This window comes from Variovorax humicola, from assembly GCF_037889915.1.
Classification (GTDB): Bacteria; Pseudomonadota; Gammaproteobacteria; order Burkholderiales; family Burkholderiaceae_C; genus Variovorax; species Variovorax humicola.
This window is the reverse complement of record NZ_JBBKZV010000006.1, coordinates 222,963-335,099: the sequence shown is the minus strand read 5'-3', so window position 1 is coordinate 335,099 and position 112,137 is coordinate 222,963. Positions and strand designations below refer to the sequence as shown.

Below are 112,137 nucleotides of genomic sequence, written 5' to 3'. Positions count from 1 at the left end.
CGCGGTGTTGTCGAGCTCGGGCGGGCCGAATTCGCTCGCACGTGTGACATAGGCGCGGTAGAGCGTCTGGCGCAGCGCGCTGCTCTTGGCGAACTGCATCACCGGCAGGTAGCAGGGCATCTTGAGGGTGAGCTTGTAGCCTGGCTTGCCATCGGTTTCGGCGGCTGCGCGGGCGGTGCTGACAACGTCTTCGGGCACGCCGTCCAGCTCGCCCAATTGCGCGTAGTACGCAAAGGCATCGGTGGCGTCCAATGCGTTCTCGCTGAACTTCTGGCTCAACTCGGCTTGCCGCTCCTGGATGACGGCAAAGCGCTCCTTGGCAGCGCCTTGCAGTTCGGCACCGCCGAGTACGAAGTTGCGCACCGCGTACTTGTGGGCCTGGCGCTGCTCGGCATTGAGCGTGTTCACGTCGACGGCCTTGTATTTGGCATATAGGCGCTCATCGGAGCCGAGTTGCGTCCAGAACGCCGTGACGCGCGGCATCGCCTCGTTGTAGGCGGCGCGCAGTTCGGGCGTGTCGGCGACGGCGTTGAGATGGCCAACCGCGCCCCAGGCCCGGCTGAAGCGCTCGGTGGAGACGTCGAGAACATTGGCGATCGCCACCCACTCGGCGGGGAATTCGGGTGCTGTCACGGTCCGCAGGGCGGTCTCCGCATTGGCCAGCAACGTATCGACCGCAGGCGCAACATGCTCCGGCCGGATCTGGTCGAACAGCGGGAGGTCGGTGAAGTCGAGGAGGGGATTGGTCATGGTCTGGTTCAGATGGCGGGCAGGCGGGGCAAGTTCAAGTGTGGCTTGGTTTGGCTGCGCTTCAAGCGGTCGCGCGCTCTGCGGCCTCGAGCGTGTTCACGAGTAGCATGGCCCGCGTCATCGGGCCGACGCCACCGGGTACCGGTGTGATCCAACCGGCGACTTCGCGCACCCCTTCGAAGTCGACGTCGCCGCAGAGCTTGCCTTCGTCATTGCGGTTCATTCCAACGTCGATGACCACCGCGCCAGGCTTGACCATGTCGGCGGTGAGCACATTGCGCTTGCCGACGGCGGCGACGATCACGTCGGCCTGCAGCGTCATGGCCTTGAGGTCGCCAGTGGCGCTGTGGCAGATGGTGACGGTGGCGCTTTGCGCGAGCAGCATCATGGCCATGGGCTTGCCGACGATATTGCTGCGTCCAATGACGACTGCATGCTTGCCGCGCAGCTTGCAGCCGATGGATTCGAGCATCTTCATGCAGCCGTACGGCGTGCAGGGCCAGAAGCCGGGGGCGCCTGTCATCAGCGCGCCGGCACTGTGGATGTGGAAGCCATCGACGTCTTTGGCCGGCGAGATGGTCTCGATGACCTTCTGGCTGTCCATGTGCTTCGGCAGCGGCAGCTGGACTAGGATGCCGTGCACGGCAGGGTCGTCGTTGAGGGCGTGGATGCGGGCGAGCAGGTCGGCTTCGCTCATGTCGGCCGGATAGCGCTCCAGCGTGGCCTGCAGGCCGGTCTCGGTGCTGTCGTTGACCTTGTGCTTGGTGTAGACCTGGCTTGCGGGGTCCTCACCGACCAGGATGATGGAAAGAGCCGGCTGGATGCTGCGCGCCTTGAGCGCCGCAGTGCGGCCGGCGACTTCGGCGCGAATGGTTTTGGCAAGTGCGTTGCCGTCGATCAGTTGAGCAGTCATGGCGATGATTTTCCAAGCAAAAACGCCCGCTCACGCGGGCGTGGCGGGCGCAATGCCTACAAGTGCAATAGCGAACGAAATGCGACGGAGGGACTTTCTTCAGGTCTTCGGGGCGTTCTGCCCCAGCGCGATCTTCAACAAGTCGGCAACGGTGTTGGCGTTGAGCTTTTCCATGATGTTGGCACGATGCGCCTCCACCGTCTTGATGCTGATGCCGAGGTCGTCGGCAATCTGCTTGTTCAGGCGGCCGGCGACGATGCGTTCGAGCACCTGGGCTTCGCGGCCGGTCAGCTTGGACAGGAGTGCGTCGCGGCTGGCCGATTGCTGGTGCTGGGCGAAGGCGCCGCGCGCATGTTCGAGCATTCGCTCGACCAGCGAGACGAGTTCCTCGTCGTTGAAAGGCTTCTGGATGAAATCCATCGCGCCCTTTTTCATCGAATCGACCGCCATCGGCACGTCGCCGTGGCCGGTGATGACCACGATGGGCAGCGGGGAGCGGCGTTCGATCAGCCGATCCTGCAACTCCAGCCCCGTCATGCCGCCCATGCGGATGTCGACGATCAGACACGCGACTTCGCGCGGGTCATAGCGGGAGAGAAACGATTCAGCGGAATCGAAACAGCGGACTCGGTAGTCCTTGCCTTCCAACAGCCACTGCAGGGAATCACGAACCGCTTCGTCGTCGTCGACAACGTAGACCGTGCCCTTCTTGGGAATCAAACTCATGCCGTTACCTTTGTCTCATCACTTGCTATCGGGTCCATCGCGTCAAACACCGGTATCCAAAAGGAAAAACGGCAGCCAACCACCTGTGAGAGATTGTAAATGTTCTCTGCCTGCATCCTGCCACGGTGCGACTCGACGATCGTCCGGCACAAATTGAGCCCGATGCCCATTCCTTCCGGTTTCGTCGAGAAGAATGCTTCATACAGCCGGTCCATGACTTCGGGCGCCAGGCCCATGCCGGTGTCCTGTACCGAAAACTCGACGGCGTTGTGTCCATCGACCACCTTCGGAACCACCCGCAACTCTACGCTTCGACGCGCCAGCGGACGATTTGCCACGTCGATGGATTCGGCCGCGTTCTTGAGCAGGTTGACCAGCACCTGTTCGATGAGGATCGGGTCCACCCGCAGGATGGGCAGGCGCGCCGCGACGTAGTGGTTGAGTCTCACATTGCGTCGGCGCAATTCGATGCCCGCGAGTTCCACGGCTTCGCTGACCATCGTGCTGACTTCGGCCGGCGTGCGATTGGGCTCGCTGCGTTTCACGAACGAGCGAATACGCTGAATGATCTGGCCGGCGCGCTGGGCCTGTTTGGACGTCTTGTCGAGCGCGGCCAGCAGCGAATCGCTGTCGATGGTCTGGCCCTTGATGCGCGAGGCCATGCCGTTGCAGTAGTTGTTGATGGCGGTCAGCGGCTGAGTCAGTTCGTGCGCCACGCTGGAGGCCATTTCGCCCATGGTGATGAGGCGGCTGGCGGCTTGTGCGCGGTCGGCTTGCGCGGCCGACAGGTCTTCGGCGTCGCGCCGCTGCGTGATGTCCGTGGCGATCACCATCTGTGCGAGCCGGCCATCGACCCACGTGAGGTAACGCGAACGCACTTCAAGCCACTTGCCGAGGTCGGGTACGAAGATCTCGTTGTTGCCGGGCTGGGCCGCGGTGAGCGTGTCGATCGGCAGGCCAGCGTAGGGGTCGACGTCGTCCAGGCCCTCGTCGTGCGCCTGCGAGGCCGGCACGCCGGCCTGGGCGACCAGGTCGAGGTGGCCCACGGTGTCGGAGCCGAACCAGCTTCGATACATCTTGTTGGCAAACAGTAGTTCCTTGCTGCCCAGCGGCGCCACCGACACCGATGCGTCGAACGCTTCCAGCACGATGGTGAAGCGCTCATGCGACGCCGAGAGTTGCTCGCGGATGCGCGTGGGCTCGGTGATGTCGGTCATGGAAGTCATCCAGCCGGTCTGGTGGCCGCGTGCGTCGATCAGCGGCGAAACGTAGAGCCGCGCGTCGAACACGCTGCCGTTCCTGCGCTTGACCCGTACCTGGAAGCCGCCGGGCAGGGCGCGCCCGTGCAGCTCTTCCTCGAGGCGGTCGTTCATCACCTCGCGATCGGACTCCAGCCAGTAGGGGAAGGGCGGCGTTTGCCCGACCAGTTCCGATTCGCTCCAGCCGGTCATTGCGCAGAAGGCGGCGTTCACGTAGGTGATGCGGCCTTCCAGGTCGAGCACGCGCATGCCGGTGAGCATGGAGTTTTCCATCGCGCGGCGGAAGTTGGTTTCGGCCACCAGCGCTTGCTGTGCCTGCACGCGCCGGCGCGTGTGGCGCCAGGTGCCGATCAGCATCCAGCTTGTGAGCACGCTGAGCGCGCCGACGAGCCAGAACAGGCCGTTGCCGACAAACCCCTGCGAGGTGCGGTAGGCCTGGGCACGCAGCAGCAGGCCATTTCCGACAGGAGATACCGGCACTTCGTATTCGTTGGTGTGCTCGTTCCACGGCAGCACGCGCGTGCCGGCTTCACGGGGGTTGACGGTGTTGCCGGCGATCAAGCCGTCCTTGGCGTCGAGCAGCGACACCGCATAACGTGCCGACACTTCGGGGGGAATGCCATAGCGCAGCAGTCCGTCGATCGAGAACTCGCCCATCAGCACGCCGGCGAACAAGCCCTGGTCGAACAGCGGGATGTGAAGCTGGAGCAGGCTGGCCGGATCGTTTCCGGCAACGGGTTGCGAATACACGGGCTGGCGCAACTCGCGCGACAGCGCGTAGTTGGTCTCGATGTCGCCCGGCCGCAGCACTTCGCCGATCGCGTGCTGCTGTGCCGGGTGCACGCTGGGTGCCGCGTATTCGGCCTTCACGCGGCGGCGGTCGTCGATCCAGGTGACGGCTTGCAGTTCGGGGAACTGGCTCACCAGCGATTCGGCACGGCTTGCAAACTCTGCGGAATCGATCTCGCGGTTGGACGCGTCGCGCGCCACGCGCATCAATTGCTCTTGCCGCTCGAGCAAACGCAGGCGCAAGCGCTGCTGGGCGTATTCGACATCGCGCTTGACCGATTCCTGCTCGCGCTCGAGTTCCTCTGCACGCAGGTACCAAAATGCCGAAACAATGGCCGCGAGAAACAACAAGACCGCGGCCAATGGGGCCAGCATCGCCACCGCATCCTGCAGCATTGGAGTCTGTCGACGCCACCACCGGCGCCACCATGACAAGGGCGACGATTTGGCGGCACTGCGCGCTGCATCGACGGGAGAGGGAAACGCCATCGCCCAAGTGTAGGGGAACCCCGTGTTGCGCATCGGGAAGGGTCGTGACAAGCGGCCTTCGAATTTTGGGCTCAATCGATGTATTTCATAATATAAAAACACAACGCACGATTTGAAATTACATAAAAGTTGTGCGAAACTTCCTTCCGTCGCAAACACGGCGGTAAATTGGCTGCCATCCACACCCAGGAGACAACAATGTCGGCAAGTCCCGAGAATCTTTTTGGCTCGGCCGCGAATGACGCGGACGCGCAGGAAACACGTGAATGGATGGACGCCCTGTCCGCCGTCATCCAGAGTGAGGGCCCCGAGCGCGCTCACTTCCTTCTCGAGCAACTTCTGGAGCATGCGCGCCAGAACAGCATCGACAAACCGTTCTCGGCCAATACCGCCTACGTCAACACCATCGAGGCGGACCAGGAAGAGCGCTCCCCCGGCAACCTGGAGATCGAGGAGCGCCTGCGTTCCTACATGCGCTGGAACGCGATGGCGATGGTGGTCAAGGCCAACCGCCATCACCCGCCCGAAGGCGGCGACCTCGGCGGCCACATCGGCTCCTTCGCATCGCTGGCCAGCATGTTCGGCGCCGGCTTCAACCACTTCTGGCATGCCGAGAGCGAAAACCACGGCGGCGACTGCCTCTACATCCAGGGCCACGTCTCGCCCGGCGTCTATGCCCGCGCGTACCTCGAAGGCCGTCTGACCGAAGAGCAATTGCTCAACTTCCGCCAGGAAGTCGACGGCAAGGGTCTCTCCAGCTACCCGCATCCGAAGCTGATGCCCGATTTCTGGCAATTCCCGACGGTGTCGATGGGCCTGGGCCCTCTGATGGCCATCTACCAGGCCCGTTTCCTCAAGTACCTGCATGCCCGCGGTATTGCCAACACCGAAAACCGCAAGGTCTGGGTGTTCTGCGGCGACGGTGAAATGGACGAGGTCGAATCGCTCGGCGCCATCGGCCTGGCCGCACGCGAGAAGCTCGACAACCTGGTTTTCGTCATCAACTGCAACCTGCAGCGCCTGGACGGCCCGGTGCGCGGCAACGGCAAGATCGTGCAGGAACTGGAGGGCGAGTTCCGCGGCGCGGGCTGGAACGTCATCAAGCTGCTGTGGGGCAGCAACTGGGATCCACTGCTGGCGCGCGACAAGGACGGTGCGCTGCGCAAGCTCATGATGGACACGGTCGACGGCGACTACCAGGCGTTCAAGGCCAACGACGGCGCCTACGTTCGCAAGCACTTCTTCGGCAAGGACCCGCGCACGGCGGCCATGGTCGAGAAGATGAGCGACGACGACATCTGGCAACTGCGTCGCGGCGGCCATGATTCGCAGAAGGTGTATGCCGCCTTCCACTCCGCCGTGAACCACAAGGGCCAGCCGACGGTGCTGCTGATCAAGACCGTCAAGGGCTTCGGCATGGGCAAGATCGGCGAGGGCAAGAACACGGTCCACCAGACCAAGAAGCTGAGCGAAGACGACATCAAGGCCTTCCGCGACCGCTTCAACATCCCGATCCCGGACAGCCAGATCGCGGACATCCCCTTCTACAAGCCGGCCGACGACACGCCGGAAATGAAGTACCTGCACGATCGCCGCAAGGCGCTGGGCGGCTACCTGCCGCACCGCCGTATCAAGGCCGACGAGAGCTTTACCGTGCCTTCGCTGGACGTGTTCAAGAGCGTGATGGAACCGACCGCCGAGGGCCGGGAGATCTCCACGACGCAAGCCTACGTGCGCTTCCTCACGCAGTTGCTGCGCGACCAGGCGCTGGGCCCGCGTGTCGTGCCGATTCTGGTCGACGAAGCGCGCACCTTCGGCATGGAAGGCCTGTTCCGCCAGATCGGCATCTACAACCCCGATGGCCAGCAGTACACACCGGTCGACAAGGACCAGGTCATGTACTACAAGGAAGACAAGGCCGGCCAGATCCTGCAGGAAGGCATCAACGAAGCCGGTGGCATGTCGAGCTGGATTGCCGCGGCCACGTCGTACTCGACGAACAACCGCATCATGGTGCCGTTCTACGTGTACTACTCGATGTTCGGCTTCCAGCGCATCGGCGACCTGGCCTGGGCTGCGGGCGACATGCAGGCGCGGGGCTTCCTGCTCGGCGGCACGTCGGGGCGCACCACGCTGAACGGCGAAGGCCTGCAGCACGAGGACGGCCACAGCCACATCCTGGCCAACACGATTCCGAACTGCGTGAGCTACGACCCGACGTTCGCGCACGAAGTCGGCGTGATCCTGCACCATGGCCTGAAGCGTATGGTCGAGCGCCAGGAAAACGTCTACTACTACATCACGCTGCTCAATGAAAACTACCCGATGCCCGGCCTGCAACCCGGCACCGAGGAGCAGATCATCAAGGGCATGTACCTGGCCAAGCAGGGGCCTGCGCTCAAGGCCAAGGCACCGACGGTGCAACTGCTCGGCAGCGGCACGATCCTGCGCGAAAGCTTCTTCGCGCAGGAGTTGCTCGAGAAGGACTGGGGCGTGAGCGCGAGCGTCTGGAGCTGCCCGAGCTTCAACGAGCTGACGCGCGACGGCCAGGAAGCCGATCGCTGGAACCTGCTGCATCCGACCGAAGCGGAGAAGGTGCCGTTCGTGGCGCAGCAACTGTCGGCCACGACCGGCCCGGTAGTCGCATCGACCGACTACATGAAGGCCTACGCCGAACAGATCCGCCCCTTCGTTCCGAAGGGCCGCAACTTCAAGGTGCTGGGCACCGACGGCTTCGGCCGCAGCGACTTCCGGGCGAAGCTGCGCGAGCATTTCGAGGTCAACCGTCACTTCATCGTCGTTGCTGCGCTGAAGGCGCTCAGCGAAGACGGCGCGGTACCGGCAGCCAAGGTGGCCGAAGCGATCAAGAAGTACGGCATCAACCCCGACAAGATCAACCCGCTCTACGCGTAATCAACAACCAACAATCCGAACAACCGACGCGCCTCACGGGCGGGAGACAACGAGATGGCAACAGTGGAAGTCAAGGTGCCGGACATCGGCGATTTCGATGAAGTCGCGGTGATCGAAGTGCTGGTCAAGGTGGGTGACACGGTCAAGGCCGAGCAGTCGCTGATCACGGTGGAGTCGGACAAGGCTTCGATGGAAATTCCGTCGAGCCAGGCCGGCGTGGTGAAGGAACTGAAGGTCGAGGTAGGCAGCAAGGTCAAGGAGGGCTCCGTGGTGCTCCTGCTGGAAGGCGAGGGGGCGGCTGCTGCTGCACCCGCGGCCGCTCCTGCTGCGGCGCCCGCTCCGGCGACAGCGGCGGTTGCGGCGCCAGCACCGGCTGCCGCGGCTGCCGCGGCGCCCGCTGCATCGGCGGGTCCGATCAACGTGACGGTGCCCGACATCGGGGACTTCAAGGACGTCGCCGTGATCGAGGTGCTGGTGAAGCCCGGCGACACGATCAAGGTCGAGCAGTCGCTGATCACCGTGGAGTCGGACAAGGCTTCGATGGAGATCCCTTCGTCGGCAGCCGGCGTGCTGAAGGAACTCAAGGTCAAGGTTGGCGATACGGTCAACATTGGCGACTTGATCGCGATCGTGGAAGGCTCGGGTGGCGGCGCTGCTGCGCCTGCGCCAGCTGCCGCGGCCCCCGCGGCCGCGACGGCGTCGGCCCCGGTTGCCGCCGCTGCACCTGCTTCCGCGCCTGCGACAGCACCTGCTGCGCACGACCCGACCGTCGCGCCCAAAGGCAATCTGCCTCACGCGTCGCCCTCCGTGCGCAAGTTCGCCCGTGAACTCGGCGTGCCGCTGGAAGAGGTCAAGGGCTCCGGTCCGAAGGGCCGCATTACCGAGGAAGACGTCAAGGGCTTCACCCGTTCGGTAATGACCGGCCAGGCCAGCACCAAGGCATCGGCGGCGAAGGCACCGGCTGGCGGCGGAGACGGCGCGGCGCTGGGGCTCATCCCGTGGCCCAAGGTCGACTTCTCCAAGTTCGGCGAGTTCGAGCGCAAGGACCTGTCGCGCATCAAGAAGATCAGCGGCGCGAACCTGCACCGCAACTGGGTGATGATCCCGCACGTCACCAACCATGACGACGCCGACATCACCGACCTCGAAGCCTTCCGCGTCTCCACCAACAAGGAGAACGAGAAGTCGGGCGTCAAGGTCACGATGCTGGCCTTCCTGATCAAGGCCTCGGTCGCGGCGCTCAAGAAGTTCCCGGAGTTCAACAGCTCGATCGACGGCGACCAGCTGGTGCTGAAGAAGTACTTCCACATCGGCTTCGCGGCCGACACGCCGAACGGCCTCGTGGTGCCCGTCATCAAGGATGCCGACAAGAAGGGCGTGATCCAGATCAGCCAGGAAATGGGCGAACTGGCCAAGAAGGCGCGCGACGGCAAGCTGGGTCCGGCCGACATGTCGGGCGCCTGCTTCACGATCAGTTCGCTGGGCGGCATCGGTGGCCGGTACTTCACGCCGATCATCAACGCGCCTGAAGTCGCGATCCTTGGCGTATGCAAGAGCACGACGGAACCGGTGTGGGACGGCAAGGCGTTCCAGCCGCGCCTGATGCTGCCGCTGTCGCTGAGCTGGGATCACCGTGTGATCGATGGCGCCGCGGCCGCACGCTTCAACGTGTACCTGGCGCAAATCCTCGGGGACTTCCGCCGCGTTCTTCTATGACAACCGTGGTGGCCGCCCGCAAGGGCGGCCAGGTAGCCATGGCGGCCGACTCGCTCGTGACCTTCGGCGACACGCGCATGTCGCACCGCATGGAAGCCAACCGCAAGATGTTCAAGGTCGACGATGCCGTCGGCCAGAGCGTCATTGCCGTGGCGGGCTCCGCAGCGCACTTTCCGGCTTTGCGTCATGCGATGGCCGCTACGGCGCGCGAGGAACTTCGCTTCGGCAGCAAGGATGAGGTCTATCGCACCTTCACGCAGTTGCATCCGGTGCTGAAGGACTCGTTCTTCATGCAGACCAAGGAAGACGAGCACGAGCCGTACGAGTCGAGCCAGTTCACGCTGTTGCTGGCCAACCCGAGCGGCATCTACGGCATCTACAGCTACCGCGAAGTGTTCGAGTTCAAGGAGTTCTGGGGCATCGGCTCCGGACGCAGCTTTGCACTCGGCGCCATGCATGCGGCTTACGGCCGGGCGCGCACCGCGCTGGAAGTCGCGCAGGCCGGCATCGATGCCGCCTGCGAATTCGATCGCAATTCGGCCGGACCGGTCGACGTTCTCACACTCAAACTCAAGGTGTCCAAATGAGCGAACAACAAATCAAGGTGCCCGACATTGGTGACTTCGACGAAGTCGCGGTGATCGAGGTGCTGGTCAAGGTGGGCGACACGGTGAAGGCGGAGCAATCGCTGATCACGGTCGAGTCGGACAAGGCTTCGATGGAGATTCCGTCGTCGGCGGCGGGCGTCGTGAAGGCGCTGGCCGTGAACATCGGCGACAAGGTCAAGGAAGGTTCGGTGGTTCTGACGCTGGAGGTCAGCGATGCGGCCGCTGCTGCGCCGAGCCCGTCGGCGCCAGCGCCTTCGCCTGCTGCGGCACCGGCGCCGAAGCAGGCGCCAGCGCCAGCCGCTTCTGCACCCGCTCCCGCGTCGACGTATGGCGGCTCGGTCGACGTCGAATGCGACGTCATCGTGCTCGGCGCCGGCCCCGGCGGCTATTCGGCAGCCTTCCGCGCGGCCGACCTCGGACTCAAGGTGGTGCTGATCGAGCGCTACGCGACGCTCGGCGGCGTGTGCCTGAACGTCGGCTGCATCCCCTCGAAGGCCTTGCTGCACGTTGCCTCGGTGATGGATGAGGTCAAGCATTTCGAATCGCTCGGCGTGACTTTCGCCGCGCCGACGGTCGACCGTGCCAAGCTGCTCGGCCACAAGAACAAGGTTGTCGGCAAACTCACCGGCGGCCTCACGGCCATGGCCAAGATGCGCAAGGTGACGGTGGTGCGCGGCGTCGGCAATTTCATCGACCCGTATCACATCGAGGTCGAGGAAACGTCAGGCACGAGTTGGGACACCACCGGCAAGAAGCAGGTCGTCAAGTTCCGCAACGCAATCATCGCGGCCGGTTCGCAGGCCGTGAGCCTGCCCTTCATGCCGAAGGACGATCCGCGCGTGGTCGACTCCACCGGCGCGCTGCAGATGGGCACGGATCCGAAGCGCATGCTGATCCTCGGCGGCGGCATCATCGGCCTCGAGATGGGCACGGTGTATTCAACGCTGGGTGCGCGCCTCGACGTGGTCGAAATGCTCGACGGCCTGATGCAAGGCGCCGACCGCGACCTGGTCAAGGTGTGGCAGAAGATGAACACGCCCCGCTTCGACAACATCATGCTCAAGACCAAGACGGTCGGTGCCGAGGCGACGAAGGAGGGCATCAAGATCACCTTCGAGGGTGAACAGGCGCCCAAGGAGCCGCAGGTGTACGACCTGGTGCTGCAGGCCGTCGGCCGCAGCCCGAACGGCAAGAAGATCGGTGCCGAGAAGGCCGGCGTGACGGTGAGCGACCGCGGCTTCATTCCGGTCGACATCCAGATGCGTACCAACGTGCCGCACATCTTCGCGATCGGCGACATCATCGGCCAGCCGATGCTGGCCCACAAGGCGGTGCACGAGGCGCACGTGGCGGCCGAGGTGATCGCCGGCGAGCAGAAGGGCGACAAGGAACTCTCCAGCGCCGCTTTCAATGCCCGCGTGATCCCGAGCGTGGCCTACACCGACCCCGAGGTGGCATGGGTCGGCATCACCGAGGATCAAGCCAAGGCCGAGGGCGTCAAGGTCAAGAAGGGCCTGTTCCCGTGGACGGCATCCGGCCGCGCCATCGCCAATGGCCGGGACGAGGGCTATACCAAACTTCTGTTCGACGCCGAGACGCACCGCATCATTGGCGGCGGCATCGTCGGCACGCATGCGGGCGACATGATCGGCGAAGTGGCGCTCGCCATCGAGATGGGCGCGGACGAAGTCGACATCGGCAAGACCATCCATCCGCACCCGACGCTCGGCGAAAGCATCGGCATGGCGGCGGAAGTGGCGCATGGCACCTGCACCGACCTGCCGCCGTCGAAACGCTGAACTCGCTGAAGCGTAGTGCCCATGAAAAATCCCGCCCCAGAGAGGCGGGATTTTTCATGGGCGAAGGGCTTGGCCTGGTGGCCGGGGCCAACGCTGTCGGTTACTCGCCGGCGCTAATGGGGCCTTGCGCCCCCTCGACGCGGCGCGCACCGTTGAAGCGGCGTTGCCAGTAGCTGCCGCTCATGTCTTCCACGCGCACTTCCGCACCGGTGCGAGGCGAGTGAATGAACTTGCCTTCGCCGATGTAGATGCCGACATGGCTGAAGGCGCGGCGCATGGTGTTGAAGAACACCAGGTCGCCCGGCTTCATGTCTGCGCGTGCGACAGGTTCGGTGGCGCGGGCCTGCTCCTCGGCGCGGCGGGGGAGGACCAGGCCGACCGTCTGGTTGTACATGGCGCGGACGAAGCCACTGCAATCAAATCCGGTTTCGACGGTGTTGCCGCCGCGACGATAGGGAACGCCGAGAAAGCCGATGGCACTGACAACGAGTTCGGAGGTGCGGTCGGTAACGGACTGGCGAACTTGATCGAGTTGACCAATCAAACCCTTGTTGCCGTCATTGAACGCGCGGTCCGAGTCGGCTGGCCGATCCTGGATGGGGGTCGCTTGGGCGGCCGCAACCAAGAGTAGGAAAGTAGTAAGTAAGACGAAAAAACGCATGTTCGATAGGATATTGATGACCCAAGGTCATGTCAAATTAATCCATAGTGGCGATTTAACGTTTAAGTGGTTGTCGCATAAGGTTTTTTTTCTAAAACCGTTATATGAAATGTAAAGCTTCGAAAGGCTTGCCGGCCCGTCTCATTTGGCTGTAATCAAAAAGTTCGTTGAACATTGTCGATTTGCATCTAACTTCGCGGATATCGTTGATGAAGAAGCGGGGAAACGTATGACAAGCAGCCTGGGTCGAGGCCCGTGGCACGCCGCGGCGGGCCTAATGCTGGCCGGTGTCTGCCTGGCGTCCGGTGCGGCGCCGAAAGCCGAGGTCGTGGCGAGCGGGCTCGACCATCCCTGGGGCGTCGCTTTCCTGGCCGAAGGGCGTTTTCTGGTCTCGGAGCGTCCCGGGCGGCTGCGCATCATTGAATCGGGCGGCAAGGTGGGGCCGCCGATCGCAGGTGTGCCGACCGTCGCGGCCTGGGGGCAGGGCGGGCTGCTGGATGTGGTGGCCGATTCCGGTTTTGCACGCAATCGCACGGTGTACTTCTGTTTTTCGGAGCCCGAGGCCGGCAGCGGCGCGAACAGCACCGCCCTGGCCAGCGCGAGGTTGTCTGTCGACCAGAGCCGGCTGGAAGACTTGAAGATCCTGTTCAGCCAGAAACCCAAGGTCGTGAGCCGGGCGCACTTCGGCTGCCGCATCGTCGAGGCGAAGGACGGGACGTTGTTCCTCACGCTCGGCGACCGCTTCAGCCGCAAGGATGACGCGCAGAGACTGGACAACCATCTCGGCAAGATCGTCCGCATCGAGAAGGACGGCACGGTGCCCAAGGACAACCCCTTTGTGGGCAAACCCGGCGCGTTGCCCGAGATCTGGAGCTATGGCCACCGCAACGGCCAGGGAGCCACGCTGGCGCCGGATGGCAGGTTCTGGATGACCGAGCACGGGCCGCAGGGCGGGGACGAAATCAACATCCCGCTGGCCGGGCACAACTACGGCTGGCCGGTCATCACCTACGGCGAGAACTACGGCGGCGGCAAGATTGGCGACGGCATCACGGAGAAGGAAGGGATGGAGCAGCCGCTGCACTACTGGGTGCCGTCGATCGCGCCGTCGGGGATGGCGTTTCTCACCAGCGACCGATACGGCGCGGCGTGGAAGGGGAACCTGTTTGTCGGCTCCCTCAAGTTCGGCTACCTCGACCGCATTGAACTCAAGGACGGCAAGGTGGTCGCCGAGAACAAGCTGCTGGCCGAAGGCAAGGCGCGCATCCGCGACGTCAGGCAGGGGCCGGACGGGCTCCTGTATGTGCTGACCGATGAGTCGAACGGGCAACTGATCCGGCTTCTGCCCGATTGATGCCTCGCCGCATCCTGTGCGCTCAGCTCGGACAGGCGGGCAGCGGCAGGCGCGGCAGCAGGCGGCGCCAGAGCCGCATCCATTCAGGCCAGTCGTGACCGCCTTCGGTCGTCGCCACATGGTCCGCGGGCAAGATGTCGGCCAGCAGGCGATGGCTGAAGGCGAAGCGGTCGTCGAGACCGTAGCCGAGCCAGAGCGACGGATGGTCGCGCGGTGGCGGGTGGGCCGTATAGGCCTGCAGCCACTGCCACAGCCGCAACTCGCGCTGTTCGCGTGGAGCCAGCTCCGGCAGGATCGTGGGTGCATGCCATCGGGCGAGGCCGCCGGCGTTGTCGATGTCGATGGCAATGGGCCGCTCGCCGAGATAGGGCGCGAGGACCACGATGCCAGCCACGTCGCCGGGGCGCTCGTCAGCGTAGACCATGCTGCCCAGGCCGCCGATCGAGATGCCGGCAATCCAGATCGAGCGATAGCCCTGGGCCTGCGCAGGTGCGATCACGTCCGCCCGTAGTCGGTCGATGATGCTGCGGTTGTCGTAGTAGCCGAGGTGCGCGTCGACGCGCAGCACATCCACCGCCAAGCGGCGCTCCCGCACTTCGTCGATGAAGCCTTCGCGAACGAATTCTTGCGGATCGGAATAGGCGCCGGGCAGCAGCACGAGCAAGGTATCGGTCCGCGCGGGGCAGGGGCTTCGGTCGCGTTGCGTTGCCATGGGCACGGCGAGCGTGCGCGGGGCGCATCCGGCGAAAAGCAGTGCGCACGCCGCTAGCGCAACCGTTAGCGGGAGGAGGCGGCAGCTCAGTTGCATGTCTTTGAACGCATCGGCTTCGGCAAGTCGGCCATCACCCATCGATGTCTCCGGTACTCCAAGATGGCGCAGGGTATCGGCAATTTGAACATTGCAATGCTGGTGCCTCCATGCGCTGTCGTCTTCATCGCAGCCGGTTCAGTGGTACGGTCTATGCCCACCGATTCTTGAAGAGATTTTTCGTCATGCTGCTCGATGCATCCCAATCCCAACTCGTGCTGGTCGACTATCAGGCTCGCCTGATGCCGGCGATATTCGAGGGCGAGGCTGCTGCGGCAAATGCCGTGCGGCTGGGCCAGCTCGCGAAGCTGCTTGGCGTGCCGGTGTTCGGCACCGAACAGAATCCGTCGAAACTCGGCGAGAACTTGCCGGCCATCCGGGCACTGTGCGACCGCACGCTTGCCAAGATGCATTTCAGCGGCGCGGAAGAGGGGCTCGGCGAATGGCTTCGCGCGCCTGCGCAGGCACCGAAGGGTAATGCGCGCAGCCTGCCGAAGCATTTGCAGAAGCCAGCCCAGGCGGAGGAACGCAACACCATCGTGATCGCCGGTTGCGAGGCGCACGTTTGCCTGTTGCAGACCGCCCTGGATCTGCTCGAGGACGACTTCGAGGTCTGGGTGGTGACCGACGCCTGCAGTTCTCGCACCGAGCGCAATCGCGATGCGGCGTTCGACCGGCTGGCCGGGGCAGGCGCGGAACTTGTGACGACCGAGATGGTGGGCTTCGAATGGCTGGCGACGGCGGAGCACCCGAAGTTCAAGGAATTCCAGGCGTTGATCCGGTGATCGGCTGATCACCCGGGCGCCGACGCTGTTGCAGCGCCGGTCGGTTGCGGAATGGGGCGGTCGCAGGCACGATGTTGCCGCACTGCAGAGAAGGTCTGGCGCAAGGTGGTGGCGCTGGGTCGCGACTGCCGAATTGCACGAAACCCGCCAAACGTGGCCCATGACCTTCCTCTGGCCTGAATACCTCTGGTTTTTGCCCGCGTTTGTCGTACTGGTGCCGGCGACGTACGTGTGGCTGCTACGCCGCCGCAGCAGGGCCGCCTTGCGCTACAGCAGCCTCGGCGTTGTTCGCGCTGCCGCAAAGGGCCGCAATTGGCGCCGGCACCTGCCGCCCGTGCTATTCCTGCTGGCCTGCTCGGGGATGCTGCTCGCAGCGGCGCGTCCAGTGGCGCGGGTGCCGCTGCCCTGGGCACGCTCCTCGATCATGCTGGCCATGGACGTGTCGCTCAGCATGCGCGTCAGCGACGTCAAGCCGACCCGGCTGGAGGCCGCGCAGGAAGCGGCGAAGGTGTTCCTGCGCGAGCTGCCCAGGGACATCGAGGTCGGGCTCGTCACCTTCGCCGCCAGCAGCCAGGTCGCGCAGCGCGCAACGCTCGACCGCGCGTCCCTCGTCGCGAGCATCGACGCTTTCCAGATGCAGATGGGCACGGCGGTGGGCAATGCGATCGTGTCATGCCTGGCGGAGCTGTTTCCAGAGGACCGCATCGATCTCGGCGAAATGACATTCGGCAGCAGCAAGCCGCAGGGACGCAGCCTGGACGAGAAAGCAAAGGCACCGCCCCGGCAGATCACGCCTGTGGCGCCGGGCTCGTACGATGCCGCCGCGATCATCCTGCTGAGCGATGGCCGTCGAACCACCGGGGTCGACACGCTGGAAGCGGCGAAGATGGCTGCCGATCGCGGCGTCCGCATCTATGCGGTGGGATTGGGGACGGTGGATGGCGACGCTGCGACGCCCGAGGGCATGGCCATCTACATGAAGCTGGACGAACCGACGCTGCGCGAAGTGGCACGCATGACCGGCGGCGAGTACTTCCATGCCGGTACGGCGGAGAAGCTGCGCAGCGTGTACGAAAAGCTCGGCTCTCGCGTGCAGGTGGTGACGCGTGAAACCGAGCTCGCCGGTGTGTTCGCGCTGATCTCGGCAGTGATTGCGACGACAGCCGCCGCGCTGTCGCTGCTCTGGTTCGGACGCATCAGCTGAGCGCCGGTGTTGCACCTTGAAATCTCCATGCAAAGCTTGCATGTCGTGACGCATGGCAACGTGGCACAATCGCGCCGTACTCAGGCCCTTCCCCAGCCACAGTCGCATCCGCCAATCGGTTCAGCCGTGTCGCGGAAGGTTTCTTAACCAGCTAGTGCTTCCCCCAGGGAAGCGAAGGTCAGCGGAATATGAGCGAATCGAACACGCCATCGGCGTACCTCGCCTATCAAGGCAACACCTACCTCTTCGGCGGCAATGCGCCCTATGTCGAAGAGATGTACGAGAACTATCTTGCCAATCCCGGCAGCGTGCCCGACAACTGGCGCTCGTACTTCGACGCGCTCCAGAACGTGCCCGCCACCGACGGCACCAACACCCGCGACGTTCCTCACCTGCCGGTGATCAACGCCTTTGCCGAACGGGCCAAGCAAGGCACCACGCGCGTGGTGCAGGCCAGCGGCGCCGATTCCGAGCTCGGCCGCAAGCGCACCGCGGTGCAGCAGCTGATTGCCGCCTACCGCAACGTCGGCGCCCGCTGGGCCGACCTGGACCCGCTCAAGCGCACCGAGCGCCCGTCCATCCCCGAACTCGAACCGTCGTTCTACGGCTTCCATGACGCCGACCTCGAGACGGTGTTCAACACCAGCAACACCTTCTTCGGCCGCGACACGATGTCGTTGCGCGACCTGCTCAATGCCCTGCGCGAAACGTACTGCGGCACCATCGGTGCCGAGTACATGTACACGACCGACCAGAACCAGAAGCGCTGGTGGCAGCAGAAGCTGGAAAGCGCCCGCACCAACCCTCAATTGAGCGTTGAACAGAAGAAGCACGTCCTGAATCGCCTGACGGCCGCCGAAGGCCTCGAACGCTTCCTGCACACCAAGTACGTCGGCCAGAAGCGCTTCTCGCTCGAAGGCGGCGAGAGTTTCATCGTCGCGATGGACGAGCTCATCAACCAGGCCGGCGTCGCCGGCGTGCAGGAAATCGTGATCGGCATGGCCCACCGCGGCCGCCTCAACGTTCTGGTCAACACGCTCGGCAAGATGCCGGCCGACCTGTTCGCCGAGTTCGACCACACCGCGCCGGAAGACCTGCCGGCCGGCGACGTGAAGTACCACCAGGGCTTCAGCTCGGACGTGACCACGCCCGGCGGCCCGGTGCACCTGAGCCTCGCGTTCAACCCGTCGCACCTGGAAATCGTCAACCCCGTCGTCGAAGGCTCGGTGCGCGCGCGCATGGACCGCCGCGGCGACGCCGAAGGCGACTCGGTGCTGCCGATCATCGTGCACGGCGACGCGGCCTTTGCCGGCCAGGGCGTCGTGATGGAAACGCTGGCGCTCGCTCAGACCCGTGGCTACTACACGGGCGGCACCGTGCACATCGTCATCAACAACCAGATCGGCTTCACCACCAGCGACCCGCGCGACAGTCGCTCGACGCTGTACTGCTCGGACATCGTCAAGATGATCGAGGCGCCGGTGCTGCACGTGAACGGCGACGATCCTGAAGCCGTGGTGCTCTGCACCCAGCTGGCACTCGAATACCGCCAGGAATTCAACATGGATGTCGTGATCGACATCGTCTGCTTCCGCAAGCTGGGCCACAACGAGCAGGACACGCCCTCGCTTACCCAGCCTCTGATGTACAAGAAGATCGCCCAGCACCCCGGCACGCGCAAGCTGTACGCCGAAAAGCTGGCGGCGCAAGGCATGGGCGACACGCTCGGCGACGACATGGTCAAGGCGCAGCGTGCCGCCTTCGACGAAGGCAAGAACACCATTGACCCGGTGCTGACCAACTTCAAGAGCAAGTACGCGGTCGACTGGACGCCCTTCCTCAACAAGAAGTGGACCGACGCCGGCGACACGGCCATCCCCACTTCGGAGTGGAAGCGCCTGGCCGAGAAGATCACCGTCGCGCCTGCTGGCTTCACCGTGCATCCGCTGGTGAAGAAGGTGCTGGACGACCGCGCCGCCATGGGCCGCGGCGAGGTCAATGTCGACTGGGGCATGGGCGAGCACATGGCCTTCGCATCGCTGGTGGCGAGCGGCTATCCGGTGCGCCTGTCGGGCGAGGATTGCGGCCGCGGCACCTTCACGCACCGCCATGCCGTGCTGCACGACCAGAACCGCGAGAAGTTCGACGAAGGCATCTACACGCCGCTGCAGAACGTGGCCGACAACCAGGCGCCGTTCGTCGTGATCGACTCGATCCTGTCGGAAGAAGCCGTGCTCGCGTTCGAATACGGCTACGCCTCGAACGACCCGAACACGCTCGTGATCTGGGAAGCGCAGTTCGGCGACTTCGTCAACGGCGCGCAGGTCGTGATCGACCAGTTCATCGCGTCGGGCGAAGTGAAGTGGGGCCGCGTCAACGGCATCACGCTGATGCTGCCGCACGGCTATGAGGGCCAGGGCCCGGAACACAGCTCGGCGCGCATCGAGCGCTTCATGCAGCTGTCGGCCGACACCAACATGCAAGTGGTCCAGCCCACCACCGCCAGCCAGATCTTCCACGTACTGCGCCGCCAGATGGTGCGCAACCTGCGCAAGCCGCTGGTGATCATGACGCCGAAGTCGCTGCTGCGGAACAAGGACGCGACCTCGCCGCTGTCCGAGTTCACCAAGGGCAGCTTCCAGACCGTCATCCCCGACACCAAGGACCTGAAGGCCGAGAAGGTCAAGCGCATCATTGCCTGCTCGGGCAAGGTGTACTACGACCTGGCCAAGAAGCGCGAAGAGCGTGGCAGCGAGGACGTGGCGATCATCCGCGTCGAGCAGCTCTATCCGTTCCCGCACAAGGCCTTCGCCAACGAGATCAAGAAGTATCCGAACCTCGGCGACGTGGTCTGGTGCCAGGACGAGCCGCAGAACCAGGGCGCCTGGTTCTTCGTGCAGCACTACATCCACGAGAACATGCAGGAAGGGCAGCGGCTTGGCTACTCGGGCCGTGCCGCTTCGGCATCGCCTGCGGCAGGCTACTCGCACCTGCACCAGGACCAGCAGAAGGCGCTGGTCGACGGCGCGTTCGGCAAGCTCAAGGGCTTCGTGCTGACCAAGTAAATCCAATCACAAGACACAACGTACCAGCGCACGAAGCGGAGCCAAACTCAAATGTCTATCGTAGAAGTCAAAGTCCCCCAGCTGTCCGAGTCGGTGGCCGAAGCCACCCTGATTACCTGGAAGAAAAAAGCCGGCGAAGCCATCGCCATCGATGAAATCCTGATCGAGATCGAGACCGACAAGGTGGTGCTCGAAGTGCCGGCGCCCGCCGCCGGCGTGCTGGCCGAGATCGTCCAGGGCGACGGCGCCACGGTGGCGGCCGAACAAGTGATCGCGAAGATCGATACGGAAGGCAAGGCCGGCGCCGCGGCGCCCGCCGCAGCCCCTGCGGCTTCCGCTCCGGCCGCTCCGGCCGCCGCGCCTGTGGCTGCTGCGGCCGCGACCGGTGGTTCGAAATCGGACGTCGCGATGCCTGCTGCCGCCAAGCTGCTGGCCGACAACAACCTGAAGACCGGCGACGTGGCCGGCTCGGGCAAGGACGGCCGCGTGACCAAGGGTGATGTGCTCGGCGCGGTTGCTGCGGGCGCTACCGCCAAGGCTGCACCGGCGCCGGCCGTTCCGGTTCCGGCCGCTCGCCCGGCTCTCGCGCAAGTCGCGGCGCCGGTCAGCGCACCGGACCTGGGCGACCGCCCGGAACAGCGCGTGCCGATGAGCCGCCTGCGCGCACGCATCGCCGAGCGCCTGATCCAGTCGCAATCGACCAACGCCATCCTGACGACCTTCAACGAAGTCAACATGGCCCCGGTGATGGAAATGCGCAAGAAGTTCCAGGACGCGTTCAGCAAGGAGCACGGCGTCAAGATCGGCTTCATGAGCTTCTTCGTGAAAGCCGCCGTGCATGCACTGAAGAAGTACCCGGTGCTGAACGCCTCGGTCGACGGCAACGACATCCTCTACCACGGCTATTTCGACATCGGCATCGCCGTCGGTTCGCCGCGTGGCCTGGTCGTGCCGATCCTGCGCAACGCCGACCAGATGAGCTTTGCGGACATCGAGAAGAAGATCGCCGAGTACGGCCAGAAGGCCAAGGACGGCAAGCTGGGCATCGAGGAAATGACCGGCGGCACCTTCTCCATCTCGAACGGCGGCACCTTCGGCTCGATGCTGTCGACGCCGATCATCAACCCGCCGCAGTCGGCCATCCTGGGCGTGCACGCGACCAAGGACCGCGCGGTGGTGGAGAACGGCCAGATCGTCGTTCGCCCGATGAACTACCTCGCCATGAGCTACGACCACCGCATCATCGACGGCCGCGAAGCCGTGCTGGGCCTGGTTGCCATGAAGGAAGCGCTGGAAGACCCGTCGCGCCTGCTGTTCGACATCTGAGGAGTGATGGATGTCTGACAAGAAATTCGACGTCGTCGTCATCGGCGGCGGCCCCGGCGGCTACATCGCGGCGATCCGCGCGGCGCAACTCGGCTTCAACGTCGCCTGCGTCGACGAGTGGAAGAACGGCAAGGGCGGCCCGGCACCGGGCGGCACCTGCACCAACGTCGGATGCATTCCGTCGAAGGCGCTGCTGCAATCGTCCGAGCACTACGAGCATGCCGGCAAGCACTTCGCCGACCACGGCATCAAGGTCGAGGGCCTGGGCCTTGACATCGGCAAGATGCTGGCCCGCAAGGACCAGGTCGTGAAGCAGAACAACGACGGCATCCTGTACCTGTTCAAGAAGAACAAGGTCACGTTCTTCCACGGCCGCGCGTCGTTCGTGAAGACCGACGACGTGGGCTACGAGCTCAAGGTCGCGGGCGCCGCCGAGGAATCGATCAGCGCGAAGCACGTGATCATCGCCACCGGCTCCAACGCCCGCGCCTTGCCGGGCGCACCGTTCGACGAAGAGAACATCCTCTCGAACGACGGCGCGCTGCGCATCGGCGGCGTGCCGAAGAAGCTGGCGCTGGTCGGCTCCGGCGTGATCGGCCTCGAGATGGGCTCGGTCTGGCGCCGGCTCGGCTCCGAAGTGACCGTGCTTGAAGCCCTGCCGACCTTCCTCGGCGCGGTCGACGAACAGATCGCCAAGGAAGCCAAGAAGGCATTCGACAAGCAGGGCCTGAAGATCGAGCTCGGCGTGACGGTCGGCGAGGTCAAGTCCGGCAAGAAGGGCGTGAGCATCGCCTGGACCAATGCCAAGGGCGAGGAGCAGAAGCTCGACGTCGACAAGCTCATCGTGTCGATCGGCCGCGTACCGAACACCATCGGCCTGAATGGCGAAGCAGTTGGCCTGAAGCTCGACGAGCGTGGCGTGATCGTCGTCGATGACGACTGCAAGACCAACCTGCCGAACGTCTGGGCGGTCGGCGACGTGGTGCGTGGACCGATGCTGGCGCACAAGGCGGAAGAGGAAGGCGTGGCCGTGGCCGAGCGCATCGCGGGTCAGCATGGACACGTCAACTTCAACACGATCCCGTGGGTGATCTACACCTCGCCGGAGATCGCGTGGGTGGGCCAGACCGAGCAGCAGCTCAAGGCCGAAGGCCGTGCGTACAAGGCGGGCACCTTTCCGTTCCTGGCCAACGGCCGAGCGCGTGCGCTGGGCGATACGACCGGCATGGTCAAGTTCCTGGCCGATGCGGCGACGGACGAGATCCTCGGCGTTCACATGGTCGGGCCGCAGGTCAGCGAGTTGATCTCGGAAGCCGTGGTCGCCATGGAGTTCAAGGCAAGCAGCGAGGACATCGCACGCATCTGCCATGCACACCCGTCGCTCTCCGAGGCAACGAAGGAAGCAGCGCTGGCAGTGGACAAGCGCACGCTGAACTTCTGATCTCTTGAGCGTCCTCCAGGCCTACAAAGCGGAACTCGCCACGCGCGGGTTCCAGAGCGACCCCGCGCAGCTGCGCGCGGTCGAAGCATTGGACCGTTGCGCACGTGATTGGGCGGGCTACAAGGAGCAGCGTTCCAACGCCTTCAAGAAGCTGATCAACCGGCCGGACGTTCCGCGCGGCGTGTACATGTACGGTGGCGTGGGGCGCGGCAAGAGCTTCCTGATGGACCTGTTCTTCAACGCCGTGCCGCTGCGTCGCAAGACGCGGCTGCATTTCCACGAGTTCATGCGCGAGGTGCATCGCGAACTCGCCGACCTGCAGGGCACGGTCAATCCGCTCGACGAACTGGGCCTGCGCATCTCCAAGCGCTACAAGCTCATCTGCTTCGACGAATTCCACGTTGCCGACATCACCGACGCGATGATCCTGCACCGCCTGCTGAAGGCGCTGTTCGACAACGGCGTGGGTTTCGTCACCACGTCCAACTTCAAGCCCGACGATCTCTATCCGAACGGCCTGCATCGCGACCGTATTCTTCCGGCCATCGCATTGCTGAACGAAAAGCTCGAAGTGCTCAGCGTCGACAACGGCACTGACTACCGGCGCCGGACCCTCGAGCAGCTTCGCATGTACCTCACGCCGAACGGCGCCCAGGCCGACCACGAGATGCGCGACGCGTTCGCGCGGCTGGCGGAAAGCGCTGACGAGAACCCGGTGCTGCACATCGAAGCGCGGGAGATCCATGCGCGGCGCATCGCGGGCGGCGTGGTGTGGTTCGACTTCAAGACACTGTGCGGCGGCCCGCGCTCGCAGAACGACTACCTGGAAATCGCCACGCAGTTCCATACCGTGCTGCTGTCCGACGTGCCGCAGATGGGCGTCAACCGCGCGTCTGAAGCACGCCGTTTCACCTGGCTGGTCGATGTCTTCTACGATCGCCGCGTGAAACTCATCATGTCGGCCGAGGTTCCGCCCGAGGCGTTGTACACCGAAGGTCCGCTGGCACACGAGTTCCCGCGCACCGTGTCCCGGCTCAACGAAATGCAGTCGGCCGAGTTCCTCGCCCTCGAGCGTCGCATGGTCGATACCCGCCTGACATGAAGAAACTTGCACTCTCGCTGTTGTTTGCTGTCCTGGCCTGGCCCGCATCGGGTCAGACCGGCGGCACGGGTGGACTCGATCCGGTGGCCGAGCGGGCGCGCATCGCAGCCGAGCGCCAGGCGCTGCAGCAGCGGGTCAACACCGAGCGCGCGGCGTGCTATCAGAAGTTTGCCGTCGAGGATTGCCTGAACGACAGCCGTCGGCGCGCGCGCGTTGTCAGCGACGACCTGAAGCGGCAGGAGTCCGCACTCAACGACATCGAGCGCAAGCGCCGTGCCGCTATCGAAACGCAGAAGCTCCAGGACAACGCATCGTCGCAACGTGCGCAGGACCAGGCGACGCAACGCGACCGCGCTGCCGATGCGCAAAAGGAACGTGAACAACGCACTGCAGACCATGCGGCCAGCCGTGAAGCGATGAAGGCGCAAGAGGCGCAAAACCAGCGCTCGTTCGCCGACAAGCAACAACACAACGCCAAGGAGCAGGCCCAGCGCCAGCGCGAACGCGCCCAGGAGCCGGCCAATGTGAAGGCAAATGACGAGCGGCTCGACAAAGCCGCGCAGCATCGCGCCGACGTCGAACGTCGCAATGCCGAGCGCGACAAGCCGCGCGCCGCACCCCTGCCGACGCCCTGACGGGGCTCAATTGTCTTCCGGATCCCCGGCGGCCTTCGGTTCCCGCGGCAGGGATTCGAACTTGAGCACGGCAATCGAGATGTTGTCGCCCATGCCCATGGCCCGCTTGCGCGCCTCGTCCACCAGTAGTTGGACGGCCGATCGCGGCGATTGCTCGGCCAGGACCGCGCCCATTTCTTCCGGCGTGAAGTAGTGCCAGAGCCCGTCGCTGCAGGCCATCAACAAGTCGCCCGGCTTGAGCTTGGCAATATGGTGCGTATCGATCGGCGGCGGCGCCGTCGTCATGCCAAGGCAGCCGATCAGGATGTTGCCCTGCGGATGCACGTTGGCCTCGTCCTCGGTGAGTTCGCCGCGGTCGATCAGCGCCTGGACATACGAATGGTCCCGCGTGCGCAGGACCATGCGGCCGCGCTGGAAATGGTAGATGCGTGAATCGCCGGCATGAATCCAGACGCATTCGCCCTGGGGGCTGACCAGAAACGCAGCCAGCGTGCTGTGCGGCTCGCTCTCGCTTGACAGTGCCGTGAGCTTGATCACCGTGTGCGCATCGTTGACGATACGGCGCAGCAGGTCATGCATGTCGTCGATGGCCGGCGCGAAATGGTTGAACAATTGCCTGGCCGTCATCAGCACCTGGTCGGAAGCCTTGCGTCCGCCACTGCGCCCGCCCATGCCGTCGGCCACCAGGCCGAGCACGCAGCCCTTGAAGCGGGGATGTTCGATCAGGAGCACCTGATCCTGCTGATACGGGCGATCTCCCTTGTGGAGACCGGTGGCAGCTGCAATTCGAAAGCCTCGACTCATGCGCGCGTTGTGCGCCTGAGGCGCGATCCATGTGTTGTTCGTCGAACGAAGACTCGACGTATTATCAAGTGAACATCGACGGCCCTTATGCGGTCGAACCCCATCCGTTGGACTCCAATCTTCACTCCCTCTCGCGCCAGTTGATCGAACTGCGCATCGAACATGCCGACCTCGACGCTTCCATCGACCGGCTGGCCGAAGCGTTGCCGCAAGACGAATTACTGTTGCGCCGCCTCAAGAAGCGCCGCCTCGCCCTTCGCGACCAGATCGAGCGGCTGGTGCGGCAGATCGATCCGGCCGAGCCTGCTTGATGGATTTGCAGAGCAGCGCCGGGCCGCCCCAGGCAAGCGAGCGCCCCCTCGCAGGGTCCCTTGTCCGTCGGACGCGTGAGGCGTTCTCGCAACAGGGCGCGTTGTCGCTGGCCGCCGATCAGTTCCGCGAGCGGGATGGCCAGACCGACATGGCGCTGGCCGTGGCGCGCACCATCGAGGAAGGCGGCCAGCTTGTCGTCGAGGCGGGCACCGGTGTCGGCAAGACGTTCTCGTACCTCGTCCCCGCGCTGCTCAGCGGTGAGCGCGTGCTGCTGTCGACGGCGACCAAGACACTGCAGGATCAGCTCTACGGCCGCGATCTGCCGCGCCTCGTCGAGGCGCTGGGCCTTCCGGTTCGCACCGCGTTGTTGAAGGGGCGCGCCAGCTACCTCTGCCTGCATCGGCTCGACCTGGCGCGCCACGACGCAGGGCCCGACCGCGTCTCCGCGCGCACGCTGGCCAAGATCGAGCAATGGTCGAAAGCCACCCGCACTGGCGACCTCGCAGAGCTGCCCGGCCTCGACGAACGCTCGCCGCTGATCCCGCTCGTCACGTCCACGCGCGAGAACTGCCTCGGTGCGCAATGCCCGCAGTTCCGGCCCTGCCATGTCAACGCGGCGAGGCGCGAGGCGCTGTCGGCAGACGTGGTGGTGATCAACCACCACCTTTTCTTCGCCGACCTCGCCGTGCGCGAGTCGGGCATGGCCGAGTTGCTGCCGACGGTGCGAGTCGTGGTGTTCGACGAGGCGCATCAACTCAACGAGACGGGCGTGCAGTTTCTGGGCGTGCAGGTCGGCACGGCGCAGGCGCTCGACTTTGCGCGCGACCTGCTCGCCGCGGGGCTGCAGCATGCGCGCGGGCTGGTCGACTGGAGCACGGTCGTGGCAGCGGTCGAGCGCGCCGCACGCGAGCTTCGGCTGGCCGTCGGCAAGCAATGGCCGGGCGCCAAGCTGCGCTGGCTGGACGCTGCCCCCGAAGGCATCGAGCCCGAGGCTTGGCAGCGCGCGCTCGATGCACTGCACGAAGGCTTTGCGCAGGCCGCCGAGGCCATCGACACGGTCAGCGAAATGGCGCCCGACTTCGTGCGGCTGCACGAGCGCGCGACGCAGTTGGCACAGCGCGCCGCGCGCTTCGCATTGCCATGTCCGCCCGAATCAGTGCGCTGGGTCGACGTGGGCCAGCAACTGCGCCTGATCGAGTCGCCGCTGGACATTGCCGAGGCGGTGCAAACGCGCGTCCTCAAGGTCGACAAGGCCGATCCCGATGCCATCGGACGGGCATGGATCTTCACCTCCGCGACCCTTGGCGACGACCCGAAACTGCGATGGTTCACCGAACCCTGCGGCCTGGCGGATGCGGAGGTGCTGCGCGTCGCCAGCCCCTTCGACTACGCGGCACAAGCCGCGCTGTATGTGCCACGCCAGTTCCCCAAGCCGAACGACCCGGGGCACAGTGGCGCGGTTGCGCAACTCGCCGCCCGCGGTGCCGCGGTACTGGGCGGGCGGACGCTGGTGCTCACTACCACCTTGCGTGCGCTGCGCGTCATCGGCGATGCCATGCGCCAGCATTTCGAGCACACGGAAGCGGAGCTCCGGCCCGAGGTGCTGGTACAGGGCGAGCTGCCGAAACGCGTGCTCATGGACCGCTTCCGCGAAGGCGCAGGCGCCGGCCGGTCCGGCTGCGTGCTGGTTGCGTCCGCTTCGTTCTGGGAGGGTTTCGATGCGCCCGGCGACGTGCTGCAGCTCGTGGTGATCGACAAGCTGCCATTTCCGCCGCCCAACGATCCTCTGGTCGAGGCGCGCTCGCGCCGCCTTGAAGGCCAGGGGCGCAGTTCGTTCAACGATTACTTCCTGCCCGAGGCGGGCGTGGCACTCAAGCAGGGTGCGGGCCGATTGATCCGGCGCGAGACCGATCGCGGCTTGCTGGTGATCTGCGACACGCGCCTGGTGGCAATGGGCTACGGCAAGCGCCTGCTGGCTGCATTGCCGCCCATGCGGCGGGTGGAAGGCGAGGCTGCGTTCGATTCAGCGCTCGCCGAACTGGGCTAGCCGGACTACCAGAGCTTCCACCAGGGGTCATCCTTGCCGCGGAAGCCCTTGGCCACGTACTGGCTGTTCGGGTAGTTCTGCGTCAGCACGCGTTGCGTGTCGTCGCGCAGTTGGGTCAGGCCCAACTGGTCGTACGACCGGACCATGATGTACAGCGCTTCTTCGAGCGCCGGCACTTCGCGGTAGTCGGACAGAGCGATCTGGGCGCGATTGATGGCGGCAAGGTAGGCACCGCGCGTGTAGTAGTAGCGCGCGACGTGAACTTCATACTGCGCGAGCGAGTTCACGATGTAGTTCATGCGCGCACGGGCATCGGGCGAGTAGCGCGAATCGGGAAAGCGGGTGACCAGTTCCTTGAAGGACCCGAACGATTCCTTGGCCGCCCTCTGATCGCGCTCGGAAAGATCCTGCCGCGTCATCCACGAGAACATGCCGAGATCGTCGTTGAAATTGACGACGCCCTTCATGTAGAGCGCATAGTCCATCGCCGGGCTGGACGGGTGCAACTTCATGAAGCGGTCGAGCGTGGCAATGGCATTGGGCTTTTCGCCGGCCTTGTACTGGGCGTAGGCCTTGTCGAGTTGGGCCTGCTGGGCCAGCGGCGTGCCGGCGGCACGGCCTTCAAGCTTCTCGAAAAGCGGCACGGCCTTGTCGTAGGCGCCGGAATCGGCCTCGTCCTTGGCTTCCGAGTAGATCTTGTTGGGGCTCCAGTTCGCCGTCTTGTCTGCGTCGGTCGACGAGCAGCCGGCTACCAGCCATGCCGCGGCAAAAGCCAGCAGCCAGCCGGGGACGACCGATAATTTGGCGCGAAACATCACATGAAGCTTTCTTGAAACAGGAGCCATCAATTATATCGACCGACCCTTTGGACATGACCCTGCTGCCAGGAGAGTCGGATGAGGGCGCCGAGCTTTCCGACGCCAGCGAAACGCGTCCCTTCACGGTGGGCGTGGCCCAGCACGGGCAGCGGCTCGACCGGGCCTTGGCCGCGCTGGTGCCAGAGTTTTCGCGCAGCTACCTGCAACAGTTGATCGAGGCCGGCGCGGTCCGGTTGCGGGGCGGCCGGCCGGCGGTCAAACCGTCGATGACAGTGCATGCCGGCGAGGCCGGGACCATCGAGCTCAAGCCCACGCCCCAAAGCCAGGCTTTCCGGCCCGAGCCGATGGAACTGCGCGTAGTGCATGAAGACGCCCATTTGCGCGTGATCGACAAGCCCGCCGGGTTGGTGGTCCATCCCGCGCCGGGGCACTGGAGCGGCACGCTGCTGAACGGCCTGCTGGCCCTCGATCCGAAAGCGGTGTTGCTGCCGCGCGCGGGCATCGTGCACCGGCTCGACCGCGACACCAGCGGTCTCATGGTCGTCGCGCGCACCCGCGCGGCCATGGATGCCCTGGTCGCGCTGATCGCTGCGCGCGAGGTGACGCGGCAATACGTCGCCATGGCCCAGCGGCCCTGGGAAGGCGCCCCCGCGCGCCACATCGATGCGCCGATCGGGCGCGATCCGCGCAACCGTTTGCGCATGGCGGTCGTCGACCTCGAACGCCACGGCGGCAAGGCGGCGCGTACGCTGATCGAGCGGCTCGACAGCAACGACAGGGGCTGCATCGTCCGTTGCACGCTGGAAACCGGGCGTACCCACCAGATCCGCGTGCATATGGCCTCTATCGGCCACCCGCTGGTTGGTGACGTCACCTATGGCGGCGCGCCGGCGGCCGGCGTCGCGCGGCAGGCGCTGCACGCATTCCGACTCGCCTTCGTGCACCCGGTGACGCAGGCCGCAATGACCTTTCAATCGCCATTGCCGCCCGATCTGGCGGCGGGCGCGCAAGCCTGGGGCCTGGACTACAATCGCGCCTGACGGCCTGCGGGCCGCGCCTGCCACCCGGAGCCGGCCCTGCGTTGCACCTGCCCATGCGCCTGCAACGCCCCACCTGATCTTGATCCCACTGAACGCGCGCCCTCGGGCGCCTTGTCCCGGACAACGCGAACCATGAATACGGCGGATGCCAAGCGCATTCTGGAAACGGCCTTGATCTGTTCAGCCCAGCCGCTGCAGGTCCGCGAGTTGCGCGTGCTTTTCGACGACGAACTCGCTGCCGACACCATCAAGTCGCTGCTGCACGAGTTGCAGCAAGACTGGGCGCAGCGTGGGCTTGAACTTGTGAGCGTAGGCAGCGGCTGGCGTTTCCAGAGCCGCCCCGAATTGCGCGACCACCTCGACCGGCTGCACCCCGAAAAGCCGCCGCGCTACACGCGTGCCGCGCTGGAGACGCTGGCCATCATCGCGTATCGCCAGCCCGTCACACGTGGCGACATGGAAGACATTCGCGGCGTGACCATCAATTCGCAGATCCTCAAGCAACTCGAGGACCGCAACTGGGTCGAAGTCATCGGCCACCGCGAGACGGTGGGGCGTCCGGCGCTCTATGCGACCACGCGCCAATTTCTCGACGACCTCGGTATTGCATCGCTGGACCAGTTGCCATTGATCGAAACCCCGGCCCAGCAGGGCGCGCTGGTCGATGCACTGGCCACGGCCGCGGTCGCGGCGAACGTCGCGCAGCCCGACCTGCCGATGGACGCGCCAAGGGCAGACGCCGCCGAAGTCGAAGCACTGATGCCTCCGATCGTCGAGGCTGACGACGCGACCGAATCCATGGTCGTGCAGGGCGTCGAGGCCGACGTCATGCCCGACACCAATCTCACACCCACCCCGTCCGACCTCGATTCCGATCTCGACCCGGCCGACCTGACACCCGCCCCCTCCGGAACCCCATCATGAGCCCCTCTGATCCTGACGCTTTGATCTTGCCGGTCGAGCCTGTTGTTGAAGACAAAGCGGCTGTGGCGCCGGTCACGGCTGCGCAGGATGCCGCCGATGCTGGTGAAAACAGCGCAGACGCGCCGCGCAAGCGTCGCCCGCGCCGGCGCAAGCCTGTGGCACCGGATGCTGCGCAGGACGCGCCGGCCACCGTGGAAGAGCCCGCCGTAGCCGAGGCGATGATGCCCGACCTGCAGCCCGCGCCGGCGCAACTGACGCCCGTCGCGCAAGCAGGGCCGATCGTGCAAGCCGAGTCGGTCGCACAGGTCGAGCCGGTCGCTCAGGTCGAGCCGGTTGCACAAACCGAGCCGGTCGCACAGGCCGAGCCGATCGCACAAGCAGAGCCCGTCGCACAAGCCGAGCCCGTCGCACAAGCCGAGCCGATCGCACAAGCCGAGCCGATCGCGCGAGCCGAGCCCGTCATTCAATCCGAATCAGCAGACGAATACGACGAAGAGGAGGAAGAGCCGGACGAGGAAGAAGACGACCTCGACCGTGCCCGCCGCGCGGCTGAGCGCGAACAGCGCAATGCCCCGCCGCCGCAGCCGATCCGCTTTGCCGACGTGGTGTCGGGCCAGTTCGACGCCGACGAAGAGAGTCCCGAGGTGCCGGCCCTCAAGCGTGTGCTGCTGCCCGAAGCCGATTCGCCCAAGCTGCACAAGGTGCTGGCCCAGGCCGGCCTTGGTTCGCGCCTCGAGATGGAAGCGCTGATCCTTCAAGGCCGCATCTCCGTCAACAATGAGCCAGCCCATATCGGTCAGCGCATCCAGTACGGGGACCAGGTCAAGGTCAATGGCAAGCCGATCCGCTATCGCATCGCACCGCCGCCGGCACGCGTCATCGCGTACCACAAGCCCGTCGGCGAGGTGGTCACGCATGACGATCCGCAGAACCGGCCTACGGTGTTTCGCAAGCTGCCGCGCCTGCAGCAAGGCAAGTGGCAGTCGGTCGGCCGGCTCGACCTGAACACCGAAGGCCTGCTGCTATTCACAAGCTCCGGTGAACTCGCCAACAGCCTCATGCATCCTCGCTTCGGGCTCGAGCGTGAATATGCCGTGCGCGTGCTCGGCGCGATCAGCAAGGAAGAGCGCCAGAAGTTGCTGGACGGCGTACGTCTGGAGGATGGCATGGCCCATTTCGGCAGCATCGAGGACGGCGGCGGCGAAGGGTCCAATTGCTGGTATCGCGTGACGATTTCCGAAGGCCGCAACCGTGAAGTGCGCCGCATGTTCGAATCGGTCGGCCATGCGGTCAGCCGGCTCATCCGCATCCGCTACGGCGCGATGGTGTTGCCGCGCGGACTCAAGCGCGGCGCATGGATGGAACTCGACGAGCGCGACATTCGTGGCTTGTTCCAGGCGGCCGGCGGTGTCGCCGAGCGCGGCCCGCGTCCGCAGCAAGCGCGCGGGCCTGGTGGCGCCCCTGGCGGCGAAGGCGGTGGCCGGAGCAAGCGCCGCCGTGGCAAGGGCGGCAAGGGTCCGGCCGGACCGCGCGACGACTCGCGCGGACAGCCCAATATTCCGAACCCGCTCGGCGATGGCCGTGGCCCCCGCGGCAATCGCGGCAACGCGGGCGGACAAGGGCAGGGCGCTCAGCGCCGCGGTGGTGGCGGTGGTGGACGTGGCGACGGCCCGCCGCCCGGCGGCAACCAGCCGGATCCCATGAAGACATCGCTCGGCTACATCGGCGCCGACAGTTTCTCCCGCCAACGCAAGGAACAACGCCAGGGCCCGCGACGCGGTGGCCCCGGCAGCGGTACTGGCGGCGGTTCCGGCGGTGGCCAGCGTCGCCGCGGGCGCTGAAACCAGCCGACCAGCAGCGGTCATTCATGGGTCCGTCATCGGACCTGTAGCCCGCGCCGGTTAAAATCAGAGGCTTTGTCAATGCTGTGCAACCCTTCGTTGCGCGCTTGATCGAACACTTCAAAAATCCAAGCTCTCAGGAAGCATTTCAATGGCCATCGAACGCACCCTTTCCATCATCAAGCCCGACGCCGTCGCGAAGAACGTCATCGGCAAGATCGTCTCCCGTTTTGAAGCCGCTGGCCTCAAGATGGTTGCCAGCAAGTTCGTGCACCTCTCGCGCAGCGAAGCCGAGCAGTTCTACGCCGTTCACAAGGAGCGCCCCTTCTTCAAGGACCTCGTCGAGTTCATGATCTCGGGCCCCGTGTTCGTGCAAGTGCTCGAAGGCGAAGACGCCATCCTCAAGAACCGTGACCTGATGGGCGCCACCGATCCGAAGAAGGCGGCCGCCGGCACCATCCGCGCCGACTTTGCCGACAGCATCGATGCCAACGCAGTGCACGGCTCCGACGCGCCCGAAACCGCGAAGGGCGAAATCGCCTTCTTCTTCGCGGGCCTCAACGTCTACAAGCGCTGATCCCATGACCACGGCCAACCTGCTCGAATACGATCTCGAGGGGCTGGCCGCGTTCTGCGAAAAGCTCGGCGAAAAGCGCTTCCGGGCGACCCAACTCTTCCGCTGGATTCACCAGCGCGGCGCCAGCGAGTTCGGCCAGATGACTGACCTTGCGAAGTCGCTGCGCGAGAAACTCGCCGGTACAGCCCGCATCGAGTCTCTCAAGGTGCTCTCGCAGCATGAATCCGCCGATGGCACCATCAAGTGGCTGTTCGATGTCGGTGACGGCAATGCGGTCGAAGCCGTGTTCATTCCCGAGGACGATCGCGGCACGCTGTGCGTGTCGTCGCAGGCCGGTTGCGCCGTTGGCTGCCGCTTCTGCTCGACCGGTCACCAGGGTTTCAGCCGAAATCTGACGACCGGTGAAATCGTCGCCCAGCTCTGGTTCGCCGAGCACTTCTTGCGCAAGCACCTGAAACGCGACGAGCGCGTTATTTCCAACGTGGTGATGATGGGCATGGGCGAGCCGCTGCAGAACTACTCTGCGCTGGTGCCGGCATTGCGCACGATGCTCGACGACAACGCCTATGGCTTGTCGCGCCGTCGCGTCACGGTGTCGACGTCGGGTGTCGTGCCGATGATGGACCGGCTGGGGCTCGATTGCCCGGTTGCGTTGGCGGTGTCGCTGCATGCGCCCAACGACGCGTTGCGCGATGACCTGGTGCCGCTCAATCGCAAGTACCCGATCGCCGAATTGCTCGATGCCTGCCGCCGCTACCTGGCGCATGCGCCGCGCGACTTCATCACCTTCGAATACTGCATGCTCGACGGCGTCAATGACCAACCCGAGCACGCGAAGCAACTCATCGAACTCGTGCGTGGCGCCCATGGCGTTTCGTGCAAGTTCAACCTGATTCCGTTCAATCCGTTTCCCGCCTCGGGCCTGTTGCGTTCACCGCAGCCGCGCGTGCTGGCGTTTGCGAAGCTTTTGAGCGAAGCAGGCATCGTGACCACCGTGCGCAAGACGCGCGGCGACGACATCGATGCGGCGTGTGGGCAGTTGGCCGGCGACGTGAAAGACCGTACGCGCGCCGCCGAGCGCATGGCGCAACGCCGCCTTGCGGAGCACACCGTGACAGTTCATCCGGCGCGCCGCGCCACGACCAAGCCCGGTGTTCAGGAGCATTGAATCAATGAGCAAAGTTTTTCCGGGCCGGTGGGTACCAGCCCTTTTGTTCGCGGCCGCGGTAGTGACAACGCTGGCCGGCTGTGCGAACAAGGGTGTTTCCGCGCAGGCCACGGCCGCCAACGGCGCCGATCTTGCGACCGACTCCGACGAAGGCAAGGCGCGCAAGCGTGCGCGCACCCGCCTCGAATTGGCCATCGGCTATTTCGAGGCCGGCCAGACCACGACGGCGCTGGACGAGATCAAGCAGTCGCTCGTGGCGGATCCGAACTATGCAGAGGCCTACAACCTGCGCGGCCTGGTGTACATGCGCATGGACGATCCCGGCCTGGCCGAAGACAGCTTCCGCCGGGCCATCGCGATCAATCCGCGCGATGCCAACACCATGCACAACTACGGTTGGCTGCTGTGCCAGCAGAACCGTTACAACGATGCAATGCAACAGTTCAATGCGGCGTTGGCGGTGCCAGGCTATATCGACTCGTCCAAGACACTGATGACGGAGGGCCTGTGCCAGATCCGCGCAGGCCAGAACGCGGAGGCCGAGAAGACCCTGATGAAAGCCTACGAGTTCGATGCCGCCAACCCCGTCATCGGCTACAACCTCGCGGCGCTGCTGGCCAAGCGCGAGGATTGGACTCGGGCGCAGTTCTACGTGCGCCGCGTCAACAACGGTCCGGCGGCCAACGCCGAAACGCTTTGGCTTGGCGTCAAGGTCGAGCGCAAGCTGAACAATCGCGACGCGGTGAGCCAGTTGGGCAACCAATTGCAGAGTCGCTTTCCGCAGTCGCGGGAAGCCATAGCGTACGAGCGCGGAAATTTCAATGATTGAACGGGCCAGTCAGTTTGGTGCCTCGGCCGCTGTGCCGCTGGCCGGCGGAGACAGCGCGCTCATGACCGCCGGTGAAATGTTGCGCCAGGCGCGCGAGGCGCATGGATTGGACATTGCCGTGGTGGCAGCCGCGCTCAAGGTTCCCGTGCAAAAGCTGGAGGCTCTGGAAGACGACAACATCGACGCGTTGCCCGATCCGGTGTTCGCGCGCGCGTTGGCGGCCAGTGTCTGCCGCGCGCTCAAGGTGGACCCCGGGCCGGTGCTGGCCAAGCTGCCCGGTGCCAAGCGTCCGGGACTGGCTGATGCCGATCGCACCATGAGCTCCAACATCCGCTCGGGCGCGCCGCACCAGGGGCGTGCCGGCGGCATGTCCTTGCCGTCGCGAGCATTGATGGTGGTGGTCGGTTTGCTGCTCGTGGGTGCCGCTGCGCTGTTCTGGATTCCGCAATCGGCGTTCGATCGGCTGAGCGCCACGGTTTCGAGGCTGACGAGCCGGTCGGAAACGGCGTCTGCCGATACGCCGCCGGCACCGGCCGGCACCGTGATCGAGTCGGGCGCACCGGCCGCGCCTGCCGCGCCTGCCGCGGAGCCCATGCCGCCGGCGTCCGCGGCCACGGTTGCTCCCGCCGCGCCGGTGGCACCCACCGCCGCGGCCGGTGCGGAATTGCTGGTCTTCAAGGCCCGTGCGGACTCGTGGATCACGGTCACCGAAGCAGGCGGCAAGCAGCTGCTGCGCCGTACCGTGCAGGCCGGTGAAACGGTGAATTTGTCGGGCACGCTGCCGCTGTCGGTGGTCATCGGGCGTGCTTCCGGCGTCGATGTGCAATTGCGCGGCAAGCCCTTCGACCTCGCGGCAGTGACCAAGGCCGGCGGTGTCGCGCGTTTCGAGGTCAAGCCGTGAACGATCTGATCCTCCCTCCCTGCCTGCCGATCGAACCCGCATCGCCCAGGGCGCGCAATTCGCGCCAGGCCCGCGTGACATGGGGGCCGCGCACGGTCACGGTGGGAGGCGACGCACCGGTGCGCGTGCAGTCGATGACCAACACCGATACGGTCGATGCCATCGGCACCGCCATCCAGGTCAAGGAACTGGCGCTGGCCGGCTCCGAGATGGTGCGCATCACCGTCAACACGCCGGAAGCCGCCGAGCAGGTGCCCTACATCCGCGAGCAGTTGGATCGCATGGGCATCGACGTGCCGCTGATCGGCGACTTCCACTACAACGGCCATCGCCTCCTGACCGACTATCCGGCCTGTGCCGAGGCGCTCAGCAAGTACCGCATCAACCCCGGCAACGTGGGCAAGGGCGACAAGAAGGACAAGCAGTTCGGCCAGATGATCGAGGCCGCGATGCGCTGGAACAAGCCGGTGCGTATCGGCGTGAACTGGGGCAGCCTCGACCAGGAGTTGCTTGCCAGCCTGATGGACGCCAACAGCCAGCGTGCCGAGCCCTGGGACGCCAAGTCGGTGATGTACGAGGCGTTGGTCACCTCCGCGATCGATTCCGCGAAGCTGGCCGAATCGATGGGCATGAATGGCAACCAGATCATCCTGAGCTGCAAGGTCAGTGGCGTGCAGGATTTGATCTCCGTCTACCGCGAGTTGGCGCGGCGCTGCGATTACACGCTGCACCTGGGGCTCACCGAAGCCGGCATGGGCACCAAGGGCACGGTTGCCTCGGCCACGGCGCTGTCGATCCTGCTGCAGGAGGGCATCGGCGACACCATCCGCGTGTCGCTCACGCCGCAGCCGGGCGAGTCGCGCACGCAGGAAGTGCTGATCGCAAACGAAATTCTTCAAGCACTCGGGTTGCGCGTTTTCGTGCCGAGCGTTACGGCGTGCCCCGGTTGCGGCCGCACAACCAGCACCACCTTCCAGGAACTGGCCAAGCAGATCGACGACTACCTGCGCCAGCAGATGCCGGTCTGGCGCAACAAGTACCCTGGCGTCGAGAACATGAAGGTGGCCGTCATGGGCTGCATCGTCAACGGCCCCGGCGAGAGCAAGCACGCCGACATCGGCATCAGCCTGCCCGGCACCGGCGAGACGCCCGCCGCGCCGGTGTTCATCGACGGCCAGAAGGCGCTCACGCTGCGCGGCGACAACATCGCGAACGAGTTCCACCAACTCGTCGAAAACTACATTGAAAAGCGCTTCGGCAGCCAGGCTGCCGTGGTCGACTGATTTCCGGACCCCATGGCTGACAAATTGAATGCCGTCAAAGGCATGAACGACATCCTGCCCGGCAGCGTGACCCGCAAGGACAAGCTGCCGGATTCCCAACTCTGGCTGTGGTTCGAAAACACGCTGCGCTCAGTGCTGGGCCACTACGGGTACCAGTACATGCTCACGCCCATCGTCGAGCCCACGGCCCTGTTCGTGCGCGGCCTCGGCGAAGTGACGGACATCGTCGAGAAGGAAATGTATTCCTTCACCGATTCGATGAACGGCGACAAGCTCACGCTGCGACCGGAAGCCACCGCCGGCATCGTGCGCGCGATGGTCGAGCACAACGCGCTCTACAACGGCCCACTGCGCCTGTGGACCATCGGCCCGATGTTCCGCCACGAACGTCCGCAAAAAGGACGCTACCGCCAGTTCAACCAGCTCGACGTCGAAGCCCTGGGTTTTGCCGGACCGGATGTGGATGCCGAACTGATCCTGATGGCGCGCCGCCTCTGGAAGGCGTTGGGTCTGGTCGAAGGCGAGCACGTGCGCCTGGAGTTGAACAGCCTGGGCCAGCCAGCCGAGCGCGCGGCCCATCGCGCCGCGCTTGTTGCCTACTTCGAAGCACATACCGAACAGCTTGACGAAGATTCCAGGCGCCGCCTGCTCACCAACCCGCTGCGCATCCTCGACAGCAAGAATCCTTCGATGCAGGAGCTGATCGAAGCAGCGCCACAGCTGATGAGCTTCCTGGGCGAGGAGACACTGGCCCACTTCAACGCCGTGCGCGCGGTGCTCGACGAAGCCGGCCTGGCCTACCGCATCAACACCCGTCTGGTGCGCGGCATGGACTACTACAACCTGACGGTGTTCGAGTGGGTGACCGATCAACTCGGCTCGCAAGGCACGGTCTGTGGTGGTGGACGCTATGACGGCCTGTTCGAGCAGTTGGGCGGCAAACCTACGCCGGCCGTGGGCTTCGGCCTCGGCGTCGAGCGGTTGCTGTTGCTGATCGATACCCTGGGCGTGCCGGTGCCTTCCGCCGCACCGCATGTCTATGCGGTGGTTCCCGACCCGACCCTGAGCCCCAAAGTCCAGGTGGCATTGGAAGCCTTGCGATCGGCCGGTGTCGCCGTGCAAATGCACGCGGGCGGCGGCAGCCTCAAATCGCAGTTCAAGAAGGCAGACGCCAGCGGTGCCTGCTTCGCGTTGATCTTCGGCGGCGACGAACTCGCGCGTGGCGAAGTCACCGTCAAATCGCTTCGCGACGGCGCTGGCGCGCAGGTCGCTCGCGCCCTCACCGACGTGGCCGATTGGGCCACCACCCTACAATCCCCGGCTTCCTCCAACGTATAGCGCATGGCAACACCTCTCGATCTTCAGGAACAGGAACAGCTCGACCAGCTCAAGCACTTCTGGAACACCTGGGGCAACCTCATCACCTCGACGCTGCTCGTGATCGCCCTGGCCTTTGCCGGCTGGAACGGCTGGCAGTACTACCAGCGCAACCAGGCGGCGCAAGCGGCCGCACTCTATGACACGCTCGAGCGCAACGTCGAAGCCGGCGACCCCGCCATCGTCGAGCGCACGCTCGGCGAGATGAAGGACCGCTTCGCCTCCACCAGCTATGCCCAGCAAGCCGGTTTGCTGGCCGCCAAGGCATTGCACGACAAGGGCAATGCCGATGGCTCTCGTGCCGCGCTGACCTGGGTGGCCGAAAAGGCCGTCGATCCCGGTTACCAGGCTGTGGCGCGGCTGCGGCTCGCGGCCGAACTTTTCGACAGCAAGGCCTATGACGAGGCACTGAAGCAACTCGGAACCGCCTTCCCCAAGGAGTTCGAGCCGCTCGTGGCCGACCGCAAGGGCGATATCTACATGGCCCAGGGCAAGCGCGACGAGGCACGCACCGAATACCAGAAGGCGTGGACGGGACTGGAGCCGCGCAACGACTACCGGCGCCTGGTTGAAATCAAGCTCAACTCGGTCGGCGTCGACACGCAATCCCTGAAGCCTGCAGCCCCTAAACAATCCTGATCGCAAAATGAATCTCAAGCGTCTCATGCCTGCAACGCCGGTGCTTCGCACCGGGTTGGCGATGGTTCTTATCGCGGCGTTGGCGGCATGTTCCAGCACGAGCAAGCCCAAGCCGGCCGAACTGCCGACCAACGTAGTGGTGCTCGGCGTGCGCGAAGCCTGGAACGTGAAGATTCCGGCTGTCGACTTCCCGTTGCAGGCCAACGTGAGCGGCGACACGGTCACGGTGGCCGGCACCGACGGCACGGTGGTGGCCATCGATGCGCGCAACGGCACCGAGGTCTGGCGCGCCAGCGTGGGCGCGCCGCTCACGGCCGGCGTCGGAAGCGACGGGTCCATGGCGGCGGTGGTCACCAACAAGAACGAACTTGTTGTCCTCGAAGGCGGCAAGGTCCTGTGGCGCGAGAGGCTCACAGCCGAGACCTATACCGCGCCACTCGTGGCCGGTCGACGTGTCTTCGTGGAAACCGCCGACCGCGCGACCAGCGCATACGATGGCGGAAGCGGGCGCCGCCTCTGGATCCAGCAGCGCACGGCCGAGTCCCTGGTGTTGAAGAAGCCCGGCGTGCTGCTCGCAGTGGGAGACACGCTTCTGGCGGGCGTCGGCGGACGGCTGGTCGGTATCAATCCGGCCAACGGTTCTTCGCGCTGGGAGTCGCCCATTGCAGCGCCCCGCGGTACCAATGACGTCGAGCGCCTGGTTGACCTGACCGGCAGCGTGAGCCGCGTGGGCGACACTGTCTGCGCGCGGGCTTATTACGCCAGCGTCGGTTGTGTCGACGCGGTGCGCGGCGGCTTGCTGTGGAGCAAGCCCGCAGTGAGCGCCGAAGGCATCAGCGGCGACGGGCAGTTGGTGGTCGGCACCGAGTCCGACGGCAACGTGGTTGCATGGCGCCGCGCCGACGGCGAGCGCGCCTGGCAGTCGGACCGGCTCAAGTACCGTGACTTGACAGCGCCGTTGGTCGTTGGCCGTTCGGTCGTCATTGGCGATCGCGCAGGGCTGCTGCACTTCGTCTCGCGCGAAGACGGCAGCCCCCTGAACCGCGTCAGCGCCGACGGCTCGGCCATCGCCGCCACGCCCGTGGTCGCCGCCAACACGGTGGTGGTCGTGACTCGCAAGGGCGGCGTGTTCGGCTACCGCCCCGAATAACAAATCATTTTGAAAGACCGATCTTGAAGCCAGCAGTGATAAGGGTCCGGCCATGAAGCCGGTTCTGGCTTTGGTCGGGCGACCCAACGTCGGCAAGTCGACGTTGTTCAATCGGTTGACCCAAACCCGCGACGCGATCGTTGCCGACTTCGCCGGCCTGACGCGCGACCGCCACTACGGCAACGGCCGCCAGGGGAAGCGCGAATTCATCGTGATCGACACCGGCGGCTTCGAGCCGGATGCTGGCAGCGGCATCTTCAAGGAGATGGCCAAGCAGACACGGCAGGCCGTGGCCGAGGCCGACGTGGTCATCTTTGTCGTGGATGCGCGCGAGGGGCTCTCGGCTCAAGACCATGACATCGCGCGCGAATTGCGCCGGCTCGGCAAACCCACCGTACTTGTGGCCAACAAGGCCGAAGGCATGCAAGACGGGACCAGGCTAGTCGACTTCTACGAGCTCGGGCTTGGCGACGTGCACGGCGTCTCCGCGGCACACGGGCAGGGCATTCGCGACCTGATCGACCTGGCGCTGGAGCCGTTGAACCTGGTCGAACCCGAAGATGAAGAAGACGACGGCGAAGCCAAGTCCATCAAGCTGGCGGTGGCAGGGCGTCCGAATGTGGGCAAATCGACGCTGATCAACACGTGGCTCGGCGAGGAGCGCCTGGTGGCGTTCGACCTGCCGGGCACCACGCGCGACGCGATCTCGGTGCCCTTCGAACGAAACGGGCAACGCTTCGAATTGATCGACACGGCCGGGCTGCGTCGCAAGGGCAAGGTGTTCCAGGCGATCGAGAAGTTCTCGGTGGTCAAGACGCTGCAGGCCATCGAATCATCGAATGTCGTCCTGCTGTTGCTGGATGCCACGCAGGGTGTGACCGACCAGGACGCGCACATCGCGGGCTACATCCTTGAATCGGGCCGCGCCGTGGTCATTGCCATCAACAAATGGGATGCGGTCGACAGCTACCAGCGCGAGCAGATCCAGCGCCAGATCGAAACGCGCCTGCCGTTCCTGAAGTTCGCTGCCTTGCACTTCATCTCCGCGATCAAGCGACAGGGCCTGGGCCCGGTCTGGCAGTCGATTGCACAGGCCCACAAGTCGGCCACCCGCAAGATGTCCACACCGGTGCTGACACGTTTGCTGCTCGAGGCGGTGCAATTCCAGTCGCCACAGCGCGCCGGCATGTTCCGGCCCAAGATGCGATATGCCCATCAGGGCGGCATGAACCCGCCGGTGATCGTGATCCACGGCAACTCGCTGGAGCACGTCACGGACTCGTACAAGCGGTTCTTGGAAGCTCGATTTCGCAAGGAGTTCGATCTGGTCGGAACGCCCATGCGAATCGAATTCAAGACGTCGACGAATCCCTACGCTGAAAAATCAGGCGGCTGAGCGCCGGTTTGGTGCGTTTGACCTCGGAAGACGGCAGTTGAATGAGTGCTGAGGCCTGTCTGGCACCGAATAAGAGACGTTATTTTTTCAAGGCTTTTGCAACCGTTGCCGAAGCGCAGAAACGCTGTGTTAAGGTCGTCGCTCCTATAACTCTTCCTTGAACACGGAGAATATCGTGAGCAACAAAGGGCAACTTTTGCAAGACCCGTTCCTGAACACTTTGCGTCGGGAGCACGTGCCGGTTTCCATCTATCTGGTGAACGGCATCAAGCTACAGGGCCAGATCGAATCCTTCGACCAATACGTCGTACTGCTGCGCAACACCGTGACTCAGATGGTGTACAAGCATGCCATTTCCACCATCGTTCCGGGCCGCGCGGTGAATTTCTCGGCCGCCGAGAGCGACGACTCGGGTTCTTGATCGGTATCTCCAGCGCGGCGGCACCTGTCCGTCGCGCCTTCCCCTGATCGGTACGGTTCCGTTTGTCTGAACTGATTTCATACCAGGAAGGCGCCGTCATTCTCGTCGGCGTCGACTTCGGATTGCCTCATTTCGACAGCGAACTGGAGGAACTCGGTTTGCTTGCGCAAACTGCTGGCCTCCAGCCTGTCGCGCGCATTGTTTGCAAGCGCAAGGCGCCCGACGCTGCCCTGTTCGTGGGCAGCGGCAAGGCCGACGAGATCAAGGAACTGGCGTTGATGCATCGCGCGAGCGAGGTCATCTTCGACCAGACCCTGAGTCCGGCACAACAGCGCAACCTCGAGCGCCAGCTCGATGTTGCTGTTTACGACCGGACTTTTCTCATTCTGGAAATCTTCGCGCAGCGTGCACGCTCGCACGAAGGCAAGTTGCAGGTCGAACTCGCGCGCCTGCAATACCTCAGTACGCGCCTGGTTCGCCGCTGGTCCCACCTGGAGCGCCAGACCGGCGGCGCCGGCGTGCGCGGCGGCCCTGGCGAAAAGCAGATCGAACTCGACCGCCGCATGATCAGCGAATCGATCAAGCGCACGCGCGAGCGACTTGCCAAGGTGCAAAAGCAGCGTGGCACGCAGCGTCGCCAGCGCGAGCGGCGCGAGACGTTCAACATTTCGCTGGTCGGCTACACCAACGCCGGCAAGTCGTCGCTGTTCAACGCGCTGGTCAAGGCACGCGCCTATGCGGCCGATCAGTTGTTCGCCACGCTCGACACCACCACACGCAACCTGTACCTGGGCGACGCACGCCGCCAGGTTTCGATTTCCGACACGGTGGGGTTCATCCGTGCGCTTCCGCACGGCCTTGTCGACGCCTTCAAGGCCACGCTGCAGGAGGCGGTCGACGCCGACTTGCTGTTGCATGTGGTCGATGCGTCGAATCCGCATCACCCCGAGCAAATGGCCGAGGTGCAAAGCGTGCTCGCGGAGATCGGCGCGGACAACATTCCGCAGTTGCTGGTGTTCAACAAGCTCGATGCCCTTGAAAGCGGGCAACTGCCACTGCATCTCCAGGATGAAATCGAGGTCGACGGGGTCCAGGTGCCGCGCATTTTCGTCAGTGCCCATACAGGGCAAGGCGTGCCGGCACTGCGGGCTGAATTGGCTTCGCGTTCCGGCTCTGCCAGCGCCGCAGCCATGACCTTAGACGCCGACGCTGAATTGCACGATGCAGCAAGTTGATTGGGCACAATCCCGCCTCTGACGAGATAACAAGCAAAACGAATGAATGCAAAGCCAGTGTGGAGTCGTCTTCGGGGCGTGTTCAACCTGAATGACGGTCGATGGGGCCGAGGCGACGAGCCTCCGTCCAATGGTGAGCAGCGACCGTCTGGCAATCGGCCTGACAGTGAACCGCCCGCCACGCCGCCGCCACCTCCTCCGCGGCCCAATCCACCGCGCGGCCAGGGTCCGAACCAGGGACCGCCGGACCTCGACGAACTCTGGCGCGATTTCAACCGCAAGCTCGGCGGCCTCTTCGGCAGTGGCCGCGGCGGCAACAACGGCAATGGCAATCGTCCAAGCGGCGGCGGCAATGGTGGTGGTTTCAAGCCCGACATGAAGAACGCCGGCTTCGGGCTGGGTCTCGTGGCGGCGGTGGCCGTGCTGATCTGGCTCGGCACCGGGTTTTTCATCGTCAACGAAGGCCAGCAGGCGGTGATCACCCAGTTCGGCAGCTACAAGGCCACCGTCGGGGCGGGTTTCAACTGGCGCTTTCCGTACCCGATCCAGCGCCACGAAATCGTGGTCGTGACGCAGATCCGTTCGGCGGACGTCGGGCGCGACAACATCGTACGTTCCACCGGCCTGCGCGAATCGGCCATGCTGACCGAGGACGAGAACATCGTCGAGATCAAGTTCGCGGTGCAGTACCGCCTGAGCGATGCGCGGCAGTACCTGTTCGAGAGCAAGTCGCCCGGCGAAACGGTGGTGCAGGTGGCCGAGACCGCGGTGCGCGAAGTCGTCGGCAAGATGAAGATGGACAAGGCGCTCGCCGAGGAGCGCGACCAGATCGCGCCGCGCGTGCGCACGCTGATGCAGACCATCCTGGACCGCTACAAGGTCGGTGTCGAGATCGTCGGCATCAATCTGCAGCAGGGCGGCGTGCGTCCGCCCGAGCAGGTGCAGGCCGCGTTCGACGATGTGCTCAAGGCCGGCCAGGAGCGCGAGCGCACCAAGAACGAGGCGCAGGCCTATGCCAACGACGTGATCCCGAAGGCCACTGGCACGGCGTCGCGCCTGAAGGAAGAGTCCGAGGCCTACAAGGCGCGCATCGTGGCGCAGGCGCAGGGTGACGCCGGTCGCTTCGGCCAGGTGCTGGCCGAGTACCAGAAGGCCCCGCAGGTCACGCGCGACCGCATGTACATCGATGCCATGCAGCAGATCTACGCGAGTACGACCAAGGTGCTGGTCGATTCGAAGCAGGGCTCGAACCTGCTATATCTGCCGCTCGACAAGCTCATGCAACTGAATGCGCAAGGTGGCGCCGCAGCGGCCACGCCGTCCGACGCGGCCAGCCCGAATGTGGCCGGCACCGCACCGGCCCAGTCCTCGGTGATTCCGGTGGCACCGATGACGGGCGACTCGCGCGCCCGGGAAGGCCGTTCGCGTGATCGCGACGCCCGCTGAGGAAACGTTGACATGAACAGAATCGGATTTATCGCAACGTCGATCCTGGTGGCGCTCGCGCTGCTGAGTTCCACGCTTTTCGTGGTCGATCAGCGCCAGTTCGGCGTGGTCTACCAACTCGGCCAGATCAAGAGCGTGATCACCGAGCCGGGTCTCAATTTCAAGATGCCGCCACCGTTCCAGAACGTGTCGTACATCGACAAGCGCCTGCTGATGCTGTCGAGTGTCGATACCGAGCCGATGCTCACGGCCGAGAAGCAGCGCGTGGTGATCGACTGGTATGTGCGTTGGCGCATTTCGAATCCGTCGGAGTACATCCGCAATGTGGGACTGGATGAAAACGCCGGTGCCATGCAACTGAATCGCGTCGTGCGCAACGCGTTCCAGGAGAACATCAACAAGTACACGGTGCGCCAGTTGATATCGTCCAACCGCGAGGAACTCATGACCAACGTGCAGCGTGAGGTGCTTGGCGTGGTGAAGGGCGCCAAGCCTTGGGGCGTGGACGTGGTCGACGTGCGCATCACCCGCGTCGACTACGTCGAGGCCATCACGGAGTCGGTCTATCGCCGCATGGAAGCCGAGCGCAAGCGCGTGGCGAATGAACTGCGTTCAACGGGTTCTGCCGAAGGCGAGAAGATCCGCGCCGATGCCGATCGCCAACGCGAAGTGACCGTGGCGAATGCCTATCGCGACGCGCAAAAGATCAAGGGCGACGGCGATGCGCAGGCTGCCGGAATCTACGCCGATGCCTTCGGCCGCGACCCGCAGTTTGCGCAGTTCTACCGCAGCCTGGATGCCTACAAGCAGAGCTTCAACAAGAAGAGCGACGTGATCGTGGTCGACCCGGCCTCGACCGATTTCTTCCGTGCGATGCGCAGCTCGGGGGGCGCGGCGGGCAGTGCGGTGCCGCCTGCAGCGCGCCGGTAGTCCTTCCGCCACCATGAGCGCCGACGTTTTCTGGAGCGCGCTGGCGTTGGTGCTGGTGATCGAAGGGGCAATGCCCTTCCTGTCGCCCGGCACCTGGCGCAAGGGCTTCGTCCAGTTGCTGCAATTGCGCGACGGGCAGCTTCGCTTCTTCGGGCTTTGCAGCGTCCTTCTCGGCGTATTGCTGCTCTGGGTTGCGAATTAGTTGCTCGCCCCCAGGCTCCGCGCGCTTCGTGCGTTCCACCTACCCCTAGCGGGGGCAACACCAACGGCCCGGCAAAGCCGGTTCCGCGGTGTTTCTGGAACTGAGGTGCGCGTTGTGATCTCGCGTTGAGGGCCAGTCTTGCGAGGCCGGTAGAATTCGCGTTTAACCCACGCCTCCTTTTCCCATGTCCGCCTGGGTCCTCCCGGATCACATTGCCGATGTGCTGCCTTCCGAAGCGCGCCACATCGAAGAACTTCGTCGCCAGTTGCTCGACACTGCCCGTGGCTATGGCTACGAGCTGGTCATGCCGCCGATGCTCGAGCACCTTGAATCGTTGCTCTCGGGCACAGGCGAGGCGCTCGACCTGCAGACTTTCAAGCTGGTCGACCAATTGTCCGGCCGCAGCATGGGCCTGCGCGCCGACACCACCCCGCAGGTCGCGCGTATCGACGCGCACCTGCTGAACCGCCAGGGCGTTGCGCGGCTGTGCTATTGCGGCCCGGTCGTCCATGTGCGGCCGGACCGTCCGCATGCCACACGCGAGCCGCTGCAGTTCGGCGCCGAAATCTATGGGCATGCCGGCCTGGAGGCGGACACCGAATCGCTCGTGCTCGCGCTCGATTGCCTGCATGCCGCCGGCGTCACCGACAACGTCCTGGTCGACATGGCCGATGCGCGCATCGTGCGCTCGCTGTTCGCCGGCGTACCGGTCGATGGCAGCGTGCTCGGCCGCGTGCATGCGGCGTTGGCCACCAAGGACACCAGCGAACTGCGCGCCCTGACGCGCGATTTTCCGGCGGCGTCGCGGGACGGTCTGCTGGCGCTGGTGCAGTTGTACGGCGACGCGAAGGTGCTCGACGAGGCGCAGCGCGTATTGCCCGACACGTCCGCCGTGCGGGAGGCATTGGCCGATCTGCGCCAGCTTGCGGGCCGCCTCAGCGGCGGCGCCAACGTGAGCTTCGACTTGTCCGACCTGCGTGGCTACGCCTATTACAGCGGTGTGCGATTTGGCATCTATGTGGACGGCGCGGCCGATGCGTTGGTGCGCGGCGGCCGGTATGACGAAGTCGGTGCGGTGTTCGGTCGCAATCGTCCCGCCGTCGGCTTCAGCCTCGACTTGCGCGAACTGGTGGAGGTGCTGCCGGCACGCCCGTTGCGCGCTGCAGTACGCGCGCCATGGAGCGACGCCGCGGGCTTGCGCGATGCCATCGCCGCGCTGCGCCGCAGGGGTGAAACCGTGGTCTGCGTACTGCCGGGCCACGAGAGCGAAATCGACGAATTCCACTGCGACCGCGAGCTCGTCGAGCGAGGCGGCGAGTGGACACTGCAATCCATCTGAATTTGTTTGAGAAGCGAGTAGACATGAGCGTTACCACCGGAAGAAACGTGGTCGTCGTCGGCACCCAGTGGGGCGACGAGGGCAAGGGCAAATTGGTCGACTGGCTGACCGAAAGCGCCCAGGGCGTGGTGCGCTTCCAGGGCGGCCACAACGCAGGCCACACGCTGGTGATCAACGGCGTGAAGACCGCGCTGCACCTGATCCCCAGCGGCATCATGCGGCCGGGCGTCAAGTGCTACATCGGCAATGGCGTGGTGCTGTCGGCGGCCAAGCTGTTCGAGGAAATCGAGGGGCTCGAGAAGGCCGGCGTCGAGGTACGTTCGCGCCTGCGGATCAGCGAGGCCTGCCCGCTGATCCTGCCGTTTCACGCTGCGCTCGACATTGCGCGCGAGGCGTATCGCGAGAAGGGTGGCATCGAGAAGATCGGCACCACCGGCCGCGGCATCGGCCCCGCATACGAGGACAAGATCGCGCGCCGTGCACTGCGCGTGCAGGACCTGAAGCACCCCGAGCGCTTCGCCGCCAAGCTGCGTGTGTGCCTCGACTTGCACAACCATGTGCTGGTGGAAGTGCTGGGCGCGTCACCTGTCGATTTCGACACGGTGTTCAACGAAGCGATGAAGCATGCAGAGTTGCTCAAGCCGATGATGGCCGACGTCTCGCGTGAACTCAACGACGCCAACAAGAACGGCGCCAACCTGCTGTTCGAAGGCGCGCAGGGCACGCTGCTCGACGTCGACCATGGCACCTATCCGTACGTCACCTCGAGCAACTGCGTGGCCGGCAATGCGGCCGCGGGTTCGGGCGTCGGCCCCGGCATGCTGCACTATGTGCTGGGCATTACCAAGGCCTACTGCACGCGTGTCGGCGGCGGGCCGTTCCCGACGGAGCTCGACTGGGCCACGCCGGGCACCGTGGGCTATCACCTCAGCACCGTCGGTGCCGAGAAGGGCGTGACAACCGGACGCAGCCGGCGTTGCGGCTGGTTCGATGCGGCGCTGCTGAAGCGTTCGGCGCAGGTCAACGGCCTGTCGGGCCTGTGCATCACCAAGCTCGACGTGCTGGACGGCATCGACAAGCTGGAGCTGTGCACAGGCTACATGCTCGACGGCGAGGTCACCGACATCCTTCCGATGGGTGCCGATGAAATCGAGCGCTGCACGCCAATCTACGAGACGCTCGAAGGCTGGAGCGACAGCACCGTCGGCGTGACGCATTACGACAAGCTGCCAATCAACGCGCGCCTCTACCTGCAACGAATCGAGCAGGTGACGGGTGTGCCGATCCACATGGTGTCGACCAGCCCCGACCGTGACCACACCATCATGATGCGCCACCCCTATCTTGCGGATTGATCGCGGGCCGAGCCTCGAAATTTTCCAAGCCCTTTCGGCCACCGACCTACACGCGCGGTGGCCGCATGAAATCTAAAAATCAGGAGCCAACCCATGTTGACGGAAGACGGCAAGCATCTCTACGTGAGCTACGACGAGTACCACAATCTGATCGAGAAGCTCGCGATCAAGGTGCACCAATCGGGATGGGAGTTCGACACCATCCTGTGCCTGGCGCGTGGCGGCATGCGCCCCGGCGACGTGCTCTCGCGCATCTTCAACAAGCCGCTTGCCATCATGTCGACCAGCTCCTACCGCGCCGATGCCGGCACGGTTCAGGGCCATCTGGACATCGCCCGATACATCACCACGCCCAAGGGCGAGATCGCCGGCAAGGTGCTGCTGGTGGATGACCTGGCGGACTCCGGCCACACGCTGCACGCGGTGGTCGACATGCTTCGCAACCGGTACGCGCCCATCACCGAGCTGCGCAGTGCCGTCATCTGGACCAAGGCGTTGTCGACTTTCGAACCCGACTACTCCATCGAATTCCTGGCCACCAATCCCTGGATTCACCAACCATTCGAAAGCTACGACGGCATGGGTGCCGAGAAGCTCATCGAGAAGTGGTCGGTTTGAGCCTCAGGCAGCCAGCATCGCGGTGTAGCGCCGCTGCATCTCTTGCGGCGTGACGTCCTCGATGCTGTGCCCGATGCTCCAGCGGTGTCCGAACGGGTCGTCGAAGCTGCCGGAGCGCTCGCCATAAAAATGATCCTGCGGCGCCATCACCAGCGTGGCGCCTGCGGTCACCGCGCGCTCGATGACCGCGTCGGCGTTGTCCACGTGGAGGTGCAGGGCCACTGGACTTCCGCCGATCGTGCGTGCGCTCTCGAGGCCGAATTCGGGGAACGCATCCGACAGCATCAGGGTGGCGCCGTTTCCGAAATCGAGCTCGGCATGCCCGATGCGGCCGTTGGGTTCGGTCAACCTGAATTTCTCGGTGACGTCGAACAGCTTGCAATAGAAGTCGATCGCCGCTGCCGCGTCATGAACGCGCAGGTACGGAAAAAGCTCGTGAATGGCCACGTCAGTGCTCCTTCAGCCACGGTGGGTTCGAACCACGGATTCTGCACCCGCTAGCATTGGCGGCATGGCACGCCAACCGATCACCGACCTCATCCATCATCCCTACGTTCCGCCGCCGAAGTTCGCGGCGCCGCAGCCGGGCATCTACAAGGCCTCGACAGTGTTCTTCGCCGACGTCGCCGCCATGCGTGCCCGCGACTGGAAGACCAAGGTTGGCTACACCTACGGGCTGCACGGCACCCCGACCACTTTCACGCTGGAAGAACGACTCGCCTCGCTGGAGGGCGGCACGCAATGCCTGCTGGTGCCGAGCGGGCTGGCCGCGATTTCGCTGGTGGCATTCGCGTTCCTCAAGACAGGCGACGAGGTGCTGCTGCCCGACAGTGCGTATGGCCCCAACAAGGCGCTGGCCAACGGCGAACTGGCCAACTTCGGCATCACCCATCGTCTCTACGACGCGATGAATCCGGGTGACCTGGCCGCCAAGCTTTCGCCGCGCACCAAGCTGGTCTGGCTGGAGGCAGCCGGTTCGGTCACCATGGAGTTTCCGGACCTGCCCGCCCTGGCCGCCCCGTGTCGCGCACGCGGCGTGATCACCGCGCTCGACAACACCTGGGGCGCCGGCCTGGCCTTCGACCCCTTCGATTTCAACGGCACCGGGGCGGGCGTCGACGTGTCGGTGCATGCGCTCACCAAGTACCCGAGCGGCGGCGGCGACGTGCTGATGGGCAGCATAGTCACGCGTGACGACGGCCGGCTGCACCAGGCGCTGAAGCTCACACACATGCGCATGGGCTGGGGCGTCGGGTTGGGCGATGTCGAGACGCTGTTGCGCTCGTTGCCAAGCATTGCGATCCGGTATGCAGCGCATGACGCCGCCGCGCGGGAACTGGCACGTTGGCTGGGTTCGCGCGACGAGATTGCTCAGGTGCTGCACCCGGCCATCGAGGGATCGCCGGGCCATGACAACTGGCGTGCGCTGTGCGGCGCCAATGGCCAAGCCGCCGGCATTTTCTCCGTGGTATTCGACGAGCGTTTCAGCAGCGAGCAGGTGGACCGTTTTTGTGACGGTTTGAAACTGTTCCGACTCGGTTATTCATGGGGCGGGCCGGTCAGTCTGGTCGTGCCGTACGACATCGGCCTGATGCGCGACCCGAACGTGGCGCGCTGGCCGCACAAGGGCACCCTGGTGCGTTTTTCGGTCGGGCTGGAAGCTGTAGCCGACCTGCGGGCCGACTTGGCGCAATCGCTCGAGGGCATGGCCCGCTGATCCTCGCAGGCGTGCGTTTTCGCGCGGGCTTTTATCGCTTACAGTGGGCGCAGATTCGTCCCGCTTTCGGGGCACGACACCTGGAGCAACATGGCCGCACCCAACTACGGATACGAGAAGCGTCAAAAAGAACTGGCCAAGAAAAAAAAGAAAGAAGAGAAGCTGCGCGAGAAGGCAAATCGAAAGCTGAGTCCGAGCAGCGATGGCTTGACGCCCGGCGATCCGGAAACCAATGTGGCGTCGCTCGAGAACGATCCGCCGACGGTGCCCACGCTGCCGACCAAGGACAGCTGAAAAGTTCGATCCGATCGATGAAGGACGCCGCCGCCTGCACACCGCAGACGGCGGTTTTTTCATGGGCGGGCCTACTTCAGGAGCTTCTTCAGTTCCGGCCAGATGTTGTCGAGGATGCGCGGATGCGCTGCCGCCACCGGGTGGATGCGATCGGCCTGGAACATCGCCGCGACATCGGGCCCGTCGGCCACGCCCTTGAGCATGAAGGGCACCACGGGCACCTTGCTCGCGTTGCCGACGTTGGTAAAGACCTTGGTAAAGCTGTCCAGGTACGCCGCGCCGTAGTTCGGCGGTACCTGGATGCCGACGACCAACACCCTTGCGCCGATCGCCTTCGACGCATCGACCATCGCCGTCAGGTTGCCTTGCGTCTGCGCGATGGGCAACCCGCGCAGCGCGTCGTTGGCCCCGAGTTCGATGACCACCACGTTCGGCTTGTGCGTCTTGAGCAATGCGTCGATGCGCGACTTGCCGCCTGCGGTCGTTTCGCCACTGATGCTGGCATTGACGACGTGCGCGGTGATCTTCTCGGCGGCCAGGCGCTTTTCGAGCAGCGCCACCCAGCCTTCGCCGCGCTTGAGGCCGTACTCGGCGCTCAGCGAGTCGCCCATGACCAGGATCGTGGGACCGGCGCCGGATTGCGCCCATGCCGCCGGCCCTCCGAGGCCCGTCCCGAGGGCCATCGAGAGGGGCAGCATCGCGGCCGGGATAAAGTGTCTGCGATTCAAAACGAGAGCCTTTCAAATGCCTGAACCCCGGTCCGAGCAAATAGTTGCGGTCGAGCACGTCTTCAAGTCGGTTACCGACTCGGCCGGTACGCTGGACATTCTGCAGGACATCGACTTCCGGTTGGGTGCGCGGGAGACTGCGGCCATCGTCGGCGCGTCGGGCTCGGGCAAGAGCACCTTGCTGTCGATCATCGCGGGCCTCGACACGCCGACACGTGGCACGGTCAAGCTCGGGGGGGCGGACATTTTCTCGATCGACGAAGACGACCGTGCCGCGCTGCGTGCGCAGAAGGTCGGCTTCGTGTTCCAGAGCTTCCAACTGCTGGCGAACCTGAGCGCGCTCGAAAACGTGATGCTGCCGCTCGAACTGGCCGACCGGAGGGACGCGCGCAAGGCGGCCACCGACATGCTCGGGCGCGTCGGGCTGGGGCAGCGCCTCGGCCACTATCCGAAGGTGCTTTCCGGCGGCGAACAGCAGCGCGTGGCCCTTGCGCGTGCCTTCGTCGTGCAGCCGGCGCTGTTGCTGGCCGATGAGCCGACCGGCAGCCTCGACTTCGCGACCGGCGAGCAGGTCATGCGCTTGATGTTCGACCTGAACCGCGAACTCGGCACCACGCTCGTCCTGGTGACGCATGACCGTGGCATCGCTGCGCAGTGTGAGCGGCGCATCACCATCGAGGCCGGTCGGGTCGCGTCCGATTCATAGTCACGTCGAGAGGGTGCCACCATGCCGAACCTGAACCTGCCGCCCGACGCCATTGCCGCGATCGACCGCGGCGAGTTGATCGAGGCCATCAAGCGGATCCGCGAACACACCGGCCTCGGTCTCAAGGAGGCCAAGGAAGCGGTGGAGCGCTACCGCAATGGCGACCGTTCGCCGCTGGCTTCCGTGGCGGCTGCCATGAAGTCAGCCGGGGCATCCGATGATTTCGATGAGGAGTTCGCGCAGCCGACCCATCACGCGCCAGCTTCACGCGGCATGCGCAATGTTCTGGGCGATCCGATGGCCGAGCCGGGGCGCGTGCGCAGCACCTTTCTTTCGTCGCCGGTGTTCTGGCTGGTGCTGCTGGCCATCGCGGTGATCGCATGGCGGTTTTTCAGGGCGGGCGAATAGGGAACCGCAACGAATGATCATTCCGGCGCGTCGGGCGGAAGGGCGAATCCAGCGGCCCAGGGCCTGACATCGATAATCCCCCGATGTCTTCCCCCAAAGTGATTTTCGGCTTCCATGCCGTAGGCGTGCGCATCAAGACCGCACCGGCGTCGGTACTCGAGGTGCTGTTCGATGCGAGCCGGCGCGATGCGCGCATGAAGCAGTTCATCGCGCGCGCACAAGAGGCTGGCGTGCGGCTGGTCGAGGCCGATGCGCTGCGCATTGCCAAGCTGGCCGGTAGCCACGGCCACCAGGGCGTGGCCGCGCGCGTCTCGCCCACGCAGCAAAGCCATTCGCTCGACGAATTGCTCGAAGGGCTCGAGGCCACGGGCACGGTGCCGCTGCTGCTTGTGCTCGACGGCGTGACCGACCCGCACAACCTCGGCGCCTGCCTGCGTGTGGCCGACGGTGCCGGCGCGCATGCGGTGATCGCGCCGAAGGACCACGCGGCCGGCATCAATGCCACCGTTGCCAAGGTGGCCAGCGGCGCGGCCGACACGGTGCCGTACTTCATGGTCACCAACCTCGCACGCACGCTCAACGAACTCAAGGAACGCGACATCTGGTGCGTCGGCACGAGCGACGATGCGTCGGGTACGCTCTACCAATGCGACCTGAAACGCCCGTTGGCATTGGTGCTGGGCGCCGAAGGCGTGGGGATGCGGCAACTAACGCGCAAGACTTGTGACGAACTCATCAGCATTCCGATGGCAGGTGCGGTAGAAAGCCTAAATGTGTCCGTGGCGAGCGGCGTGTGCCTCTACGAGGCCATGCGGCAGCGCCAATCGATCAGTATCTAAATCTAAAGCACACAGGAGCAAGCGATGGAGAACAGGCACGAGGATCTCGATATTTCTGCGAAGCTGGTCTTCGACGTCAATCTCGCGCTCTATCTCGACCTTGTCGCAGTGCTTGAAAGATCGGGCGTGGTGACCTATCGGCAAATGGCGGCGCGCGTGCTCAACATCAGCATGGACGCGCGGGACGATGGCGACGTCAACCTGTCGAATGCGCTGGAAGGCATTGCCAAGGGCTTCGCCAACCAGGAAGAGGGCCTGTCGATCGGGCTGCTGAAGGCGGCCCATGGCGTGCGCAACGACGAAGCCATGGGCGACATCCCGCTGGCACCCGACCAGAGCTGAAGTTCGGCAGCGGTTGTTGCGGCACGCACCTGGGAGGGGTGCTCTTTTTTAGTTCGACCGCGGCGTGCACGGGCAGCCCGGATGTCGACCTACTGTTCGGCCGAGGCAGTTTCGGCGCTCGCGGCGTCCAGCAGCGCCATCGCCTCGGGCGTGAGCTTCAGCTGCGCCGCTTTCGCCAGTTCGTCGAGTTGCCGCATCGAGGTGGCGCTTGCAATGGGTGCCGTGATCGACGGGCGCGAAATCTGCCAGGCCAGCGCCACCTGGCCCGGCGTTGCACCGAGCGGCCCGGCGACCTGGTCCAGCGCGTCGAGAATGCGCAGGCCGCGCGCGTTCAGGTACTTCTTAGTTGCGCCGCCGCCGCGTGCGCTCTTGGACGCATCCGCTTCGCTGCGGTACTTGCCGGTGAGGAAGCCCGAGGCCAGCGCGTAGAAGTTGATGACGCCCACGCCGCGCGCCAGGCACAGCGGCTCCAGCGCGTCTTCGAATTCCGCACGGTCATAGAGGTTGTAGAGCGGCTGCAGGCATTCGTAGCGCGGCAGGCCCGCGCGTTCGGCGATGTCCAGCGCCTCGGCCAGCCGCGGCGCGGTGTGGTTCGACGCACCGATTGCGCGGACCTTGCCAGCCTTGATGAGTTCGCCGAACGCGGCGAGCGAATCTTCCATCGGCGTGTTCGGGTCGTCGTCGTGCGACTGGTAGAGGTCGATGTGGTCGGTCTTCAGCCGGCTGAGGGACGCATCGACCGCCGCGCGGATGTACGCCGGGGCGAGCCCGGCCTTTCCTTCGCCCATCGGCTTGCCGACCTTGGTGGCCAGCACGACGCGGTTGCGCTTGCCGGTCTGCCTGAGCCACTTGCCGATGATGGTTTCGGACTCGCCACCGATGTGGCCCGGCACCCAGGTCGAGTACATGTCGGCGGTGTCGATGAAGTTGAACCCGGCGTCGAGCCATGCGTCGAGCAGGCGCACGGCGAGGGCTTCGTCCACCGTCCAGCCGAACACGTTGCCGCCGAAAGCGAGCGGGGATACCTTCAGGTCGGAACGGCCGATGGTGCGGAATTGCATTTCAGTGTCCTTGTCGATGGTTCTTTTTTTAGACGAAGCCCAGCACACCGAGCAATGCGCCCGCGCCGAGCAGCCAGAGCAGGTGGATGCGCGTGCGCCACACGACGAGTGCCGCCACGCCACTGACCAGCCACAGGTGCCACGGCGGCGTGTCGCCAGTGCGGTTGCCGTTGGCCAGCACCCACCCGGTCGCGATCAGCAGGCCGACGACGACCGGGGCCATGCCCTGCTTGAAGGCGCGCACGCCGCGCCGTTCGCGGTTGCGGTGGCCCCAGCGCGTGGCCAGGTAGGTGAGGGTGGTGCTGGGCAGCATGATGCCGATCATCGTGGTCGCGAGGCCCAGCAGGCCGAGCGGCCATGCATGCCAGCCAGCCGCCAGGCCGCCACCGGCATTGATGCCGACGTTCCAGCCCATCAGCGCGACGAACAGCACATTGGGACCGGGCGCGGCCTGCGCGATGGCCACCGACGAGGTGAACTGCGCATCGGTAAGCCACGCGTGCTGGGTGACGAGGTAGCGGTGCATGTCGGGCACCGTGGTGATGGCGCCACTGATGGAAAGCAGGGACAACATCATGTACTGGCCGAAGAGGCCGAGCCAGTCGTGCCATTGCATGACGATGGTCATGCCGGGATCTTTCGCCAGGTCCAGGCGCAGGCCGCGCCGCCGAACGCGAGCAGCACCCACAGCAGGGGCCAGCGCAAGCCTGCGACCGCGATGGCCACCAGCACGACGAAGCCCAGGCACACGCCAAATCCGAGCGGGTTGCGGCGCAATTGAGGTACCAGCTTGATGCCGGTGGCCGCGATCAGGCCGCCTGCCACCGCGCCCATGCCGCGCAAGGCGCCGGCCACTTGCGGATGCCCGGCGTACTGCGCATAGAGAATGGCCAGCGCGAGGATCACGACCATCGGCACCGCCAGCATGCCGGCAAGCGCCGCGATGGCGCCGCGCAGGCCGAAGTAGCGATCGCCGATCATCAGCGCCAGGTTGATCACGTTGGGGCCTGGCAGCACCTGTGCCACGGCCCAGTCTTCCAGGAATTGGTCTGGGCTGAGCCAGCGCTTCTTCTCGACCATCTCGCGTTGCACCACGGCCAGCACGCCGCCGAAGCCTTGCAGCGCCAGCCAGGTGAAGGAAACAAACAGGTCGCGCGGGGATTCGGGTCGGGCAAGTTCGGCCGCGGGGGCCGTGCCGGCAGAGGCTGGAAGCATGCGGTCGATTATGGTTCGGCCGCACGCGATGCGTGCGGCCAGGGAAGTCGCGGCCGTGGCCGACACGGGGTTTCTGCGGCAAGGGTCTATGCTGGCCGACTTCAATCACGAAGGAGTCGACACCATGAACCGATACGGCACTTTTTTGCGCGCTTCATTGCTGGCTGGCGTGGCCACCGTGGCATTGGCAGGCTGCGGGATGATGGGCGGGTCCAAGACCGCTGCGTTTAGCGGCGCCATGAACGCGGCAAGCGAGGTTCCGCCGAACATGACGCGCGGCAGCGGAATGGCCGAGGCCTGGCTGAACAAGGACACCAACGTGCTCAAGTACAAGATCATCTACCAGGACCTGAGCGGTCCGGCGACGGCAGCGCATTTCCATGGCCCGGCAGCGGCCGGGGCCAATGCTGGCATCGTGCTGCCGTTCGCAACCCCGGCCAGCCCGATCGAGGGGCAGGCCACGCTCACGCCCGCGCAGGCGGCCGACCTCATGGCCGGCAGGTGGTACGCCAACGTGCACACCGCCGCCAATCCCGGCGGCGAGATTCGCGGGCAGCTTCTGCCGAAGATGTGAGCTTCTACCGAAGTGGGTCGCCGCAGGCCGGGTCAGCCTGGCCTAAGGCGAGTGGGTGTCCAATGACGGCATGAGTACACCCGCCGTCAAACAATCCAAAGCCATCAAGGCCATCAAGGCCATCAAGGCCATCAAAGCCATCAAAGCCATCAAAGCAACCAAAGTCGTCAAGGCTCTCGGAACCGCCAAGTCACCAACCGCCGCCCCATCGCCCGCCTTCAAGCTGCCCAACATGGAAATCGCCCGCAAGGCGATGGTGCTGCAGGGTGGGGGCGCATTGGGCTCGTACCAGGCGGGCGTGTTCGAGGCGCTGAGCCGCCACGGGCATGAGCCGGCATGGGTTGCCGGCGTTTCCATCGGCGCCATCAATGGCGCCTTGATCGCAGGCAATGCACCCGACAAGCGCGTGGAGCGGTTGCGCGAGTTCTGGCACCTGGTGTCGTCCGGCCCGTCGCAGCGCCTGCCGAGCTGGGCCGGCGATCGCGCGCAGCTCAACCAATGGAGTGCCAACGGCGCGGCGATATTCGGCATCCCTGGTTTCTTTCGGCCACGGGCTACGCCGGCGTTGCTGATGGGCGGCGCGGCGCCGCTGTTGAGCTACTACGACTCCACGCCCCTGAAGGAAACGCTGGAGCGCCTGGTCGACTTCGACCGGATCAACGACAACGCAAAGCACATGCGCCTGAGCGTGGGCGCCGTCAATGTTCGCAAAGGCAATTCGATCTACTTCGACAACACCCAACAGAAGATCGGGCCGGAACACATCATGGCCAGCGGTGCGCTGCCTCCGGGCCTTCCACCGGTGGAAGTGGATGGCGAGGCGTACTGGGACGGCGGCATCGTCTCCAATACGCCGTTGCAATTCGTCCTCGACAACCAGCCTAGCAGCGAGCCGCTGGTGGTCCTGCAGGTCGACCTGTTCAATGCACGCGGGCCGATGCCGACGACGATCTCGGAGGTGCTCGAACGACAGAAGGACATTACCTACTCCAGCCGCACCCGAATGAACACGGACGCGCTGGCCGCCAACGTCAACCTGCAGCAGGCGATTGCCGACCTCATCGGCAAACTGCCGCCAGTGCTTCGCGATGACGCGAGCGTGCAGGCCGTGCAGGCACAACTTTCGCATCAGCCCATCGACATCTTCCACCTGATCTACCGCGACAAGCCCTATGAACGCGACCAGAAAGACTACGAGTTCTCGCGCATCTCGGTGGAGGAACACTGGTTGGCGGGGGCACGCGACATGCTCAATACCTTGCGCCATCCCGAGGCATTGCGCAGCGATGTGCAGACCAACGGCGTGACCACCTTCGACCTGAGCGAGCCCGGGTCTATCCGCGTCAAGCGACCCATGTAGGCGAATGCCGCGAATGCGGCGACTGTCGCGGTGTTCAGGTTCGGCCAAGCAGGGCTGGCCAGAGTGGCCCTTTGTCCCAAGGAAAGATTGATCCATGAAGATCGATGACGTGCGCAAGGCCTTTGCCATGCCAGCCACCAGCCCGGCGTTCCCGCCGGGGCCTTACCGTTTCGTGCAACGCGAGTTCGTGATCATCACCTACCGCACCGACATGGACGCACTGCGCGCCGTGGTGCCCGAGCCGCTGGAGGTGACGCAACCGCTGGTCAAGTACGAGTTCATCCGCATGCCCGATTCGACCGGCTTCGGCGACTACACCGAGTCGGGCCAGGTCATTCCGCACGTCGACGGCACGCCGCGCATCTGCGAGTTGGTGCGCTATCACATGGTCGACATCGACCTCAAGGGCGCGTGGACCGGACCGGCCGCGCTCGAACTGCATCCCCATGCGCTTGCGCCCGTGGCCGCTCTGCCGGTGAGGGAAGTCGTCTCGGCCATGCACTACATCGCCGACATGACGTTGCAACTCGGCACGGTCGAACTCGATTACCTCGCCTGAACCCTTCACCCAAACCAACAGGAACAACACCATGCAACTCAAGGACAAGGTCGCCTACATCACCGGCTCGGCCAGCGGCATCGGCAAGGAAATCGCCATCGTCTTCGCGAAGGAGGGCGCAAGGATCATCATTGCCGACCTGAACAAGGATGCTGCCGTGGCGACCGCCGCCGAACTGACGGCCACGGGCGCGCAAGCGATCGGGGTGGGTGTGGACGTGACCAACGAAGACCAGGTCAATGCGTCCGTCGAGGAGGGCGCCGCGGCATTCGGCGGCATCGACATCCTGATCAGCAATGCAGGCATCCAGATCGTGCACCCGGTCGAGGAGTTCAGCTTCGCGGACTGGAAGAAGATGCTGGCGATTCACCTCGACGGCGCGTTCCTCACGACCAGGGCCTGCCTCAAGCACATGTACGCGCAGGGGCGCGGCGGCAGCGTGATCTACATGGGATCGGTGCACTCGAAGGAGGCGTCGCTGCTGAAGGCGCCCTATGTGACGGCCAAGCATGGGCTCATCGGCTTGTGCAAGACGGTCGCGAAGGAGGGCGCCAAGCACGGCGTGCGTGCCAACGTGATCTGCCCCGGCTTCGTACGCACGCCGCTGGTCGAGAAGCAGATTCCGGAGCAGGCCAGGACGCTCGGCATCACCGAGGCAGAAGTCATCAAGAACGTGATGCTGAAGGAAACCGTGGATGGCGAGTTCACCACCACCGATGACGTAGCGCAGGTCGCGCTGATGTTCGCGGGGTTTCCGACGAATGCGTTGACGGGTCAGTCGCTGGTGGTGAGCCACGGGTGGTTCATGCAGTAACTTGCTGCGATTTGCGAAAAACTTGATATTTGTATCAATATCCGCCTTCCATGGGCCGTGAACTTGCAGAAGTTCATCTCACCCCCCGCGTCGCTGAAGGACACCAGGTCTGAACAGGAAGCCCGGAAGGCCGATCGATCGCCGCTGGCGGGTCGGGGCTGAGCCGCCGGCGTCAGCCGCGCCTGGCGTCATATTCGCGGATCAGCGCGCGGGCCTCGTCGCCTTCGGGAATCGGCCGGCCGCTGTCGCGCCACTGCACCGCGGATTTGAAACCCTCGGCTTGCGCATGGCGGCGGAACCACATGCCCTCGGGGTTGTGGCGCGTGATGCCGTCGAACACGGTGGCCATCTGCTGGCTCTGTTCCAGGCCCATCGCCAGCATCACCTGGTTGACGACCATCTTGTGCATCGCGAGGTGGCTGCGCGGCACGCCGGCGATGCGCTTCGCGAGCGCCATCGTCGCGGCTTCGAGCTGGTCGGCCGGCACCGACTCGTTGGCCAGGCCCCATTCCGCTGCCTTGCGGCCGTCGATCGTGTCGCCGGTGAACATCAACTGCTTGGCGCGCGCCGGGCCGAGCCGGTAGGTCCACATCGCGGTCGTCGGGCAACCCCAGACGCGGGTGGGCATGTAGCCGATGCGCGCGTCCTCGGCCATCACCAGCAGGTCGCAGCACAGCGCGATGTCGCTACCGCCCGCGGCTGCGTAGCCGTGCACCTTGGCAATGGTCGGCTTCGCGCTTTTCCAGAGCGTCATGAAGTCCTCGGTGTTGCGCTTCATGAAGGCGTAGTCGTCCATCGGGTCCCACGGAAATCGCTCTTGCTGGCATGGGTGGTCGATCTCGCCCTCGCCGAACTGCGACAGGTCGTAGCCGCCGCAGAAGCCCTTGCCCGCGCCCTCGATGACGATGACATGCACCTCGTCGTCCTGATTGGCCCATTCGACGGCGGCGCGGATTTCGCGAGGCGTCTGGTCGTTGATGGCGTTGAGGCGCTCGGGGCGGTTCAGCAGCAGACGTCCGATGCGGGGTTCGGCCGCGTCCTTGTCGATGCGCAGGGTGGTGAAGGTTGGCATGAGGTCTCCGGGATCGTGTTGTTCGGACGATCATAGGAGGGGCCGGATTTCGGGCGGCGGACGAATCGCCGGACAGCGCCTGAAGGCAGCTTGCAGATTGCTCCGGGCAGGCGATGGATCGGGCGTGGCGCCGGGCGCCATCACGGACCAGTTGCCTGCAACGGATCACCGAAGCCTGCTGGACGGCCGTCACAAATCAATCGGCGCAGGGGATTCGGTGGTGCTTTTCAACAGGCGCTCGAAGTTCTTCTTGAAGATGATGCCGGCGTAGTAGACATGCTCGCGCATGAGCTGCTCCGCCCGCGCGCCGTCGCGTTCCAGCACCGCATCGACGATCCGGTGATGGTCGCCATGCGAGCGAAAGATCACCGCGTGCTCGACATCCCACAGCACGATGCGGTCCGACGCATAGGGGATGTTGTGCGCCTGTTCGGCGAAGCGGCTGAGCCACGGGTTCGATGAGGCCGCGAGCAGGATGTTGTGCAGGTCCACGTTCATCTTCTGGTAGGGCTCGTGGTCCTCGGGCAGCAGCGATCCCTTGCCGAGGATGCGGTCACCGGTCGCCAAGCAGTCGCGCAGGGTCTGCGCATGCCCGGCGTCCAGGCCGCGCTGCGCGGCGGTCCTGCATGCGAGGCCCTCGAGCACCGCGCGCACCTCGTAGGCGGCAACGATGGTCTGAAGCTCGAACTCGCGCACCAGGTACCCACGCTTGGGCTGGTGATCGATCAGCCCCTCGTTCGCGAGGGCCGCGAGCGCTGCGCGAACCGGCGTTCGGGAGACGCCCATCGCCAGCGCCGTCGGAATCTCCTCGATGCGCTGGCCGGGCTTGAAGCGGCCATGCAGGACCCAGTCGCGAAGCGTGTCCGTGACGTGTTGCGACAGTGTTTCCAAGGCGGAGGCTCCAGTGATACGGCCGCAGCGTGCCGCACTGCAAGTATACATGGACCAAAAATATTGACCATTTCTAGGGTAAACCCGTTCATTTCATCGTCTCATGTATACATATCATTTGCACCACTGGATGAAGATTTAGAACTTTCATGAACGGAAACGACATGGCAGGCAGTTCGACGGAGAGCAGGTTGGCAGTGGTCACGGGGGCCGGGCGGGGCATCGGCGAGGCCATCGCGCGGCAGCTGGTGGCCGACGGCCTGCGGGTCGTGGCAGTGGACATCGACGGCGGCAATGCCGCACGCGTCGCCCAGAGCCTGGGCACGCCGCACGCAGCCCGCACGGTCGACGTCTCCGACGAAGCCGCCGTGCAGGCGCTGTTCCAGGACATCGAATCGACGCTGGGCCCTGTATCGGTCCTGATCTGCGTCGCAGGTCTCCTGATCCTTCCGGGCGGCGAGCGCCCGCTGATCAAGGACATGAGCATGGATACATGGGAGCGCAGCTTTGCGGTGAACATGCGCGGTGCCTTCCTGTGCAGCCGCGAATACCTGCGCCAGCGCGAAGCCGCCAACGTCGCGCACGGCCGCGTCGTCTTCTTCGGCTCGGTGGCGGCGCAGCTCGGCGGCTACCGGTCAAGTTCCGCCTACATCGCGGCCAAGTCGGCGGTGCATGGCTATGCCAAGGCCTTTGCGCGTGAAGCGGCGCACCTGGGCATCACGTCGAACGTGATCGCACCGGGCCTGATCGACACCGAGATGCTGCGCAGCACGGTCACGAGCAGCGGCGCGCTGGCCGCCGCGGCCCAGAGCATTCCCCTCGGGCGCGTCGGCACGGTCGACGACGTCGCCGCGGCGGTGAGCTACCTCGTCTCGCCTGGCGCCGCATACATCACCGGCGACGTCATCGACGTCAACGGCGGCTACCGGATGCAGTAGCCCGCACGTCTGCTCACACGCACCTTCTTTCCACCAAAGGACACCCATGAAACACATCAAATCCCTCGTCGCGCTGGCCGCTTGCAGCGTGGCCTTTGGCGCAGCACAGGCGCAACAGGATCCCGGCCTGACCGACAAGACCATCAAGATCGGCCTGTTCGGTCCCTTGTCCGGCAACTCGATGGCCTATGGCTTCGACGTGATGAACGCGGCCAAGATGTACTACGACAAGATCAACAAGGAAGGCGGGGTCAACGGCCGCAAGATCGAACTTGTGATCGAGGACGATCGCTGCAATGCCAACGACCTGCTGGCGGCCGTGAAGAAACTGACCGAGCAGGACAAGGTGTTCGCGCTGAACGGCGGTTCGTGCTCGAGCGCCGTGGTCGGCGCACGCGAATACGTCGAGCGCGCGCAGATTCCCTTCGTCATGCTCAACGCGTCGGGCGACGGTGCGCTCTATCCGCCATCCAAGTACATCTACGGCGCCTTCTCGATCTCGCAGCGCGCGGTCGGCGGCTCGATGGTGCAGTTCGCCGCAGAGCACCTGAAAGGCAAGAAGATCGGCTACATCAACCACGATGACGCCTACGGTGGCTGGAACCTCGAGGCCGCGGAATTCCAGGCGAAGAAGCTCGGCGTCGACCTCCAGGTGCAATCGATCAACCCGAACCTGACGGACGTCACCGCACCGATGCTCAAGATCCGCGCGAGCAATCCGGACGTGCTGGTCATCACGACCTACGCGCGGCCGGTGAGCCTGCTGGTCAAGAAGGCGCACGAACTCGGCTTCAACAAGCCCATCGTCATCGGCGTCAACGGCACGGCCGACCTGAAGCAACTGGTCGAGAACGTCGGCAACAAGGAAGCCTTCAAGAACGTCTACATCCAGGAAGTGCTGGCTGACGTGCCCGGCGGCCCGAAGCTCAAGTGGGTGTACGACATGTACAAGGAGTACTACCCCGACCTCGCCTCGAAGCCCGGCTATCCGCAGACCTACATGCCCTACGGCATCCCGCCGGCGATGACGGTGGTCAACGCGCTCAAGGCAGCCGGCCCGGCCCTGACGCGCGAGAAATTCCTGACTGCGCTGTCGAAGACCAAGTTCGATTCGACCATCATGGCCGGCCCCATCGAGCTCACGCCCACGGACCACGCCGGGCAGAAGGCGGCGATCTATCTCAAGTTCGACGGCGAGAACAAGACACTGGTGCCGGGCACGTATCGCAGCCAGTGGACCTACGAGCCGAAGTGACCATGAGCCTCGGCGACATCTGGTTGTTCCTCCAGCAGGGCGTGCTGTCGGGCCTGGTCACGGGCAGCGTCTACGCCTTGCTGGCGATCGCCATCGTGGCCGTCTTCAAGACCACCGACGTGCCGAATTTCGCCCAGGGCGAGATCTTCATGATGGCGGGCTATGTGGCGCTCATGCTGCTCCTGGTGGCCAACCTGCCATTCGCGGTGGTGATCCCGCTGACGCTGGTGATCGTGGCCGGCGCCGCCGCGCTCTTCCAGCGCGTCGTGATGGAGCGCGTCACCGGCTCCAAGGGCATTGGCGTGCAACTGGTCATTGCGACGCTGGGCTTTGCCTACGCGCTCAAGGGCCTGGTGCGCCAGACCGGCCTGGGCGACACGCCGCGCTCGTTGCCGTCGCTGGTGTCGAGCGACCCCGTCATCATCGGCGATGCCGCGCTGACGCGCCTCGACGTCGCCATCGTCCTGGTGTCGATGGCCGTGATGCTGCTGCTGTATTTCATGTTCAGCCGTACGCGCATCGGCAAGGCCATGCGTGCCGTCGGCATGAACCCGCGCGCCGCGCAGATCGTCGGCATCCGCCTGTCGCGAATCCGCATGATCGTGTGGGCGATGTCGGGACTGATCTCGGCGGTGGCCGCACTGCTCATTACGCCCAAGGTGCTGATCACGCCGGACATCGCGCACATCGCGATCCTGGCCTATGCGTCGGCGATCGTCGGCGGCTTCACCAGCCTGCCGGGCGCGGTGCTGGGCGGACTGCTCATCGGCGTCATCGAGAACCTGGTGGGCCTGTTCATCTCGACCAATGCGATCGTCGTCGCGCCATTCCTCGCCATCCTCGTGACGCTGGTGTTGCGGCCGCAGGGCATCCTGGGTGGCAAGCCGCAGGTGAAGAAAGTATGAAATTCATGACCCCCGACCGCTGGGCGCTCACGGCCGCGGCCCTGCTCCTGCTGGTGCTTCCGTTCGCCGTCTCGGGCTATGTGCTGTACGTCGTCAACCTGCTGATGGTGTTCGTCGTGCTTGCGCTCGGCATGCACGTCGTCATCGGCGAGGCCGGGCAGTTCGCGCTGTCGCACACGGCCTTCTATGGCATCGGCATCTTCACTGCCGGCCTGATCAACACGCACTGGCATCCGCCCTTCATCGTTTCGATCCTTGCCGGTGGCCTGCTGTCCGGCGTGCTCGGCTACGTGATCGGCCTGCTCGCGCTGCGCATGCGCGACATCTACCTGGCGCTGGCCACCTTCGCCTTCGGCGAGGCGATGCAATGGGTGTTCCTCAACTGGGAAGGCGTCACCGGCGGATCCAACGGCATGCGCATGGAACCTGCCGAACTGTTCGGCTACAAGCTCACCAACGACCTGCAGGCCTATCCGTTCGTGGTGGTGCTGACGGCCGGGATGCTGTGGCTGACCATTGCGTTGTCGCGTTCGCAATACGGATCGTCACTGCGCGCGTTGCGCGAGAGCGATGTGGCCGCCATGGCCATGGGCATCAACGTCAAGGCCATGAAGCAGAGCGCGTTCGCCGTGTCGGCGGCGTTCGCGGGCATCGCGGGCGGCATGTACACGCTCTTCACTTCCTTCATCCATCCGGAGAGTCTCGGCTTCCAGACCACCATCGTGGTGCTGACGATGGTGGTGGTCGGCGGCATCGGCTCGGTGCGCGGCGCGGTCGCCGGCGCCATTGCGTTCGGGTTGCTTTCGGAACTGCTGCGCCAGGCGCTCTCGATCCAGGAGCTGATCTTCGGCGTGATCCTGATGGGCTTCATGATGTTCAAGCCGAAGGGCCTGTTTGCAGACCGCAAGCAGCGTGTCGGACGCAAGGCGGCGCAGGGAGCGCATTCATGAGCGCGCCGTTCGTCGAAGTCGACGGCATCACGGTGCGCTTCGGCGGACTGATGGCTGTCAACAACCTGTCTTTCCAGGTCGAGCGCGGCACCATCCATGCACTGATCGGGCCCAATGGCGCCGGCAAGTCGACCACCTTCAACTGCATCTCGCGCTACTACCAGCCGACCGCCGGGCGCGTGCGCATCGACGGGCTGGACGTCACGCATTTCCGCCCGTCGCGCATGGCCGGCCTGGGGGTGGCGCGTACCTTCCAGAACCTCGAGCTCTTCGGCGAGTTGAGCGTCCGGGAGAACGTGCTGCTGGGCTGTCATGCGCACAGTGCGAACACGCTGGGCGGGTTGCTGCGCCGGCCCGATGGCGCCACGCGCGACCTCGTCGACAACCTGATCGAGCGCGTGGGTCTCACGCACGACCGGGAGACGCGCGCCAACGAACTCGACTTCGGCCACCAGAAGCTGCTGGAGATCGCGCGGGCGCTTGCGCTCAAGCCGCGCCTGCTGCTGCTCGACGAACCCGCCGCGGGCTTGCGCAACACCGACATCGAGAACCTCGATCGACTGCTCACGGAGTTGGCGCAACGCGACGGCATCACCGTGCTGCTGGTCGAGCACGTGATGCAACTCGTGATGTCGATCTCCAACCGCATCACCGTGATGTCCTTCGGCGAGAAGCTCGCGGAGGGCACGCCGAAGGAGATCGGCGAGAACCCCAAGGTCATCGAAGCCTATCTGGGCAAGGGAGCCGCGCATGTCTGAGATGCTTCTGGAACTGCGCGGCATCAGCGCGTCCTATGGCGCCATCCAGGCGGTGTCCAAGGTCTCGCTGCAGGTGCCGCGCGGCGGCATCGTGGCGCTGCTGGGCAGCAACGGGGCGGGCAAGAGCTCGACGCTCAACACCATCTCGCACCTGGTCGATCCGACACACGGCGAGGTCATCTTCGACGGCAAGGCGATCCATCGGCTGCCCTCCGACGACATCGTCCAGCTGGGTCTGGTGCAGGTGCCCGAAGGCCGGGAGGTGTTCAAGGACATGAGCGTCACCGAGAACCTCGAGCTCGGCGCCTACCTGCGCCGCAACCGCCGCGAGATGGCAGAGGACTTCGACAAGGTCTATGCAATGTTCCCGCGCCTGAAGGAGCGGCGCGACCAGCGCGCGTCGACGCTGTCCGGCGGCGAGCAGCAGATGCTGGCCATCGGCCGCGCACTGATGTCGCGGCCGCGCATGATCATGTTCGACGAACCTTCGATGGGGCTGTCGCCCTTGCTGGTCGAGCAGATCTTCGAATCGATCCAGCGGCTCAACCGCGAGCAAGGCCTCACGATCCTGCTGGTGGAGCAGGACGTGCGCCTTGCGCTCACGGTCGCCAGCCATGCGTACATCCTCGAGAACGGCGAGATCTCGCTCGAGGGTCCTTCCTCGCAACTGATCAACGACCCCGCCGTGCGCAAGGCCTACCTCGGCGTCTGACACGACGCGCAACAGGAACTATCGAATGGAATTGCTGAAAGACAAGCTGGCCCTCGTGACCGGCGCGGGCGGCGGGCTGGGCTCGGCCATCGCGCATGGCTTCGCGAAAGAGGGCGCGCGCGTCATCGTGGCCGACATCGACATCGGTCGCGCGGAATCGGTCGCCGCATCGATCGTCGAAGCCGGCGGCCAGGCCTGGAGCGTGGCCATCGACGTCACGGACCGTGCGGCCGTGACGGCGTGCGCCGCGGACCTGCTGGAGCGCATCGGGCCGATCGAAGTGCTCATCAACAATGCCGGCATCTCGGGCAAGTCGCGCATCGACGAGCCGAACGCGCCCGACGTATGGGACAGGCTGATCGACGTGAATCTGCAGGGGCTCTTCAACATCACGCACGCCTTCGTGCCTGCGCTGAAGACCACACGCGGCTGCATCGTCAACCTGTCGTCGATCGTCGCCTTCGTGAGCGGCATCTCGTCGGCCGGCTACGTGGCATCGAAGGGGGCGGTGCGATCGCTCACGCAGGTGCTTGCGCGCGAACTTGCCCCCTTTGGCGTGCGCGCCAATGCCGTGGCGCCCGGCCTGATGCTGACGGAGATGGTGGCACCCCAGCTTGCCGTTCCCGGCGGCACCGACTGGTACATGAAGCGCGTGCCGATGGCGCGCGGCGGCGAGGTCGACGAGATCGTCGGACCAGTCGTCTTCCTCTGTTCGCCGATGGCCAGCTACGTCAATGGCGTGGTGCTGCCGGTGGACGGTGGTTTTCTTTCCGCATGAACAGGACAAGCCGATATGAATAGCAGCAAACCCATCGCACTGGTCACCGGCGGTGCCGGAGGCATGGGCCTCGCCACGGTCGAGCGTCTTGCGCGCGACGGCTTTGCGGTCATCATGATCGACCGCGACGAAAGCCTCGCGAAGCGGGAGACGCAGCGCCTCGTCGAACGGGGCCTCGACGTGCAATGCCGCGTGATCGACCTGACCGACGAAGACGCGGTGCGCGGTCTGGTGCGCTCGCTGCCGCCGGTGCAGGCGCTGGTCAACAACGCAGGCATCTTCGACGAACGCAAGTTCCTCGAAGTCAGCAACGCGGACTTTCGGCGCGCCTACGAGGTCAACCTGATAGCCGTCGCGACGCTGACCCAGGAAGTCGCGAAGACCATGCCCGATGGCGGGCGCATCGTGAACATCGCGTCGCGCGCCTACCTGGGCGCGAAGAACCATCCGCACTATGTCGCCTCGAAAGCGGCCGTGGTCGGCTACACCCGCGCCAGCGCGATGGAACTCGCCCCGCGCGGCATCCTCGTCAACGCCATTGCGCCGGGGCTGATCGACACGCCCATCCTTCGCGCGCTCACGCCGGAGCGGTTGGCGGCACAGCTTGCGCTGCAGCCCACGGGGAAGGCGGGCCGGCCCGAGGACATCGCGCAGGCCGTGTCCTTCCTGGTGTCGTCGCAGACGGACTTCATTACGGGACAGGTTCTGTTCGTGGACGGCGGCAAGTCGCTGGGAGGATCCGGCGCATGACAACCGAAACCTGGGACGCCGAATACGACGTCGTCGTCATCGGTGCAGGCGCCGGTGGCATGGCCGCCGCACTGACCGCGAAGATCGAAGGCCGCAGCGTGCTGCTGACCGAGAAAACCGATCGGGTGGGTGGCTCGACGGCCGTGTCCGGCGGCGCGGTGTGGGCGCCGCTCAATGCGCAATCCGCCAAGGTCGGGCACCCCGACACCTTCGACAAGGCGTGGACCTACATGCGCGCCACCGTGGGCGACGCCGCGCCGGTTTCGATGCAGCAGGCTTTCCTGCGCAACTGCGCGGGCATGGTGGATTTCTTCGAGCGCAACACCGAGGTCAAGCTCGTAGCGCGCAGCTTTTCGCCAGACTACTACCCCGACCGCGAGGGTGCAGCCATGGGCGGACGTTCGCTGGATCCGGCGATGTTCGACGGCCGCTTGCTGGGCAAGCATTTCCACGAATTGCGCGACCCGCTGCCCGAGTTCATGGTGCTCGGCGGCATGATGATCACGATGACGGATGCGAAGCATCTGCTGGCGGTGACCAAGTCATTCGCCTCGTGGCGCGAAGGCATGAAATTGGTGCTTCGCTTCTTTTCGGATCGGCTGCGCGGCTATCACCGTGGAACGCGCCTGGTGCTGGGCAACGCACTCGCAGCACGGCTCTTCAAGAGCGTGCTGGACCGTGGCATCGACTACTGGCTCGAATCTCCCTTGCAGAAGCTGATCGTGGAGGACGGTCGCGTCGCGGGCGTCTTGTTCCAGCGCGGCGGCAAGTCCGTGCGCGTGCGGGCGCGCTGCGGCGTGATCGTGGCGACGGGCGGATTCCCCTGGAACGAGGCGCTGCGCGGCGAGTTGTACCCGCAACCCGCCGGCGCGTGGTCGATGTCGCCTTCGGGCAATCGCGGCGAAGGCATTTCGCTCGCCCGCGAGGCCGGCGCAGCGCTTGGCACCGGACAGACGAACGCGGCCTTCTGGGCGCCGGTGTCGATCCTCAAGCGACCCGACGGTACGGTCGTGCGCTATCCCCATCTGGTGTGGGACCGCGCCAAGCCCGGGCTGATGGCCGTCAACCAGGCAGGCGAGCGCTTCGTCAATGAATCGACCTCCTACCACGAGTTCGTGCGGGCGATGTACCGTTCGCACCAGACAGTGCCGACGCTGCCGGCCTATCTCGTGTGCGATCACGATTTCATGGAGAAATGGGGCATGGGTCTGGCACTGCCGGGCGGTCGCCCGCGCGAGCACCTGGTGCGGGCGGGTTATCTCCGCAAGGCTGCGACGTTGCGGGCACTCGGAGAGGCATTGGGCATGGACGGCGAGCGGCTGGAGGCATCGGCTGCGCGCTTCAATGCCTTGGCGGAAAGCGGCAAGGACGACGATTTCGGCAAAGGCGGCACGGAGTACAACCGCTACCTCGGCGATCCCGACCACAAGCCCAATGCCTGCCTCGGGCCGCTGCGTCGAGGCCCTTTCTACGCGGTCGAGGTGGTTGCCGGGGACATCGGGACCGCGGTCGGCATTGCCTGCAATGAGAACGCGCAGGCGCTGGACAGCGCGGGGCGCCCGATCCGCGGCCTGTACATGGCCGGCAACGACATGCACTCGGTCATGGGCGGCGAGTACCCGGCGCCGGGCATCACCCTCGGCCCGGCGTTGACCTTTGGCTGGATCGCCGGCGCTCATGCGGCGCGATCGGGATCGCATTCGCAATCGCAATCGCAATCGCAATCGCAAATGCCGGCGCAGGCGCAAATGCAAGCGCAAGACCTCTCGACGACCGAACGCGTGACCTCATGAAAATCTACTTTTCTCCCTTCTCGCCCTATGTACGCAAATGCCTGGTAGCGGCCCATGAGGTCGGGCTCGACGGTCGCGTGCAGTTGTTGCCCTCGAACGCCAATCCGGTGCAGCGCGACCGGGAAATCATCGCAAGGAACCCGCTTGGCAAGGTGCCCACCTTCATCACCGACGAAGGTGCCGTGTTGTACGACAGTCGCGTGATCTGCGAGTACCTCGACGCGCTTGGCGGCGGCACGCTGTTCCCGCGCAGCGGCGCAGGCCGCTGGGATGCCTTGACGCTACAGGCCTTGGGTGACGGCATCCTCGACGGCGCCCTCCTTGCGCGCTACGAGGACGTCGCGCGGCCCGAGGCGCTGCGCTGGCCGGAGTGGCGCGCCGGCCAACTCGACAAGGCCGAGACCTCGCTTGCCCATCTCGATGCGCACCCCGCGCTGATCTCGCCGGGGCGCGTCGACATCGGCACGCTGACAGTCGCCTGCGCGCTGTGGTATCTCGATCTGCGTTTCAGCGAGTTCGACTGGCGCAGCCGGCATACGGCAGTGGGGCAGTGGTTTGCAGAGTTCTCGAAGCGGCCATCGCTGCAAAAGAGTTGGGCTCTCTGACAGGCGAATCGGGAGAAGGTGCTCGCTTCGCTTCTGAAGAAGTTCCACCGCGCCCCCTTGGGAGGCGCCGCAGGCGCATCGGGGGTGTTTGATCCCACCCACTTTGCCTTTCAGGGGCGAGGCGATGACAGCGCGAGATAGCTGTCGTCGCTGTCCAGGCTGCAGTCCAGCAGGCTCGGCGCCACGTCGCGTTCCAGCGTGTCGAACATGGTGTCGACGAAATCCATGAGGTGATCCGACGCGGCGATGGCATCTTCGACCTTGCCGTCAGCCACGGCGTCGATGACCGCGATGTGCCCTTGCACCGTGCCATGCAGGTCGGTGTGGCCGGGGGTCTGCATATGGTAGATCCAGCCGATGCGGCGGAAGATCGTGTGCAGCGGCCGCAGCGTGCCCTCCACGAAGGGCTCCTGCGCGGCCGCCAGGAACAGTTGGTCGATGTGCCGGTCGACGACGTTGAACTGCTCTACCGTCATGCCGGCGCCGTGCTCGATCAACTGGCGCTTGATGTGTTGCATGCGATTGCGCTGTGACGCGCCGGAGCGCTCGGTGGCCAGCCGGATCACGAAGCGCTCCATGTCGCGGCGCAGGCGCAGCAGCAGCCGGTCGCGTGTGAGGTCGATCGGCGCGATGCGCAGGCCGTGGCGCGGCGTGATGTGCAGGAGCGTGTCGGCTGCCAGCCGGCTCACGGCCTGGTGCACGGGGGTCCGGCCATAGCCAACCATGGCCTGCAACTCGTGCATGGCCAGGAAGCGGCCAGGTGCCAACTGGCAGGTCACCAGCAATTCCTCGATGCGCTCGTAGGCCAGTTGGGAGAGGTTCGTGTCGCTGCGGCGCGGCGCGGCCGGCGCGCCCGCGTCGACGGAGATGAGTTTCGGCCGGGACGGCGAGGAGCGGCTGGCCATGGGTTCCTTTAGGGTGCGGATGCGTCGTTGATATACCAACGAATTTCGACTCTATTGTCCATCTTTCATTGGCAGATGTGATGTCGGAATGGCACGTTGATCCATAGGGTATCCACTTATGCATTTCGTGAAATATCACGATATTCTTTGGCCATGGCTCAGCGCCGCATCGTGAAGAGGGCGCCCGGAGCCAGCCCCTCCAACAACCAGAGACATCCCCGCATGAAAGTCACCCGGTTGACCACCTACAGGCTTGCGCCGCGGTGGATGTTCCTGAAGATCGACACCGACGAAGGCGTGTCGGGCTGGGGCGAGCCGGTCATCGAGGGGCGCGCGCGCAGCGTCGAAGCGGCAGTGCATGAACTCTCGGACTGCCTCGTCGGGCAGGATCCGTCGCGCATCAACGACCTGTGGCAGACGATGTACCGCAGCGGTTTCTATCGCGGCGGGCCGATCCTCATGAGCGCCATCGCCGGCATTGACCAGGCGCTGTGGGACATCAAGGGCAAGGTGCTCGGCGTTCCGGTGTACCAGCTCCTCGGCGGGCTGGTGCGCGACCGGATGAGGATGTACAGCTGGGTCGGCGGCGATCGCCCGGCGGAGGTCGTCGCCGGCATCCGCAAGTTGCAGGAAGCCGGCTTCGACACCTTCAAGCTCAACGGCTGCGAGAAGATGGGGCTGGTCGACAGCAGCAGGACGGTGGACGCCGCCGTCAAGGTCGTCGCCGAGATCCGCGAGACCTTCGGCCACAGCATCGAGTTCGGGCTCGACTTCCACGGGCGCGTCGCAGCGCCGATGGCCGCGGTGCTCATCAAGGAACTGGAGCCGTTTCGCCCGCTCTTCATCGAGGAGCCGGTGCTGGCCGAGCAGGCCGAGCATTACCCACGCTTGGCCGCGAGGACGTCGATCCCGCTTGCGGCAGGCGAACGGATGTTTTCGCGCTTCGACTTCAAGCGCGTGTTCGCCGCAGGCGGCATCTCGATCGCGCAGCCAGACCTCTCGCATGCAGGCGGCATCACCGAGTGCCACAAGATCGCCTCGATGGCGGAGGCCTACGACATCGGCCTCGCGCCGCATTGCCCGCTCGGCCCGCTCGCGCTCGCGGCCAGCCTGCATGTCGACTTCGTTTCGCGCAATGCCGTGCTGCAGGAACAGAGCATGGGCATTCACTACAACGAGGGCGCCGAGCTGCTCGACTACGTGCTCAACAAGGACGACTTCGCCTTCCACGACGGCCACATGCTGCCGCCGACCAAGCCGGGGCTGGGCGTCATCGTCAACGAAGAACTCGTCATCGAGCGCAGCAAGAGCGCGCCCGACTGGCGCAACCCGGTCTGGCGCCATGAGGACGGCGCCATCGCCGAATGGTGAGTGCGGCTCGCCGCCTGGACAAACGGACCAACGACCAACGGACAAACCAACGGAGACAGCGATCATGAGCATTCCCATCCCGGCCGACATTCCGGTGGAAGACCTGCTTGGCGAGGGGCATACGCATCCCCCCGCCAGGGGCCAGCACGCCTTTGTGCAATGGGTCGACAGGGGTCTCGAGGCCTTCGTGGGCGTGGCGGTTATCAGCGAACTGATCATCCTCTTCGCCAACGTCCTCACGCGCACCTTCTTCGACTTCACCATCCTCTGGGCCAACGAGTGGGGGCACCTGGTGCTGGGCGTGGTCGCCTTCATCGGCGGTGCGCTGGCCTACAACCGCAACGAGCACATCGCGGTGCATGCGGTGATCGAGCGGCTGCCCAAGGCATGGCGGCCCGCGCTCGATTCCTTCATCGACTGGATGGTAGCCATCGGGTCGCTCTTCATCGCATATGTGTCGATCGAGGTCGTGCGGTCGCGCTCGGAAGAGTTGTCGACGGTGATGGAAGTCTCGATGCGTTGGTTCGTGCTGCCGTTGACCATCGGATTGGCGCTGATGGCGTTCTTTGCGCTATATCGGCTGACGCGGCGTGCAAAGGCGCCGGTGATGGCGGCGGGCATCGTGTTCGCCATCGGGCTGGGCGTGCTGATCGGCATCAATGCCATGTGGGGTCCGTTCGAGGAGTCTTCCTTCGTGACCTGGCTCACGATCGCCTTCTTCGCGATCTTCATGGCGCTCGGGTTGCCGGTGGGCTTCGTACTCGCGACGGTGGCCACGATGTTCACCTTCTTCTCGGGCGGCGAATCGATGATCGCGATCCCATCGACGATGCAGGCGGGGGTGTCGAACTTCGTGCTGCTGGCCATTCCGTTCTTCATGATGGCGGGCTACGTGATGACCGAAGGCGGACTGAGCAGCCGGCTGTCGGATTTCGTCGTGTCGGTGGTCGGCCGGGTGCGCGGCGGGCTCTTCCAGGTCATCGTGGTCAGCATGTACATCTTCTCGGGCATCTCAGGCTCGAAGGCGGCCGACGTGGCCGCCGTGGGCACGTCGCTCAAGAAGATGATCCGCGACAACGGCTACGACGAGCCTGAATTTGCAGCCATCCTGTCGGCCGGCGCAGTCATGGGCGAGACCATCCCACCGAGCCTGCCGATGCTCGTGCTCGGTTCCATCACCACCATCTCGATGGGCGCGCTGTTCATGGCGGGACTGCTGCCGGCGCTGGTGTTGGCGTTGTGCCTGATGGGCGCGATCTACGTTCGGGCCCGGATGGCCAACAAGTACCCGGGCATCAAGACGCCGATGGCCGTCGTTCGCAGGAACACGCTGATGGCGGCACCCGCGCTGCTCGTGCCGGTGCTGCTTGTCGTCGGCATTGTTTCGGGCCTGGCGACGCCCACCGAGATTTCGTCGGTCGCGGTGATCTACGGCCTGGTGCTGTCCGTCGTGCTCTACCGCGAGCTGACCGTGCGCAAGTTCTGGAGCACGGTGTCCGACACCGCGGTGAAGGGCGGGATGATCCTGTTCATCACCAGCACCGCGAGCTCCTTCGCCTACACGCTCACGGCCGCGGGCATCCCGACGGAGATCGCCGAGCTGATGATCAAGATGGCAGGGCACACCAGCTGGCTCTTCATGCTGGCCAGCCTGCTGATCCTGGTCGTGATGGGCGCGCTGCTCGAAGGGCTGCCGGCGCTGCTGGTGTTCGCGCCGATCCTGATGCCGCTGGCGCCGCAGTTCGGGGTCTCGCCGGTGCAATACGGCATCGTGCTGCTGATTGCGATGGGTATCGGCTGCTTCGCGCCGCTCATCGGCGTGGGCATGTACATCTCCTGCTCGGTCACGGGCACCAAGGTCGAGGCCGCCTCGCGCGCCATGGTGCCGTACGCGATCCTGCTGTTCGTCGGGCTGCTGCTGGTGGCCTTCGTGCCCTGGTTCAGCCTCGTGCTGCCGCGCATGTTCGGCTTTGCCTGAACGACACATCTTCCTCAATTCGTCACACGTCTCCCACCCACAAGGATCTCCCATGAAAAAGCTGACCTCCGCACTCGTCTCGCTGGCCGTTGCCGCGCTTTCCGGCAGCGCCGTCGCCGCCGACCAGAAGTTCACCTTCAAGCTCAGCCACCAGATGGCGGCCGACCACACGCTGCAGCTCGTGGCGCTCAAGTTCGCCGAGTTGGTGAAGGAGAAGACCGGCGGCAACGTGACCGTGAAGGTCTTCCCCTCCGGCGCGCTCGGTGCCGAGAAGGACAACGCGGCCGGCCTGAAGTCGGGCCTGCTCGACATCGGCATTGTGGCCGTCGAGCAATACCCGTCCTTCGTACCCGAGTCGGCGGTGCTGGTCCTGCCGTATCTCTACACCGACTACGACCACGTCGACCGCGTGCTCAACAGCGACGTCGCCAAGGACGTGGCCACCATGATCCGCGAGAAGACCAACATCCGCGTGCTGACCTTCCTGCCGCTCGCCTTCCGCCAGATGTTCACCGTGGACAAGGAGATCAAGACCGCTGCCGACTTGAAGGGTCTGAAGATGCGCGTGCCGGAGTCGCCGATCTATGTGGCCGCGTTCAAGCAGTTCGGTGCGGTGCCGACACCGCTGGCATGGGGTGAGGTCTACGCGGCCTTGCAGACCGGCGTGGCCAAGGGCGTGGAGAACACGCCCGAGGCGATCCAGACCGCCTCGCTGCAAGAGGTCACCAAGTACATGAACGTGACCAACCACCTCGAAGGCCCGACCACGCTGTCGATGTCCGACCAGGCCTTCAAGAAGCTGCCGCCCGAGTACCAGAACGCGCTGATGGCCGCAGCGGCCGAGGCCGAGAAGTACGACCTGCAACTGACCATCGCACGCGACAAGGAGGCCCGCGAGAAGCTCAAGACCAAGCTGACCGTGGTGCAGCCGGACATCGCCTCGTTCAAGAGCGCGATCAAGTACGAACAGATCGACCTGGTCAGCAGCGACAAGGGCAAGGAACTGGTCAAGCGCGTGCTCGCGATCAAGTGAAAGGGAAGAACAACATGGAAGCCCTCGTCATCCACGCGCCCGGCGACCTGCGCGTCGAAACCTATCCCACGGCCGAAGTGGGCGCCGGCCAGATGCGCGTGCGCGTGCGCTGCGGCGGCATCTGCGGCTCGGACCTGCACTACTACCAGCATGGCGGCTTCGGCACCGTGCGGATCAACGAGCCGATGGTGCTGGGCCACGAAGTGGCCGGCGTGATCGACGAGGTCGGACCGGGCGTCACCGCGTACAAGGCCGGCGACCGCGTGGCCATCAGCCCCAGCCGGCCCTGCGGCCTGTGCCGCTTCTGCCAGGAGGGTTTGCAGAACCACTGCCTGGAAATGCGCTACTACGGCAGCGCCATGCGCAACCCGCACGTGCAGGGTGCGTTCCGCCAGGAGATCGTGATCGAGGAATACCAGGCGCATCGGCTGGCCGATTCGCTGAGCGACGCCGAGGGCGCGATGGCCGAGCCGTTCTCGGTCGCGCTGCATGGTGTCAAGAGGGCAGGGGACCTGCTGGGCAAGAAGGTGCTGGTGACCGGCTGCGGGCCGATCGGCGCGCTGGCGATCATCGCGGCGCGCCGCGCGGGCGCCGCGCACATCGTGGCGACAGATGTCAGCGCGCACCCGCTCGGCAAGGCGCTGAAGGTGGGCGCGGACGAAGTCATCAACGTGGCCGAGCATCCGGACGTGCTGGCGCGCTTTGCGGCGGACAAGGGCCAGTTCGATGTGCTGCTGGAGGCCAGCGGCAATGCATCTGCGTTGCGCAGCGCATTCGACGTGCTGCGGCCGCGCGGGATCATCGTGCAGCTCGGCTTGAGCGGCGGCGAGATGACGCTGCCCATCAACACCATCGTCGCCAAGGAATTCGACCTGCGCGGCGTGTTCCGCTTCCACCAGGAATTCGCCGTCGCGGTCGAGCTGCTGAACAAGGGGCTGGTCGACGTCAAGCCGCTGATCTCGGCCACGCTCTCGTACCGCGACTCGGCCCGTGCCTTCGCGCTGGCGGCGGATCGCTCGCAGGCCATGAAGGTCCTGTTGAACTTCGACTGAGCACGCAACGATATGGCCACCCTCATCACCGACGTCAAGGTCATCCTCACCGCACCCGAGGGCATCAACCTCGTGGTCGTCAAGGTGGAGACCAACCAGCCGGGCCTGCATGGCCTGGGCTGCGCCACCTTCGCCTATCGCCATCTCGTCGTGCAATGCCTCGTGGAGGAATACCTCAAGCCTCTGCTGGTCGGCCGCGACGTGAGCGCCATCGAGGAGCTATGGCAACTGATGCATCAGAACGCCTACTGGCGCCACGGTCCGATCGAGAACAGCGCGATCTCGGGCGTCGACATGGCGCTGTGGGACATCAAGGGAAAGATGGCCGGCATGCCGCTGTACCAGCTCTTCGGCGGCAAGGTGCGCGAAGGCGTGCCGGTGTACCGACATGCCGACGGGCGCGACCTCGCGGAGCTCTGCGACAACATCCAGAAGTACCAGGCGCAGGGCATCACGCACATCCGCTGCCAGAACGGGGGCTACGGCGGCGGTGGCTTTGGCGCCGCGCCGAAGACGGCACCACGCGGCGCGCCCGAAGGCATCTACCTCGACAGCCGCGCCTACATGCGCGACACGATCAAGCTGTTCGACGGCATTCGTGCCAAGGTCGGCTTCGGCATCCAGCTGTGCCATGACGTGCACGAGCGGCTCAGCCCGGTCGATGCGATCCGCTTCGCCTGCGAGATGGAGAAGTTCGACCTGTTCTTCCTCGAGGACGCGATTCCGCTGGAAGAGGGCAAGTGGCTGCGCCAGTTGCGCGAGAAGACGAAGATCCCGCTGGCGCAGGGCGAACTCTTCACCAACCCCTACGAGTGGAAGACGCTGATTGCCGAGCAGTTGATCGACTTCATTCGCGTGCACCTGAGCCAGATCGGCGGCATCACGCCGGGCCGCAAGTTGCAGCTGTTTGCCGAGCAGTACGGTGTGCGCACCGCGTGGCACGGGCCGGGCGACATGTCGCCGCTGGGGCACGCAGCCAACATCCACGTCGACCTGGCCGCGCGCAACTTCGGCGTGCAGGAATGGTCGGGCATCGAGCCGCCGAACTTCGTGATCCAGGAACTCAAGGGACCGCACGGCGCGCTGCTCGACGTGTTCCCGGGGCTGCCCGAATTCCGCGAAGGCTACGTGTATGCGAACGACAAGCCGGGCCTCGGCATCGACATCGACGAGGCGCAGGCGCGCAAGTACCCCTGCGAGAAGACGGTGACCACCTGGACGCAGACGCGACTGGTCGACGGCTCGCTGCAAACCCCCTGAACAGAACGAACACATGTCCACATCACTCTTCAGCCTCGCGGGCAAGACCGCGCTCGTCACCGGCTCTTCGCGCGGGCTCGGTTTGTCCATTGCGCAGGGCATGGCCGCGGCTGGCGCCCGCTTGCTGCTCAATGGGGTCGATGAAACGCGCTTGCAGGCATCGGCTGCGACGCTGCGCGAACGCGGCTACCAGGTGGACGCGTTCGCTTTCGACGTGTGCGACGAGGCCGCAGTCGTCAATGCCTTCGAGACATTCGATGCGCGGGGCATCCAGGTCGACATCCTGGTCAACAACGCCGGTGTCCAGTTCCGCAAGCCCATGGTCGAGCTTGCCACCGAGGACTGGCGCCGCGTGATCGAGACCAACCTGACGAGCGCATTCGTGGTCGGTCGCGAAGCGGCCAAGCGCATGATTCCGCGCCAGCGCGGCAAGGTGATCAACATCGGCTCGCTCACCAGCGAACTGGCGCGTGCCACCGTTGCGCCCTACACGGTGGCCAAGGGCGGCATCCGCATGCTGACGCGCGCCATGACCGCCGAGTGGGCCGCGCACAACATCCAGGCCAACGCCATCGGCCCCGGCTACATGCTGACCGAAATGAACCAGGCGCTGATCGACAACCCGAGCTTCGACGCCTGGGTCAAGGGCCGCACGCCCGCAGGGCGATGGGGCAAGCCCGAGGAGCTCATCGGCACGGCCATCTTCCTGGCCTCCGAGGCCTCCAACTACGTGAGCGGCCAGATCATCTATGTCGACGGCGGCATGGTGTCGGTGCTCTGACTTTCATCACTCAAGGAGACATGACATGAGAACCCTTCGCACCCTCTGCATTGCCGCCGTATCGTTGGCCGCGACGCTGCTGGCCCCCGTCGCATCTCACGCGGCCGACTACCCGACGCACCCGATCGAAATCGTCGTGCCATCTTCCGCCGGCGGCGGCACCGACATGATGGCGCGCCTGTTCGCCGAGACCGCGAAGAAGAGCGTACCGCAGCCCTTCATCGTAACCAACAAGCCAGGCGCTGGCGGCGGCATCGGCATGACCGAGGCGCAGCGCGCGACGCCCGACGGCTACAAGATCGGCGTGCTGATCTCGGAGCTGGCGATCATTCCGTACCTCAACATGACCAAGGTCACGACGGCCGACTTCATCCCGATCGCGCGACTCAATGGCGACCCCGGGCTGATCGCGGTGCGCGCCGATTCGCCCTACCAGACCATCGACGACCTGCTCGCCGCGGCGCGCAAGCAGGAGGGCGTGGTGTCGATGGGCAATGCCGGCAGCGGCACGATCTGGCACCTGGCCGCCGCGGCGGTCGAGCAGAAGACGGGCGTCAAGTTCAACCATGTGCCGTTCCAGGGCGCGGCGCCCAGCGTGCTGGCGTTGGTCGGCGGCCACGTGGATGCGATCACCGTGAGCCCGGCGGAAATCGGCCCGCACGTCGCGGTCGGCAAGGTTCGCGTGCTGGTCGCCATGGCCGACAAGCGCCTGCCGCCGCCGTACGAGAAGGTCGTCACGTTCAAGGAAAAGGGCGTCGACCTCGTGCTCGGCACCTGGCGCGGCCTGGGCGTGCCGCTGAACACGCCGCCGGAGATCGTGAAGTACCTGCGCGACGCCGCGCGGAAGACGGCGCAGGACCCGGCCTTCAGCGACGCGCTGCTGAAGGCCAACCTGCAACCGGCGTACATGGAAGGCGAGCAGTTCCAGACGTTCATGAACAGCCAGGCGACGTACTTCAAAACGCTGCTGGCGACGGTCGATCTCAAGAAATAGGCTTCGAAGACTTGGCGGGGACGTTGAATGCTGCCTCTGACATCGCCGATGTCGATCCAGTGAACCCGCCTATTCGGGCTGGATTCCAGCGTCTCTCGCCTTCGCCGCCCACGCGAGGCGCTGCGCATGGTGCCAATGAGCGCCGCCCGGCCGCCCGAAGGCGCTCGCACCGCAGTGCAAGGCACGGAGCTATCCCGTGATCGCGCGCCTCACCTGCGCCCTGCAGGCGGGATGGCGGTCGTGTCTATTGCCAATTCAAGTCAATGGCCGAACAGCCGCGCGATGCCCCCGCGCAGGTGTGCCTCCATGGCGTGTCGCGCGGCGACGGCGTCCTGCTGCTCGATGGCCCTTTCCACGGCCGCGTGCTCCTGGCACACACCCGCCCGCCGCTCGCCTTGCGGCCGTCCCGAGAGACTGCGCGAAAGCCCGATGCTGAAGCGGGTCTGCGGCGCCAAGGCAGTCATCGTCATGCCGAAGAAGCGGTTGCCGCAGGCTTGCGCCACGGCGTCGTGGAAGGCGATGTCTTCCTCGATGGCATCGCTTCCGTCCACAAGGGCTTGCTCGAAGCGCTCGCGGCACAGGCGGACGTGGTGCATCTGGTCGGTGGTGCGTGCCAGCGCGGCGCGGGCCGCGGCTTCGCCTTCCATGAAGCACCGGAATTCCAGAAAAGCGCGGATGTCGGCGATGTTCGCCAGCGTGCCGAGCGAGATGGGCTTGGCCTGGGGCAGCGCATCGGTGACGAAAGTGCCCGACCCCTTGCGCACGTAGATGCGCCCCTCGTCGCGAAGGCGCGCCAGCGCCTGCCGCAGCACCGGGCGGGAAACGCCGAGACGCTGTGACAGTGCCGTTTCGCCGGGCAGGCGTGCGCGCGGCTCGAAGCCCGGCGTGCCCAGCAACTGCATCAGGTCTTCGTAGACCTTGTCACCGAGCAGGCGAGTTGCGCCGTTCGCACGGGGTACGGGGCCCGCGTCTTCTACGGTGTATGTATTCATATGACAGCTAATTACAGGGTTAATACAAGATTGGCTTGCATTGACGCTTGATGAGGGCGAAAGGACAATCGGCTGCAAGAGAAAAAAGCAAAATCCACCGCAAAGATATAAAAAGCTGTAAACGATGTCAACCATCCGCTGCCTCCGCACCTACCGCCTGCCCGACCGGCCCAGCCTGATCTGGCTCGAACTCGAAACGAGCGACGGCCTGGTCGGGCTGGGGGAGACCTTTCGCGGGGCAGCCTCGGTCGAGACCTGCCTGCACGAGGAGCTCGCGCCCTGGCTGCTGGGCCGCGATGCGCGGCACATCGAAGGCATCTCGCGCCACCTGCTCACGCCATATGTCGGCTACAACAGCTCGGGCGTGGAAGTGCGCTCGGCCAGCGCGGTCGACATCGCGCTGTGGGACCTGGCCGGACAGCGCCAGGGCGTGCCGGTCTACGAGGCCCTGGGCGGCGGGGCGCGCCTGAACGTGCCGGTCTACAACACCTGCGCCGGCTACAGCTTCAACACCGCTGGCAAGCGTCGCGACATCAGTGCGGACGATCAGTCCCAAGGGCCTTACGACGACCAGGTGGCCTTCATGCGCGACGCCGGCACGCTGGCCCGCAGCCTGCTCGACGAAGGCTACAAGGCCATGAAGATCTGGCCCTTCGACATCTACGCGCCGGCCAGCGGCGGCCACCTGATCAGCCTGCCCGACCTCGAAAAGGGCCTGGAGCCCTTCCGCAAGATCCGCGAGGCGGTCGGCAATCGCATCGAGGTGATGTGCGAGCTGCACAGCCTGTTCGGCGGCCACTCGGCCCTGCGCATCTGCCAGGCGCTGGAGGAATACGACGTGTTCTGGGTCGAGGACCCGCTGTGCAAGATGGACGACGCCGCCGGCCTGGCCGACCTGCGCCGCCGCACCCGGGTGCAGATCTGCGGCAGCGAGACGCTGGGCGGCCTGCGCCCCTTCCGCGACCTGCTGGCCGCCGACGCGCTCGACGTGGTGATGCTGGACCTGGCCTGGTGCGGCGGCTTCACCGAAGGGCGCAAGATCGCCGGGCTGGCCCAGGCCTACAACCGGCCGCTGGCACCGCACGACTGCACCGGGCCCATTACCTTGATGGCGGGCCTGCACATGGCGCTGCATGCGCCGACGGCCATCTACCAGGAGGTGGTGCGCGCCACGCTGGCGACCTGGTACCGCGACATCGTCACCGAGCTGCCGGTGATCCGCGAGGGCATGGCCCAGCCGCCGGTCGGGCCCGGGCTGGGAACGCGGCTGCAGGACAGCTTCAAGCTGCAGCCGGGCCTCGTCGTCCGCGAGAGCCGCTAGCGGACATTGCCTCGCCGTCTCGACCACTCCTTCGCAAGACTTTCAATGCATATCCAGATCGTCGGTCTCCATGCGCCGAACGCACCCCGGTTGCGCGAGCTTCTCGGCCCGGGGTACGAGGTCGAAGCCCTGCACGCCTTCCCCGGGGCTGGCGCCATCCGGTCGGACGTCGTCATCAGCAACAGCGTCAGCGCCGACGAGGCCACCCGGCTGCACTGCCGGCTGGTGCACGTGCCCGGCGCGGGATCGGAACAGATCGCCTGCCCGTCGCTGCCCTCGGGAACCACTGTATGCAATGTGCACGGCCACGAGGTGCCCATCGCCGAGTTCACGCTGCACGCCATCCTGGAGCACTTCCTGCAGCTCTGGCAGTACCCCGCGCGCCTGGACGCAGCCGCCTGGGCGCAGGCCTACGCGAGCCGCGCGCAACACGACGAGGCCGATGGGAAAACCGTCGCCATCCTGGGATTCGGGCACATCGGGCAGGAGATCGCACGGCGCGCGCGGGCCTGCGGCATGCACGTGATCGCCGTTACGCGCAGCGGCAAGCAAGGGTCGGAGGAACTGGCCCATGAATACGTCGCCGTGTCGGCGCTGGACGATGTGCTGGCCCGGGTCCAGGTGCTGGTGGTCTGCTGCCCGCTGGACGACAGCACCCGCAACCTGATTGGCGCGCGCCAGCTCGCGCTGCTGCCGGCGCAGGCCCTGCTGGTCAATGTGGCGCGCGCGGAGGTCGTGGACGAACAGGCGCTGTATGAAGCCCTGCGCGACAAGCAACTCGGGCGCGCCGTCCTCGACGTCTGGTACCGGTACCCGAAGAAGGGCCAGGCGCCGGTGAGTCCTTCGCGCTGGCCGCTGCATGAGCTGCCCAACGTGCGCGCCACGCCCCACATCTCGGCCATCACGCCAGCGCTGCTGGATCGGCGCTACCGCTTCATGGCCCGGAACATCGAGCACTTGGCGGAGGGGCAGCCGCTTCTCAACGTGATCTACCAGGCAACCTAGGCGCTTCCCCGGCCGCTCGCAGCCACGCGCCTTCTCGTCCACACATTTACGGAGATACCCATGAAAGCCCAGACTTCGAACACCCCGACCACGCGCCCCTTCGGCAGGCGCGCACTGCTCGGCATGGCTGCCGCGGCGATGCTGGCGGGCACTTCCCCGCACGCATTTGCAGAGGACGCAGCGAGCTACCCCAACAGGATGATCCGCATCACCGTGCCCAACCCGGCGGGCGGCACCTCCGACGTGCTGGGGCGCCTGCTGGCCAAGGAGCTCGGAGAGATGTTCAAGCAGCCGGTCATCGTGGAGAACAAGGCCGGCGGCAATGGCAACATCGGCGCGGCCTTCGTGGCCAAGTCCGCGCCGGATGGCTACAACCTGCTGCTGCTGGACATGAGCGTGCTGACCATCGGCCCAAGCGTCGCTCCGCAGACCAGCTACAACCCGCAGAAGGACCTGACGCCCATCGCGATTCCGGCCTATTCGCCGCACCTGCTGGTGGTCCGGAACGATCTGCCCGTGAAGAACCTCGACGAGCTCGCCGCCTATGCCAGGAAGGGCGGCAAGCCCATCAGCTTCGGCACACCGCTGGCGTCCATCAGCCAGCTTGCGGGCATCCTGCTCGCGCAGGACCGCGGCTTCGAGTTCAACATCATCGGCTACAAGGGTGGCGCCCAAGCCCTTGCCGACCTCGCGGGCGGCCAGATCGACAGCGCGATGGCGAGCGTGGTCGCCACCAACCAGCTGGTGAAGGGCGGCAAGGTCAAGGCCATTGCCGTCACCAGCGCCAAGCCGTTTGCGGCGACGCCCGGCGTGCCGACCGTGGCCTCGCAGATTCCCAACTTCGTCACGGGTTCCTGGCAGGGGCTGCTGGCGCCCGCCAACACGCCGCCTGCAGTGCTCGACAAGCTGCAGGAGGCCGTGCAGCGCATCGTGGCGCGGCCCGAATTCGCCAAGCATCTGCAGGAACTCGGCTCCGAGCCGTCGAGCATGAACCGCCAGCAGATCGCGGAATGGATGCGGACCGAGAGTCAGCGCTGGGGCAAGGTGGTCAAGGACAACAACATCAAGGCGGAGTAGATCCGCACGCCGCAGGGTCGCCGGCGTTCAGCCTACTGGCGATCAAGCAGGAATTGGCCGAAGAAGGCAGCGAGTTCGTCATGCGCGTCCAGCGGAAGTACGTTCGAAACGTACTGGTCAGGACGGACCACGACCACCGCACCCTTCGCGCGGTCGATGCCGCGCAGATCGAAGATGTCGGGGCCGTTCTTGAGGTCGGGGCAGTAGGCCTTCTCATAGTCGACGAGGCCGAAGCATCCCTTGCGTGGCATCAGGATGGAAGGCAGTTCCTCCACCTTGAGATCGAGGTGTCCCTGCTGGAAGACCGCGCGAACGTCGATGACGCTGTCGATGTCGGCGCCCGTGGGCGTGAAGCGACGGACCGGGGAGTCTGGCGATTCCGCCAAATAGGCGGCGAGGTCGCGCAACCGCTTGCCGCTGGAGTCCGCGAATGCGTAGACACGCCAGGCGCCATCGGCACGGGCCGCATGGCCGAGGTGCATCGGCTTGGCGTCCGCAAGGCGCACGACGGGCGCCGAATGGAAACGCGTGCCAATCGTGAATCCCTTGGCGAGGCTCTGGTGGGTTGCCTCGGCTGTCAGTACCGTCGTCGGCGCGTAGTGCGTCGCAACGCCAGCCGTATAACGTCCCGACTTGACGAAGTACGCCTGGAGCTCTTGCGGGTCGACGCCCCCGAGTTCCGGGCGGCTCGGATCCTTGGGGGGCGACGCCATGATCTTCGACCATTCCTTGTCGAAGTCGATGAGCCCCTGGGCGATCGCATGGCGCTCGGCGGAATAGGTGCGCAGCAATTCCGGCCCGGCGCGTCCGTCGAGAACGGAGGCGAGTTTCCAACCGAGGTTGAACGTGTCCTGCATCGAGACGTTCATGCCCTGGCCGGCCTTCGCACTGTGCGTGTGGCAGGCATCGCCGGCGATGAAGACGCGCGGCAGGCGGGATGCGAGCTGGTCCGCCGGGACGTCGTCGAACCGGTCGGTGACGCGCTGGCCGACCTGATACACCGCGAACCACACCACGCTTTTCACGTCGAGCGTATACGGGTGCAGCACGCGCCGGGCGGTCTCGAGGACCTTCTCCTGCGTGATGTCGCGGAAGGCTTCGCGGTTGTTCGGGTCGATGTCGCCGAGGTCGACATACAGCCGCACCATGTAACCGCCTTCCCGGGGGATGAGCAGGATGTTGCCCTCGTCCGCGGACTGGATGGCGGCCTTGAGCCGGATGTCCGGAAAGTCGGTGACGGCCAGCATGTCCAAGACGCCCCACGCGTGGTTGGCGAAGTCGCCGCGCGGCACTGCGCCAATCGCCTCGCGCACGCCGCTGCGCGCGCCGTCGCAGCCGACCACGTACTTGGCGCGAACAGTGGTTTCCGAGCCCTTGGCCACATCGCGCAGCGTTACCACGACGGGGTGCTCGCCATCGGGTTCGACCTTCAGCGTGACGAATTCCAGTCCGTAGCTGGCCTCGAGCCGCGTCGGTGAATTGCGCATGTAGTCGAGCAGGTACTGCTGCAGGCGAGCCTGGTTGACGATGAGGTGCGGGAACTCCGACAAGCCGTCCTCGGTGTCCTGCACGCGACCGGTGCGCTCTATCCGGGTGCGATCCTGCTTCGAGGGACGCCAGAACACGGTTTCGTTCACCCAGTAGGCCTCGCGCAAGAGCTTCTGGCCCAAACCGAAAGCCTCGAACATTTCGACCGTGCGGCAGGCGATGCCGTCCGCCTGACCGACCTGGAGTGCGCCACTGCGGCGTTCGACCAGTCGCGTGAGGATGTTGGGGAAGTTCGACAACTGTGCGGCCAGCAACGCCCCCGCGGGCCCGCTGCCGATGACAAGGACGTCGACGGTGGCGGGAAGCGCTTCCTTGACGACGTCGGGGTCGCCGGGTGCGTAGCCGTTCAGATAGAACTGCATGTGGCCTCCAGGATGTTGGATGTGTTCATGGTTGCTTGCTTCGTGAGATGGGCGTGGACAACGTGTGCAACGGGTTCAGGACGCGCTTTGCGAATCCCCGTCGATCGGAATCATTTGCCCCGAGATCGAGCGCGCTGCGCCGGAAGCGAGGAACACGGCAAGTGCCGCGATGTCGGCCGGATCGACGAAGCGCTTGATCGACTGGTTGGCCAGCGCTGACGCTTCTTCCTGCGCCACGCTGCGCCCGCTGGTCGATGCCCGGCCTTCGAAGACCTGCTGCAGGCGCGGACCATCCACCGCGCCGGGCAGGATTGCGTTGACGCGAATGCCGAATTCGCCGAGTTCGCGCGACAGGGTCTTCGTGAAGCCGATGAGTCCCCACTTCGTCGTCGAGTAAGGGCTGCGATTCGGGTAGCCGAAGCGCCCGGCGAGCGAGGACATCACCACGATCGACCCGGCGGCCGATTGCTTCAGATGCGGTATGGCGGCCTGCGTCACCGTGAAAGTGCCGGTGAGATTGACGCGCAGCACGGCTTCCCAGGCATCAGGGTCCATGTCCGCGACGCTCGCTGCCGGCCCAGCGATGCCGGCGTTGTTCACCAGCACGTCCAGCCCGCCCATTGCATCGGTGGCCTCCTTGACCATGCGCCCCACGGCGCCACGATCGGCGATGTCGCAGACGCTTGTCGTGATGCCCGGCGCCTGCGCGCGCAGGTCGTTCAGCGCGGCCGCGTCGATGTCGCAGGCGTGGACGCGCGCCCCCGCGGCGGCGAAAGCCACGGCAATGGCACGGCCGATGCCACCTGCGCCCGCGGTGATCAGCACGCGCTGGCCGTTGGATGTCGTCATGGAAGTCTCCTTGGTGATGCAGGTGTGCAGGTGTCCGTCGCGGTTCAGGCACATGCGGAACGGATGAACTCGGGCACGGGCACCGCCTTGAGCCTGCCGCTCTCGTCCCGCACGCACAGCGCCCGCGTTTCCCGCCCCTCACAGATCAACTCGTCACCACGCATCACGCGGTGAACCTGGATGAAGACCTTGCCGCGCCATTCCTCGACGGTGGTGTGGATGTGGATGCGCTCGCCATAGGTGGTTGCGGTGTGAAAGCGGGTGTGAATCTCGAGGAGCGGCGGACCGACGCAGCCCGGCAGATCGGCCATCGCTCGCCACGGCGCGAGCCCGCACGCAGCGAAGTAGTGATGCGAAGCTGCATCCATCCATCGCGAGTAGTTGGGGAAAAAGACGATGCCTGCGGGATCGCAGTCGCCGAACTGGACGTCGACGCCGTAGACGATGGTCTTGCTCATGGGTTTCAAGCTCCTGTTGCGGATGGGATGATTGTTCTAGGCGGCGGCAGAACGCACAGTCGATGCATCGACACTCGGGATCAGGGTTTCCCCTGACATGAAGCGGCGTGCACGACGGACGGGCCGCGTCTCAAGGAAACACAGATGACCCGACCACAACGTGCACCCGCGACTTCCCTCACTCTCGAAGAGCTGTTGGGGCAGTCGGCGTGGTTCACTGCGCTTGACGAACCCGCGCGTGCGCAGGTGCGCAGCGATGTGTCGGAGCGCGCGGTAGCGCTGGGCGATTCGCTCAGCCATCACGGCGAGCGGCAGCACGCCTGGTATGGCGTGCTCGAAGGGCTGATCAAGTGGGCAATCACCGCACGCGATGGGCGAACGGTGACCTTGGGCGGTCAATCGGTGGGCAGCTGGTTTGGCGAGGGGACGCTGATCCGGGACGCGCCACGCCAGTCGGACCTCGTCGCGCTGCGCTACAGCCGCGTTGCACAGATTCCGTTCGACACCTTCGACTGGCTGCGCCATCACCGGCCGTCGTTCAATGATTTCCTGCTGACGCAGGTCAATGACCGGCTGCACTGGTTCATGGGGAACTACGCAACGCACGGCCTGCTGGACACCGACAACCGGGTGGCTCGCGCGCTGGTGGGCATGGTGCATCCCCTGTCGAATCCACGCGGGGAGCGGCATCTGCAGTTGTCGCAGGAAGAACTCGCCAATCTCGCCGCCGTCTCGCGCCAGAGTTGCAACAGCGCCTTGACGCGCTTCAAGAGTGCCGGCCTGGTGCAAAGCGAGTACGGCGGCATCGTCGTGCTCGACCTCCCCGGGCTGCAGGAACTGGCGCAGTAGCTGCTTCGCGGGGCCCGCACCGCGGCTCCGTATTTACCCTCACTTGAACTGTCTGCCCATCGACTGCGGCAAACCGTGCCTCCCGGAATGATGCGTGTCATGGCATGGCGCCAGCACAAGGAGACACGCAATGAACCACGCAACGTCAGCAGTCCACGGGGCCGCGGACATCCACCGACCACAGGTCCGCTCCATTGAGGACAAGGTCTACCGCAAGATCAGCTGGCGGGTGATGCCGATCGTGCTGATCGCCTACATCTTCGCCTTTCTCGACCGCATCAACATCGGCTATGCCCAGCTCCAGATGAAGCAGGACCTGGCGTTCTCCGACGCGGTCTACGGGCTGGGCGCGGGCATCTTCTTCGTCACTTACCTGTTGTTCGAGGTACCGAGCAATCTGCTGCTCGAGAAGATCGGCGCGCGCCTGACCTTCCTGCGCATCATGGTGCTTTGGGGCCTGGCCTCATCCGCCACGGCCTTCGTCACCGAGGCCTGGCAGTTCTACGGAATCCGGCTGCTGCTGGGCGTGTTCGAGGCCGGCTTCTTCCCCGGCATCATCCTGTACCTCACGTACTGGTATCCGAGCCACCGTCGCGGCCGCGTGACCGGGCTCTTCCTGTTCGGCATGCCGATCACGGGCGTGCTCGGCGGCCCACTGTCGGGAATGATCATGGGTGGCATGGAAGGCCTCGGCGGCATGCACGGCTGGCAGTGGCTGTTCATCGTCGAAGGACTGCCGACCGTGCTGCTGGGTTTTCTGCTGTTTCGCCTGCTGCCGAACAAGCCGGCCGAGGCATCCTGGCTGGACAATGGCGAAAAGGCGATCGTGCAATCGGTGCTCGATGCCGATCACAAGGTCGACGAGAAGCCCGGACACCACGGCAAGCTGGCCGCTGCGCTGGCAGACCCGAAGACCTACGTGCTGGCCTTTGTCTACTTCTGCTGTGCCTGTGCGGTCTACACGGTTACGTTCTGGCTGCCGACGATGATCAAGAGCCTGGGCATCGCGAACATCGGGGCGATCGGCTGGATCACCGCGGTCCCCTACATCTTCGGCGCCATCGGCGTGCTCGTGATCAGCCGCAGTTCCGACCGGTTCAAGGAGCGTCGCTGGCATGTTGGCGGCACGCTGGTCGCGGGCGCCGCGGCATTGTTCGCCACCTCTTTTCTTGGCACGAGCTTCGCGCCGGTGATGGTCCTGCTGTGCATCGCCGCGTTCTTCATCTTCGGAGGCGGCTCGTTGTTCTGGTCGATACCGCCGACCTACCTCAGCCGCGAAGCCGCGGCGACCGGCATCGCCGTGATCAGCTCGCTGGGCATCCTGGGCGGCTTCGTCAGTCCCACGGTGATCGGCTGGATCAAGAGCGTCACCGGCAGCATCCAGATGGGCCTGGGCGCCTTGACGGCACTGGTGATCGTCGGCGGACTCACGATCCTGATTGCCCTGCCGAAGAGCGCAGTGCGCGTCGGTACCGCAGGCGACGCGCCAGGCCATTAGCCGCATGCCATTGGCCGCACGTCATTGGCCGCACGCAACAACCCCGATCGCCCTCACATCCCTACATTGGAGACACCCATCATGAGCAAGCCCAAAGTCATCGTGACCATCGCCCCGACCGGCGGCATGGCCACCAGGAAAATGAACCCGAACCTGCCGACGCAGCCGCAGGAGATCGCCGACGATACCTACCGTTGCTACAACGCCGGTGCCAGCCTGGTGGCCGTGCACGCGCGCCGGCCCGATGACGAGGCGACCTGCGAGCCGTCGATCTACACCCGCATCAACCGCCTGATCCGAGACAAGTGCGACATCATCCTGAACAACTCCACGGGGGGTGGCATCAACGGGGACATGGTGCGCGAACTTCCCAACGGCCTGTGGGAGATCCAGTGGGAAGAGCGCCTGAAAGGCATGCAAGGCGAGGGCGTGGAGATGTGCACGCTCGACGCCCAGACGGTCATCGCGAGCTTTGGCGGCAAGGAGATCCTGGTGGCGACGCCACCCACGTGGATCCGCCAGATTGCCGGGATGATGAAGGAACGCGGCATCAAGCCCGAGTGGGAGGTGTTCGGCCTGGCGGACATCGTGCAGGACGTGCAGCGCTCGCTCAACGAAGGCCTTGATGACGCGCCGCACTTCATCAACATCGTCATCGGCGCCAACGCCTTCCAGGGCGCCCTTCCATACACGCCGAAGCTGTTGCAGACGATGGTGGACCATCTGCCGGCGAAGACGGTGTTCAACGTCAGCGCGATCGGTGCCGCGCAACTGCCGGCAGCGATGAACTCGCTGCTGCTGGGCGGCCATGTCCGCGTCGGGCTGGAGGACAACCTGTACTACGAGCAGGGCGTGCTGGCCACCAACGTGCAACTCGTCGAGCGGCTCGTGCGGCTGGTTCGCGAGATGGGCTACGAGCCGGCCACGCCGGCGGAAGCGCGCGAAATCATCGGCCTGCGGCCGCTGCGCTGATCCTCGCCGCGTTGCGCCAACCTCATCTGGATCAGGAATCATGGGACACACGAACAACATCAAGATTGCCGTCGTCGGCACGGGAGTCATCGGTGCAGGCTGGGCGACGCACTTCCTCGCACAGGGCTTCGAAGTCATTGCAACCGATCCGGCCCCCGGCGCCGAGGCGCGCCTGCGTGAGTGGGTCGATGCGTACTGGCCTACCGTCGAAGCGCTGGGCCTTGTCGACGGCGCGTCCAGAAGCAAGCTGTCTTTCACGGCGGATGTTGCGCAAGCCGCGCGGGACGCCGTCTTCATCCAGGAGAGCTGCCCCGAAAGGCTGGACGTCAAGCACGCCTTGATCGCAGCCATCGAATCGTCCGCAAGTTCCGATGCCATCATCGCTTCGTCATCGTCCGGCTTGTCGATCAGCGACATCCAGGCGGGTGCCAGGCATCCGGAACGCATCGTGCTCGGACACCCGTTCAATCCGCCTCACCTCATACCGCTGGTAGAGGTCGGAGGCGGCAAGCTGACTTCCGTCGAGAACGTGACAAAGGCGATGGCGTTCTATGCGTCGACCGGCAAGAAGGCCATCCGCATCAACAAGGAAGTCAAGGGCCATATCGCGAACCGCCTGCAAGTGGCGCTCTGGCAGGAAGCCATCTCGTTGGTGCAGAGAGGTGTCGCGTCGGTAGAAGACATCGACACCGCGATCTCCTACGGCCCGGGTCTGCGATGGGCGTTGCTCGGCCCGTTCATCAATCTGCATGCATCCGGCGGCCCCGGCGGCATCACTCACCTGCTGCAGCATCTGGGCGCCTCCCAGCGTGAATGGGCACGCGACCTCGGCAAGTATCCGGAGACGGACGACTACATCCATCAGATTGCACAGGGCGTCGATGCCGAACTGGAGGGGCGTGATTTCCCTGGGATGCTCCGCCAACGCGATGAACTGCTGGTTCAGCTGATTGCGGCAAAGGCGACCAAGTCACAGCTTCCGTAATTGGCACGGAGGCCCTCCAGCTACTGCAGCTTGAGTTCCCAGGTTTCCCCGACCAACTGCTGGCCGAAACCTTCGTAGGGCTCCGACTTCGTGAGCTTGAACCCCCGCGCCGCATAGATGCCGCGCGCCGCCGTCAGGCAGCTGTTCGTCCACAGCACCATCTTCCTGTAGCCCTTGCGGCGCGCGAAGGCGATGCTTTCGTCGGTGAGCTTCGCGCCCAACCCCAGCCCGCGGGCCTGCGGCGAGAGGATCAGCATGCGAAGTTGTGCCGTTGTGGCCGACTTGCGTACGACGAAGACGGCGCCGACGCGTTCGCCGTTCAGCTCGGCGATCCAGCAGCGCTCCCATTCGGGCTGGAACTTGCGCAGGAACTGTGCGGAAATGTCCGCGACGAGTGCCTCGAACTCGCTGTTCCAGCCGTACTCGCGCGCATAGATTTCGCCGTGCTGCTGAACGACCCAGCCGATGTCACCGGGGGCGGGGTCGCGCAGGATGGCGGTGGTGGCCCTGGCGGGCGCCTTCGGCCGCGCGGGGTCGAGCAGGCCCTGCACCGCGTGCATGGCGTCGACGACTTGCCGGCACTCGGCCGGCGTCAGCGGCGCCAGCAGCGCTGCGGCTTCGTCGCGCGACTTCTGCTGCAGCGGGGCAAAGGCGGCATGGCCCGCGTCGGTCAGCGCCAGCAGCTGGTGGCGCGCGTCGTCGGGGTGCGGCTTGCGCGCCAGCCAGCCGGCCGCGTCGAAGCGGCGCAGGATGCGGCTCAGGTAGCCGGCGTCGAGGCCGAGCGCCTTGCCGATCTCGCTGGCGACGGGCGCTTGCCGGTGGGCCAGTTCGTACAAGACGCGTACATCGGTCAGTGACATGTCGCTACCGAGGTAAGGGTCCAGTGCGCCGATGCGGGCGGTGTAGAAGCGGTTGAACTGGCGGACAGCCTTCACGGCGTCGGCGTCGGCGTCGGGTGGCCTTGGCGAATCGTTCATGGTTGCCATTGTCATTCAAATTGATTGACAAAAGCAACTAAATCGAAGTCGCGAATACTTTGCCGGAAGGCCTTTAGGGCGACAAACCTTCTGCAAAACCCTAAAATCGCGGGTTGCCCTGAACGGGCCCACATGGCGTTGCATTGCGCCAGTCCCGCATTCCAATGAACGCCCCTGTCGACGTCTCCTTCTTTCATCGCGCCGCCAAGCCGCTGACCAGCTACCGCAAGTACTGGGCGGCCCGCTTCGGCACGGCCAGGTTCCTGCCCACGTCGCGCAAGGAGATGGAGGCGCTCGGCTGGGACAGCTGCGACATCATCGTGGTCACCGGCGACGCGTATGTCGACCATCCGAGCTTCGGCATGGCCGTGATCGGTCGCATGCTGGAGGCGCAGGGTTTTCGCGTCGGCATCATTGCCCAGCCCGAGTGGCAGAGCGCCGAGCCTTTCAAGGCGCTGGGCAAGCCGAACCTGTTCTTCGGCGTGACCTCGGGCAACATGGATTCGATGATCAACCGCTACACGGCGGACCGGAAGATCCGCAGCGACGACGCCTACACGCCCGGCGACGTCGGCGGCAAGCGGCCCGACCGCGCGGCCATCGTCTATTCGCAGCGCTGCAAGGAGGCCTGGAACGACGTGCCGATCGTGCTCGGCGGCATCGAGGGCAGCCTGCGCCGCATCGCGCACTACGACTACTGGTCGGACAAGGTGCGCCGCTCGATCGTGGTGGACAGCAAGTGCGACCTGCTGCTGTACGGCAATGCCGAGCGCGCGATCGTCGAGGTGGCGCACCGCCTGGCCGCGAAAGAGCCGGTGCACCAGATCACCGACGTGCGCGGCACCGCGTTCGTGCGGCGCGAGACGCCGGAGGGCTGGTTCGAAATCGATTCGACCAACGTCGACGAACCCGGCCGCGTCGAGGCGCACGTCAATCCGTACCTGATGGTGTCGGAGCAGGCCAAGGCCAACGGCGCGACCTGTGCGCGCGAAGACGAGGCGCAAGCGGTGGCCGACGTGGCGAACCACGCCAACCCGGCCATCAAGCCGATCAGCTTCGTGCCGAACCCGCGCGTCAGGCTCAAGGTGCCGCCGCGCGACCATTCGGTGATTCGCCTTCCGTCGTACGAGCAGGTGCGCAGCGACGCGGTGCTCTACGCCCATGCCAACCGCGTGCTCCATCTCGAGACCAACCCCGGCAACGCCCGCGCGCTCGTGCAGGCGCATGGCGAGGGCACGACCGCGCGCGACGTGTGGATCAACCCGCCGCCCATTCCGCTGACCACGGCCGAGATGGACTACGTGTTCGACCTGCCGTATGCGCGCAGCCCGCATCCGCGCTATGCCGACGAGAACGGCAGCCACGACCACGCGACCAAGATTCCCGCGTGGGAAATGATCCGCTTCAGCGTGAACATCATGCGAGGCTGCTTCGGCGGCTGCACCTTCTGCTCGATCACCGAGCACGAGGGCCGCATCATCCAGAGCCGCTCCGAAGAGTCGATCATCAAGGAGGTCGAGGCCATCCGCGACAACGTGAAGGGCTTCACCGGCACCATCTCCGACCTCGGCGGCCCCACGGCCAACATGTACCGCCTGGGCTGCAAGTCGCCCGAGATCGAGGCCGCCTGCCGCAAGCCGAGCTGCGTGTACCCGGGCATCTGCCAGAACCTCGGCACCAACCACGACCCGCTCATCAAGATCTACCGGCGCGCGCGTTCGCTCAAGGGCATCAAGAAGATCCTGATCGGCTCCGGCCTGCGCTATGACCTGGCCGTGCAATCGCCCGAGTACGTGAAGGAACTGGTGCAGCACCACGTCGGCGGCTACCTGAAGATCGCGCCCGAGCACACCGAGCAGGGCCCGCTCACCAAGATGATGAAGCCGGGCATCGGCAGCTACGACCGCTTCAAGCAGCTGTTCGAGAAGTACAGCGCCGAGGCCGGCAAGAAGCAGTACCTGATCCCGTACTTCATCGCGGCGCACCCGGGCACCAGCGACGAGGACATGATGAACCTCGCGCTGTGGCTCAAGAAGAACGGGTTCCGTGCCGACCAGGTGCAGACCTTCTACCCGAGCCCGATGGCCACGGCCACCGCGATGTACCACTCCAGCAAGAACCCGCTGCGCAAGATCACGCGCGACAGCGAGACGGTGGACATCGTGCGCGGCGACAAGCGCCGCCGCCTGCACAAGGCCTTCCTGCGCTACCACGATGCCAACAACTGGCCGCTGCTGCGAGAGGCGTTGAAGAGCATGGGCCGTTCCGACCTGATCGGCAACGGCAAGCACCACCTGATCCCGACCTGGCAGCCGCTGACCGATGGCGGCTACACGAGCGCGCGCCGCAAGAACTCGACGGCCGGCCCGACGGCCGAGAAGGCCGCGCCGGTCAGGCTGGCGCCGGTGAAGCCGTCGAAGGGCCGCATGCTGACGCAACACACCGGCCTGCCGCCGCGCGACAACGGCTCGGGCTCTAACCCGGCGTCGCGCACGTCTGCCGGCCCGGTGCGCGGCAGCAGCCGCAAGCCGCGCTGAGATTCAGATCGCCAGCAGGCCCGCTGGCAGCAGTTTGCCGATCCACGCGCCCAGGGCCGCCACGTGGGCCAGCACGGTCGCCCAATAGCCCGCCATGAAGCTGGCCTTGCGCATCTTGTGGCGGAACAGCCGCTGCGCGAGCCAGGCGCCAGGCCAGCCCCCGATCAGCGAGAGCAGGTGCAGGGTGCTTTCCGCAGTGCGCCAGCGGCCTGTTTCTGCGGCGTTCTTGTCGAAGCCGTAGATGAAGAAGGTCAGCAGGTTGAGGACCAGCAACACGCCGAGCGCAATCGGCGGAAGACGCGCCGTCCACACGCCATAGCCGAGCAGTGCGCCGTACGCTGCCAGCAGCGGGGCCATCGGCAGCAAGGATGGCGACGCGGGCGAGGAAGAAGGAGGAGAACGCAAAGCCTCCGGGGCACGCCCATTCGAGCGATCGGCGTGCCGGCGAGGCGGTTCGGATCCGCGCCGAGGCTGTGACGCCGGCTGCTGCGCTGCGCCTGCCGCCTGCACCGCCACCGCGCGCGGCCCCTTGCCGCCCACATGGATCTCCTCGAAGCTCAGTCTCATGCCGACCTGCGGCGTGGTGCTCCGGTCGGTGAAGTCGCGCAGGTGCACGAACACGTCGGTGGATATTTCAGGGCAGCGGATGAAGCCGAAGCCCCGGTCCTTGTTCCATCGAGCGAGCGTGCCTTGTCGTTTCATCTTCGGCATTTTCGCAGCCAGGCGTACGGCATCTCCCTGCCTGTCGCCGAACGAGCCGTTCCCCCTTCGCCGCCTCGTCGGCCACGCAACTGTTGCGTCGCGCCGGCCTGATGGCACGATGCGCGGATGAATCCAAAGAGCTATTCGCTCGCCGTTCACGGCGGCGCGGGAACGATCAGTTCGTCCGGCGAGGCCGCCGAGGCGCCTTATCACGCGGGGCTGCATGACGCGCTGCTTGCCGGGCAAGCTGTCCTCGCCGCTGGCGGCAGCGCGCTCGATGCAGTGATCGCCTCGGTGATCGAACTCGAAGACTGTCCTCTCTTCAACGCCGGCCACGGTGCGGTATTCAATGCCGACGAAGAGCATGAACTCGACGCCGGCGTGATGGACGGCCGCACGCAGGCCGCCGGTGCGGTTGCAGGAATGCGCACGCTGCGCAATCCGGTGAGCGGCGCCGCGGCGGTGCTGCGTGACGGCCGATGCGTGTTGCTCGGCGTGCATGGCGAGGCAGCCCTTGCCAGGCGGCATGGGTTGGTGCAGGTCGAGACTTCGTACTTCTCGACGCCGAATCGGCTTGCGCAGCTTCGCATGGTGCAGGCCCGCGCCCATGCGGATGCGGTGCTCGACCACGATGTTCCGGTCGACCCGCGCTTCGGCACCGTCGGTGCCGTGGCGCGCGATCGTCATGGTCACCTTGCAGCCGCCACGTCGACCGGCGGCATGACGAACAAGATGCCCGGCCGCGTCGGCGACTCGCCCATCGTGGGCGCCGGTGTCTATGCCGACGACGCGAGCTGCGCCGTCTCGGCGACCGGGACGGGCGAGCACTTCATTCGCGCGTGCCTCGCGCATGACGTGCACGCGCGAATGATCTACGGTGGTCTCGACGTGGCGCTTGCGGCGAGTCGGGCTTTGCACGAGTCGGTGGGGCCGTTGGGCGGGCAGGGCGGGCTGGTTGCCGTCGGCGCCGACGGGCACATTGCCATGCCCTACACACGGCGGGCATGTACCGCGGCTGGGTGTGCGAGGGTGACGCGGCCTGCACCGCGATCTTCGGCGAAGCGCGTCGCCACTGAACGGCTTGCGCGGCGGGCTCAGTCGATCCGGCGCTGCCAGGCTGCGAACACCCCGGCCGCCACGGCGATTGCCGCGATGGCGGCGAAGCCATCGAGCGACGCCATGAATGTCGCCTGCTGCTCCAGCATGCGCTGCAGCGTTCCAAGCGCCAATGCATGTGCTTGCGCCACCGCCTGGCCCGAGGCCTGGAAGCCTTGCGTCAGGCCGTCGAGCGCCTGCATGAACATCGGGTTCCCGGCCGTGGTCGACTCGCTCAGCCTCACTTCGTGAAGCGCCAGGCGGTGTTGCTGCAACGCGATCACACTCGACGAGGCGAATGAAATCGCCAACTGCCGCACCACGTTCTTGAGCCGGTAGCCGTGCGCGAAGGCTTCGCCCGAGAACGGCCGGAACGTGAGGTTCGCCACCGGCAGCATGACGAAGAGCATCACCAGGCCGCGCAGCGTCAGCGGCCCGATCAGCGCCACCCGACCCGCATCGGGTGAGAGTTGCGACAGCCACACGCCTGCCGCCGCTGCCATGGCGAAGCCCGCCACGATCAGCCATTTCTTGCGAGCCAGCCGCGCCGAATAGCGCATGTACACGAAGATGGACAGGCCGGTCACCAGCGAGATCGTGCCGGTCAGGTAGCCCGCCGCGCTCACGGTGTAGCCGAACCCGCCTTCCATGAGGCGCGGCAGCAGGTAGCTGAAGGCGGTCGAGAGGATGTAGTAGACGACGTACAGCGCCAGGCCGATCTGGAAGGTCGAGTGCCGCAGCGCGTCCATGCGGATCAGCGGGGACGGATGGTGCCACTGGTGCACGACGAACCAGCCGAGCCCGACGGTGCCGACGATGGCCAGCCCGACGAGCGTGGGCGAGCCTGCGAAGAGTTCGAAGTGCGAGCGCGTGAGCACCACCTGCAACGCGGCTTGCGCCAGCGCAAACACGAGGTAGGCCATGCGATTCGGCTCGGTGCGCTCGTCGAAGGGCACGTCGCCGACGTCAGGCACGGCCCACAGCACCAGCGCGCCGATGGCCACCGCCGGAAGCGCGGTGCATGCGAACAGCCAGCGCCAGTCGAGGTTGGCAACCAGCCACCCGCCGAGGATGGGCGCGAAGGCGCCGCCGAACACGATCAGCACCATCAGCGACTTGACCGCCTTCGGGCGGCGCGCGGCCGGCAGGTTGTTCTGGATCAGGATGCGGCAGGCACCCAGCATCGGGCCGACGAAATAGCCCTGCAGCGCACGCGCGATGGTGAGCTGGATCGAGTTTTCGCTCAGCGCCGCGCCGACTCCGCCGAGCGCGAAGACGAACATGCAGATCGCCAGGTAGCGCCGGTAGCCGAGGCGTTCGACCCAGGCGTGCTGCTGCAGGATGCCGAGCACCGCGAGTAGCGCGTAGGCGGTCGAGGCCCAGATCAATTCCTCGGGGGAGGCGTTGACGCCGGAAGCGATGTAGCTGGCAAAGAAGGCGAACAGCGCCGCGTCGACATAGTCGATGGCGACGACGAGGCCGATGGCCCACGGCATCGCGGTCGAGGCGTTGAGCTTCACCTGGACGCCCCTTTTTTTTCTGCCTTCTCCCCGCGGCGCCATTCGAGCGCCGTTTCGAGCGGCTCGCCTGCCAGGCGGCGCTCGACGTATTGCCGGTCGCGTTGCAGTTGCGCATGCAGGGCGGCAGCCTCCTTGAGTTCGCGGCGGACCTGCGTCATGCGGGCATCGAGCGCCGCGATCTGCTCGCCGAGCATGTCGTGCACCTTGCGCAGCGATGCGGGGGATAGCGCGCCGGCCCTCCCGCCCGCGGGTGCTTCCTCGATCGGCTGCTGGAGCATCGCGGTGATGACCGGAAGCGAAAAGCCGAGCGAGCGCATGCGCAATGCGCGCGCGAGCTTGTCGAGGTCGGCGGCTTCGTAGAGGCGATAGCGGCCTTCGCTGCGCATGGGCACGACGATGCCGCGCTCTTCGTAGTACTTGAGGGTGCGCGGCGTCACGCCGAGCCTGGCGGCGGCTTCGCGGACGGTGATGGGCGAAGGGGTGTCTTTGGCGGGCATGGCTGAATCGCTTTCAGGAAGCCTGATTCTAGCCTAACCTGTACGTGAACGTACAGGTTTGTGTTGACGCCGCCGTGGCGTCGTCGAGCAAAGCGCCGGATGGCTGTCATCCGTGTCCAGGCCGCAGCCGGGCAGGCTCGGATCGGCAGTGGCGCGGCGAATGCCGTCAAATGTGAGTAATTGTTAACCCTATCAGTCGAAAAACTTGCGGTCGATATAGTTTGGTTGGCTAACCAATTTGATCGCAAGAGGTGCAGCAGCCACCTGGGAAAGGGCAGATGACAGAACTTCAGCTACGTACCCGAAAGGATCCTGCGCGCGCAAACGTTCACGGCGTGCATTCGCTGGATCGCTTCGTCTTCACCGTGCCGGACCTCGACGAGGCGGTGCGCTTCTACGATGCCTTCGGGCTTTCCTTGCGGCGAACCAATGGGCAGCTCGACCTGCGCACCGTCTGCCATCCGCACACCTGGGGAACGATCTTCAAGGCACCCGGACCGAAGCGGCTGCAGTACTTGCGCTTCGCCTGTTTCGAGGAAGACTTCAACGCCATTGCCGCGCGCATCGACGAACTGAAAATCCCGCGTTGCGAGCCGCATCCGCTCGGCGACGCCGACGGGCTCTGGCTGCGGCACCCGGACGGCTTTCCGGTGCAGGTGGTGGTGGGGCCGAAGAGCATGCCGGACGCCAGGAGCGAACCCATCGTGGAGCCACCCGTGCCGGTGGGCACCGGCGCCTCGCTGGCGCGCTCGCGAATTCCGAAGGTGCATCCGCGGCGGCTGTCGCATGTGCTGCTGTTTTCGCCGGACGTCGCCGCCGCCGCCGACTTCTATGAAAAGGCGCTGGGCCTGCGCGTGTCGGACACCTCCGCGGACATCATCGTCTTCCTGCACGGGGTCCACGGCAGCGACCACCACCTGATCGCGATGGCGAAGTCGGATGGCCCCGGCCTGCATCACACGAGCTGGGACGTTGGCAGCATCGACGAAGTCGGGCGCGGCATGGAACAGATGCTCGCCTCCGGCTTCAAGCGCGGCTGGGGCGTTGGGCGGCACGTGCTGGGTTCCAACTATTTCTACTACGTGCGCGATCCCTGGGGCAGCTACGCCGAGTACTCGTTCGACATCGACTACGTCCCCGGCGACTTCGACTGGCGCGCCGGCGACCACCCGCCCGAGGACTCGTTCTATGCCTGGGGTCCGGCCGTGCCTGAAGACTTCGTCGTCAATCTGGAAACACAGGCCTGAGCCTTTCGGCCGCGCGGCGGCATCCCCAACCCAAGGAGACAAGCATGAGCATCGATCGTCGATCTTTCGTGGCGGCCGCAGGTGCACTCGGCGCAGGCGCGCTTTGGAGCGGCAATGCGGCCACGCAGCCCGGCGGTGCGCCCATCCGCATCGGCGGCACGCTGGCGCTGACGGGACCGCTCTCCGCAACGGGCCTCGTGCACAAGCTCACCGGCGAGATCTATGTCGATGGGCTCAACAAGCGCGGCGGCCTGCTGGGCCGGCCGGTGGAGTGGGTGCTGAAGGACGACCAGTCCAAGCCCGACCTGGCGCGCACGCTCTACGAGCAACTCGTCACTTCCGACAAGGTCGACTTGCTGATCGGCCCGTATGCCACCGGCGCGATCCTCTCGGCGATGGGCGTGGCCCAGCGCTACAACAAGACCCTGGTTCACCACACCTTCGGTATTCCGAACCTGGCGAAGTACGAGCAGCAGTTCCCGGCCTGGTCCATCGGGCCCGATCCCGAAAAGACGCTGCCCAAGCTGGTGCTCGACGCGCTCGCGGCAGCGGTCAAGCCGCCGCCCAAGACCATCGCCGTGGTCACGAGCAAGTTCCCCTCGGTGCATTTCGTGGCGCTGGGCGCGCGCGAGGTGGCGAAGCAGCGCGGCCTCGATGAAGTGCTGTTCCTCGAATGGGATTTCGGCAATCGCGACTATGGCCCGATCGCCGGCCGCGTGAAGGAGGCCAATCCGGATTTCATCTGGACCGGCGCCATCGGCCTCGAAGGCACCCAGTTGCTCGACGCGATGAAGAAGATCGACTACGCGCCCCGGCAGCACTTCTATCACTTCCCTTCGCCGGCGCCGATGCTGAAGGCGCCGGAGGCCAACGGCGCGCTGTCGATGACGATCTTCGAAGACCATCCGCCGTTCACCAACAATCCGGCAGCTGCCGAGTTCGTGAAGGTCTACCGCGAGCGTGCGACGCAGGCCAACATGCCCGATACCACCGTCGAGACGCAGGCCGCGGCCTCGTTCACCGCGTGGCAACTCATCGAAGCGGCCGTGGTCGCCACCAAGAGCATCGACGACAAGGCCATGGCGGACTGGCTGCACGCCAATCAGGTCGACACCATCCAGGGCAAGCTGCGCTTCAACGAGCGCGGCAACTTCGGTGCCGACCTGAGCAAGGTCAAGCAGGTGCAGAACGGCAAATGGGTGACGGTCTGGCCGCCGGAGTGGGCCGCGCCTGGCGCCAAGCTTCAGACGCGCCTCACGTAGTTCGACTCAGCATGCGCGGATGAACATTCCCAGCGCCACGCTACTGGCCCAGTCGGTACTCGCAGGCCTTTTCACTGGCGCGCTCTACGGCTTGCTCGGGCTGGGGTTGAGCCTGTCGTGGGGGATGCTGCGGCAGATCAACCTGGCGCACTTCGCGCTGGCCTTCCTGGGCGCGTACCTGACGTACGAGTTGTCGAGCCACCATGGCGTCGACCCGCTCCTGACGCTCGTGATCATCGTCCCGGTGTTCTTCGTGCTTGGCGTGGCGCTGCATTGGCTGCTGACGCGATTTCGGGTGAGTCCGTTCAATTCGCTGTTGGTTACCTTCGGCGTCACGGTGATCATCGAGGCGCTGATCCAGTGGGTGTGGACAGCGGACTTTCGCAAGCTCGAGTCGAGCTATGCGCAGCACAAGCTGCGGCTCGGCCCGCTGTTCCTGCCGGTGCCGGAACTCATCACGCTGGGGCTGGGTGTGACCATCTCGTTCGCAGTGTGGATCGTGTTGCGCCGCACCGACCTGGGCAAGGCGATGCGCGCCGCCGCGGAAGACGCGCCGATCGCCGCTGCTTTCGGCGTGAACCAGAGCGCGCTGGCCTTGATGCTCTCGGGCCTGAACGCCGCCCTGGCCGGCGTGGCGGGCGTGTGCATTGCCCTGGCCTACACGATGTCGCCTTCACAGATCTACGCGTGGATCGGCGTGGTGTTCGCGGCGGTGATGCTGGGCGGGCTGGGCAGGCCGCTCGGACCGCTCATCGCCGGCTGCATCATCGGCGTGACCGAGGCCGTCACCATGGCCGTCACCGCGCCGTCATGGGCGCCGCTGGTGTCGTTCTCGCTGCTCATGGCCGTTTTGCTGGTGCGGCCGGGGAGGGTGGCTTGAAGCGCTCGCTGACGTTGCTGCTGGCAGCGGGCGCCTTGCTTGCGGTCGTGCCGTGGATGCGGCTGCCGGCCTTCTACGAATCCGTCCTCTACCTGGTGCTGCACTGGATTGCGCTGGCCACGTCGTGGAACCTGCTGTCGGGTTACTCGGGCTACTTCTCTTTCGGGCATGGCGCCTTCTTCGGCATCGGCATGTACACCACGGCCACGCTGGCGACGCGTCTCGACATGCCCTTCCTGTGGACCCTGCCGGCCGCCGCCCTGGTCGCTGCGCTATTCGCCGCGCTGCTCGGCGCCGTCGCGTTCCGCGTGCAGGCGGTGCGCGCCGAACTGTTCTCGCTGCTGACGCTGGCCGCGACCTTCGTGGTCGCGACCATCATCCTGAACACGCCGATCGACGGCGGGCCTGGCGTGTACATGAGCGCAGTGGCGGTGCCGTCGATCGGGCCGACGGCATCGGGCACGTTCTACCTGCTTTCGCTGGCCGGCGCGTTGCTCGCGGTGGTCGCGGCGCTCGTCGTCTATCACTCTCGCTTCGGCACCGGCCTCTTTGCCATCCACGACGATGAAGACGTGGCGGAGGTGATGGGCGTGCCGACCTTTCGCTACAAGCTGGCCGCCTTCGCACTGTCCTGCGGGCTGGCCGGCATGGTGGGCGGCGTGCATGCGCTCTTCATTTCGTACGTGACGACCGGCGACACGTTCACGATCGCGATGCCGCTGACCGTGATCCTGATGGCAGTGCTGGGCGGTACGCGCCACTGGGCCGGGCCGATCGTCGGCGCAACCGCCATCACCCTGCTGCTGTATGCCTTCACGGGCAGCGGCACCGCCATCATCGGCAAGGGCTTGACGGGACTGGTGCTGATCGTCGTGATCCTCTTCATGCCGGAGGGGGTGCTGGGGCAAGCGCTCAAATGGTGGGGTGCGCGGCGTGGCGCCATGACGGTCCTGCGTGCGCCGGCGATGGCCTCGGAGCAGCCGGAGTCATTGGCGGGGGCGGCTGCATCGGCACCGGCCCCGGACCCGGCACCGGCGCCACGAACCGGGCAAGCGCTGCTGCGCGCCCAGGGCGTGCGCAAATCGTTCAAGGGCGTGCAGGCGCTGCGCGGGGTCGACCTCGAGGTGCGGCAGGGCGAAATCCTCGGCCTGCTCGGCCCCAACGGTTCGGGCAAGTCGACCTTCATCAATGTCGCAAGCGGGCACTACGCGGCGACTGCGGGTGTCATCGAATTCGCGGGCCGGCGCATCTCGGGCATTCCGGCGCACCGCATCGCGCATGGCGGTATCGCGCGCACCTACCAGATCCCGCGGCCGTTCGCGCACCTCACGGTGCTGCAGAACGTGGCGCTGCCGGCAATGTTCGGCGGCGCATCGCTGGACCGCCGCGCCGCCGAAGCCGAGGCCTGGCAATGGCTCGCCTTCACCGGACTCTCCGAGCGCGCGCATGCATTGCCGGCAGAACTCAACCTGCACCAGCGCAAGTTCCTCGAGTTCGCGCGTGCCTTGGCGGCGCGGCCGCAGATACTGATGCTCGACGAGGTGCTGTCGGGCCTCACGCCGTCGGAGATCGACGAGGCGGTAGCGCTGATCCGCCGGATCCGTGACCACGGCGCGACCATCGTCTTCGTCGAGCACGTCATGCGCGCGGTGATGGCGCTGTGCGACCGCGTCGTGATCTTCAACCGTGGCGAAGTGCTGGCCGAAGGCGCGCCCGACGATGTGATGCAGCGGCCCGATGTCGTCGCCGCGTATCTCGGCCAGGCGATGCAGGAGGGCGCTTCAACCGCCCCAGGCATCGCGCCGGAGCCGGCCCATGCTTGAACTGCACTCGATCCGCGTCGCCTACGGGCAGGCCACTGCGCTGTGGGACGTTTCGTTGTCGATCGGTGCGGGCGAACTGCTTTGCGTCGTCGGCCCCAACAGCGCCGGCAAGAGCACGCTCATCAACGCCATCGCCGGGCTGCATCGAATCGGCGCGGGCCGGATGGTGTTCAATGGCCAGGACATCTCGCGCCTCGCGCCGCATCGTTTCTGCGGTCAGGGCATCGCGCTGGTGCCCGAAGGGCGGCGGCTCTTCACCGAGATGAGCGTGCGCGAGAACCTCGAGATCGGCAGTTACCTGCCCGGCGCGCGACGTGATCGCTCCCGTTCGCTGGCCCGCGTGTGCGCGCTGTTTCCCGCGCTGGGCGAAAAGCTGTCGCAGCCGGCCGGCGCATTGTCGGGCGGCCAGCAGCAGATGGTGGCCATCGGTCGCGCGCTGATGGCCCAGCCGCGCCTGTTGCTGCTCGACGAGCCGTCTCTGGGCCTGGCGCCGAGCATCGTGCTCGACATGTTCAAGGCGATCCAGCGCATTCACGAGGACGGCATTGCCGTGTTGCTGGTGGAGCAGAACGTCAGCATGGCGCTGGGGATTGCGCAGCGCGCTGCGGTGCTGGAAGAGGGACGCATCGTGGCGCTCGGCCGGCCGGAGGAATTGATGGCGCAGCCGGAACTGCGCCGCGCCTACCTTGGTGTCGGTGCGGGGCCTGGCGGCCCTGCGGGCCCTGCAGGGTAGCCCTGGGCGCCAGTCGCCGTGCTCACTCGCCCGCTCGCGCGGCAAGCAAGGTCTTCAACTCCCCGCTGCCGATCAGCGCCTGCAGTTCGCTGGCGCCGCCCACCAGCACGCCCTTGACGAACACCATTGGAAAGGTCGGCCAGCCGGTCCACATCTTCAGTGCATTGCGATCACGCCACTCGCTCAGGTAGCTGCCGTACTGCAGGTACTTGTACGCCTGGCCGGCCTGGTCGAGCGCCTTGCGCGCCTTGCGCGGAAAGGGGTTCATGGCCATGCCGACCACGAGAACGTCGTTGGAGGCGATCGCAGCCATGACCTCGCGCACGAGGGTCTGGCGGCTTGCGGCCACTTTCGCGCGGATGGCGGGGTGGATGTGGGCTTCGTCGAGGATGGGGCGGGGCATCGGAGAGACTTTCGGAAGTTGGGTAAGTGAGCCACGCACAGACGCGAGCGCCCGGATGGCAAATGGCAGGCATGCATTGTGGCCGCCACGCGAGGCCTGGACGCTGCATGATGTGCGCCATGGCTGCGCCAGACACCTTTCGAGCGTTTCCCGTCCGCCTTCATCCCGGCGACGACCTCAGGCGCGCGCTGGAGGCGACAGTTGCCGGCGAAGGTGCGGCTGCCGCGTTCGTCCTGTCCGGGATCGGCAGCCTGCGCCCCGCGCTGATCCGGCTGGCCGGTGCGGAGGAAGTGACGACGGTCGATTCGGACGCCGAGTTGCTCACGCTGTCGGGCACCATCGCCGCGACAGGCTCCCACCTTCACCTGAGCGTGGCCGATGTGCAGGGCCGCGTCGTCGGCGGCCACGCGACCTACGGATGCATCGTGCGGACGACAGCCGAGGTACTGCTGGCGCTGCTGCAGGACTGGCACTTCTCGCGGGAGATCGACCCGGCCACGGGGTGGGCAGAACTCGTGGCCCGGCGCAGGGCCGGCGAATGACCGGCGTCTTGACCGGCGCCTTGACCGGCGCATTGACCGGCGCCCGTCAGTACGCCGATGCGTCCTTCACCATCAGGCACCCGGCACATTGCGTGTACAGCTTCTCGTTGAACCACTTCACGGTGTTCTCCTTCTTCACGCCGCCATCGGGGTCGTTGAAGTAGACCTTGTTGGTGTCGACGCCCGACAGCACGATGATGTGGTCGGGTCCGAACCAGGTGCCGCAACACCAGACCGGCCCGGAGTCGTGAAGATATCTGTACAGGTCCTGCTCGGAATGCTGGTTCTTGATGGGCAAGTAGTTCAGGCCCACCTTCTTGGCCAGGGTGATGAACTGCGCGTAGTCAAGCCCCGCATGGTCAGCCGCGGCATAGGAGCTTGCCACCGTGTTCATCGGCCCGGCCCGGCCGCCCTTCACCTGCCAATACAGCCAGATCATGTAGGCGCCCGTGTGCCAACAGCAATACGGCTTTTCCTGGGCAGAGGTTGGAACGTCCAGAACGATCCGGGGCATCGTGAGGCTTACTCGAAGCGCACTTCTGCCATTGGCGCCGCGTCGGGCGCCGTACCGTCCCGCCGAAGTTGCTGAAACTGCAAGGAGGACGGCTTGCCGCCCGTCAGGTTGGCCGATGCAACACGCTTGCCGATCGGGCTGACCTGGGCCAGCGGGCTGCTCAGGTAGTCGCGCTCCTGCGCAACTGCGGGAATCGGATGCATCAGCGCGCCGCCCGCTGCCACCAGCGAAACGAGGCTTGTCATCCAATACAGGCTGCGTGAAGAGAGTTTCATGGCGGTGCTCCGGCTAGAGCGGATCGCGTCGGGTGGTCGCTTTCCGTGGCCATCAATTTAGGCCAGCTCTGCGATTTGGCCGAGTGCGAAGCGCACAGCGACCATGTGACATATTTCACACCCCGCTCCGGCGCCGCAAGCGTCAGCGCCGATTGCCCAGCGCCACGATGGAAACGCCGGAAGCAATGAACGTCGCGCCGGCACCAAAGTTGAGCCAGGTCGTGGCCTTCGGCCGGCGTGCCAGCCAGTCGGAAAGCTTCGCCGCGTAGCTGCCAAGCACCGAGAAGATGATCGCGGTCAGTACCGCGAAGATCGCGCCGTAGACCAGCATCTGCGCGGTCACCGAACCGCGCGCCGCGCTGACGAACTGCGGGATGAATGCCAGCACGAACAGCCCCGGTTTCGGATTGAGGACATTCGACAGCAGCCCTGTCGCGAACACGCGGGGAAGGCTCTGCCGCGCGGCCGGCGTGAAGGAAATGAGGTTGCGCGAGGCCAAGGCCCTGAAACCCAGCCAGAGCAGATAGGCCGCGCCGATCAGCTTGACCGCCCAGAACGCAGCGGTCGATGCCTGGATCACCAGCGTCAGCCCCAGTGCCGCGGCCGTGGTGTGGACCATGATGCCGAGGCCGGCGCCAATCGATGAAAGCGCCGCCGCAGCGCGCCCCTGGCTGAGCCCGCGGCTGATGGCAAGGATGTTGTCCGGTCCGGGCGCGATGACGACGAGCAGCACGGCCACGAGATAGGCGGCAAGGACTTCGGCTGGGAACATGTTCAAGCGTCCTTCAGTGACTGGCGTAATGCGCGCCGGCGATGATGAACGGCAGCAACAGTTCGGGGATGAGATAGCCCAGCCAGACCGCGGCCGGCTTGGGCAGTCCCACGCGGCTGATCGACAGCAGCCGGCCGCAGCCGGCCAGCAGCACGCCGAATGCCAGCAGGTAGATCAAGGTTCCCTGCTGGCGAATGGTGATGCCGGCCCACAGGTTGATCAGACCTGTCGAGAAGTACACCCCCGCCATGAACCGGTGCACGTTGTCCAGCCGCGGCTCGGTGTCCGGCTGGCCCAGGACCATCTGCAAGGTGCCACCGGCCATGGCGATCGCCGCGACCAGGAACAGGCAGATGCGTACGACCAGTTGGCTGGTGAGCAAGGGATCGCTGTCGGGCATGTGGCGGGCGCCTCAGTTCATGCAGGAGAAAGACCCAGGGTTGTCCTGTCGAGGCGCATGCAGGCCATCCTTTCTTCGGGTGCGGAAATTCGCGCAGAAAGTATGCGTTTGGCCCCGGCGCGCGCAATAGGGGTCTACCGCTCGGGTGCGGACGGTTCCTTGGCGCTCGGTCGATCTCTTGATTGCTTGTGGTCAGACCCGGCGTCGCCGCCTGATTGCCGCTCGACGCGCTATGAGCGCGAAGCACTGCCACCCACGCCGATGCCCGCTGCACCCTTGTGCGAGGGCAGGCGCACGCACTGGGTCGCCCTGGCCGTGCGGACCACGGCCGACAGCAGCGCGCGAAACCACACTAGGCCTTGCGCATGCTGCGTGGAGGCATGCCACAACTGGTAGAAGCGCATCGCCGGAAAGTCGAACGGGGCGCGCACCACGGCCAGCGGCAGGATGACCGCGAAGTGCTCGGCAAAGTGCCGGCTGGTGGTAAAGATGAGATCGGTGCCGGGCAGCAGGTGCGGCGCCATCGAGAAGTACGGCACCGTCACGGCCACCGTGCGCTTCATGCGGTGCGCGGCCAGGTGGGTCTCGATAACGCCGCTTTGCGTCTCGCGGTACAGCAACGGCACCACATGCGAACCCTGGAGGTAGTCGGTGCTGCACATGCCGTGCGCGCAGGGATGGTCGTGGTCGACCAGGCACACGATCTCGTCCTCGAACAGCAGCGTGCTGCGCAATTGCTCGGGCGGCTGCGGCCAGTTGCCGATCACCACGTCGAGTTCGCCGTCGGCCAGCGCGGCCTCGTGGTCGAAGTTGTCGCCGAGCGGCTGCAGGGTGAGTTGTGCGCCCCGCGCCTGTTCGCGCATGTAGTGAACGACCGCGGCCATCAGAGGCGGCGCAAGGTAGTCGGGCGTGCCCAAACGGAAGTGCTGGCGCGTGAGGGCGGGGTCGAACGCGTCGGCGGGCATGGAGGATCGCAGGGGCAGGCGGTGTTTCAACAAGAATTTACCGCACAGCATTGGTGCCGCAGGCCCGACTCGTGCTCTTTCAAGTCACCTGCCGCGCGCCTCTGCCGTGCCGCTCATCCGCGCTTGGCAATTGGCGTGCCACGGTGTCGGCTTCTGCTCCAGGCGCCTGATTTCGAGGATGCACCAATGATTCCGCTTTCTACCTCTCGCCGTGCCGTCTTGCAAATGGTTGCCGGCAGTATGGCAGTACGGCAGTACGCAGTGCAGCCGTGCGCAGTGCGCAGTGCGGGTGGTGCGGTGCGGTGCGACAGTGCGGCCCGCTAGCCGCTGCCCGACCTGCCGACCATGTCCGGTCCTACGGTCAAAGTCGCCGGAAGCAAGCTTTCAGCTGCGCGCGAACACCAGCACGGAGTTGGTGCCGCCAAAGGCGAACGAGTTGCTGATGGCGGCCTCCAGACGCGGCGCGCTGGTGCCCGGCTCGCGCACCAGATTCATGCTGCATGCCGGGTCGACGGCAGCGCAGTTCGCGTTGGGCGGCAACGCCCGGTTGTGCAGCGCGAGCACGGTGATCACGGCTTCGAGCGCGCCGGCAGCGCCGAGCAGGTGGCCGTGCAATGCCTTGGTCGAACTCACGCGCAGATCGTTGAAGGCGTCGCCCCACACCGAAGCCAGCGCGTCGCGCTCGACCACGTCGCCGATGCGCGTGGCCGTGCCGTGTGCATTGCAGTAGCCGATGTCCCGGGGTTGCAGGCCTGCCTGCTTCAGCGCGGCGCGAATGGCACGGGCCTGGCCTGCCGCGTCCGGCTTGGTCAGGTGCGTGGCGTCGCAGCTCATGCCCCAGCCGGCCAGCGTCGCGTAGCTGCGGGCACCGCGGGCGCGGGCGCGCTCGGCCGATTCGAGCACGACGAACGCGGCGCCTTCGCCGAGCACGAAGCCGCTGCGAGCGGCCGAAAAAGGCCGCACGGCCGAAGCCGCCTCGTCGGGCTGGAAGGTGGCGAGCGTCTGCATCGCCTGCCAGGCCAGCACCACGCCGGGAACCACCAGCGCTTCGCTGCCGCCGGCAATGGCGACGTCGACCTCGCCGCGCTGCACCGCCTTGGCCGCCTCGGCAATGGCAATCGCAGACGAGGCGCAGGCCACGGAGTAGGTCAGCACCGGCCCCTGCACGCGGTGGCGCAGCGCGATGTGCGAGGCCGGCGCGTTGGGCATGAAGGCGGGGATGGTCAGCGGCGGCACGCGTCCGCCGCTGCGGTAGGCTGCTTCGAGGGCGGTGGCGCCACCCATGCCGCAGCCGGCGTAGACGCCGATGCGTTCGCTATCGAGCTGGCCGCTGTCGGTTGCGCCGGCATCCCGCATCGCCAGGTCGGCCGCGGCCACTGCGAGCTGGCTGACCCGGTCCACGCCGGCAAGTTGCAGCTTCGTGAACCAGCGGGTTTCGTCAAAGGCCACGGTGGCCGCGGCGGCGGGCTTGGGCAGGTCGGGAAAAATGGGCTGCACGGCCGATTCGGCGCGCATCAATGCTTCGAAGACGCGCTGGGGGTCTGCGCCGTGCGGCGCCATCACACCCAGGCCGGTGACGTCGACCCGCGGGTTCACGTCGGTTGCGCTGCCTTGACCTTGTCGACCAGGTCGGCCAGTTCGGCCAGCGTGTCGACGTCCGCGTCGGTGTCAGGCATCGTGATGCCGAACTTGTCTTCGATCGCGAACACGAATTCGACAAGTGCAAGCGAATCAAATCCCTTGTCGCGCATCGAGGCGTTCGGGTCGAGTGTGGAAGCTTCGATCCCGTACTTCTCGTGGATCAGTTCCTGCAGTTCATTCAGCGAACTCATGCCTGTATCGCGTGGCCACCGCGGGCGGCCTGTTGGTCATTGATAACTGATGATATCCGCTCTGTTCGTAAGGATTTGCACGCGATGAGGGGTGGGCCGCCAGTGCAGCGAGGGCAGCACGAAGGCCAGGCCCAGCAGCGCGCCGGCCACTGCGTCGAGCACCACATGCTGCTTGACCGCCATCGTCGACCACACGATGGCCAGGAACCACAGGGCGTTGACCATCCTGAAGGCGACCGGCGTGCGCGCCTGCCGGAACACATCGTCTAGCCGCAGGGCCGTGAAGATGGCCACCGCGACATGCATCGACGGACAGGCGTTGCCCGATGCATCGACGCCCTGGAGCATGGCAAAGCCGGCATAGCCGGAGACGTCGATGGTCAATGGCGGCACGGCGGTCGGCCACAGGTAGAAAAGCGCCAGGCCCGACAGGCACAGCGCGCCGACCCAAAGGCCATAGACCACAAGCTCGGCAAAGTTGCGCTGCAAGCCGGGTGCGACACCCACGTAGATCCAGAGCGTCAGGTAGGCGGGCAGCCATTCGGGCAGGAACGGGATCAGGTGGTCGAGCGGAGTCAGCGGCATGACCATCACGGCGGCGGCGGGATGGCGCAGCAGGTGGAAGTAGCCGATGAAGAAGAGCCACGTGAAGACGCTGGTTCCCACGAGCTTCAGCCAGAACAGTCGGCGAAAGCGCAGCCACATTTCGGCTTTCCATGGGGGCGGGGCGGGGGCGCTGAACGCGTCTGTCAAATGGTTCATGTGCTTTGTCGTGACTGCCCGAGCATATGCCGAACGCGTGGCATTGGCCTGACAGCCCCGATTCGCCACCTGCACCCGTTTAAGAAATTC

The 112,137-nt window shown here is 65.4% G+C and carries 108 protein-coding genes and 1 pseudogene (1 of these 109 cut by a window edge); 76 read left to right on the top strand and 33 right to left on the bottom strand.

Going from position 1 to position 112,137, the window contains the following annotated elements:
- From WKW80_RS13900 to WKW80_RS13885, 4 genes are all read right to left on the bottom strand, one after another.
- Positions 1-750, bottom strand: partial view of a M3 family metallopeptidase gene (locus tag WKW80_RS13900; protein WP_340364136.1) — the 5' end (the start) only. 1,311 nt of this gene lie to the left of the window's left edge; the window shows 750 of its 2,061 coding nt (coding positions 1-750); its start codon is at positions 748-750; the stop codon falls past the left edge of the window.
- 61 nt (positions 751-811) lie between these two features.
- A complete protein-coding gene (gene folD / locus WKW80_RS13895; RefSeq protein WP_340364135.1) occupies positions 812-1,663 on the bottom strand; it encodes a bifunctional methylenetetrahydrofolate dehydrogenase/methenyltetrahydrofolate cyclohydrolase FolD in 852 nt (283 codons plus the stop codon).
- A gap of 99 nt (positions 1,664-1,762) precedes the next feature.
- On the bottom strand, positions 1,763-2,389 hold the full coding sequence (locus tag WKW80_RS13890; protein ID WP_340364134.1) for a response regulator transcription factor: 627 nt from the start codon (positions 2,387-2,389) through the stop codon (positions 1,763-1,765).
- Positions 2,386-4,926 carry a PAS domain-containing sensor histidine kinase gene (locus tag WKW80_RS13885; protein ID WP_340364184.1) on the bottom strand — a complete coding sequence of 847 codons (2,541 nt, stop codon included), beginning with the start codon at positions 4,924-4,926 and terminating at the stop codon, positions 2,386-2,388. Before WKW80_RS13885 ends, WKW80_RS13890 begins: the two co-directional genes overlap by 4 nt.
- 198 nt (positions 4,927-5,124) lie before the next feature.
- On the opposite strand from WKW80_RS13885, the gene aceE reads away from it, so the two are divergent.
- Genes aceE through lpdA (WKW80_RS13865) form a run of 4 tightly spaced genes read left to right on the top strand, consistent with a single transcriptional unit; the run spans position 5,125 to position 11,962 of the window.
- A complete protein-coding gene (gene aceE / locus WKW80_RS13880; RefSeq protein ID WP_340364133.1) occupies positions 5,125-7,839 on the top strand; it encodes a pyruvate dehydrogenase (acetyl-transferring), homodimeric type in 2,715 nt (904 codons plus the stop codon).
- A 54-nt stretch (positions 7,840-7,893) separates the two neighbouring features.
- Complete coding sequence (gene aceF, locus WKW80_RS13875) at positions 7,894-9,555, top strand: dihydrolipoyllysine-residue acetyltransferase (protein WP_340364132.1); 1,662 nt, start codon at positions 7,894-7,896, stop codon at positions 9,553-9,555.
- Complete coding sequence (locus WKW80_RS13870) at positions 9,552-10,142, top strand: Ntn hydrolase family protein (protein WP_340364131.1); 591 nt, start codon at positions 9,552-9,554, stop codon at positions 10,140-10,142. The genes aceF and WKW80_RS13870 overlap by 4 nt, the downstream gene beginning before the upstream one ends.
- Positions 10,139-11,962, top strand: a complete 1,824-nt coding sequence (gene lpdA / locus WKW80_RS13865; RefSeq protein WP_340364130.1) for a dihydrolipoyl dehydrogenase — start codon at positions 10,139-10,141, stop codon at positions 11,960-11,962. The genes WKW80_RS13870 and lpdA (WKW80_RS13865) overlap by 4 nt, the downstream gene beginning before the upstream one ends.
- A gap of 100 nt (positions 11,963-12,062) precedes the next feature.
- Here lpdA (WKW80_RS13865) and WKW80_RS13860 read toward each other — a convergent pair whose 3' ends face one another.
- On the bottom strand, positions 12,063-12,623 hold the full coding sequence (locus WKW80_RS13860; RefSeq protein WP_340364129.1) for a C40 family peptidase: 561 nt from the start codon (positions 12,621-12,623) through the stop codon (positions 12,063-12,065).
- A 277-nt stretch (positions 12,624-12,900) separates the two neighbouring features.
- Between WKW80_RS13860 and WKW80_RS13855 the strand changes: the two genes are divergently transcribed.
- Positions 12,901-13,977 carry a PQQ-dependent sugar dehydrogenase gene (locus WKW80_RS13855; protein WP_340364183.1) on the top strand — a complete coding sequence of 359 codons (1,077 nt, stop codon included), beginning with the start codon at positions 12,901-12,903 and terminating at the stop codon, positions 13,975-13,977.
- Between the two features lie 22 nt (positions 13,978-13,999).
- Here WKW80_RS13855 and WKW80_RS13850 read toward each other — a convergent pair whose 3' ends face one another.
- Entirely contained in the window at positions 14,000-14,689 is a 690-nt protein-coding gene (locus WKW80_RS13850) for an alpha/beta hydrolase (RefSeq protein ID WP_340364128.1), read from the bottom strand.
- A gap of 281 nt (positions 14,690-14,970) precedes the next feature.
- Between WKW80_RS13850 and WKW80_RS13845 the strand changes: the two genes are divergently transcribed.
- From WKW80_RS13845 to WKW80_RS13815, 7 genes are all read left to right on the top strand, one after another.
- Complete coding sequence (locus WKW80_RS13845; protein WP_340364182.1) at positions 14,971-15,570, top strand: isochorismatase family protein; 600 nt, start codon at positions 14,971-14,973, stop codon at positions 15,568-15,570.
- Positions 15,571-15,730: 160 nt separating this feature from the next.
- Positions 15,731-16,774, top strand: a complete 1,044-nt coding sequence (locus WKW80_RS13840) for a VWA domain-containing protein (RefSeq protein WP_340364127.1) — start codon at positions 15,731-15,733, stop codon at positions 16,772-16,774.
- Positions 16,775-16,962: 188 nt separating this feature from the next.
- Positions 16,963-19,839, top strand: coding sequence for a 2-oxoglutarate dehydrogenase E1 component (locus WKW80_RS13835; protein WP_340364126.1), 2,877 nt, complete (start codon positions 16,963-16,965; stop codon positions 19,837-19,839).
- Between the two features lie 51 nt (positions 19,840-19,890).
- On the top strand, positions 19,891-21,165 hold the full coding sequence (gene odhB / locus WKW80_RS13830) for a 2-oxoglutarate dehydrogenase complex dihydrolipoyllysine-residue succinyltransferase (protein ID WP_340364125.1): 1,275 nt from the start codon (positions 19,891-19,893) through the stop codon (positions 21,163-21,165).
- Positions 21,166-21,175: 10 nt separating this feature from the next.
- A complete protein-coding gene (gene lpdA / locus WKW80_RS13825) occupies positions 21,176-22,606 on the top strand; it encodes a dihydrolipoyl dehydrogenase (RefSeq protein WP_340364124.1) in 1,431 nt (476 codons plus the stop codon).
- Between the two features lie 4 nt (positions 22,607-22,610).
- Positions 22,611-23,708, top strand: a complete 1,098-nt coding sequence (gene zapE, locus WKW80_RS13820; RefSeq protein ID WP_340364123.1) for a cell division protein ZapE — start codon at positions 22,611-22,613, stop codon at positions 23,706-23,708.
- Positions 23,705-24,343: a hypothetical protein gene (locus WKW80_RS13815; RefSeq protein ID WP_340364122.1), complete on the top strand. Its 639-nt coding sequence runs from the start codon at positions 23,705-23,707 to the stop codon at positions 24,341-24,343. Before zapE ends, WKW80_RS13815 begins: the two co-directional genes overlap by 4 nt.
- Before the next feature lie 6 nt (positions 24,344-24,349).
- Here the strand turns inward: WKW80_RS13815 and WKW80_RS13810 are convergent, their stop codons facing one another.
- Positions 24,350-25,147 carry a PP2C family protein-serine/threonine phosphatase gene (locus tag WKW80_RS13810; RefSeq protein ID WP_340364121.1) on the bottom strand — a complete coding sequence of 266 codons (798 nt, stop codon included), beginning with the start codon at positions 25,145-25,147 and terminating at the stop codon, positions 24,350-24,352.
- 107 nt (positions 25,148-25,254) lie between these two features.
- On the opposite strand from WKW80_RS13810, the gene WKW80_RS13805 reads away from it, so the two are divergent.
- Complete coding sequence (locus WKW80_RS13805) at positions 25,255-25,458, top strand: DUF465 domain-containing protein (protein WP_340364181.1); 204 nt, start codon at positions 25,255-25,257, stop codon at positions 25,456-25,458.
- Entirely contained in the window at positions 25,458-27,506 is a 2,049-nt protein-coding gene (locus WKW80_RS13800; RefSeq protein ID WP_340364120.1) for a DNA repair helicase YoaA, read from the top strand. Before WKW80_RS13805 ends, WKW80_RS13800 begins: the two co-directional genes overlap by 1 nt.
- 5 nt (positions 27,507-27,511) lie before the next feature.
- Here WKW80_RS13800 and WKW80_RS13795 read toward each other — a convergent pair whose 3' ends face one another.
- Positions 27,512-28,321, bottom strand: a complete 810-nt coding sequence (locus WKW80_RS13795) for an outer membrane protein assembly factor BamD (protein ID WP_340364119.1) — start codon at positions 28,319-28,321, stop codon at positions 27,512-27,514.
- Positions 28,322-28,377: 56 nt separating this feature from the next.
- Between WKW80_RS13795 and WKW80_RS13790 the strand changes: the two genes are divergently transcribed.
- The 20 genes from WKW80_RS13790 to WKW80_RS13695 all read left to right on the top strand — a co-directional run bounded on the left by WKW80_RS13790 (position 28,378) and on the right by WKW80_RS13695 (position 48,995).
- Complete coding sequence (locus tag WKW80_RS13790; protein ID WP_340364180.1) at positions 28,378-29,364, top strand: RluA family pseudouridine synthase; 987 nt, start codon at positions 28,378-28,380, stop codon at positions 29,362-29,364.
- A gap of 132 nt (positions 29,365-29,496) precedes the next feature.
- On the top strand, positions 29,497-30,288 hold the full coding sequence (scpB, locus tag WKW80_RS13785) for an SMC-Scp complex subunit ScpB (protein WP_340364118.1): 792 nt from the start codon (positions 29,497-29,499) through the stop codon (positions 30,286-30,288).
- The gene (locus WKW80_RS13780; RefSeq protein ID WP_340364117.1) at positions 30,285-32,129 is read left to right on the top strand and encodes a pseudouridine synthase; all 1,845 of its coding nucleotides are present in this window, start codon (positions 30,285-30,287) and stop codon (positions 32,127-32,129) included. The genes scpB and WKW80_RS13780 overlap by 4 nt, the downstream gene beginning before the upstream one ends.
- A 151-nt stretch (positions 32,130-32,280) precedes the next feature.
- The gene (gene ndk / locus WKW80_RS13775; protein ID WP_340364116.1) at positions 32,281-32,706 is read left to right on the top strand and encodes a nucleoside-diphosphate kinase; all 426 of its coding nucleotides are present in this window, start codon (positions 32,281-32,283) and stop codon (positions 32,704-32,706) included.
- 4 nt (positions 32,707-32,710) lie between these two features.
- Positions 32,711-33,874 carry a dual-specificity RNA methyltransferase RlmN gene (gene rlmN, locus WKW80_RS13770; protein WP_340364115.1) on the top strand — a complete coding sequence of 388 codons (1,164 nt, stop codon included), beginning with the start codon at positions 32,711-32,713 and terminating at the stop codon, positions 33,872-33,874.
- A gap of 4 nt (positions 33,875-33,878) precedes the next feature.
- Positions 33,879-34,703, top strand: a complete 825-nt coding sequence (gene pilW, locus WKW80_RS13765; RefSeq protein ID WP_340364114.1) for a type IV pilus biogenesis/stability protein PilW — start codon at positions 33,879-33,881, stop codon at positions 34,701-34,703.
- A gap of 61 nt (positions 34,704-34,764) precedes the next feature.
- Positions 34,765-35,604, top strand: coding sequence for a helix-turn-helix domain-containing protein (locus tag WKW80_RS13760; RefSeq protein WP_340364113.1), 840 nt, complete (start codon positions 34,765-34,767; stop codon positions 35,602-35,604).
- A 5-nt stretch (positions 35,605-35,609) separates the two neighbouring features.
- The gene (gene ispG, locus WKW80_RS13755; RefSeq protein ID WP_340364179.1) at positions 35,610-36,887 is read left to right on the top strand and encodes a flavodoxin-dependent (E)-4-hydroxy-3-methylbut-2-enyl-diphosphate synthase; all 1,278 of its coding nucleotides are present in this window, start codon (positions 35,610-35,612) and stop codon (positions 36,885-36,887) included.
- 12 nt (positions 36,888-36,899) lie between these two features.
- On the top strand, positions 36,900-38,225 hold the full coding sequence (gene hisS, locus WKW80_RS13750; RefSeq protein WP_340364112.1) for a histidine--tRNA ligase: 1,326 nt from the start codon (positions 36,900-36,902) through the stop codon (positions 38,223-38,225).
- Positions 38,226-38,228: 3 nt separating this feature from the next.
- Complete coding sequence (locus WKW80_RS13745) at positions 38,229-38,903, top strand: YfgM family protein (protein ID WP_340364111.1); 675 nt, start codon at positions 38,229-38,231, stop codon at positions 38,901-38,903.
- A gap of 7 nt (positions 38,904-38,910) precedes the next feature.
- The gene (gene bamB / locus WKW80_RS13740; protein WP_340364110.1) at positions 38,911-40,053 is read left to right on the top strand and encodes an outer membrane protein assembly factor BamB; all 1,143 of its coding nucleotides are present in this window, start codon (positions 38,911-38,913) and stop codon (positions 40,051-40,053) included.
- A gap of 52 nt (positions 40,054-40,105) precedes the next feature.
- Positions 40,106-41,449, top strand: coding sequence for a ribosome biogenesis GTPase Der (der, locus tag WKW80_RS13735; protein WP_340364109.1), 1,344 nt, complete (start codon positions 40,106-40,108; stop codon positions 41,447-41,449).
- Positions 41,450-41,624: 175 nt separating this feature from the next.
- Positions 41,625-41,870, top strand: coding sequence for an RNA chaperone Hfq (gene hfq, locus WKW80_RS13730; protein WP_340338774.1), 246 nt, complete (start codon positions 41,625-41,627; stop codon positions 41,868-41,870).
- A 62-nt stretch (positions 41,871-41,932) separates the two neighbouring features.
- On the top strand, positions 41,933-43,105 hold the full coding sequence (gene hflX, locus WKW80_RS13725) for a GTPase HflX (RefSeq protein ID WP_340364108.1): 1,173 nt from the start codon (positions 41,933-41,935) through the stop codon (positions 43,103-43,105).
- A 42-nt stretch (positions 43,106-43,147) separates the two neighbouring features.
- Positions 43,148-44,551 carry an FtsH protease activity modulator HflK gene (gene hflK, locus WKW80_RS13720; RefSeq protein ID WP_340364107.1) on the top strand — a complete coding sequence of 468 codons (1,404 nt, stop codon included), beginning with the start codon at positions 43,148-43,150 and terminating at the stop codon, positions 44,549-44,551.
- 12 nt (positions 44,552-44,563) lie between these two features.
- Complete coding sequence (hflC, locus tag WKW80_RS13715) at positions 44,564-45,481, top strand: protease modulator HflC (protein ID WP_340364106.1); 918 nt, start codon at positions 44,564-44,566, stop codon at positions 45,479-45,481.
- Positions 45,482-45,494: 13 nt separating this feature from the next.
- Positions 45,495-45,683: a DUF2065 domain-containing protein gene (locus WKW80_RS13710; protein WP_340364105.1), complete on the top strand. Its 189-nt coding sequence runs from the start codon at positions 45,495-45,497 to the stop codon at positions 45,681-45,683.
- Positions 45,684-45,867: 184 nt separating this feature from the next.
- Complete coding sequence (locus WKW80_RS13705; RefSeq protein ID WP_340364104.1) at positions 45,868-47,022, top strand: ATP phosphoribosyltransferase regulatory subunit; 1,155 nt, start codon at positions 45,868-45,870, stop codon at positions 47,020-47,022.
- 23 nt (positions 47,023-47,045) lie between these two features.
- Positions 47,046-48,377, top strand: a complete 1,332-nt coding sequence (locus tag WKW80_RS13700; protein ID WP_340364103.1) for an adenylosuccinate synthase — start codon at positions 47,046-47,048, stop codon at positions 48,375-48,377.
- Positions 48,378-48,470: 93 nt separating this feature from the next.
- Positions 48,471-48,995 (top strand): phosphoribosyltransferase, encoded by a 525-nt coding sequence (locus WKW80_RS13695; RefSeq protein WP_340364102.1) that lies wholly within the window; start codon positions 48,471-48,473, stop codon positions 48,993-48,995.
- Between the two features lie 3 nt (positions 48,996-48,998).
- Here the strand turns inward: WKW80_RS13695 and WKW80_RS13690 are convergent, their stop codons facing one another.
- Positions 48,999-49,442 (bottom strand): VOC family protein, encoded by a 444-nt coding sequence (locus WKW80_RS13690; RefSeq protein ID WP_340364101.1) that lies wholly within the window; start codon positions 49,440-49,442, stop codon positions 48,999-49,001.
- Between the two features lie 64 nt (positions 49,443-49,506).
- Between WKW80_RS13690 and WKW80_RS13685 the strand changes: the two genes are divergently transcribed.
- Complete coding sequence (locus WKW80_RS13685) at positions 49,507-50,712, top strand: PLP-dependent transferase (RefSeq protein WP_340364100.1); 1,206 nt, start codon at positions 49,507-49,509, stop codon at positions 50,710-50,712.
- 90 nt (positions 50,713-50,802) lie between these two features.
- Entirely contained in the window at positions 50,803-51,006 is a 204-nt protein-coding gene (locus WKW80_RS13680; RefSeq protein WP_340364099.1) for a hypothetical protein, read from the top strand.
- Between the two features lie 71 nt (positions 51,007-51,077).
- Here the strand turns inward: WKW80_RS13680 and WKW80_RS13675 are convergent, their stop codons facing one another.
- Complete coding sequence (locus WKW80_RS13675) at positions 51,078-51,704, bottom strand: arylesterase (protein ID WP_422822905.1); 627 nt, start codon at positions 51,702-51,704, stop codon at positions 51,078-51,080.
- Between the two features lie 46 nt (positions 51,705-51,750).
- On the opposite strand from WKW80_RS13675, the gene WKW80_RS13670 reads away from it, so the two are divergent.
- The 4 genes from WKW80_RS13670 (at position 51,751) to WKW80_RS13655 (ending at position 54,029) form a co-directional block, all read left to right on the top strand.
- Complete coding sequence (locus WKW80_RS13670) at positions 51,751-52,440, top strand: ABC transporter ATP-binding protein (RefSeq protein WP_340364098.1); 690 nt, start codon at positions 51,751-51,753, stop codon at positions 52,438-52,440.
- A gap of 21 nt (positions 52,441-52,461) precedes the next feature.
- On the top strand, positions 52,462-52,848 hold the full coding sequence (locus WKW80_RS13665; protein WP_340364097.1) for a ribosomal protein L7/L12: 387 nt from the start codon (positions 52,462-52,464) through the stop codon (positions 52,846-52,848).
- An 83-nt stretch (positions 52,849-52,931) separates the two neighbouring features.
- Positions 52,932-53,687: a 23S rRNA (guanosine(2251)-2'-O)-methyltransferase RlmB gene (gene rlmB / locus WKW80_RS13660; protein ID WP_340364096.1), complete on the top strand. Its 756-nt coding sequence runs from the start codon at positions 52,932-52,934 to the stop codon at positions 53,685-53,687.
- Between the two features lie 24 nt (positions 53,688-53,711).
- Complete coding sequence (locus WKW80_RS13655) at positions 53,712-54,029, top strand: hypothetical protein (RefSeq protein ID WP_340364095.1); 318 nt, start codon at positions 53,712-53,714, stop codon at positions 54,027-54,029.
- 89 nt (positions 54,030-54,118) lie between these two features.
- On the opposite strand, the gene WKW80_RS13650 is transcribed toward WKW80_RS13655, so the two are convergent.
- From WKW80_RS13650 to WKW80_RS13640, 3 genes are read right to left on the bottom strand one after another with little or no spacing between them, the layout of a single operon-like run.
- Positions 54,119-55,090, bottom strand: coding sequence for an aldo/keto reductase (locus WKW80_RS13650; RefSeq protein ID WP_340364094.1), 972 nt, complete (start codon positions 55,088-55,090; stop codon positions 54,119-54,121).
- 28 nt (positions 55,091-55,118) lie between these two features.
- On the bottom strand, positions 55,119-55,718 hold the full coding sequence (locus WKW80_RS13645; protein ID WP_340364093.1) for a chromate transporter: 600 nt from the start codon (positions 55,716-55,718) through the stop codon (positions 55,119-55,121).
- Positions 55,715-56,305: a chromate transporter gene (locus WKW80_RS13640; RefSeq protein WP_340364092.1), complete on the bottom strand. Its 591-nt coding sequence runs from the start codon at positions 56,303-56,305 to the stop codon at positions 55,715-55,717. Before WKW80_RS13640 ends, WKW80_RS13645 begins: the two co-directional genes overlap by 4 nt.
- A gap of 124 nt (positions 56,306-56,429) precedes the next feature.
- Between WKW80_RS13640 and WKW80_RS13635 the strand changes: the two genes are divergently transcribed.
- The 4 genes from WKW80_RS13635 to WKW80_RS13620 all read left to right on the top strand — a co-directional run bounded on the left by WKW80_RS13635 (position 56,430) and on the right by WKW80_RS13620 (position 59,612).
- The gene (locus WKW80_RS13635; protein ID WP_340364091.1) at positions 56,430-56,879 is read left to right on the top strand and encodes a CHRD domain-containing protein; all 450 of its coding nucleotides are present in this window, start codon (positions 56,430-56,432) and stop codon (positions 56,877-56,879) included.
- A 232-nt stretch (positions 56,880-57,111) separates the two neighbouring features.
- Positions 57,112-58,239: a patatin-like phospholipase family protein gene (locus tag WKW80_RS13630; protein ID WP_422822904.1), complete on the top strand. Its 1,128-nt coding sequence runs from the start codon at positions 57,112-57,114 to the stop codon at positions 58,237-58,239.
- Positions 58,240-58,333: 94 nt separating this feature from the next.
- A complete protein-coding gene (locus WKW80_RS13625) occupies positions 58,334-58,798 on the top strand; it encodes an acetoacetate decarboxylase family protein (RefSeq protein WP_340364089.1) in 465 nt (154 codons plus the stop codon).
- A gap of 31 nt (positions 58,799-58,829) precedes the next feature.
- On the top strand, positions 58,830-59,612 hold the full coding sequence (locus WKW80_RS13620; protein ID WP_340364088.1) for a 3-hydroxybutyrate dehydrogenase: 783 nt from the start codon (positions 58,830-58,832) through the stop codon (positions 59,610-59,612).
- Between the two features lie 172 nt (positions 59,613-59,784).
- Here WKW80_RS13620 and WKW80_RS13615 read toward each other — a convergent pair whose 3' ends face one another.
- On the bottom strand, positions 59,785-60,684 hold the full coding sequence (locus WKW80_RS13615; RefSeq protein ID WP_340364087.1) for a crotonase/enoyl-CoA hydratase family protein: 900 nt from the start codon (positions 60,682-60,684) through the stop codon (positions 59,785-59,787).
- A 189-nt stretch (positions 60,685-60,873) separates the two neighbouring features.
- Positions 60,874-61,575 carry a GntR family transcriptional regulator gene (locus WKW80_RS13610; RefSeq protein WP_340364086.1) on the bottom strand — a complete coding sequence of 234 codons (702 nt, stop codon included), beginning with the start codon at positions 61,573-61,575 and terminating at the stop codon, positions 60,874-60,876.
- A 149-nt stretch (positions 61,576-61,724) separates the two neighbouring features.
- Between WKW80_RS13610 and WKW80_RS13605 the strand changes: the two genes are divergently transcribed.
- The 10 genes from WKW80_RS13605 to WKW80_RS13560 are packed head-to-tail and all read left to right on the top strand — an operon-like array spanning position 61,725 to position 71,019.
- Entirely contained in the window at positions 61,725-62,513 is a 789-nt protein-coding gene (locus WKW80_RS13605; RefSeq protein ID WP_340364085.1) for an SDR family NAD(P)-dependent oxidoreductase, read from the top strand.
- Positions 62,514-62,559: 46 nt separating this feature from the next.
- A complete protein-coding gene (locus tag WKW80_RS13600; RefSeq protein ID WP_340364084.1) occupies positions 62,560-63,768 on the top strand; it encodes an ABC transporter substrate-binding protein in 1,209 nt (402 codons plus the stop codon).
- 2 nt (positions 63,769-63,770) lie between these two features.
- The gene (locus WKW80_RS13595; protein ID WP_340364083.1) at positions 63,771-64,673 is read left to right on the top strand and encodes a branched-chain amino acid ABC transporter permease; all 903 of its coding nucleotides are present in this window, start codon (positions 63,771-63,773) and stop codon (positions 64,671-64,673) included.
- Positions 64,670-65,623 (top strand): branched-chain amino acid ABC transporter permease, encoded by a 954-nt coding sequence (locus tag WKW80_RS13590; RefSeq protein WP_340364082.1) that lies wholly within the window; start codon positions 64,670-64,672, stop codon positions 65,621-65,623. Before WKW80_RS13595 ends, WKW80_RS13590 begins: the two co-directional genes overlap by 4 nt.
- A complete protein-coding gene (locus WKW80_RS13585) occupies positions 65,620-66,381 on the top strand; it encodes an ABC transporter ATP-binding protein (protein ID WP_340364081.1) in 762 nt (253 codons plus the stop codon). Before WKW80_RS13590 ends, WKW80_RS13585 begins: the two co-directional genes overlap by 4 nt.
- Positions 66,374-67,093: an ABC transporter ATP-binding protein gene (locus tag WKW80_RS13580; RefSeq protein WP_340364080.1), complete on the top strand. Its 720-nt coding sequence runs from the start codon at positions 66,374-66,376 to the stop codon at positions 67,091-67,093. Before WKW80_RS13585 ends, WKW80_RS13580 begins: the two co-directional genes overlap by 8 nt.
- 25 nt (positions 67,094-67,118) lie before the next feature.
- Positions 67,119-67,871 (top strand): SDR family NAD(P)-dependent oxidoreductase, encoded by a 753-nt coding sequence (locus WKW80_RS13575; protein WP_340364079.1) that lies wholly within the window; start codon positions 67,119-67,121, stop codon positions 67,869-67,871.
- Positions 67,872-67,886: 15 nt separating this feature from the next.
- Positions 67,887-68,621, top strand: coding sequence for an SDR family NAD(P)-dependent oxidoreductase (locus WKW80_RS13570; RefSeq protein ID WP_340364078.1), 735 nt, complete (start codon positions 67,887-67,889; stop codon positions 68,619-68,621).
- Positions 68,618-70,414 carry an FAD-dependent oxidoreductase gene (locus tag WKW80_RS13565; protein ID WP_340364077.1) on the top strand — a complete coding sequence of 599 codons (1,797 nt, stop codon included), beginning with the start codon at positions 68,618-68,620 and terminating at the stop codon, positions 70,412-70,414. The genes WKW80_RS13570 and WKW80_RS13565 overlap by 4 nt, the downstream gene beginning before the upstream one ends.
- A complete protein-coding gene (locus WKW80_RS13560) occupies positions 70,411-71,019 on the top strand; it encodes a glutathione S-transferase (RefSeq protein WP_340364076.1) in 609 nt (202 codons plus the stop codon). Before WKW80_RS13565 ends, WKW80_RS13560 begins: the two co-directional genes overlap by 4 nt.
- 110 nt (positions 71,020-71,129) lie before the next feature.
- On the opposite strand, the gene WKW80_RS13555 is transcribed toward WKW80_RS13560, so the two are convergent.
- Positions 71,130-71,924, bottom strand: a complete 795-nt coding sequence (locus WKW80_RS13555; protein WP_340364075.1) for a GntR family transcriptional regulator — start codon at positions 71,922-71,924, stop codon at positions 71,130-71,132.
- Between the two features lie 222 nt (positions 71,925-72,146).
- Here WKW80_RS13555 and dgoD point away from each other — a divergent pair, with 222 nt between their 5' ends.
- From dgoD to WKW80_RS13520, 7 genes are all read left to right on the top strand, one after another.
- Positions 72,147-73,295, top strand: a complete 1,149-nt coding sequence (gene dgoD, locus WKW80_RS13550) for a galactonate dehydratase (RefSeq protein ID WP_340364074.1) — start codon at positions 72,147-72,149, stop codon at positions 73,293-73,295.
- Positions 73,296-73,359: 64 nt separating this feature from the next.
- Entirely contained in the window at positions 73,360-75,273 is a 1,914-nt protein-coding gene (locus tag WKW80_RS13545) for a TRAP transporter large permease (RefSeq protein ID WP_340364073.1), read from the top strand.
- Between the two features lie 52 nt (positions 75,274-75,325).
- Positions 75,326-76,306 carry a TRAP transporter substrate-binding protein gene (locus tag WKW80_RS13540; RefSeq protein WP_340364072.1) on the top strand — a complete coding sequence of 327 codons (981 nt, stop codon included), beginning with the start codon at positions 75,326-75,328 and terminating at the stop codon, positions 76,304-76,306.
- A gap of 14 nt (positions 76,307-76,320) precedes the next feature.
- Entirely contained in the window at positions 76,321-77,358 is a 1,038-nt protein-coding gene (locus WKW80_RS13535; protein WP_340364071.1) for an L-idonate 5-dehydrogenase, read from the top strand.
- A 12-nt stretch (positions 77,359-77,370) separates the two neighbouring features.
- Positions 77,371-78,618 carry an enolase C-terminal domain-like protein gene (locus WKW80_RS13530; protein WP_340364070.1) on the top strand — a complete coding sequence of 416 codons (1,248 nt, stop codon included), beginning with the start codon at positions 77,371-77,373 and terminating at the stop codon, positions 78,616-78,618.
- Positions 78,619-78,631: 13 nt separating this feature from the next.
- Positions 78,632-79,399, top strand: coding sequence for an SDR family oxidoreductase (locus WKW80_RS13525; protein ID WP_340364069.1), 768 nt, complete (start codon positions 78,632-78,634; stop codon positions 79,397-79,399).
- Between the two features lie 25 nt (positions 79,400-79,424).
- On the top strand, positions 79,425-80,393 hold the full coding sequence (locus WKW80_RS13520; RefSeq protein ID WP_340364068.1) for a Bug family tripartite tricarboxylate transporter substrate binding protein: 969 nt from the start codon (positions 79,425-79,427) through the stop codon (positions 80,391-80,393).
- Positions 80,394-80,653: 260 nt separating this feature from the next.
- Here WKW80_RS13520 and WKW80_RS13515 read toward each other — a convergent pair whose 3' ends face one another.
- Positions 80,654-81,520, bottom strand: coding sequence for a FadR/GntR family transcriptional regulator (locus WKW80_RS13515; protein ID WP_340364067.1), 867 nt, complete (start codon positions 81,518-81,520; stop codon positions 80,654-80,656).
- Between WKW80_RS13515 and WKW80_RS13510 the strand changes: the two genes are divergently transcribed.
- From WKW80_RS13510 to WKW80_RS13500, 3 genes are read left to right on the top strand one after another with little or no spacing between them, the layout of a single operon-like run.
- On the top strand, positions 81,510-82,706 hold the full coding sequence (locus WKW80_RS13510) for a mandelate racemase/muconate lactonizing enzyme family protein (protein WP_340364066.1): 1,197 nt from the start codon (positions 81,510-81,512) through the stop codon (positions 82,704-82,706). The genes WKW80_RS13515 and WKW80_RS13510 overlap by 11 nt on opposite strands.
- A 45-nt stretch (positions 82,707-82,751) precedes the next feature.
- Entirely contained in the window at positions 82,752-83,711 is a 960-nt protein-coding gene (locus WKW80_RS13505) for a 2-hydroxyacid dehydrogenase (protein ID WP_340364065.1), read from the top strand.
- 60 nt (positions 83,712-83,771) lie between these two features.
- Positions 83,772-84,788, top strand: coding sequence for a Bug family tripartite tricarboxylate transporter substrate binding protein (locus WKW80_RS13500; protein ID WP_340364064.1), 1,017 nt, complete (start codon positions 83,772-83,774; stop codon positions 84,786-84,788).
- A gap of 32 nt (positions 84,789-84,820) precedes the next feature.
- On the opposite strand, the gene WKW80_RS13495 is transcribed toward WKW80_RS13500, so the two are convergent.
- The 3 genes from WKW80_RS13495 to WKW80_RS13485 all read right to left on the bottom strand — a co-directional run bounded on the left by WKW80_RS13495 (position 84,821) and on the right by WKW80_RS13485 (position 88,005).
- The gene (locus WKW80_RS13495) at positions 84,821-86,698 is read right to left on the bottom strand and encodes an FAD-binding monooxygenase (RefSeq protein WP_340364063.1); all 1,878 of its coding nucleotides are present in this window, start codon (positions 86,696-86,698) and stop codon (positions 84,821-84,823) included.
- 75 nt (positions 86,699-86,773) lie between these two features.
- Positions 86,774-87,547, bottom strand: coding sequence for an SDR family oxidoreductase (locus tag WKW80_RS13490; protein ID WP_340364062.1), 774 nt, complete (start codon positions 87,545-87,547; stop codon positions 86,774-86,776).
- A 44-nt stretch (positions 87,548-87,591) separates the two neighbouring features.
- Entirely contained in the window at positions 87,592-88,005 is a 414-nt protein-coding gene (locus tag WKW80_RS13485; RefSeq protein ID WP_340364061.1) for an acyl-CoA thioesterase, read from the bottom strand.
- Between the two features lie 144 nt (positions 88,006-88,149).
- Here WKW80_RS13485 and WKW80_RS13480 point away from each other — a divergent pair, with 144 nt between their 5' ends.
- The 4 genes from WKW80_RS13480 (at position 88,150) to WKW80_RS13465 (ending at position 92,309) form a co-directional block, all read left to right on the top strand.
- On the top strand, positions 88,150-88,854 hold the full coding sequence (locus WKW80_RS13480) for a Crp/Fnr family transcriptional regulator (protein ID WP_340364060.1): 705 nt from the start codon (positions 88,150-88,152) through the stop codon (positions 88,852-88,854).
- Between the two features lie 130 nt (positions 88,855-88,984).
- Positions 88,985-90,352 carry an MFS transporter gene (locus WKW80_RS13475; RefSeq protein ID WP_340364059.1) on the top strand — a complete coding sequence of 456 codons (1,368 nt, stop codon included), beginning with the start codon at positions 88,985-88,987 and terminating at the stop codon, positions 90,350-90,352.
- Between the two features lie 81 nt (positions 90,353-90,433).
- The gene (locus tag WKW80_RS13470) at positions 90,434-91,324 is read left to right on the top strand and encodes a beta-keto acid cleavage family enzyme (RefSeq protein WP_340364058.1); all 891 of its coding nucleotides are present in this window, start codon (positions 90,434-90,436) and stop codon (positions 91,322-91,324) included.
- 40 nt (positions 91,325-91,364) lie between these two features.
- A complete protein-coding gene (locus tag WKW80_RS13465) occupies positions 91,365-92,309 on the top strand; it encodes a 3-hydroxyacyl-CoA dehydrogenase NAD-binding domain-containing protein (RefSeq protein ID WP_340364057.1) in 945 nt (314 codons plus the stop codon).
- A gap of 20 nt (positions 92,310-92,329) precedes the next feature.
- On the opposite strand, the gene WKW80_RS13460 is transcribed toward WKW80_RS13465, so the two are convergent.
- The gene (locus WKW80_RS13460) at positions 92,330-93,295 is read right to left on the bottom strand and encodes a bifunctional helix-turn-helix transcriptional regulator/GNAT family N-acetyltransferase (protein WP_340364056.1); all 966 of its coding nucleotides are present in this window, start codon (positions 93,293-93,295) and stop codon (positions 92,330-92,332) included.
- A gap of 155 nt (positions 93,296-93,450) precedes the next feature.
- On the opposite strand from WKW80_RS13460, the gene WKW80_RS13455 reads away from it, so the two are divergent.
- Positions 93,451-95,823, top strand: a complete 2,373-nt coding sequence (locus WKW80_RS13455) for a YgiQ family radical SAM protein (RefSeq protein ID WP_340364055.1) — start codon at positions 93,451-93,453, stop codon at positions 95,821-95,823.
- Positions 95,824-95,826: 3 nt separating this feature from the next.
- Here the strand turns inward: WKW80_RS13455 and WKW80_RS13450 are convergent, their stop codons facing one another.
- Positions 95,827-96,525, bottom strand: coding sequence for a DUF1294 domain-containing protein (locus WKW80_RS13450; protein ID WP_340364054.1), 699 nt, complete (start codon positions 96,523-96,525; stop codon positions 95,827-95,829).
- 126 nt (positions 96,526-96,651) lie between these two features.
- Between WKW80_RS13450 and WKW80_RS13445 the strand changes: the two are divergent.
- Positions 96,652-97,479, top strand: a pseudogene (locus tag WKW80_RS13445) (isoaspartyl peptidase/L-asparaginase family protein); the annotation flags it as partial.
- Positions 97,480-97,619: 140 nt separating this feature from the next.
- Here the strand turns inward: WKW80_RS13445 and WKW80_RS13440 are convergent.
- A complete protein-coding gene (locus WKW80_RS13440) occupies positions 97,620-99,140 on the bottom strand; it encodes an MFS transporter (protein WP_340364053.1) in 1,521 nt (506 codons plus the stop codon).
- The gene (locus WKW80_RS13435) at positions 99,137-99,637 is read right to left on the bottom strand and encodes a MerR family transcriptional regulator (protein WP_340364052.1); all 501 of its coding nucleotides are present in this window, start codon (positions 99,635-99,637) and stop codon (positions 99,137-99,139) included. The genes WKW80_RS13440 and WKW80_RS13435 overlap by 4 nt, the downstream gene beginning before the upstream one ends.
- A gap of 335 nt (positions 99,638-99,972) precedes the next feature.
- Between WKW80_RS13435 and WKW80_RS13430 the strand changes: the two genes are divergently transcribed.
- The 5 genes from WKW80_RS13430 to WKW80_RS13410 are packed head-to-tail and all read left to right on the top strand — an operon-like array spanning position 99,973 to position 105,582.
- Entirely contained in the window at positions 99,973-100,884 is a 912-nt protein-coding gene (locus WKW80_RS13430) for a VOC family protein (protein WP_340364051.1), read from the top strand.
- A 44-nt stretch (positions 100,885-100,928) separates the two neighbouring features.
- Positions 100,929-102,146 carry an amino acid ABC transporter substrate-binding protein gene (locus WKW80_RS13425; RefSeq protein ID WP_340364050.1) on the top strand — a complete coding sequence of 406 codons (1,218 nt, stop codon included), beginning with the start codon at positions 100,929-100,931 and terminating at the stop codon, positions 102,144-102,146.
- A gap of 19 nt (positions 102,147-102,165) precedes the next feature.
- A complete protein-coding gene (locus WKW80_RS13420) occupies positions 102,166-103,026 on the top strand; it encodes a branched-chain amino acid ABC transporter permease (RefSeq protein ID WP_340364049.1) in 861 nt (286 codons plus the stop codon).
- Positions 103,023-104,849: a branched-chain amino acid ABC transporter ATP-binding protein/permease gene (locus tag WKW80_RS13415; protein WP_340364048.1), complete on the top strand. Its 1,827-nt coding sequence runs from the start codon at positions 103,023-103,025 to the stop codon at positions 104,847-104,849. Before WKW80_RS13420 ends, WKW80_RS13415 begins: the two co-directional genes overlap by 4 nt.
- The gene (locus WKW80_RS13410) at positions 104,842-105,582 is read left to right on the top strand and encodes an ABC transporter ATP-binding protein (RefSeq protein WP_340364047.1); all 741 of its coding nucleotides are present in this window, start codon (positions 104,842-104,844) and stop codon (positions 105,580-105,582) included. Before WKW80_RS13415 ends, WKW80_RS13410 begins: the two co-directional genes overlap by 8 nt.
- A 22-nt stretch (positions 105,583-105,604) precedes the next feature.
- On the opposite strand, the gene WKW80_RS13405 is transcribed toward WKW80_RS13410, so the two are convergent.
- Positions 105,605-105,985 carry a glutaredoxin domain-containing protein gene (locus WKW80_RS13405; protein WP_340364046.1) on the bottom strand — a complete coding sequence of 127 codons (381 nt, stop codon included), beginning with the start codon at positions 105,983-105,985 and terminating at the stop codon, positions 105,605-105,607.
- A gap of 119 nt (positions 105,986-106,104) precedes the next feature.
- Between WKW80_RS13405 and WKW80_RS13400 the strand changes: the two genes are divergently transcribed.
- The gene (locus WKW80_RS13400; RefSeq protein ID WP_340364045.1) at positions 106,105-106,527 is read left to right on the top strand and encodes a PPC domain-containing DNA-binding protein; all 423 of its coding nucleotides are present in this window, start codon (positions 106,105-106,107) and stop codon (positions 106,525-106,527) included.
- Between the two features lie 46 nt (positions 106,528-106,573).
- Here WKW80_RS13400 and WKW80_RS13395 read toward each other — a convergent pair whose 3' ends face one another.
- From WKW80_RS13395 to WKW80_RS13360, 8 genes are all read right to left on the bottom strand, one after another.
- Positions 106,574-107,041 carry a papain-like cysteine protease family protein gene (locus tag WKW80_RS13395; protein ID WP_340364044.1) on the bottom strand — a complete coding sequence of 156 codons (468 nt, stop codon included), beginning with the start codon at positions 107,039-107,041 and terminating at the stop codon, positions 106,574-106,576.
- Between the two features lie 8 nt (positions 107,042-107,049).
- A complete protein-coding gene (locus WKW80_RS13390; RefSeq protein WP_340364043.1) occupies positions 107,050-107,316 on the bottom strand; it encodes a hypothetical protein in 267 nt (88 codons plus the stop codon).
- Positions 107,317-107,458: 142 nt separating this feature from the next.
- The gene (locus tag WKW80_RS13385; protein ID WP_340364042.1) at positions 107,459-108,088 is read right to left on the bottom strand and encodes a LysE family translocator; all 630 of its coding nucleotides are present in this window, start codon (positions 108,086-108,088) and stop codon (positions 107,459-107,461) included.
- A gap of 13 nt (positions 108,089-108,101) precedes the next feature.
- Entirely contained in the window at positions 108,102-108,488 is a 387-nt protein-coding gene (locus WKW80_RS13380) for a DUF4345 family protein (RefSeq protein WP_340364041.1), read from the bottom strand.
- A 230-nt stretch (positions 108,489-108,718) separates the two neighbouring features.
- Positions 108,719-109,453 carry a LysR substrate-binding domain-containing protein gene (locus tag WKW80_RS13375; protein WP_340364040.1) on the bottom strand — a complete coding sequence of 245 codons (735 nt, stop codon included), beginning with the start codon at positions 109,451-109,453 and terminating at the stop codon, positions 108,719-108,721.
- 384 nt (positions 109,454-109,837) lie between these two features.
- The gene (locus WKW80_RS13370; protein WP_340364039.1) at positions 109,838-111,049 is read right to left on the bottom strand and encodes a beta-ketoacyl-[acyl-carrier-protein] synthase family protein; all 1,212 of its coding nucleotides are present in this window, start codon (positions 111,047-111,049) and stop codon (positions 109,838-109,840) included.
- Entirely contained in the window at positions 111,046-111,285 is a 240-nt protein-coding gene (locus tag WKW80_RS13365) for an acyl carrier protein (protein ID WP_340364038.1), read from the bottom strand. Before WKW80_RS13365 ends, WKW80_RS13370 begins: the two co-directional genes overlap by 4 nt.
- A gap of 36 nt (positions 111,286-111,321) precedes the next feature.
- Positions 111,322-112,047, bottom strand: coding sequence for a phosphatase PAP2 family protein (locus tag WKW80_RS13360; protein WP_340364037.1), 726 nt, complete (start codon positions 112,045-112,047; stop codon positions 111,322-111,324).
- Positions 112,048-112,137 lie beyond the last annotated feature (90 nt).

Excerpts from the sequence above, each read along its gene's own strand:
- WKW80_RS13575 (WP_340364079.1), top strand. The coding sequence starts at position 67,119 with ATGGAATTGCTGAAAGACAAGCTGGCCCTCGTGACCGGCGCGGGCGGC.
- bamB (WP_340364110.1), top strand. The coding sequence starts at position 38,911 with ATGAATCTCAAGCGTCTCATGCCTGCAACGCCGGTGCTTCGCACCGGG.
- WKW80_RS13545 (WP_340364073.1), top strand. The coding sequence starts at position 73,360 with ATGAGCATTCCCATCCCGGCCGACATTCCGGTGGAAGACCTGCTTGGC.
- WKW80_RS13510 (WP_340364066.1), top strand. The coding sequence starts at position 81,510 with ATGTCAACCATCCGCTGCCTCCGCACCTACCGCCTGCCCGACCGGCCC.
- WKW80_RS13585 (WP_340364081.1), top strand. The coding sequence starts at position 65,620 with ATGAGCGCGCCGTTCGTCGAAGTCGACGGCATCACGGTGCGCTTCGGC.
- WKW80_RS13745 (WP_340364111.1), top strand. The coding sequence starts at position 38,229 with ATGGCAACACCTCTCGATCTTCAGGAACAGGAACAGCTCGACCAGCTC.
- WKW80_RS13360 (WP_340364037.1), bottom strand. The coding sequence starts at position 112,047 with ATGAACCATTTGACAGACGCGTTCAGCGCCCCCGCCCCGCCCCCATGG.
- WKW80_RS13615 (WP_340364087.1), bottom strand. The coding sequence starts at position 60,684 with ATGCCAACCTTCACCACCCTGCGCATCGACAAGGACGCGGCCGAACCC.
- WKW80_RS13695 (WP_340364102.1), top strand. The coding sequence starts at position 48,471 with ATGTTGACGGAAGACGGCAAGCATCTCTACGTGAGCTACGACGAGTAC.
- WKW80_RS13670 (WP_340364098.1), top strand. The coding sequence starts at position 51,751 with ATGCCTGAACCCCGGTCCGAGCAAATAGTTGCGGTCGAGCACGTCTTC.
- WKW80_RS13555 (WP_340364075.1), bottom strand. The coding sequence starts at position 71,924 with ATGGCCAGCCGCTCCTCGCCGTCCCGGCCGAAACTCATCTCCGTCGAC.
- hflK (WP_340364107.1), top strand. The coding sequence starts at position 43,148 with ATGAATGCAAAGCCAGTGTGGAGTCGTCTTCGGGGCGTGTTCAACCTG.
- WKW80_RS13635 (WP_340364091.1), top strand. The coding sequence starts at position 56,430 with ATGAACCGATACGGCACTTTTTTGCGCGCTTCATTGCTGGCTGGCGTG.
- WKW80_RS13800 (WP_340364120.1), top strand. The coding sequence starts at position 25,458 with ATGGATTTGCAGAGCAGCGCCGGGCCGCCCCAGGCAAGCGAGCGCCCC.
- WKW80_RS13625 (WP_340364089.1), top strand. The coding sequence starts at position 58,334 with ATGAAGATCGATGACGTGCGCAAGGCCTTTGCCATGCCAGCCACCAGC.
- WKW80_RS13810 (WP_340364121.1), bottom strand. The coding sequence starts at position 25,147 with ATGAGTCGAGGCTTTCGAATTGCAGCTGCCACCGGTCTCCACAAGGGA.
- WKW80_RS13480 (WP_340364060.1), top strand. The coding sequence starts at position 88,150 with ATGACCCGACCACAACGTGCACCCGCGACTTCCCTCACTCTCGAAGAG.
- WKW80_RS13385 (WP_340364042.1), bottom strand. The coding sequence starts at position 108,088 with ATGTTCCCAGCCGAAGTCCTTGCCGCCTATCTCGTGGCCGTGCTGCTC.
- WKW80_RS13565 (WP_340364077.1), top strand. The coding sequence starts at position 68,618 with ATGACAACCGAAACCTGGGACGCCGAATACGACGTCGTCGTCATCGGT.
- WKW80_RS13520 (WP_340364068.1), top strand. The coding sequence starts at position 79,425 with ATGAGAACCCTTCGCACCCTCTGCATTGCCGCCGTATCGTTGGCCGCG.
- WKW80_RS13460 (WP_340364056.1), bottom strand. The coding sequence starts at position 93,295 with ATGGCAACCATGAACGATTCGCCAAGGCCACCCGACGCCGACGCCGAC.
- rlmB (WP_340364096.1), top strand. The coding sequence starts at position 52,932 with ATGTCTTCCCCCAAAGTGATTTTCGGCTTCCATGCCGTAGGCGTGCGC.
- WKW80_RS13540 (WP_340364072.1), top strand. The coding sequence starts at position 75,326 with ATGAAAAAGCTGACCTCCGCACTCGTCTCGCTGGCCGTTGCCGCGCTT.
- hflC (WP_340364106.1), top strand. The coding sequence starts at position 44,564 with ATGAACAGAATCGGATTTATCGCAACGTCGATCCTGGTGGCGCTCGCG.
- WKW80_RS13410 (WP_340364047.1), top strand. The coding sequence starts at position 104,842 with ATGCTTGAACTGCACTCGATCCGCGTCGCCTACGGGCAGGCCACTGCG.
- WKW80_RS13790 (WP_340364180.1), top strand. The coding sequence starts at position 28,378 with ATGACCCTGCTGCCAGGAGAGTCGGATGAGGGCGCCGAGCTTTCCGAC.
- WKW80_RS13645 (WP_340364093.1), bottom strand. The coding sequence starts at position 55,718 with ATGACCATCGTCATGCAATGGCACGACTGGCTCGGCCTCTTCGGCCAG.
- WKW80_RS13680 (WP_340364099.1), top strand. The coding sequence starts at position 50,803 with ATGGCCGCACCCAACTACGGATACGAGAAGCGTCAAAAAGAACTGGCC.
- WKW80_RS13815 (WP_340364122.1), top strand. The coding sequence starts at position 23,705 with ATGAAGAAACTTGCACTCTCGCTGTTGTTTGCTGTCCTGGCCTGGCCC.
- aceF (WP_340364132.1), top strand. The coding sequence starts at position 7,894 with ATGGCAACAGTGGAAGTCAAGGTGCCGGACATCGGCGATTTCGATGAA.
- WKW80_RS13455 (WP_340364055.1), top strand. The coding sequence starts at position 93,451 with ATGAACGCCCCTGTCGACGTCTCCTTCTTTCATCGCGCCGCCAAGCCG.
- WKW80_RS13490 (WP_340364062.1), bottom strand. The coding sequence starts at position 87,547 with ATGACGACATCCAACGGCCAGCGCGTGCTGATCACCGCGGGCGCAGGT.
- WKW80_RS13850 (WP_340364128.1), bottom strand. The coding sequence starts at position 14,689 with ATGGCAACGCAACGCGACCGAAGCCCCTGCCCCGCGCGGACCGATACC.
- WKW80_RS13380 (WP_340364041.1), bottom strand. The coding sequence starts at position 108,488 with ATGCCCGACAGCGATCCCTTGCTCACCAGCCAACTGGTCGTACGCATC.
- WKW80_RS13890 (WP_340364134.1), bottom strand. The coding sequence starts at position 2,389 with ATGAGTTTGATTCCCAAGAAGGGCACGGTCTACGTTGTCGACGACGAC.
- WKW80_RS13375 (WP_340364040.1), bottom strand. The coding sequence starts at position 109,453 with ATGCCCGCCGACGCGTTCGACCCCGCCCTCACGCGCCAGCACTTCCGT.
- WKW80_RS13435 (WP_340364052.1), bottom strand. The coding sequence starts at position 99,637 with ATGCCCGCCAAAGACACCCCTTCGCCCATCACCGTCCGCGAAGCCGCC.
- WKW80_RS13840 (WP_340364127.1), top strand. The coding sequence starts at position 15,731 with ATGACCTTCCTCTGGCCTGAATACCTCTGGTTTTTGCCCGCGTTTGTC.
- WKW80_RS13465 (WP_340364057.1), top strand. The coding sequence starts at position 91,365 with ATGGGACACACGAACAACATCAAGATTGCCGTCGTCGGCACGGGAGTC.
- WKW80_RS13475 (WP_340364059.1), top strand. The coding sequence starts at position 88,985 with ATGAACCACGCAACGTCAGCAGTCCACGGGGCCGCGGACATCCACCGA.
- WKW80_RS13595 (WP_340364083.1), top strand. The coding sequence starts at position 63,771 with ATGAGCCTCGGCGACATCTGGTTGTTCCTCCAGCAGGGCGTGCTGTCG.
- WKW80_RS13485 (WP_340364061.1), bottom strand. The coding sequence starts at position 88,005 with ATGAGCAAGACCATCGTCTACGGCGTCGACGTCCAGTTCGGCGACTGC.
- WKW80_RS13665 (WP_340364097.1), top strand. The coding sequence starts at position 52,462 with ATGCCGAACCTGAACCTGCCGCCCGACGCCATTGCCGCGATCGACCGC.
- WKW80_RS13390 (WP_340364043.1), bottom strand. The coding sequence starts at position 107,316 with ATGAAACTCTCTTCACGCAGCCTGTATTGGATGACAAGCCTCGTTTCG.
- WKW80_RS13780 (WP_340364117.1), top strand. The coding sequence starts at position 30,285 with ATGAGCCCCTCTGATCCTGACGCTTTGATCTTGCCGGTCGAGCCTGTT.
- WKW80_RS13535 (WP_340364071.1), top strand. The coding sequence starts at position 76,321 with ATGGAAGCCCTCGTCATCCACGCGCCCGGCGACCTGCGCGTCGAAACC.
- WKW80_RS13630 (WP_422822904.1), top strand. The coding sequence starts at position 57,112 with ATGGAAATCGCCCGCAAGGCGATGGTGCTGCAGGGTGGGGGCGCATTG.
- WKW80_RS13425 (WP_340364050.1), top strand. The coding sequence starts at position 100,929 with ATGAGCATCGATCGTCGATCTTTCGTGGCGGCCGCAGGTGCACTCGGC.
- dgoD (WP_340364074.1), top strand. The coding sequence starts at position 72,147 with ATGAAAGTCACCCGGTTGACCACCTACAGGCTTGCGCCGCGGTGGATG.
- WKW80_RS13640 (WP_340364092.1), bottom strand. The coding sequence starts at position 56,305 with ATGCTTCCAGCCTCTGCCGGCACGGCCCCCGCGGCCGAACTTGCCCGA.
- aceE (WP_340364133.1), top strand. The coding sequence starts at position 5,125 with ATGTCGGCAAGTCCCGAGAATCTTTTTGGCTCGGCCGCGAATGACGCG.
- WKW80_RS13855 (WP_340364183.1), top strand. The coding sequence starts at position 12,901 with ATGCTGGCCGGTGTCTGCCTGGCGTCCGGTGCGGCGCCGAAAGCCGAG.
- scpB (WP_340364118.1), top strand. The coding sequence starts at position 29,497 with ATGAATACGGCGGATGCCAAGCGCATTCTGGAAACGGCCTTGATCTGT.
- WKW80_RS13685 (WP_340364100.1), top strand. The coding sequence starts at position 49,507 with ATGGCACGCCAACCGATCACCGACCTCATCCATCATCCCTACGTTCCG.
- WKW80_RS13795 (WP_340364119.1), bottom strand. The coding sequence starts at position 28,321 with ATGTTTCGCGCCAAATTATCGGTCGTCCCCGGCTGGCTGCTGGCTTTT.
- WKW80_RS13705 (WP_340364104.1), top strand. The coding sequence starts at position 45,868 with ATGTCCGCCTGGGTCCTCCCGGATCACATTGCCGATGTGCTGCCTTCC.
- WKW80_RS13400 (WP_340364045.1), top strand. The coding sequence starts at position 106,105 with ATGGCTGCGCCAGACACCTTTCGAGCGTTTCCCGTCCGCCTTCATCCC.
- ndk (WP_340364116.1), top strand. The coding sequence starts at position 32,281 with ATGGCCATCGAACGCACCCTTTCCATCATCAAGCCCGACGCCGTCGCG.
- WKW80_RS13420 (WP_340364049.1), top strand. The coding sequence starts at position 102,166 with ATGAACATTCCCAGCGCCACGCTACTGGCCCAGTCGGTACTCGCAGGC.
- WKW80_RS13450 (WP_340364054.1), bottom strand. The coding sequence starts at position 96,525 with ATGAAACGACAAGGCACGCTCGCTCGATGGAACAAGGACCGGGGCTTC.
- WKW80_RS13700 (WP_340364103.1), top strand. The coding sequence starts at position 47,046 with ATGAGCGTTACCACCGGAAGAAACGTGGTCGTCGTCGGCACCCAGTGG.
- WKW80_RS13600 (WP_340364084.1), top strand. The coding sequence starts at position 62,560 with ATGAAACACATCAAATCCCTCGTCGCGCTGGCCGCTTGCAGCGTGGCC.
- WKW80_RS13530 (WP_340364070.1), top strand. The coding sequence starts at position 77,371 with ATGGCCACCCTCATCACCGACGTCAAGGTCATCCTCACCGCACCCGAG.
- WKW80_RS13395 (WP_340364044.1), bottom strand. The coding sequence starts at position 107,041 with ATGCCCCGGATCGTTCTGGACGTTCCAACCTCTGCCCAGGAAAAGCCG.
- WKW80_RS13500 (WP_340364064.1), top strand. The coding sequence starts at position 83,772 with ATGAAAGCCCAGACTTCGAACACCCCGACCACGCGCCCCTTCGGCAGG.
- der (WP_340364109.1), top strand. The coding sequence starts at position 40,106 with ATGAAGCCGGTTCTGGCTTTGGTCGGGCGACCCAACGTCGGCAAGTCG.
- folD (WP_340364135.1), bottom strand. The coding sequence starts at position 1,663 with ATGACTGCTCAACTGATCGACGGCAACGCACTTGCCAAAACCATTCGC.
- WKW80_RS13760 (WP_340364113.1), top strand. The coding sequence starts at position 34,765 with ATGACCGCCGGTGAAATGTTGCGCCAGGCGCGCGAGGCGCATGGATTG.
- lpdA (WP_340364124.1), top strand. The coding sequence starts at position 21,176 with ATGTCTGACAAGAAATTCGACGTCGTCGTCATCGGCGGCGGCCCCGGC.
- WKW80_RS13870 (WP_340364131.1), top strand. The coding sequence starts at position 9,552 with ATGACAACCGTGGTGGCCGCCCGCAAGGGCGGCCAGGTAGCCATGGCG.
- WKW80_RS13560 (WP_340364076.1), top strand. The coding sequence starts at position 70,411 with ATGAAAATCTACTTTTCTCCCTTCTCGCCCTATGTACGCAAATGCCTG.
- WKW80_RS13495 (WP_340364063.1), bottom strand. The coding sequence starts at position 86,698 with ATGCAGTTCTATCTGAACGGCTACGCACCCGGCGACCCCGACGTCGTC.
- odhB (WP_340364125.1), top strand. The coding sequence starts at position 19,891 with ATGTCTATCGTAGAAGTCAAAGTCCCCCAGCTGTCCGAGTCGGTGGCC.
- WKW80_RS13470 (WP_340364058.1), top strand. The coding sequence starts at position 90,434 with ATGAGCAAGCCCAAAGTCATCGTGACCATCGCCCCGACCGGCGGCATG.
- WKW80_RS13365 (WP_340364038.1), bottom strand. The coding sequence starts at position 111,285 with ATGAGTTCGCTGAATGAACTGCAGGAACTGATCCACGAGAAGTACGGG.
- WKW80_RS13405 (WP_340364046.1), bottom strand. The coding sequence starts at position 105,985 with ATGCCCCGCCCCATCCTCGACGAAGCCCACATCCACCCCGCCATCCGC.
- WKW80_RS13570 (WP_340364078.1), top strand. The coding sequence starts at position 67,887 with ATGAATAGCAGCAAACCCATCGCACTGGTCACCGGCGGTGCCGGAGGC.
- WKW80_RS13620 (WP_340364088.1), top strand. The coding sequence starts at position 58,830 with ATGCAACTCAAGGACAAGGTCGCCTACATCACCGGCTCGGCCAGCGGC.
- pilW (WP_340364114.1), top strand. The coding sequence starts at position 33,879 with ATGAGCAAAGTTTTTCCGGGCCGGTGGGTACCAGCCCTTTTGTTCGCG.
- WKW80_RS13580 (WP_340364080.1), top strand. The coding sequence starts at position 66,374 with ATGTCTGAGATGCTTCTGGAACTGCGCGGCATCAGCGCGTCCTATGGC.
- WKW80_RS13885 (WP_340364184.1), bottom strand. The coding sequence starts at position 4,926 with ATGGCGTTTCCCTCTCCCGTCGATGCAGCGCGCAGTGCCGCCAAATCG.
- WKW80_RS13655 (WP_340364095.1), top strand. The coding sequence starts at position 53,712 with ATGGAGAACAGGCACGAGGATCTCGATATTTCTGCGAAGCTGGTCTTC.
- WKW80_RS13590 (WP_340364082.1), top strand. The coding sequence starts at position 64,670 with ATGAAATTCATGACCCCCGACCGCTGGGCGCTCACGGCCGCGGCCCTG.
- WKW80_RS13675 (WP_422822905.1), bottom strand. The coding sequence starts at position 51,704 with ATGCTGCCCCTCTCGATGGCCCTCGGGACGGGCCTCGGAGGGCCGGCG.
- WKW80_RS13515 (WP_340364067.1), bottom strand. The coding sequence starts at position 81,520 with ATGGTTGACATCGTTTACAGCTTTTTATATCTTTGCGGTGGATTTTGC.
- WKW80_RS13525 (WP_340364069.1), top strand. The coding sequence starts at position 78,632 with ATGTCCACATCACTCTTCAGCCTCGCGGGCAAGACCGCGCTCGTCACC.
- WKW80_RS13650 (WP_340364094.1), bottom strand. The coding sequence starts at position 55,090 with ATGCAATTCCGCACCATCGGCCGTTCCGACCTGAAGGTATCCCCGCTC.
- WKW80_RS13845 (WP_340364182.1), top strand. The coding sequence starts at position 14,971 with ATGCTGCTCGATGCATCCCAATCCCAACTCGTGCTGGTCGACTATCAG.
- hisS (WP_340364112.1), top strand. The coding sequence starts at position 36,900 with ATGGCTGACAAATTGAATGCCGTCAAAGGCATGAACGACATCCTGCCC.
- WKW80_RS13505 (WP_340364065.1), top strand. The coding sequence starts at position 82,752 with ATGCATATCCAGATCGTCGGTCTCCATGCGCCGAACGCACCCCGGTTG.
- lpdA (WP_340364130.1), top strand. The coding sequence starts at position 10,139 with ATGAGCGAACAACAAATCAAGGTGCCCGACATTGGTGACTTCGACGAA.
- rlmN (WP_340364115.1), top strand. The coding sequence starts at position 32,711 with ATGACCACGGCCAACCTGCTCGAATACGATCTCGAGGGGCTGGCCGCG.
- WKW80_RS13835 (WP_340364126.1), top strand. The coding sequence starts at position 16,963 with ATGAGCGAATCGAACACGCCATCGGCGTACCTCGCCTATCAAGGCAAC.
- WKW80_RS13710 (WP_340364105.1), top strand. The coding sequence starts at position 45,495 with ATGAGCGCCGACGTTTTCTGGAGCGCGCTGGCGTTGGTGCTGGTGATC.
- WKW80_RS13860 (WP_340364129.1), bottom strand. The coding sequence starts at position 12,623 with ATGCGTTTTTTCGTCTTACTTACTACTTTCCTACTCTTGGTTGCGGCC.
- WKW80_RS13605 (WP_340364085.1), top strand. The coding sequence starts at position 61,725 with ATGAACGGAAACGACATGGCAGGCAGTTCGACGGAGAGCAGGTTGGCA.